Annotated in this window: 94 protein-coding genes, 3 tRNA genes, 4 pseudogenes and 1 other annotated feature (1 of these 102 running past the window's edge); of the genes and pseudogenes, 38 read left to right on the top strand and 63 right to left on the bottom strand. The window is 46.1% G+C overall.

Going from position 1 to position 115,343, the window contains the following annotated elements:
* Together L4D76_RS02870 and L4D76_RS02865 are read left to right on the top strand one after the other, a co-directional pair.
* Positions 1–425: the 3' portion of an MBL fold metallo-hydrolase gene (locus L4D76_RS02870; protein WP_428439424.1), read on the top strand. It extends 322 nt beyond the left edge of the window; only the last 425 of its 747 coding nucleotides appear in the window; its start codon lies off the left edge, out of view; its stop codon occupies positions 423–425.
* A gap of 134 nt (positions 426–559) precedes the next feature.
* Positions 560–1,273 carry a sulfite exporter TauE/SafE family protein gene (locus tag L4D76_RS02865; RefSeq protein ID WP_428439423.1) on the top strand — a complete coding sequence of 238 codons (714 nt, stop codon included), beginning with the start codon at positions 560–562 and terminating at the stop codon, positions 1,271–1,273.
* Between the two features lie 14 nt (positions 1,274–1,287).
* Here the strand turns inward: L4D76_RS02865 and L4D76_RS02860 are convergent, their stop codons facing one another.
* Complete coding sequence (locus tag L4D76_RS02860; protein WP_428439422.1) at positions 1,288–2,490, bottom strand: methyltransferase; 1,203 nt, start codon at positions 2,488–2,490, stop codon at positions 1,288–1,290.
* Between the two features lie 187 nt (positions 2,491–2,677).
* A complete protein-coding gene (gene cysB, locus L4D76_RS02855; protein ID WP_428439421.1) occupies positions 2,678–3,652 on the bottom strand; it encodes an HTH-type transcriptional regulator CysB in 975 nt (324 codons plus the stop codon).
* Positions 3,653–4,206: 554 nt separating this feature from the next.
* Between cysB and L4D76_RS02850 the strand changes: the two genes are divergently transcribed.
* Both L4D76_RS02850 and miaE read left to right on the top strand, forming a co-directional pair.
* Positions 4,207–4,968 carry a DNA repair protein gene (locus tag L4D76_RS02850; RefSeq protein WP_428439420.1) on the top strand — a complete coding sequence of 254 codons (762 nt, stop codon included), beginning with the start codon at positions 4,207–4,209 and terminating at the stop codon, positions 4,966–4,968.
* 90 nt (positions 4,969–5,058) lie between these two features.
* Positions 5,059–5,835 (top strand): tRNA isopentenyl-2-thiomethyl-A-37 hydroxylase MiaE, encoded by a 777-nt coding sequence (gene miaE, locus L4D76_RS02845; protein ID WP_428439419.1) that lies wholly within the window; start codon positions 5,059–5,061, stop codon positions 5,833–5,835.
* 108 nt (positions 5,836–5,943) lie between these two features.
* On the opposite strand, the gene topA is transcribed toward miaE, so the two are convergent.
* Positions 5,944–8,598: a type I DNA topoisomerase gene (gene topA / locus L4D76_RS02840; RefSeq protein WP_428439418.1), complete on the bottom strand. Its 2,655-nt coding sequence runs from the start codon at positions 8,596–8,598 to the stop codon at positions 5,944–5,946.
* A 463-nt stretch (positions 8,599–9,061) separates the two neighbouring features.
* Between topA and L4D76_RS02835 the strand changes: the two genes are divergently transcribed.
* Complete coding sequence (locus L4D76_RS02835) at positions 9,062–9,310, top strand: YciN family protein (protein WP_428439417.1); 249 nt, start codon at positions 9,062–9,064, stop codon at positions 9,308–9,310.
* Positions 9,311–9,403: 93 nt separating this feature from the next.
* Here L4D76_RS02835 and L4D76_RS02830 read toward each other — a convergent pair whose 3' ends face one another.
* Positions 9,404–9,817: a DUF805 domain-containing protein gene (locus L4D76_RS02830; RefSeq protein WP_428439416.1), complete on the bottom strand. Its 414-nt coding sequence runs from the start codon at positions 9,815–9,817 to the stop codon at positions 9,404–9,406.
* 23 nt (positions 9,818–9,840) lie between these two features.
* A complete protein-coding gene (sohB, locus tag L4D76_RS02825; protein WP_428439415.1) occupies positions 9,841–10,902 on the bottom strand; it encodes a protease SohB in 1,062 nt (353 codons plus the stop codon).
* A 159-nt stretch (positions 10,903–11,061) separates the two neighbouring features.
* Here sohB and L4D76_RS02820 point away from each other — a divergent pair, with 159 nt between their 5' ends.
* Positions 11,062–11,805, top strand: a complete 744-nt coding sequence (locus tag L4D76_RS02820; protein ID WP_428439414.1) for a YciK family oxidoreductase — start codon at positions 11,062–11,064, stop codon at positions 11,803–11,805.
* A gap of 159 nt (positions 11,806–11,964) precedes the next feature.
* Here L4D76_RS02820 and rluB read toward each other — a convergent pair whose 3' ends face one another.
* The 3 genes from rluB to rnm form a co-directional block, all read right to left on the bottom strand.
* Positions 11,965–13,128: a 23S rRNA pseudouridine(2605) synthase RluB gene (rluB, locus tag L4D76_RS02815; RefSeq protein ID WP_428439413.1), complete on the bottom strand. Its 1,164-nt coding sequence runs from the start codon at positions 13,126–13,128 to the stop codon at positions 11,965–11,967.
* 173 nt (positions 13,129–13,301) lie between these two features.
* The gene (locus tag L4D76_RS02810) at positions 13,302–13,922 is read right to left on the bottom strand and encodes an L-threonylcarbamoyladenylate synthase (protein WP_428439412.1); all 621 of its coding nucleotides are present in this window, start codon (positions 13,920–13,922) and stop codon (positions 13,302–13,304) included.
* Positions 13,919–14,812: an RNase RNM gene (gene rnm / locus L4D76_RS02805; protein WP_428439411.1), complete on the bottom strand. Its 894-nt coding sequence runs from the start codon at positions 14,810–14,812 to the stop codon at positions 13,919–13,921. The genes L4D76_RS02810 and rnm overlap by 4 nt, the downstream gene beginning before the upstream one ends.
* A gap of 136 nt (positions 14,813–14,948) precedes the next feature.
* Positions 14,949–15,044: a sequence feature (Trp leader region), on the top strand.
* Positions 15,045–15,150: 106 nt separating this feature from the next.
* On the opposite strand from rnm, the gene L4D76_RS02800 reads away from it, so the two are divergent.
* From L4D76_RS02800 to gspS2, 12 genes are all read left to right on the top strand, one after another.
* Positions 15,151–16,164 carry a bifunctional 3-deoxy-7-phosphoheptulonate synthase/chorismate mutase gene (locus L4D76_RS02800; protein WP_428439410.1) on the top strand — a complete coding sequence of 338 codons (1,014 nt, stop codon included), beginning with the start codon at positions 15,151–15,153 and terminating at the stop codon, positions 16,162–16,164.
* Positions 16,161–17,771 carry an anthranilate synthase component 1 gene (locus L4D76_RS02795; RefSeq protein WP_428439409.1) on the top strand — a complete coding sequence of 537 codons (1,611 nt, stop codon included), beginning with the start codon at positions 16,161–16,163 and terminating at the stop codon, positions 17,769–17,771. The genes L4D76_RS02800 and L4D76_RS02795 overlap by 4 nt, the downstream gene beginning before the upstream one ends.
* 10 nt (positions 17,772–17,781) lie before the next feature.
* Complete coding sequence (locus tag L4D76_RS02790; protein WP_428439408.1) at positions 17,782–18,399, top strand: aminodeoxychorismate/anthranilate synthase component II; 618 nt, start codon at positions 17,782–17,784, stop codon at positions 18,397–18,399.
* 18 nt (positions 18,400–18,417) lie between these two features.
* A complete protein-coding gene (gene trpD, locus L4D76_RS02785; protein ID WP_428439407.1) occupies positions 18,418–19,428 on the top strand; it encodes an anthranilate phosphoribosyltransferase in 1,011 nt (336 codons plus the stop codon).
* 2 nt (positions 19,429–19,430) lie between these two features.
* Positions 19,431–20,801, top strand: a complete 1,371-nt coding sequence (trpCF, locus tag L4D76_RS02780; RefSeq protein ID WP_428439406.1) for a bifunctional indole-3-glycerol-phosphate synthase TrpC/phosphoribosylanthranilate isomerase TrpF — start codon at positions 19,431–19,433, stop codon at positions 20,799–20,801.
* A 15-nt stretch (positions 20,802–20,816) separates the two neighbouring features.
* On the top strand, positions 20,817–22,007 hold the full coding sequence (trpB, locus tag L4D76_RS02775) for a tryptophan synthase subunit beta (protein ID WP_428439405.1): 1,191 nt from the start codon (positions 20,817–20,819) through the stop codon (positions 22,005–22,007).
* Positions 22,007–22,816, top strand: a complete 810-nt coding sequence (trpA, locus tag L4D76_RS02770) for a tryptophan synthase subunit alpha (RefSeq protein ID WP_428439404.1) — start codon at positions 22,007–22,009, stop codon at positions 22,814–22,816. The genes trpB and trpA overlap by 1 nt, the downstream gene beginning before the upstream one ends.
* Before the next feature lie 324 nt (positions 22,817–23,140).
* Complete coding sequence (locus L4D76_RS02765) at positions 23,141–24,394, top strand: dicarboxylate/amino acid:cation symporter (RefSeq protein ID WP_428439403.1); 1,254 nt, start codon at positions 23,141–23,143, stop codon at positions 24,392–24,394.
* 187 nt (positions 24,395–24,581) lie between these two features.
* On the top strand, positions 24,582–25,124 hold the full coding sequence (locus L4D76_RS02760) for a septation protein A (RefSeq protein ID WP_428439402.1): 543 nt from the start codon (positions 24,582–24,584) through the stop codon (positions 25,122–25,124).
* Between the two features lie 18 nt (positions 25,125–25,142).
* Positions 25,143–25,541: an acyl-CoA thioester hydrolase YciA gene (yciA, locus tag L4D76_RS02755; RefSeq protein WP_428439401.1), complete on the top strand. Its 399-nt coding sequence runs from the start codon at positions 25,143–25,145 to the stop codon at positions 25,539–25,541.
* A 384-nt stretch (positions 25,542–25,925) separates the two neighbouring features.
* Positions 25,926–26,225 (top strand): YciI family protein, encoded by a 300-nt coding sequence (locus L4D76_RS02750; protein ID WP_428439400.1) that lies wholly within the window; start codon positions 25,926–25,928, stop codon positions 26,223–26,225.
* A gap of 1 nt (position 26,226) precedes the next feature.
* On the top strand, positions 26,227–26,613 hold the full coding sequence (gene gspS2 / locus L4D76_RS02745) for a type II secretion system pilot lipoprotein GspS-beta (protein ID WP_428439399.1): 387 nt from the start codon (positions 26,227–26,229) through the stop codon (positions 26,611–26,613).
* A gap of 87 nt (positions 26,614–26,700) precedes the next feature.
* Here gspS2 and L4D76_RS02740 read toward each other — a convergent pair whose 3' ends face one another.
* The 4 genes from L4D76_RS02740 to L4D76_RS02725 form a co-directional block, all read right to left on the bottom strand.
* A complete protein-coding gene (locus tag L4D76_RS02740; protein WP_428439398.1) occupies positions 26,701–27,639 on the bottom strand; it encodes a class I SAM-dependent methyltransferase in 939 nt (312 codons plus the stop codon).
* Positions 27,640–27,992: 353 nt separating this feature from the next.
* Positions 27,993–28,199, bottom strand: a complete 207-nt coding sequence (locus L4D76_RS02735) for a hypothetical protein (protein ID WP_428439397.1) — start codon at positions 28,197–28,199, stop codon at positions 27,993–27,995.
* A 176-nt stretch (positions 28,200–28,375) separates the two neighbouring features.
* Complete coding sequence (locus L4D76_RS02730) at positions 28,376–29,062, bottom strand: TIGR01621 family pseudouridine synthase (protein ID WP_428439396.1); 687 nt, start codon at positions 29,060–29,062, stop codon at positions 28,376–28,378.
* Between the two features lie 209 nt (positions 29,063–29,271).
* The gene (locus L4D76_RS02725; RefSeq protein WP_428439395.1) at positions 29,272–30,606 is read right to left on the bottom strand and encodes a sodium-dependent transporter; all 1,335 of its coding nucleotides are present in this window, start codon (positions 30,604–30,606) and stop codon (positions 29,272–29,274) included.
* Between the two features lie 455 nt (positions 30,607–31,061).
* Between L4D76_RS02725 and cls the strand changes: the two genes are divergently transcribed.
* Positions 31,062–32,519: a cardiolipin synthase gene (gene cls, locus L4D76_RS02720; protein ID WP_428439394.1), complete on the top strand. Its 1,458-nt coding sequence runs from the start codon at positions 31,062–31,064 to the stop codon at positions 32,517–32,519.
* 305 nt (positions 32,520–32,824) lie between these two features.
* On the opposite strand, the gene yiaY is transcribed toward cls, so the two are convergent.
* The 11 genes from yiaY to L4D76_RS02665 form a co-directional block, all read right to left on the bottom strand.
* The gene (yiaY, locus tag L4D76_RS02715; RefSeq protein WP_428439393.1) at positions 32,825–33,973 is read right to left on the bottom strand and encodes an L-threonine dehydrogenase; all 1,149 of its coding nucleotides are present in this window, start codon (positions 33,971–33,973) and stop codon (positions 32,825–32,827) included.
* 438 nt (positions 33,974–34,411) lie between these two features.
* Complete coding sequence (locus L4D76_RS02710) at positions 34,412–36,193, bottom strand: bifunctional protein-serine/threonine kinase/phosphatase (RefSeq protein ID WP_428439392.1); 1,782 nt, start codon at positions 36,191–36,193, stop codon at positions 34,412–34,414.
* Positions 36,194–36,271: 78 nt separating this feature from the next.
* The gene (locus tag L4D76_RS02705; protein ID WP_428439391.1) at positions 36,272–37,747 is read right to left on the bottom strand and encodes a NarK family nitrate/nitrite MFS transporter; all 1,476 of its coding nucleotides are present in this window, start codon (positions 37,745–37,747) and stop codon (positions 36,272–36,274) included.
* 411 nt (positions 37,748–38,158) lie between these two features.
* Positions 38,159–38,488: a nitrite reductase small subunit NirD gene (nirD, locus tag L4D76_RS02700; RefSeq protein WP_428439390.1), complete on the bottom strand. Its 330-nt coding sequence runs from the start codon at positions 38,486–38,488 to the stop codon at positions 38,159–38,161.
* Between the two features lie 12 nt (positions 38,489–38,500).
* Positions 38,501–41,035 carry a nitrite reductase large subunit NirB gene (gene nirB, locus L4D76_RS02695; RefSeq protein ID WP_428439389.1) on the bottom strand — a complete coding sequence of 845 codons (2,535 nt, stop codon included), beginning with the start codon at positions 41,033–41,035 and terminating at the stop codon, positions 38,501–38,503.
* A gap of 62 nt (positions 41,036–41,097) precedes the next feature.
* A complete protein-coding gene (gene cobA, locus L4D76_RS02690; RefSeq protein ID WP_428439388.1) occupies positions 41,098–41,934 on the bottom strand; it encodes a uroporphyrinogen-III C-methyltransferase in 837 nt (278 codons plus the stop codon).
* A gap of 486 nt (positions 41,935–42,420) precedes the next feature.
* Positions 42,421–43,266, bottom strand: a complete 846-nt coding sequence (locus L4D76_RS02685) for a nitrilase-related carbon-nitrogen hydrolase (protein WP_428439387.1) — start codon at positions 43,264–43,266, stop codon at positions 42,421–42,423.
* A gap of 92 nt (positions 43,267–43,358) precedes the next feature.
* Positions 43,359–44,243 (bottom strand): glycine betaine ABC transporter substrate-binding protein, encoded by an 885-nt coding sequence (locus L4D76_RS02680; protein WP_428439386.1) that lies wholly within the window; start codon positions 44,241–44,243, stop codon positions 43,359–43,361.
* A 110-nt stretch (positions 44,244–44,353) separates the two neighbouring features.
* Entirely contained in the window at positions 44,354–45,094 is a 741-nt protein-coding gene (locus tag L4D76_RS02675; protein WP_428439385.1) for an ABC transporter permease, read from the bottom strand.
* Positions 45,095–45,097: 3 nt separating this feature from the next.
* Entirely contained in the window at positions 45,098–46,219 is a 1,122-nt protein-coding gene (locus L4D76_RS02670) for an ABC transporter ATP-binding protein (RefSeq protein WP_428439384.1), read from the bottom strand.
* 27 nt (positions 46,220–46,246) lie between these two features.
* Complete coding sequence (locus L4D76_RS02665; RefSeq protein ID WP_428439383.1) at positions 46,247–46,903, bottom strand: ABC transporter permease; 657 nt, start codon at positions 46,901–46,903, stop codon at positions 46,247–46,249.
* A 674-nt stretch (positions 46,904–47,577) separates the two neighbouring features.
* Here L4D76_RS02665 and L4D76_RS02660 point away from each other — a divergent pair.
* Positions 47,578–50,259 carry a molybdopterin-dependent oxidoreductase gene (locus tag L4D76_RS02660; protein ID WP_428439382.1) on the top strand — a complete coding sequence of 894 codons (2,682 nt, stop codon included), beginning with the start codon at positions 47,578–47,580 and terminating at the stop codon, positions 50,257–50,259.
* Positions 50,260–50,390: 131 nt separating this feature from the next.
* Here the strand turns inward: L4D76_RS02660 and L4D76_RS02655 are convergent, their stop codons facing one another.
* Both L4D76_RS02655 and L4D76_RS02650 read right to left on the bottom strand, forming a co-directional pair.
* Positions 50,391–51,614, bottom strand: coding sequence for a carbohydrate porin (locus L4D76_RS02655; RefSeq protein ID WP_428439381.1), 1,224 nt, complete (start codon positions 51,612–51,614; stop codon positions 50,391–50,393).
* A 235-nt stretch (positions 51,615–51,849) separates the two neighbouring features.
* Complete coding sequence (locus L4D76_RS02650) at positions 51,850–53,259, bottom strand: metal-dependent hydrolase family protein (RefSeq protein ID WP_428439380.1); 1,410 nt, start codon at positions 53,257–53,259, stop codon at positions 51,850–51,852.
* Between the two features lie 575 nt (positions 53,260–53,834).
* On the opposite strand from L4D76_RS02650, the gene L4D76_RS02645 reads away from it, so the two are divergent.
* The gene (locus tag L4D76_RS02645; protein ID WP_428439379.1) at positions 53,835–56,303 is read left to right on the top strand and encodes an ATP-dependent Clp protease ATP-binding subunit; all 2,469 of its coding nucleotides are present in this window, start codon (positions 53,835–53,837) and stop codon (positions 56,301–56,303) included.
* Between the two features lie 50 nt (positions 56,304–56,353).
* Here L4D76_RS02645 and L4D76_RS02640 read toward each other — a convergent pair whose 3' ends face one another.
* The 6 genes and pseudogenes from L4D76_RS02640 to L4D76_RS02615 all read right to left on the bottom strand — a co-directional run bounded on the left by L4D76_RS02640 (position 56,354) and on the right by L4D76_RS02615 (position 61,890).
* A complete protein-coding gene (locus L4D76_RS02640; protein ID WP_428439378.1) occupies positions 56,354–56,749 on the bottom strand; it encodes a phosphate ABC transporter substrate-binding protein in 396 nt (131 codons plus the stop codon).
* A gap of 10 nt (positions 56,750–56,759) precedes the next feature.
* On the bottom strand, positions 56,760–57,929 hold the full coding sequence (locus L4D76_RS02635) for a hypothetical protein (protein ID WP_428439377.1): 1,170 nt from the start codon (positions 57,927–57,929) through the stop codon (positions 56,760–56,762).
* A 24-nt stretch (positions 57,930–57,953) separates the two neighbouring features.
* Positions 57,954–58,943: pseudogene (locus L4D76_RS02630) on the bottom strand (methyl-accepting chemotaxis protein); the annotation flags it as partial.
* A 1,326-nt stretch (positions 58,944–60,269) separates the two neighbouring features.
* The gene (locus L4D76_RS02625) at positions 60,270–61,166 is read right to left on the bottom strand and encodes a 1,4-dihydroxy-2-naphthoyl-CoA synthase (RefSeq protein WP_428439376.1); all 897 of its coding nucleotides are present in this window, start codon (positions 61,164–61,166) and stop codon (positions 60,270–60,272) included.
* Between the two features lie 521 nt (positions 61,167–61,687).
* Positions 61,688–61,778 (bottom strand) — tRNA-Ser (locus L4D76_RS02620).
* Between the two features lie 24 nt (positions 61,779–61,802).
* Positions 61,803–61,890 (bottom strand) — tRNA-Ser (locus L4D76_RS02615).
* A 242-nt stretch (positions 61,891–62,132) separates the two neighbouring features.
* Between L4D76_RS02615 and mscM the strand changes: the two genes are divergently transcribed.
* On the top strand, positions 62,133–65,447 hold the full coding sequence (mscM, locus tag L4D76_RS02610) for a miniconductance mechanosensitive channel MscM (protein WP_428439375.1): 3,315 nt from the start codon (positions 62,133–62,135) through the stop codon (positions 65,445–65,447).
* A 33-nt stretch (positions 65,448–65,480) separates the two neighbouring features.
* Here the strand turns inward: mscM and L4D76_RS02605 are convergent, their stop codons facing one another.
* The 10 genes and pseudogenes from L4D76_RS02605 to L4D76_RS28920 form a co-directional block, all read right to left on the bottom strand.
* Complete coding sequence (locus tag L4D76_RS02605; RefSeq protein ID WP_428439374.1) at positions 65,481–65,930, bottom strand: L-alanine exporter AlaE; 450 nt, start codon at positions 65,928–65,930, stop codon at positions 65,481–65,483.
* A gap of 863 nt (positions 65,931–66,793) precedes the next feature.
* On the bottom strand, positions 66,794–67,870 hold the full coding sequence (locus tag L4D76_RS02600; RefSeq protein WP_428439373.1) for a protein-glutamate methylesterase/protein-glutamine glutaminase: 1,077 nt from the start codon (positions 67,868–67,870) through the stop codon (positions 66,794–66,796).
* Positions 67,871–67,940: 70 nt separating this feature from the next.
* Positions 67,941–68,792, bottom strand: a complete 852-nt coding sequence (locus tag L4D76_RS02595) for a CheR family methyltransferase (protein WP_428439372.1) — start codon at positions 68,790–68,792, stop codon at positions 67,941–67,943.
* A gap of 128 nt (positions 68,793–68,920) precedes the next feature.
* Positions 68,921–69,808, bottom strand: a complete 888-nt coding sequence (locus L4D76_RS28930; protein ID WP_489686025.1) for a methyl-accepting chemotaxis protein — start codon at positions 69,806–69,808, stop codon at positions 68,921–68,923.
* A pseudogene (locus L4D76_RS28925) lies at positions 69,800–71,692 on the bottom strand (HAMP domain-containing protein); the annotation flags it as partial. The gene L4D76_RS28930 and the pseudogene L4D76_RS28925, both read right to left, overlap by 9 nt.
* A 128-nt stretch (positions 71,693–71,820) precedes the next feature.
* Entirely contained in the window at positions 71,821–72,372 is a 552-nt protein-coding gene (locus L4D76_RS02585; RefSeq protein WP_428439371.1) for a chemotaxis protein CheW, read from the bottom strand.
* Between the two features lie 78 nt (positions 72,373–72,450).
* Positions 72,451–74,661, bottom strand: coding sequence for a chemotaxis protein CheA (locus L4D76_RS02580; protein WP_428439370.1), 2,211 nt, complete (start codon positions 74,659–74,661; stop codon positions 72,451–72,453).
* 64 nt (positions 74,662–74,725) lie between these two features.
* On the bottom strand, positions 74,726–75,037 hold the full coding sequence (locus L4D76_RS02575) for an STAS domain-containing protein (protein WP_428439369.1): 312 nt from the start codon (positions 75,035–75,037) through the stop codon (positions 74,726–74,728).
* Between the two features lie 14 nt (positions 75,038–75,051).
* The gene (locus L4D76_RS02570) at positions 75,052–75,420 is read right to left on the bottom strand and encodes a response regulator (protein WP_428439368.1); all 369 of its coding nucleotides are present in this window, start codon (positions 75,418–75,420) and stop codon (positions 75,052–75,054) included.
* Between the two features lie 369 nt (positions 75,421–75,789).
* A pseudogene (locus tag L4D76_RS28920) lies at positions 75,790–76,062 on the bottom strand (methyl-accepting chemotaxis protein); the annotation flags it as partial.
* A gap of 1,050 nt (positions 76,063–77,112) precedes the next feature.
* On the opposite strand from L4D76_RS28920, the gene L4D76_RS02560 reads away from it, so the two are divergent.
* From L4D76_RS02560 to L4D76_RS02545, 4 genes are all read left to right on the top strand, one after another.
* Complete coding sequence (locus L4D76_RS02560; protein WP_428439366.1) at positions 77,113–78,747, top strand: tetrathionate reductase family octaheme c-type cytochrome; 1,635 nt, start codon at positions 77,113–77,115, stop codon at positions 78,745–78,747.
* Complete coding sequence (locus tag L4D76_RS02555) at positions 78,737–79,348, top strand: cytochrome b/b6 domain-containing protein (protein WP_428439365.1); 612 nt, start codon at positions 78,737–78,739, stop codon at positions 79,346–79,348. The genes L4D76_RS02560 and L4D76_RS02555 overlap by 11 nt, the downstream gene beginning before the upstream one ends.
* 34 nt (positions 79,349–79,382) lie before the next feature.
* A complete protein-coding gene (locus L4D76_RS02550; RefSeq protein WP_428439364.1) occupies positions 79,383–79,709 on the top strand; it encodes a hypothetical protein in 327 nt (108 codons plus the stop codon).
* A gap of 94 nt (positions 79,710–79,803) precedes the next feature.
* The gene (locus L4D76_RS02545; protein WP_428439363.1) at positions 79,804–81,192 is read left to right on the top strand and encodes a DUF3373 family protein; all 1,389 of its coding nucleotides are present in this window, start codon (positions 79,804–79,806) and stop codon (positions 81,190–81,192) included.
* A 99-nt stretch (positions 81,193–81,291) separates the two neighbouring features.
* Here L4D76_RS02545 and L4D76_RS02540 read toward each other — a convergent pair.
* Positions 81,292–81,379: transfer RNA gene (locus L4D76_RS02540), tRNA-Ser, on the bottom strand.
* 278 nt (positions 81,380–81,657) lie between these two features.
* Between L4D76_RS02540 and L4D76_RS02535 the strand changes: the two genes are divergently transcribed.
* Positions 81,658–82,245, top strand: coding sequence for a UPF0149 family protein (locus L4D76_RS02535; RefSeq protein ID WP_428439362.1), 588 nt, complete (start codon positions 81,658–81,660; stop codon positions 82,243–82,245).
* A gap of 107 nt (positions 82,246–82,352) precedes the next feature.
* Here the strand turns inward: L4D76_RS02535 and nadA are convergent, their stop codons facing one another.
* The 18 genes from nadA to aspS all read right to left on the bottom strand — a co-directional run bounded on the left by nadA (position 82,353) and on the right by aspS (position 99,938).
* The gene (nadA, locus tag L4D76_RS02530; protein ID WP_428439361.1) at positions 82,353–83,414 is read right to left on the bottom strand and encodes a quinolinate synthase NadA; all 1,062 of its coding nucleotides are present in this window, start codon (positions 83,412–83,414) and stop codon (positions 82,353–82,355) included.
* 172 nt (positions 83,415–83,586) lie between these two features.
* On the bottom strand, positions 83,587–84,339 hold the full coding sequence (gene ybgF, locus L4D76_RS02525) for a tol-pal system protein YbgF (RefSeq protein WP_428439360.1): 753 nt from the start codon (positions 84,337–84,339) through the stop codon (positions 83,587–83,589).
* A gap of 15 nt (positions 84,340–84,354) precedes the next feature.
* Positions 84,355–84,882, bottom strand: a complete 528-nt coding sequence (gene pal / locus L4D76_RS02520; RefSeq protein WP_428439359.1) for a peptidoglycan-associated lipoprotein Pal — start codon at positions 84,880–84,882, stop codon at positions 84,355–84,357.
* Positions 84,883–84,919: 37 nt separating this feature from the next.
* Positions 84,920–86,269 (bottom strand): Tol-Pal system beta propeller repeat protein TolB, encoded by a 1,350-nt coding sequence (tolB, locus tag L4D76_RS02515; RefSeq protein ID WP_428439568.1) that lies wholly within the window; start codon positions 86,267–86,269, stop codon positions 84,920–84,922.
* Between the two features lie 11 nt (positions 86,270–86,280).
* Positions 86,281–87,294 carry a cell envelope integrity protein TolA gene (gene tolA / locus L4D76_RS02510; RefSeq protein ID WP_428439358.1) on the bottom strand — a complete coding sequence of 338 codons (1,014 nt, stop codon included), beginning with the start codon at positions 87,292–87,294 and terminating at the stop codon, positions 86,281–86,283.
* A 12-nt stretch (positions 87,295–87,306) separates the two neighbouring features.
* On the bottom strand, positions 87,307–87,750 hold the full coding sequence (gene tolR, locus L4D76_RS02505; RefSeq protein ID WP_428439357.1) for a protein TolR: 444 nt from the start codon (positions 87,748–87,750) through the stop codon (positions 87,307–87,309).
* Between the two features lie 6 nt (positions 87,751–87,756).
* Positions 87,757–88,443 (bottom strand): protein TolQ, encoded by a 687-nt coding sequence (tolQ, locus tag L4D76_RS02500; RefSeq protein ID WP_428439356.1) that lies wholly within the window; start codon positions 88,441–88,443, stop codon positions 87,757–87,759.
* Entirely contained in the window at positions 88,440–88,847 is a 408-nt protein-coding gene (gene ybgC / locus L4D76_RS02495; protein ID WP_428439355.1) for a tol-pal system-associated acyl-CoA thioesterase, read from the bottom strand. The genes tolQ and ybgC overlap by 4 nt, the downstream gene beginning before the upstream one ends.
* A gap of 293 nt (positions 88,848–89,140) precedes the next feature.
* Positions 89,141–89,443: a cyd operon protein YbgE gene (gene ybgE, locus L4D76_RS02490; RefSeq protein WP_428439354.1), complete on the bottom strand. Its 303-nt coding sequence runs from the start codon at positions 89,441–89,443 to the stop codon at positions 89,141–89,143.
* Positions 89,436–89,543 carry a cytochrome bd-I oxidase subunit CydX gene (gene cydX, locus L4D76_RS02485; protein ID WP_006233074.1) on the bottom strand — a complete coding sequence of 36 codons (108 nt, stop codon included), beginning with the start codon at positions 89,541–89,543 and terminating at the stop codon, positions 89,436–89,438. The genes ybgE and cydX overlap by 8 nt, the downstream gene beginning before the upstream one ends.
* Before the next feature lie 11 nt (positions 89,544–89,554).
* Positions 89,555–90,691 carry a cytochrome d ubiquinol oxidase subunit II gene (gene cydB / locus L4D76_RS02480; RefSeq protein WP_428439353.1) on the bottom strand — a complete coding sequence of 379 codons (1,137 nt, stop codon included), beginning with the start codon at positions 90,689–90,691 and terminating at the stop codon, positions 89,555–89,557.
* A 16-nt stretch (positions 90,692–90,707) separates the two neighbouring features.
* Positions 90,708–92,294, bottom strand: a complete 1,587-nt coding sequence (gene cydA / locus L4D76_RS02475; RefSeq protein WP_428439352.1) for a cytochrome ubiquinol oxidase subunit I — start codon at positions 92,292–92,294, stop codon at positions 90,708–90,710.
* Between the two features lie 1,045 nt (positions 92,295–93,339).
* Positions 93,340–94,353: a Holliday junction branch migration DNA helicase RuvB gene (gene ruvB / locus L4D76_RS02470; RefSeq protein WP_428439351.1), complete on the bottom strand. Its 1,014-nt coding sequence runs from the start codon at positions 94,351–94,353 to the stop codon at positions 93,340–93,342.
* A 22-nt stretch (positions 94,354–94,375) separates the two neighbouring features.
* Entirely contained in the window at positions 94,376–94,996 is a 621-nt protein-coding gene (gene ruvA, locus L4D76_RS02465) for a Holliday junction branch migration protein RuvA (RefSeq protein ID WP_428439350.1), read from the bottom strand.
* Positions 94,997–95,103: 107 nt separating this feature from the next.
* Positions 95,104–96,567 (bottom strand): methyl-accepting chemotaxis protein, encoded by a 1,464-nt coding sequence (locus L4D76_RS02460; RefSeq protein WP_428439349.1) that lies wholly within the window; start codon positions 96,565–96,567, stop codon positions 95,104–95,106.
* A gap of 178 nt (positions 96,568–96,745) precedes the next feature.
* A complete protein-coding gene (gene ruvC / locus L4D76_RS02455) occupies positions 96,746–97,267 on the bottom strand; it encodes a crossover junction endodeoxyribonuclease RuvC (protein ID WP_428439348.1) in 522 nt (173 codons plus the stop codon).
* Between the two features lie 4 nt (positions 97,268–97,271).
* Entirely contained in the window at positions 97,272–98,015 is a 744-nt protein-coding gene (locus L4D76_RS02450; RefSeq protein WP_428439347.1) for a YebC/PmpR family DNA-binding transcriptional regulator, read from the bottom strand.
* A 114-nt stretch (positions 98,016–98,129) separates the two neighbouring features.
* A complete protein-coding gene (gene aspS, locus L4D76_RS02445; RefSeq protein ID WP_428439346.1) occupies positions 98,130–99,938 on the bottom strand; it encodes an aspartate--tRNA ligase in 1,809 nt (602 codons plus the stop codon).
* Positions 99,939–100,270: 332 nt separating this feature from the next.
* Between aspS and cmoA the strand changes: the two genes are divergently transcribed.
* The 7 genes from cmoA to L4D76_RS02410 all read left to right on the top strand — a co-directional run bounded on the left by cmoA (position 100,271) and on the right by L4D76_RS02410 (position 106,994).
* Positions 100,271–100,999 (top strand): carboxy-S-adenosyl-L-methionine synthase CmoA, encoded by a 729-nt coding sequence (gene cmoA, locus L4D76_RS02440; RefSeq protein ID WP_428439345.1) that lies wholly within the window; start codon positions 100,271–100,273, stop codon positions 100,997–100,999.
* A gap of 16 nt (positions 101,000–101,015) precedes the next feature.
* Positions 101,016–101,990, top strand: a complete 975-nt coding sequence (gene cmoB, locus L4D76_RS02435) for a tRNA 5-methoxyuridine(34)/uridine 5-oxyacetic acid(34) synthase CmoB (protein ID WP_428439344.1) — start codon at positions 101,016–101,018, stop codon at positions 101,988–101,990.
* A gap of 89 nt (positions 101,991–102,079) precedes the next feature.
* A complete protein-coding gene (locus tag L4D76_RS02430) occupies positions 102,080–102,868 on the top strand; it encodes an ATP-dependent zinc protease family protein (protein ID WP_428439343.1) in 789 nt (262 codons plus the stop codon).
* Between the two features lie 14 nt (positions 102,869–102,882).
* Positions 102,883–104,388 (top strand): inactive transglutaminase family protein, encoded by a 1,506-nt coding sequence (locus tag L4D76_RS02425; protein ID WP_428439342.1) that lies wholly within the window; start codon positions 102,883–102,885, stop codon positions 104,386–104,388.
* Positions 104,389–104,391: 3 nt separating this feature from the next.
* Positions 104,392–105,366 (top strand): alpha-L-glutamate ligase-like protein, encoded by a 975-nt coding sequence (locus L4D76_RS02420; RefSeq protein ID WP_428439341.1) that lies wholly within the window; start codon positions 104,392–104,394, stop codon positions 105,364–105,366.
* A gap of 217 nt (positions 105,367–105,583) precedes the next feature.
* Positions 105,584–106,093, top strand: coding sequence for a VC2046/SO_2500 family protein (locus tag L4D76_RS02415; RefSeq protein ID WP_428439340.1), 510 nt, complete (start codon positions 105,584–105,586; stop codon positions 106,091–106,093).
* Positions 106,094–106,304: 211 nt separating this feature from the next.
* The gene (locus tag L4D76_RS02410; protein ID WP_428439339.1) at positions 106,305–106,994 is read left to right on the top strand and encodes an SDR family oxidoreductase; all 690 of its coding nucleotides are present in this window, start codon (positions 106,305–106,307) and stop codon (positions 106,992–106,994) included.
* A gap of 142 nt (positions 106,995–107,136) precedes the next feature.
* Here the strand turns inward: L4D76_RS02410 and adhE are convergent, their stop codons facing one another.
* Positions 107,137–109,839 carry a bifunctional acetaldehyde-CoA/alcohol dehydrogenase gene (adhE, locus tag L4D76_RS02405; RefSeq protein ID WP_428439338.1) on the bottom strand — a complete coding sequence of 901 codons (2,703 nt, stop codon included), beginning with the start codon at positions 109,837–109,839 and terminating at the stop codon, positions 107,137–107,139.
* 624 nt (positions 109,840–110,463) lie between these two features.
* Here adhE and L4D76_RS02400 point away from each other — a divergent pair.
* Together L4D76_RS02400 and L4D76_RS02395 are read left to right on the top strand one after the other, a co-directional pair.
* The gene (locus tag L4D76_RS02400) at positions 110,464–111,102 is read left to right on the top strand and encodes a YchE family NAAT transporter (protein WP_428439337.1); all 639 of its coding nucleotides are present in this window, start codon (positions 110,464–110,466) and stop codon (positions 111,100–111,102) included.
* A gap of 133 nt (positions 111,103–111,235) precedes the next feature.
* Positions 111,236–112,054, top strand: a complete 819-nt coding sequence (locus L4D76_RS02395) for an ion transporter (protein ID WP_428439336.1) — start codon at positions 111,236–111,238, stop codon at positions 112,052–112,054.
* Between the two features lie 111 nt (positions 112,055–112,165).
* On the opposite strand, the gene cysS is transcribed toward L4D76_RS02395, so the two are convergent.
* The gene (gene cysS, locus L4D76_RS02390) at positions 112,166–113,548 is read right to left on the bottom strand and encodes a cysteine--tRNA ligase (protein WP_428439335.1); all 1,383 of its coding nucleotides are present in this window, start codon (positions 113,546–113,548) and stop codon (positions 112,166–112,168) included.
* Between the two features lie 200 nt (positions 113,549–113,748).
* Here cysS and L4D76_RS02385 point away from each other — a divergent pair, with 200 nt between their 5' ends.
* Positions 113,749–114,246 carry a peptidylprolyl isomerase gene (locus tag L4D76_RS02385; protein WP_428439334.1) on the top strand — a complete coding sequence of 166 codons (498 nt, stop codon included), beginning with the start codon at positions 113,749–113,751 and terminating at the stop codon, positions 114,244–114,246.
* A gap of 42 nt (positions 114,247–114,288) precedes the next feature.
* On the top strand, positions 114,289–115,023 hold the full coding sequence (gene lpxH, locus L4D76_RS02380) for a UDP-2,3-diacylglucosamine diphosphatase (protein WP_428439333.1): 735 nt from the start codon (positions 114,289–114,291) through the stop codon (positions 115,021–115,023).
* A gap of 30 nt (positions 115,024–115,053) precedes the next feature.
* Here lpxH and L4D76_RS02375 read toward each other — a convergent pair.
* Positions 115,054–115,343 (bottom strand): annotated as a pseudogene (locus L4D76_RS02375) (IS4 family transposase); the annotation flags it as partial.

The raw sequence follows: 115,343 nt of genomic DNA, 5'->3' as shown, positions 1-115,343 counted from the left end.
CAAAACGCATGAACAAGCCACCGCGCAATGTATGGTATTCAAGTAAGCTTCAGGCCGACTATAAACTTGGCGATGGTGATACTTTACCCGACTTTCCTGAATGGGTTGCCCTTTCGACCCAAGGTCACACCGACCGAGATTTGTCTTTGCACCACTTACCAAGCAATCGCATTTATGTCGCAGATTTAATGGTTAAGGTGAAAGGCCGCTATATCCCTCCATTCCCTGTTTTTTATCCCAACCGTTATCGTACTTCATTAAATAAAGTCATGGCATTAAAGCCCGATTCAATTTTTCTCGCCCATGGTGGTGAAGTTCAGCCATCTGAACAGGAATTCCAATACTTACTAAATCGTGCACCAAAAATTCCAATGACCCATTGGCGCTCAGTAAAGACAAAACTAAAAAAAGCATTAAAACGATAAGTGACTGATTGATTGGCGAATACGGTGCACTTTAACGGGTAGCTCCTGATTAGAGAAGATATACCGAAATAACCGTGAGTTATGTCGCTAAGTACTACATAATGTCGCGTCTGGATACCGCATGAGAAGAGAAAATGGAATTAGGGATTTTACTGGCGATGACGCTGATTTTTATCGGCTCTTTCGTTCAAAGCTCTATCGGATTTGGCTTGGCCATTGTCACCGCTCCGATCCTCTATCAAATCTCACCTGATTATGTTCCTGCTCCAATCACGACTGTTGCTTTATTCCTGTCATTAATAAATGCATATCGTCATAAGGCGACTATTTCACTGGGCGGTTTATGGATGGCGTTTTTAGGTCGTGTTCCCGGCTCCATCGCAGGTGGTTTTCTTCTATATTGGGTCGATGCCAGTCAGCTATCGCTTTGGTTAGGTATCATGGTTCTTTTGGCTGTGGCTATAAGCTTACTTCCTATTCGTATCCAGCCAAATCCAAATCGAATGATGATTGCAGGCTTTTTCTCTGGTTTCTTTGGTACAAGCTCAGGAATTGGAGGCCCACCGATAGCACTGCTTTTGCAACATCAAGAAGCAAACCTGATCCGGGCAAACCTATCCGCATTTTTTGTGGTCAGTAGTCTTCTGTCTTTAGCAGTACAAGTCCCTATTGGTTATATGAGCCTTCACCACTTTTATCTGTCGTTGCCACTATTACCTGCCTCATACCTGGGTTACAGAGCAGCGATGCATTATGTCGACAAAATTCCCAAGAAGACCGTTCGTCTTGCATCGCTGGCCATTTGCTTTGTTTCAGGAATGACTGCGATTATCACCGCATTGCATTAGGGGCTGTTTAGGAGTTATAGCTGATGCGTCTTCCGCTCTGCATGAATGAGTATATTACGAGGCGTCACCGGTTTATCGCAAAATGTACCGAGTGAAACCTGATAGTCTGATTGCTCTAAGTAACAGACCCGATCATACACCAGCCACATTTCCAGCGGTCGCCGAAATAGCTGGCGAACCAACTCCATCCGCTCAGTGATCTGGTATCTTGTTTCACCTTCTTGCTGCCAATAGACGAAATCAATATCGGCCGGCAACGACAGTTCCTTTTTCTCAGCCGCCCAAAAACAGAATGAGACAAATCCCTCATTGAGCAAAGCTTTCTGTACATTGGGTACTGGTAAATAATCATCACAACCGCGTAATTCACGCTGCAGCAAATCAAAGCCTAAACGATAGCTGACTTCGACAAAGCGCTGACGGCGAACACGCTGACCTGCCGTGACGGTTTCTTGCAGAGGCAGACGCAGATCATGCTTGGTCAAAGTGATCTCACTCTGCTTCGCGATATCTGACAGGGGCTGATAGTGTTTTGCGCGGATCAGATGGTAGCAACAAGGTGAAATGCTGACCGCCGCTCCTTGTTTAGCAACCACACGCTGCAACAGTGATACATGTAAATCACCGCAGGCATGCAAAGCAACAGCATGTTGCTGGGGCTGAATATATTGCTCGCTACTCTTATCAAAGGCATCGGCAGTAATAAAGGTGATCGGTAAACCTAATCCCTTAGCCGTCGCCTCACCGTCAACACACAACTGATGTTGCCATTCAAGGCTGGTTACCGACATATGATGGTTCGCAGCAAGCACCCTTCCTAAATGACCTTTACCCGCACACCACTCTAACCATGGTAGTTGCAATCGCGGTAGCACGGCGCTAAATGCAGAGATTTGGGTCCATTTCCGCCCCGGAATACCAACATCAAGTCCTTTGGGCACGGCGGTATTTTCAACGGGCAATGATGAGCATTGCGATAATTGATACAGCTCAGGAGCATCCGGGATCCACGTCGATAAGGCCTCGGCTAACGCTGCATTATCTTCATTAAAATACGCGACCTGATCTTCAGTTAAGCTGATTAACCACTGACACAACGCCGGATGAGTCTGCTCCCAGACAAAGTTCCGTTCGGCAAAGGGCATAAACTGCCAAAACTCACGATTTTTCGTCAATAGATCATTTAGCTGGCGAAACTGGTGGATATGCCCTGTCATGAAGTGGCTCTTCGGTTGTGGTAGTTAGAAAATCGGTCGGCTATGGTATCGTTGTTCTGATCTAAAATTCAAACCAATCGCAGTAATACCATTCATTTTCGGCGCGCAAATAGTAAAGCCGCTGAATCCAGCGGCTTCTTTAACTCTTTAGTTCTTTAGTTCTTTAGTTCTTTAGTTCTTTAATTTATCAGCGGACCGGTAAATCCATATTGGCGAACATCGCATCAATCTCACCATTGGTTTTTAGCGCAACAGCCTGATCAACCACATTTCGCTCCAGGTGAGGAGCAAAACGCTCTATAAAGTCGTACATATAACTCCGCAGGAAGGTGCCTCTTTTAAAGCCAATCTGAGTGGTACTCGCATCAAAAATATGGCTGGCATCGATAGCAACCAGGTCACTATCCAGTTCAGGATCCATTGCCATACTGGCCATAACACCCACACCAATTCCGAGACGAACATAGGTCTTAATGACATCAGCATCTGTGGCAGTAAAGACGATTCGTGGCGTTAAGCCTGAACGATTAAACGCACTATCCAGCTCGGAACAACCAGTAAAACCAAATACATATGTCACCAATGGATAGGCCGCCAAATCATGGATCGTGATTTCCGCTTTGTTTGCCAGCGGATGATCGGATCGTACGACAATAGAGCGATTCCAGTGATAGCAAGGTAACATAATCATATCTTGATACAGGTGCCGTGCTTCTGTCGCAATCGCAAAATCGGTGGTGCCCTTAGCCACCGCGTCGGCTATCTGTGATGGCGTTCCCTGGTGCATATGTAACGACACTTTCGGATAACGGGTCGTGAAATATTGAATCACCGGGGGCAAAGCATAACGAGCTTGAGTATGAGTCGTTGCAATATTCAACGTTCCCTTCTCAGGATGAGTATGCTCCCCCGCCACGGTTTTGATGCTTTCTACCCGCGATAAAATATCACGTGCAATTTGCACAATATCCGTACCCGCTGCCGTCACTTTGGTCAGGTGCTTGCCACTGCGTTCAAAAATCTGAATACCCAGTTCATCTTCAAGCAAACGTACCTGTTTACTGATCCCCGGTTGTGAGGTGTATAAGCTCTCTGCCGTTGAGGATACATTAAGGTTATGATTCACAACCTCAACGATATATTTTAATTGTTGTAATTTCATGGCACCGTCCAACCTATAGTCCGTTACATCTTAGTACCAATTGAATTAGAAAAATGCGCTTTCAGCGGAAATTATTCAATGTAGCCAGTATTATCTGTGCAAGCATTTATACCCAAGTGACCTCAAGATGCTCGTTTCAGCGAGAATTTATTGGCTTCTAGGTAAGGCGCTGATTTGAAGACATAGTTATTCTACGTCAAAAATCAGCAACGCAGCATAGGAGCCAATAAAACTCGCCCTTTGGGAGTGAGTCAGCGTGTCCACTTCTGTGTCAAATGAGCTTGAAAGGGACAACCATTCCTGTACTCATTTTCCTTGAATTGAACTCGCTGAGCTCACTCTGAATCCTGCATCTTGAGGTCACTTGGGTATACACATTTTATAGATGGATTCTTGCATTTTGAAGTGGTTCGGGGATATCACTCTCTGTATGAGCAAAAAACAACCTATTCATCGATACAGGTAGCAATTTAAAGGATCTCGCTATCGCCAAATTGCCAGATAGTGTATCTTATAAACCCTGTACAAAAACGCATGGAAGATAAACATATCTTATGAGTATACCTTTAGTTATAGGCCTTTTTTCCTTGTTACTGATACTAATTGTTGGTTACAACATATTAATTCAGTACCGCCATCGTTTAGAAAGTGCGAAAAACCAAGAACTTGCAAAGCATATTTCGATCATCGATGCCACTGAAGAGCTTATTGGTAATGCTCACCACCTGCCGTACAGTAAAGAATTACTGGTATGTCTGAACCAGCGTATCTTATTCGCTCTACAAAGTATGAAGGAAGCCGATCCTTCGGATAAAAACTTGCCGCAACGTATCAAAAGTGTGGCTGAACAAATCAACCACCTGCAAGCAAACTATTCTAATAGTGATGTGGCCGGCTTTAAAGTACCGAGTACAGACAAACAAGCCATTGGCATGTTACAGCTGGTTAAACGTCTGAAAACCATTATCAAAAATGAACACAGTAAAGGCCGTTTTTCGACTCAGTTATTCGTCACAGAAAACGCTCGTCTTGAAGGTCTGCAGCTTCGCATAAACATAGAAAACGTGGTTAAGCGTGCTAATGATTCCATCATCAAACGTCAGCTTGGTACCGCCAAACAGCTATTAAAGAAAGGCATTGATGTACTTTCGGCTAGAAATGATAACTACGCGAATACAGCGCGTGAGAAGCTGCAACTCATGCTTAGTGAGATCGATAGCAATCAATCGCTCAGCCATGAGCAAGAACGACAGCAGATGATTGCCAAAGAGCAGGACGAATTGGATGTCTTGTTCCAGCCAAAGCAGAAGTGGTGATCTTACTCCACTCCATTGAAAGGTCGCTGATGCGGCCTTTTTTATAACTGCTTTTTATAACTAAAAGATAAGACTCGGCAATAATAGCCCATGAACAACACCCAACACATGATTGATGAACTGCTCACACCCATCAACCAATTTCTCCAGTGTGCAACACCTGAGGCATGGGTTGATGAAGCCCGTAAGCCTGAAAATCTCACCGCTTTGCTGGTTGATCATTGTAATTGTGAACTCAAAGCCAGCCAGACCGCAATGTGGCTGATCCGCAAATATGCCGTTGATACTGAAAGTGGCAAGGCGCTACTGGAATGGGCAAAGCCTTATGAAGATTTTGTTTACGGCAGAACACGGTGCACTACGGCTTTTCACGGTAAGAAAAATGGCTTATCTGGCGAATTAGTTCCCAAAGCGGATACTGCATACGGGCAAGAGCTGATTGAAAAAATGGTTCGCTTGATCAAAGAAGAATTGCATCACTTTGAGCAGGTATTGGAGATTATGGAAAAACGCCAGATCCCCTACTCTAATTTGAGTGCGGGTCGCTATGCCAAGAGCTTGATGAAAACGGTACGTACCCATGAACCTGCAGCCCTGATAGACAAGCTCATTATTGGTGCTTATATCGAAGCCCGTTCCTGTGAGCGCTTTGCCAAATTAGCGCCCTATCTGGATGACGAATTAAAGAAATTCTACATCTCATTGCTGCGTTCAGAAGCCCGCCATTATCAGGACTACCTGACATTAGCCGAGCAGATTGCCGGTGGTGACATCTCAGACCGGGTACAAGCGATTGGCACGAAGGAAGCTGAGCTCATTGCAGCGGCAGATGACACCTTCCGCTTTCATAGCGGCGTGCCAGCGTAACAGAATTGAGAGACATAACAGAATCGAGAGACGAGATTCTAGATACTAGATACTAGATACGAAAATCTCGGATCTTAAAAACAAAAACCGCCTTTCGGCGGTTTTTTATTATTTCTCTTCTTTCTCTTCTTTCTCTTTCTTCGGCTTTTTACGTTTATCGGTAATTTCCCACTTACCATCGATAAACAAGCCCGTCCAGCCAGAAGGCTTCGCGTCGATTTCCGAACGGATATAGTTCTCTTTGCTCTTACGGCTAAAGCGAACAACCGTCTTACGACCATCCGGATCTTCGGTTGGCGCATCAGCGAGGTATTTAAACTTCTCTGATAAACGATCTTTAAAACGAACCAGCTCTTCGACGAACGGCGCACGCGTCTCGCGTGATTTAGGGAACGTACTCGCTGCCATAAACAGACCTGACGCACCATCACGTAAAACGAAATAAGCATCCTGATCTTGTGTGCAAGGGATCTCTGGCAAGTGAACCGGATCTTCTTTCGGCGGTGCAATTTCACCGCTCTTCAGAATCTTACGAGTATTTTTACAATCTTCACCCGTACAACCCATGTACTTACCAAAACGACCCGTTTTCAGTTCCATGTCTGAACCGCACTTGTCACATTCAATCAGTGGTCCTTCATAGCCTTTCAGCTTGAATTCACCTTTCTCAACAATGTAACCATCACAGCTTGGGTTATTACCACAAACATGCAATTTACGATCTTGGTCAATCAGGTATGCATCCATTGCGGTGTCACATTTCGGACAACGCTTTTTAGCACGCAATGCAGCAGTTTCAACGTCTTCTTCAAGAACGTTAACAATGCCGTCTTCATCACCTAAGTTAATCGTCGTTTTACAACGTTCTTTAGGCGGAAGTGCATAACCAGAACACCCTAGGAATACGCCAGTCGATGCTGTACGGATACCCATTGGACGTGAACATGTCGGACATTCAATATCAGTCACAACGATATTGTTTGGCTTCATGCCACCTTCATCTTCATCTAACTCAGCTCTTTCAAGCTCGGTAGTGAAGTCGCTAAAGAAGTTATCAAGAACGGCTTTCCAGTTCTTCTCGCCTTCAGCGATTTTATCAAGGTTACCTTCCATGCGAGCAGTGAAATCAAAGTCCATCAGATCTGGGAAACTTCCATCCAAACGATCTGAAACGATTTCACCCATTTTTTCAGCATAGAAACGGCGCTGATCTACGCGTACATAACCACGATCTTGAATCGTAGAAATGATTGATGCGTATGTAGAAGGACGACCAATGCCACGCTTCTCTAATTCTTTAACCAATGCAGCTTCTGTAAAGCGCGCTGGCGGCTTAGTGAAGTGTTGTTTAGGCTCAACGCCTTCTAGCTTCAGAACATCGCCAACGTGAACGGTAGGCAATGTCGTATCTTCATTCTTACCAGATGGGCGCTGTACTAGAGTCCAACCTGCAAAGCGCAAAATACGTCCTTTCGCTTTAAGCGTAAACTCATCAGCTTGAACTGTAATTGTGCTTGAATCGTATTTCGCTGGCATCATCTGACAAGATACAAATTGACGCCAAATTAAGTCGTACAACTTAACAGCATCTGCATCCATGCCTTCTAGATTTTCAGCTTGTACTTCAACACTTGAAGGGCGAATCGCTTCGTGCGCTTCCTGTGCATTTTTCTTGCTACCGTACTTTATCGCTTCTTTCGGGAGATAATTATCACCGTACTCGCTACCGATAAATTCACGTGCAGCTACAACAGCATCATTCGACAAGTTAGTCGAATCGGTACGCATGTAGGTAATATAACCCGCTTCATATAGACGCTGAGCCAGACCCATAGTACGTTTTACACCGTAACCAAGACGGGTACTTGCCGCTTGCTGAAGTGTCGACGTGATATACGGCGCTGAAGGCTTACTGCTGGTCGGGCGATCTTCACGATCAACCACCTTGTAAGTCGCACTATCAAGTACAGACTTAGCCGCCATGGTTTGTGCTTCATTAACAGGACGGAAAGCTTTACCCGCCTGTTGAGCAACCATCAGGCGCAGTGCATCTTCACCGACCGTTAAGGTATTGGCATGAATGTCCCAGTACTCTTCCGGCGTAAACGCTTTGATTTCGCGTTCACGTTCAACAATCAGTTTTACCGCCACTGACTGCACACGACCGGCAGAAAGGCCTCGTGCAACCTTCTTCCAAAGAAGCGGCGACACCATGAAACCCACTACGCGATCAAGAAAACGTCGAGCCTGCTGAGCATTAACACCATCGATATTCAATTCACCCGGCTGTTCAAACGCCTGCTGAATTGCATTTTTAGTGATTTCATTAAAAACCACTCGCTTATAACGTGCATCATCACCACCGATGATCTCACGAAGGTGCCACGCAATAGCTTCTCCTTCGCGGTCCAAATCGGTAGCTAGGTAAACATAGTCAGCGTCGGCAGCTAGCTTTTGCAATTCGTTTACGACTTTTTCTTTGCCCGGAAGCACTTCGTAATGCGCATCCCAATCGTTATATGGGTCAACACCCATTTTACCGATCAGCGACTTACGGTCTTTTTGTTTTTTGAGACGTGCTTTTTCCTCTACGCTTAACCCTTTGGTTGAAGTCGCAACTGCTTTCTTTCCGGTACTACGCGCACCCGTTGGCAAATCACGTACGTGACCAACGCTTGACTTTACAATGAAGTCCTTCCCCAAGTACTTGTTAATAGTTTTAGCCTTGGCAGGGGACTCCACGATAACGAGAGATTTACCCATAATGACTCTATTACGTCCTCGTGCTCGCAAAAATTTCCAAATAAAACATAATGTTGCACGCTAAAAAACATCATTTTGGCACGGCAACGCTATTACAATATTGAGCTACTCTACAAGAAGGTCAACTGGTTTTTAACGAAATTGAACTGTTTGGTTGTCCCTTCCCCAGTTGTTAATCATAAGTTAAAAATACGATTCCATCTTTTTTCAGCAAAAACTCGCCCTAATTCATCTAATATAGAATAGGTGAATACATTGAGGGCGCTAATCATTACCACCTCACATAGTGTTTGACTATTCAAACTGACGATTATTTGCCTTCGCTCACAGAATCAACCTTTTTCTGGCTTTTGTTTAACCATTCTTAGGTCGTTTTTATCGTACACATAATCTTATTAAGGATTTGTTTTCTACCGGCAAGATCAATACACTGCTCCGTGTTTTTCATTCCAGAGAAGTCACCATGAGCGGAAAAAAATCTATTTCTTCAGCCGATCTCCTACTGATTGCGAATCAACTTATTCAAGAACACGATGCTTATATTGAAGGCATGAGAGCGACAGCTGTTGAAGAAAAAGCAGATGTACTGGTCTTTAAAGGTGAATATTTCCTCGACGATAATGGCCTTCCAACAGGAAACACCACTGCGGTATTTAATATGTTTAAATACCTGGCGCATCAATTATCACCTGAGTTCACTCTAGAAAAATAATACCGGTTTCCGTCTAGAAGAAACCAAGCTACAATCAAAAAAATAACCCGCAAAATCAGCGGGTTACTTTTAATAAGCAGATGCTATTTAATCCTACATTTCAATAGTCATAGTTTCATCTTTGTCATTGTCATTGCGTTCAGACGGCGGCTCAGTCGGCCCTTTAGGATCCTGACCATACTGATTAGATCCTTTGGTACCGCTAAGAATACCTAACTCTACAATGACAAAAACCGGCCCGATCAAAGGCACAAATGTCAATAATACCCACAAAGCACTTTTATTTCGGTCATGCAGTCGCTTTACATTTAAGGCAATGGAAGCCCAAAACACGAACCCCATAATCAGCATCGATAAAATGTTCAGTACCGAATTGTCACTCAGGTTATCAGGATGGGTATACCAAAACACCGGAATAGTAATGAATAATACTGGCAGGCTATACAGCCAGTAATCACGCCGACGTAGCCGACCTTTAAGGGAAAATAACGCCCATTTCTGATCCATAATACAACCTTACACCTGACGCATTACATGAACGGACGCTGGCCACGACTAATCCACTTTAATAGCAGGTTGTCAGCCGCATCACCCGTAACGCCAGCCAGCTTTTCAGATAATTTTTTATGCTTGGCAAAGTGAATACCTAACACTTCACGTTCTTTGCATGCACGAACAATAAAATCGTCACTGGTACCAATTTCATCCACCAGGCCTAATTTTTTTGCTTGCTGACCAAACCAATGCTCACCGGTTGCTACTTTTTCCAGATCAAGTTCCGGGCGGTGTACCGCAATGAAATCTTTAAACAGACCGTGGGTTTCTTCAATCTCAGACTGAAACTTCTCCCGGGCTTTATCGGTATTCTCACCGAACATGGTCAACGTGCGTTTAAACTCACCCGCCGTCACTTGTTCAAACTCAATATCATTCTTTTTCAATACTTTATTGAAGTTTGGTAACTGGGCGATCACCCCGATAGAACCTACAACCGCAAAGGGTGCAGAGATGATTTTGTCGGCCACACAAGCCATCATGTAACCACCACTTGCAGCCACTTTATCAACCGCAACGGTTAGCTTAACACCCGCCGCTTTCAGGCGATCTAACTGAGAGGACGCCAGGCCGTAACCATGAACCATGCCACCGCCGGTTTCAAGGCGCAGCAATACTTCGTCGCCTTCGACCGCGACAGCAAGAATGGCACTGATTTCTTCACGTAACGAGGTCACTTCACGGGCATCAAGACTGCCGTGAAAATCAAGGACAAACAAACGCGACTCGCGTGCATGATCTAGATCGCCCTCTTTCGCCGCTTTTTTGATTTCGTTCTGACGCGCTTTATCTTTTTCTTTATCCGCTTTTTTCTCTGCTTTTTCACGCGCTTTTAAAAGCGGTTTATCAAACAAATGAGACTCCAGCTGGTGAACAGTATGCTTGTACTGCTCGGTCAAATCAGTGACTTCAAGCTCACCTTTTGGTGCACCATGACGTCCGCTCAGCCCTTTCGCTAAAACGAGAATACCGGCAATCGCAATGACAACCGTCGCAATCTTGGCCAGGAACAGCCCATAATCAAACAAAAATTCCAATGTTGAGTCCTCATTTTTGGAAGTTAATCCCTATCGCATTTTATTATTGCCCACGGCACTTATCTAATACGATTGGTATTTCCCATTGTAACCAAGTTGTCACCGATACCGCTATGGCAATACAATAGGAAAAACTAAAAACTGATAAGGAAGTTATACGTGGAATATCAAATTGCTGCAGATTCGCTCAAAGATCGTGTCATTTTGGTCACCGGGGCTGGTGAGGGCATTGGTCGAGAGGCAGCCATTAGCTATGCCGCTCACGGCGCAACCGTTATTTTGCTTGGTCGCACTGTCGCGAAACTGGAAGCCGTTTACGATGAAATAGAGGCGCTGGGATATATTCAGCCTGCCATCATTCCACTCGACCTGCAAGGCGCGACCAAACAACACTATATCGATATGGTTGAAACCATTGAAGAACAATTCGGCCGTTTGGACGGTGTATTGCACAATGCCGGGTTACTCGGGGTATTAAGCCCGTTTGATCAGCTGGGCGAAGATACCTTTGACGATGTCATGCAGGTGAATGTCAAAGCACAGTTCCTACTGAGCCAAGCGGTTATGCCTTTAGTCAAGAAAGCGGAAGATGGCCGTATTGTGTTCACCTCATCAACCGTGGGTCATGAAGGCCGTGCATTCTGGGGAGCGTATTCTATTTCGAAGTTTGCGACTGAAGGGATGATGCAGGTACTGGCTGACGAACTCAGCAACAGTAACGTTCGTGTCAATGCAATCAATCCAGGGGGCACTCGCACGGGTATGCGGGCCAAAGCCTTCCCTGCAGAGGATGCCAGCCAGTTAAAAACGCCTAAAGATATTATGCCGCTATACCTGTATCTGATGGGGCCGGAAAGCAAGGACGTGAATGGCCAGTGCATTGATGCGCAGCCTAAAGATTAGGAATGAGATACGAGTTTCGAGAAACTAGAAACTAGAAACTAGAAACTAGAAACTAGATTACTAAAATCTCATCCCGAAGAAACCAGATGCAGTTTTTACCCCAACAAAAAGCCGACGCAATTGCGTCGGCTTTATTATTCTCACTCGATAAGACGGATCTTATTTACGAGTGCGTGGTTTAGCCGGCTTATTGGCTAACGGGTTGCGGCGGTTAGCAGCATTACCTGAAGGTTTACGCTTACCAGGTGTACCAGATGCCGACTGGCTATCTGAAGGCTTACGTTTGCCTTGAGGGGCCGAACCGGTAGACGGTTTGCCACTGTTAGGTTTACCGCTAGCCATAGGTTTACCGTTCGTCATAGGCTTACCACTCGGTTTGCCATTTGACGGCTTACGTTTACTCTGAGCCTTCTGATCTTCAGCGGCATTACGGCTTGAAGAACGACGTTCTTCATTGTTACGACCGCGACGACCACGAGGAGCTTCGCTAGCACGTTCTTCATGACGGCGTACCGCACGACGGATCTGACGAACACCTTTCTTACGTTTCAGGCCTTCAACCGTCAACAAGGTTGTTTCTTCAGGTGCAAGCTCAACGGCTTCGCGCAGGTAGTTGACGTCTTTAAGCTCAAGCTCCATCCAACCACCACGCGGCATATCTTTCGATAAATAGATATCACCATAACGTACACGTTTCAGACGGCTAACCGTTACCCCTTGTGAATCCCACAAGCGACGTACTTCTCGGTTACGTCCCTCCGTGATCATCACGTAGAAGGTATGGTTCATACCTTCACCACCGGCATACACTACGTCTTCAAAACGTGCCATGCCGTCTTCCAGCTTCACGCCCTTAACCAGGTTTTTAACCATCTGCTCAGTCACGTCACCGAAAACGCGTACCATATATTCACGTTCAACTCGGTGGCTTGGATGCATCAGGCGATTAGCCAATTCACCATCTGTGGTAAATAACAGCAAACCTGACGTGTTAGCATCAAGTCGGCCTACAGAAACCCAACGACCACTCTCTAAACGCGGTAAGCGATCGAAAACAGTACGACGACCTTCAGGATCACTGCGAGTACATAGCTCACCTTCCGGCTTGTTATATACCAGTACACGACATACTTCATCAGAAGTTGCGACCATTTCAATCTTGTGACCATCGATACGAACGGTAACATTAAGGTCATCGAGACGATCACCTAATTTTGCCACCTTACCGTCAATACTCACTCGACCATTCTGGATCATTAATTCGATCTCGCGACGAGACCCCTGGCCAGAACGAGCCAGCACCTTCTGTAATTTTTCACTCATCAGACAAACCTTTGTCACCTTCACAGGCGTCGAAACATCATCGAAAAAACACTTTAAGCCATCTTAAAGCGACCGCGCATTATGCCAAAAACTTCGCATAGATGCTATCGGTAAACATAAAAAGCACAGTAAAGCCGGATTAGCTTTACTGCTCAACAGCTCACGCCCAACATTTACTCAAATGGGCTTGGATCCCCGGCTCCGACTCGCAACACTTTCATTTCGTCATCGCTAAAATCAATCACCGTGGTTGGTTGCTCACCTAAATAACCACCGTTCATAATCAAATCTACCGCATGTTCTAATTTATCGCGGATATCTTCCGGATCAGATTCAGCAATATCACTATTTGGCAAAATTAGACTGGTCGACATCAGTGGCTCACCCAGCGCTTCTAACAAAGCCAGTGCAATCGCATTATCCGGAATACGAATACCGATGGTTTTACGTTTCGGATTCATCAAACGACGCGGTACTTCCTTGGTGCCTTTAAAAATAAAGGTGTAAGCGCCCGGCGTATTACTACGCAATAAACGAAACGCGACATTATCAACACGGGCATATGTGGCTATCTCAGAAAGGTCGCGGCATAACAAGGTAAAATTATGCTTATCATTGAGCCGGCGGATCTGACAAATGCGCTCTAGCGCTTGTTTGTTTTCAAGCTGGCAACCAAGGGCATAACCTGAATCGGTTGGATAAATAACCACTCCGCCATTGCGCACGATAGCCACCGCTTGATTAATCAGACGGGTTTGCGGGGTTTCAGGGTGAACATAAAAAAATTGACTCATTCTTCCTCCGGTGACGATTCCAACTGTATCGGAACCGGCTCATCGACTCGCTTCTTTTCAACACTCCACTCTTGCCAAACTTCCGTTACGCCTTTCGGTAACCATAAGTTACGGCCGAGTTCCGTCCACGGCGACGGATAATGAAAATCAGAGCCTTGCGAAGCCAGTAAATTATAAGTGATCGCATAATCCCCTAAGGTGCGACGTTCTTGTTGTCCTTGTTGCGGCTGTGCCACTTCCATGGCGTCGCCTTTGGCCTCAACAAATGCTGCTAACACACGCTTTAGCCATTTTGCTGTCATTTTATAACGACCCGGATGTGCCAGTACGGCTTGTCCGCCGGCCGCATGAATGACGGCCACCGCTTCAGCAATAGAACACCAGCTCGGCGGGACATAACCAGGATGACCGCGGGTTAAGAATTTCTTGAATACTGCCTGCATGTTTTTGGCATAACCTTGCTCAACTATCCAGCGAGCAAAGTGTGCACGCGTAATTGTTGCGCCAGCAGCAAGTGCCATCGCGCCTTCATAGGCACCCGGCATATTGTTTTTTTCCAGACGGGCGGCAATCTCTAGAGCTCTCACCAAACGACGTTCTGCTTGCTCTTGGATCAACTTCACCATTTCTGGATGATCCGGATCAATGTTTAAACCCACGATATGAATATCAAAATTACGCCAAAGCGTCGATATTTCAATACCTTTGATGAGAGTTAGAGGCAATTTATCTTCATCAATTGCCTGTTGTGCCGGTAGTAGCCCCGCTACCGTATCGTGATCGGTAATCGCAAGCGCATCAACCCGACGTTCAACCGCTCTTTTCACCAACTCTTGGGGTGAGATGCACCCATCAGATGCCGTGGTATGGCTATGTAAATCAAACAACATAATTTTATTTCTGACTTTATCTCTTGACTTTACATCAGCGAACTAGTCTACTAGTACGCAATTACCCGTTGTAAGAATTCACTCACAGGACTTTTACATGTTACAGCAAATTCATCATCAGCTCTGCGCTTTCTTGATCACTTGGTGGTGGCACTTCCCAATGCGGGTGGTGTGATTAGCTGTACCTTACGGACAGAATAGACACAAACCCGCCTGGTGCGGGTTTTTTTATATAAAAAATTCAAGTTAAACAAAAGTTTACCAGCTCGGTGCCCAGAACCTAAATTGGACCAAAGCAGGTCAAACAGCGTCGGCATCGCACTCAACAGGATTACATGATGATTATCGTACTAAAACCAAATGCAACAGAAGAACAAGCAAAAGAAATTCTGAACCGAATTGAAACATCCGGCCTGAAACCCCTTTATATGCCAGGTGTAGAACGCATTGTTCTGGGCGCTTTAGGCGATGAACGGGTACTGCAAAAACTTCATCTTGATGCTTACCCTTGTGTTGAAACCGTTAAACCTATTTTGACTAAATACAAAATGGTCAGCCGCGAAGTACAAGCACACGACACGGTGGTACGCTTCGGCAATGCCGCTGTCGGGGGCAATAAGTTTGCGGTGATTGCGGGTCCGTGCTCAGTCGAATCAGAAGAGCAGTTGATGGCTGTCGCTGAAGTCGTAAAGAAACACGGGGCGGTTGCACTACGTGGTGGCGCTTATAAGCCACGTACCAGCCCCTATGATTTCCAGGGGCTTGGCATCGAAGGTTTGAAATTACTGCAAAAAGCCAATCATCAGTTAGGCATGCCTACGGTATCTGAGGTCATGGAAGTCAGCCAGGTTGATTCAATGTGTGAATATGTCGACTGCTTACAGATTGGCGCCCGTAATATGCAAAACTATGCTTTGTTAAAAGCTGTGGGCGAAAGTAAAAAACCGGTCTTGCTCAAACGCGGACTTTCAGCCACTATCGAAGAGTTGCTATTGGCCGCAGAATACATTTACGACGCAGGTAACCCGAATATTATTCTGTGTGAACGTGGTATTCGCACCTATGAAACAGCAACACGCAATACGCTGGATCTGAACGCCGTCGCTTATCTGAAGCAACGTACTCACCTTCCGGTTGTGGTTGATCCCAGCCATGGAACAGGTGTGCGTGAGCTGGTTATTCCACTATCGCGCGCGGCGGCGGCTGTAGGTGCTGATGGTATTATTGTCGAATCTCATCTTAACCCATGTGAAGCTTTATCTGATGGCCACCAGGCACTGACAGGTCCAATGTTCGAACAGTTAATGCAAGAACTAAAACCGTTTGTAGAAGCGGCAGGGAGAACGCTGTGAATACGACCCCACTAGGTGTCGGCGAGCTAGAAGTGCTCAGCCTTGATGTACCTTATGTAGCGGACCCGACGGAACTTTATTACTCCGTTTGTGGCAGCCGCTCACATAACCTGTTATTGGAATCGGCAGAAGTCGATTCTAAACAAGATTTAAAAAGCCTGATGCTGATTGATGCGGCGGTGCGCATTGTGTGCCGTGGTACTGAAGTACGGTTAGAAGCATTAACCGACAATGGTCTGAGCGTACTGCAAACCATTGAAACCACTATTTCTGACAACATTAGCACAGCGCGTGAAAGCCGCTGTTTAGTCCTGAATTTCCCAACGGCTGAACGTGCCGTCGACGAAGATAGCCGTCTGCGCCAAACATCATCATTTGATGCATTACGTATGATTCAGCATGCATTCGATACCTCAGGGCATCCGCAAGAAGCACTGTTCCTGGGTGGTTTATTTGCTTACGATTTAGTCTCAGGTTTTGAACCGTTGCCAGACGTTGAGCAGGATAATAACTGCCCTGATTACCTGTTCTATATTGCTGAAACACTGCTGGTTATCGACCACCAGCGTCGTAAAGGTAAATTGCAGGCGACCTTGTTTGGTGGTGATGATTATGCTGCCAGCTACTTCGAATTAAGCCGTCGTCTGCAGCACATCAAAGAAGCCTGTCTGGAGCCTAAACCGCTTCCGGCACCTGAGCTACTGGAAAGTTGCGAACCGGAGCTCAGCATCAGTGACAGAGAATTTTGCCAGACGGTCGAACAGTTAAAGCAATATGTCATTGCTGGTGATGTATTCCAGGTCGTGCCTTCACGTCAGTTCCGCCTGCCTTGCCCTTCACCTCTGAACGCTTATAAAGAGCTGAAGATCGGTAACCCGAGTCCATACATGTTCTTCCTGCAAGATGCAGAATTTACCCTGTTTGGCGCATCACCAGAAAGTGCACTTAAATACTGCACCCAGAGCAACCAGGTCGAAATCTATCCTATCGCAGGTACCCGCCATCGAGGCAAAAATCCAGACGGCTCAATCAATCTCGACTTAGATGGCCGTATCGAGCTTGAACTGCGCAGCGATATGAAAGAAAACGCCGAACACATGATGCTGGTCGATCTGGCCCGAAATGATGTGGCACGTATCAGTACACCGGGTAGTCGTTACGTCGCTGATTTATTGAAAGTTGACCGCTACAGTCATGTGATGCACCTGGTATCGCGTGTAGTTGGCCAGCTGCGCGACGATTTAGATGCCCTGCACGCATACCAGGCATGCATGAACATGGGAACACTGACCGGCGCACCTAAGATCCGCGCAATGCAACTGATCCGCAATGTCGAGCGACGTCGACGCGGCAGTTATGGCGGCGCGGTGGGGTATTTGACCGGTCACGGTGATATGGATACCTGTATCGTTATCCGATCTGCTTATGTTGAAGAGGGTATCGCCAGTGTTCAGGCGGGTGCCGGTGTCGTGTACGACTCAATACCACAAGCCGAAGCCGATGAAACCCGTAGCAAGGCGCAAGCGGTGATCACCGCAATTCGCAAGGCGCACAGTGCACCGCTTCAGACTCAGTACAGCCAAACCCAACATAACCCGAATAAATAAGGAGCCGGAAATGACACAAGCACATATCGTCCTGCTGGATAACTTTGACTCCTTTACTTATAACCTGGTCGATCAATTCCGCTCGCTGGGTTATCCGGTCACCATTTACCGTAACAGCCTGAGTGTTATCCAGATGGAGCGGGCGCTGGGTGAAAAAGACAATCCGGTACTGGTACTGTCACCAGGCCCGGGCGCACCTGCCGATGCCGGTTGCATGCCAGCGCTTATCCAGCGCGTTAAAGGTAAAGTGCCAATCATTGGTATCTGCCTCGGTCATCAGGCCATTGTTGAAGCTTACGGCGGTAAAGTCGAAGGAGCCGGTGATATCGTTCACGGCAAAGCGGCGATGATGACCCATAACCATCACCCGGTATTTGACGATTTACCCAATCCGCTCTCCATTGCCCGCTACCATTCATTAGTCGCTACACGCGTACCGGAAAGCTTGGAAAATATTGCTGATGTGAATGGCCTGGTTATGGCGGTTACCAATGATGCCGATCGCGTTTGTGGTTTCCAGTTCCACCCTGAATCGATTCTCACGACTCAAGGTGCACAACTACTCACAAATACACTGAACTGGGTGACGTCGACGTCACTGACAAACGCGAACACCAGCAACGAATAAGATACAGGGAGAGAGATCATGGATGCAGTAATTTATACCATTGCAAATAAATTATACGAACAACAAGCACTGACTCAGGATCAAAGTCAGACGCTGTTTGATGCCATTATTAAAGGTGACGTTGACCCTATATTACTTTCGGCAGTATTGACGGCGCTGAAAATTAAAGGGGAAACACCGGCAGAGATAGCTGGCGCAGCACGTGCATTGCTGGCAAACGCCAATCCATTCCCAAGCCCTGACTATGATTTTGCCGACATTGTCGGTACCGGCGGCGATGGCGCTAACACCATCAATATTTCTACCACAGCGGCTTTCGTTGCTGCGGCCTGCGGCGTAAAAGTGGCAAAACACGGTAACCGTGGAGTATCGAGCAAATCCGGCTCCTCGGATCTGCTGGATAAATTCGGTATCAACCTGGCGATGAGCCCAGAGAATGCCCGCGGCGCGTTAGATGAGCTGGGCGTATGCTTCCTGTTTGCGCCTGAATATCACGGCGGCGTCCGCCATGCGATGCCGGTTCGTCAGACACTGAAAACCCGCACTATCTTTAACGTGCTTGGCCCGTTGATCAACCCGGCACGTCCTAAAATTGAACTAATGGGTGTATATGACGAGGCATTAGTTCGTCCTATCGCCGAAACCATGGCAGCAATGGGCATGAAACGTGCGGCAGTGGTTCACGGTTCGGGTTTGGACGAAGTCGCTATCCACGGTGAGACGCATGTTGCCGAGATCATTAATGGCGAAATCAAAGAATACACCTTAACACCCGCTGATTTTGGCCTTGAAACGTATCCTTTGGAAGCCATTAAAGGTGGCGAGCCGGAAGAAAACCGCGCCATCATCACCAATATCCTGACCGGTAAAGGCACTGACGCCCAGCAAGGTGCCGTCGCAGTGAATGTCGCACTGTTGCTGCGCCTGTTCGGCCAGGAGGATTTAAAAGCCAACGCCCAAAGAGCGATTGATGCCATCCAATCTGGCAAAGCATATGAACTGGTTGAAAAACTGGCAGCACGAGGTTAATCATGGAAACAGTACTTGCGAAAATTGTTGCTGATAAACGTATTTGGGTTAGTGAACGCCAAAAGCAGCAACCATTAGACAGCTTTATCGATCAATTGAAACCAAGTGATCGCAGCTTTTATGATGCACTGTCGACTGATACGGCCGCGTTCATTCTTGAGTGTAAAAAAGCGTCGCCATCAAAAGGCCTGATCCGTGACGACTTCGACCTTGATTACATTGCGCAGATCTACAACGGTCATGCCAATGCAATCTCGGTATTGACTGACGAGAAATACTTCCAGGGCAATTTTGATTTCCTGCCACTGGTTCGGCGTCAGGTAAAACAACCGGTGTTGTGCAAAGACTTTATGATCGACACCTATCAGGTGTATCTGGCGCGCCACTATCAGGCCGATGCCATCCTGTTGATGCTTTCCGTCCTCAGCGATGACGAATACCGTGAACTGGCCGCCGTGGCGAATAAACTCAACCTAGGTATTTTGACTGAAGTCAGTAACGAGCAAGAGCTGGAACGCGCCATAGCGCTACAGGCCAAGGTCGTGGGTATCAACAACCGCAACCTGCGCGATTTAAGTATTGATCTCAACCGCACCAAAGAGCTGGCCCCTCGCCTGCCGGAAGAGACGATTGTTATTTCTGAGTCTGGTATTTATAACAACCAGCAGGTGCGTGAATTATCCGCCTATGCCAACGGCTTCCTGATCGGCAGCTCGCTGATGGCAGAAGAAAATCTTGAGTTAGCGGTTCACCGGGTGTTGTTTGGTGAAAACAAAGTCTGTGGCCTGACCCATGCCGATGACGCCTCGGCAGCATATCAAAGCGGCGCGGTATATGGCGGCCTGATTTTTGTGTCATCTTCGCCACGTCAGGTGGATATCGAGCAGGCGCGTATGATCATGAGTGGTGCACCATTGAAATACGTCGGTGTGTTCCGTAATGCTGATCCGGATGCGGTTAAAAAAGCGGCTGAATACCTGTCGCTGTCTGCTGTTCAGCTTCATGGCGATGAAACCCCGGAATATGTACAAGGCCTGAAAGCCCAGCTACCTGCCGGCTGCGAGATCTGGAAAGCCCATGGGGTTACCGACGAAATCCCGGATTTAAAACGATGGCAAGCCGACAGGCATCTGCTAGACAGTAAAGTCGGTCAGCAAAGTGGCGGTACCGGTAAAACATTTAACTGGTCACTGCTAACTGAAACAGAAAAAGAACATATCCTGCTGGCTGGCGGATTAACCCCTGACAATGTTAGCGAAGCCGTAAAACTAGGCTGCTGGGGACTAGATTTAAACTCTGGTGTTGAAAGTACACCAGGTAAGAAAGATCGAAAAAAATTGAATGCGGCATTTGCGGCAATCAGAAAGTATTAAGGATTACAGGTAATTATGAGCAAATTAGATGCCTATTTCGGCGAATTTGGTGGCCAGTATGTACCGCAGATCCTGGTTCCGGCGTTAGATCAACTTGAAGCTGCTTTTATAGAAGCGCAGCAAGACCCGGCTTTTCAGGAGGAGTTCATAAACTTACTGAAAGATTATGCTGGCCGTCCAACCGCATTAACCCTGTGTCAGAACCTGACAAAAGGCACCAAAACCAAGCTGTATCTGAAACGTGAAGATCTGTTGCACGGCGGCGCACACAAAACCAATCAGGTGCTCGGCCAGGCACTGCTGGCAAAGCGGATGGGTAAAAAAGAAATCATCGCAGAAACCGGGGCCGGTCAACATGGTGTTGCGACGGCACTCGCTTGTGCTTTGCTTAACCTGAAATGCCGTGTTTACATGGGTGCCAAAGACATGGAACGTCAGAGCCCGAACGTATTTCGAATGAAACTGATGGGCGCTGAAGTGATCCCTGTTCATTCGGGTTCAGCGACACTAAAAGATGCCTGTAATGAAGCAATGCGTGACTGGTCTGGCAGCTATGAAAAAGCACACTATCTATTAGGTACTGCGGCGGGTCCCCATCCGTTCCCGACTATTGTCCGTGAATTCCAGCGCATTATTGGCGAAGAAACCAAAGTGCAGATCCTGGAAAAAGAGGGCCGCCTGCCAGATGCCGTCATTGCTTGTGTCGGCGGCGGCTCTAATGCCATCGGCATGTTTGCCGATTTCATTGATGACTCAGAGGTTGGCCTGATTGGTGTTGAGCCTGCAGGTAAAGGTCTGGATACCAATATGCACGGTGCACCGCTTAAGCACGGTAAACTGGGGATCTTCTTTGGTATGAAAGCACCACTGATGCAGGATGAGCACGGTCAAGTAGAAGAGTCTTACTCGGTATCTGCAGGGCTTGATTTCCCGTCGGTCGGTCCTCAGCACGCTCACCTGAACGCGACAGGCCGTGCTGAATATGGTGCTGTGACTGATGATGAAGCGCTTGATGCCTTCCAGTCACTGGCTCGTAATGAAGGTATTATTCCGGCACTGGAATCCGCTCACGCCCTGGCCTATGCGTTAAAAATGATTAAAGAAGCGCCTGATAAAGAACAACTACTGGTTGTTAACCTTTCTGGCCGAGGCGACAAAGACATTTTCACTGTACACGATATTCTGGATGCTAAGGGAGCGCTGTAATGGATCGTTATCAATTATTATTTAACCGCCTGGCGGAAAAAAATGAAGGCGCATTTGTTCCTTTTGTGACCATCGGCGATCCGACGCCAGAACAATCAATGAACATCATTGATACGCTTATCGAATCAGGTGCTGATGCCCTGGAGCTGGGTATTCCATTCTCTGATCCGCTGGCTGATGGCCCAACAATTCAAGGAGCCACTATTCGCGCTCTGGAATCTGGTACAACACCTGCGGTTTGCTTTGATCTGCTTGCTCAGATCCGTGCTAAATATCCTGAACTGCCGATTGGCCTGCTAATGTACGCTAACCTGGTTTTTACCAATGGCATTGATACCTTCTACAAGAAATGTGCTGATGCAGGAGTCGATTCCGTCCTCATTGCTGATGTGCCGGTAAAAGAGTCTGCAGAGTTTCGTGAAGCCGCCGAAAAACACAGCGTCCACCCGATTTTTATCGCACCACCTAATGCTGATGAAGCCACGCTAAAAACGGTGTCAGAATTTGGCGGTGGTTATACCTATCTGCTTTCGCGCGCGGGTGTAACGGGTGCTGAAACGAAGGCCGGAATGCCGATCAATCATCTGCTGGAAAGCTTACAGGCATTTAACGCGCCACCAGCGCTATTAGGTTTCGGTATTTCAGAACCGGCACAAGTTAAAGAAGCGCTGGAAGCAGGTGCGGCAGGTGCAATCTCAGGTTCAGCAGTGGTTAAAATTATCGAGCATAATCTGCAAAATCACCCAGCAATGCTGGATCAGCTCGGCCAGTTTATCAGTAGCATGAAGGCCGCCTGCCGACTTAGCTAATACTTGATAGAAGCCACAAAAACCGCACAATTCGTGCGGTTTTTTGTTTGGAATAACAGTTCAGAAATCCCTCCATTACCAGACAAGGAGAAGGTAAAAATCAAGAATATCGACATTTACATCTAACATGTCAGGAATAACTGAAATAATCTCACCCATCACATACCAGAAAGAAATACTTGCGGAACAATGCATCGGAAATAATTATTGATAATGCCTAAAATTGCGTGTAAAAACACATCTGCAATATATTGAGTTAACATTTATAACAACAGCAGCACTTAACTCGGTGCAGAATTAACAAACACGACAGAGGTATCGAAAGTGTTAAAAGAAAAAGGATTATTAGGCAACATCGGCGTACAAGTCGTTATTGCGATGGTTGTTGGTACTATTGCCGGCGCATTGATGGGGCCTTCGGCCAGCATCTTTGCACCTTTAGGTAATATCTTCATTCACTTGATTAAAATGCTGGTTATCCCGCTTGTTGCGGTTGCTATCATTTCGGGAGCTGCAGGGCTTGGTAACAGCCATTCCGCAGGTAAAATTGGCCTGGCAACCTTAGGCTTCTTTGGTTTCACTTCAGCAGTCGCCGTTGCACTGGCATTGGTTATGGGTGAAGTTTTCCAGCCAGGCATCGGTGTTGATCTGTCTGGTGTTGAAGGCATCTTCTCTAATGCTTATGCTACAAAAGGTGATATACCTTCATTCTGGGCAACCATTCTGGGCATGATCCCAACTAACGTTTTCCAGTCCCTGAATGAAGCTAACATCCTGCAAATTCTGGTGTTCTGTCTGTTCTTCGGTATCGCCGTATCCAAGCTGGAGAAAGAGCGTCGCGATCCGCTGATCAATGGCGTAAATGCGATTGTTGATGCCATGGTGTGGATGATCAACGTTGTCATGAAGATCGCCCCATTAGGTGTATTCGGTCTGATGGCTGATGCAGTGGGTACCTTCGGTTTCAGCGCCCTGATGGTTGTATTCAAGCTATTCGTGGTGTACGTCGCGGCAATTCTGATCTACGGTTTCGTTTTCTACCCGTTAATGATTAAGGTGTTTAGTAAAACTTCACCACTCAAATTCCTTGCTGCAATGAAGAAACCGCAGGCTGTTGCGCTTTCTACCGCATCATCAATGGCTACCCTGCCGGTAACCATGGAAACCTGTGAAGAAGAGCTGGGCGTTAAAAACGCAACGGCTTCGTTTGTACTGCCGTTGGGTGCGACCATCAATATGAGTGGCAACGCAATCTACTACGGATTAGTGGCTATCTTCTTTGCGCAAATGTTCAATATTGATCTGGGCATGAGTGCATACATTGCGATTATCGTTACTTCAACTCTGGGTGCGGTTGGTCAGGCCGGTGTGCCGGGACCATCATTCCTGGTTGTGGCGGTATTACTATCGGCGGGTATTCCAATCGAAGGTTTGCCGTTACTGTTCGCTCTTGACCGTATCTTCGACATGATCCGTACTGCACTAAACATTACGGGTGATGCCGCATGTGCCGTTATCGTTGATAATCTTGTTAAAGATGAAGCCGATGAAATGAGTCCAGAAGCACAACAGGCATAAGAAGGATCCATTAATCCTTATCCCTGGACATAGGAAGGCTGCAGAGTTAAATCTGCAGCCTTTTTTGGTTATACCAATCGTTATACCCAAGCCACCTCAAGATGTGAGATTTCTGCATCTTGAGGTGGCTTGGGTATAGAAGCTCACGGTATACTTATAAGACATTAAACACAGAGGTTGCCATTTAATGAAACAACTGCTCGATTTCATCCCTTTGATCATCTTTTTTATCTTATATAAAACCCACGATATTTTTGTTGCTACAGGTGCACTAATGATTGCGACGGCAATTCAGGTAGCACTGACCTGGTTCTTATACAAAAAAGTTGAAAAAATGCAGCTGATCACTTTTGTGATGGTCACACTGTTTGGCGGGCTAACTCTGTTTCTGCATGATGAGGACTTCATTAAGTGGAAAGTCACCATTATCTATGGCATTTTTGCTATCGGTTTAGCCTTTAGCCAGCTAGTACGCAAACCTCTGATAAAAACCATGCTCGGCAAAGAGATCACCTTAGCCGAGGCGATATGGATGCGCATCAATCTGGCCTGGACAGGTTTTTTTGTCATCTGCGCTATCGTCAACATCTATATCGCGTTCAATTTCCCTCTTGATGTCTGGGTTAATTTTAAAGTCTTTGGCTTATTAGCCTTAACTTTGATTTTTACCCTTGCCACGGGCGGTTATATTTACCACCATATGCCCAAAGAAACCGATTCAAAACAGTAGTAGAGTCCTTAAACGATAATGAACACAGAAAATAGCATCCCACGCGGGCAACTTCTGCTTCGCACCCTGGCAATGCCAGCAGATACCAATGCCAATGGCGACATTTTTGGTGGCTGGATCATGTCCCAGCTTGACCTTGCAGGTGCAATCCTGGCAAAAGAAATTTCAGGCGGTCGTGTCGTTACTGTTTCTGTCGACAGTATTGCGTTTAAAGCCCCTGTAAGTGTGGGCGATGTAGTATGTTGCTACGGTGAATGTAAGCGTATTGGTAACACCTCAATGAGTGTCGCGCTGGAAGTCTGGGTGAAGCCTGTCGCCCATGAAGGTATTGGCGAACGTTACAGAGTATGTGAGGCAACCTTTAACTATGTTGCCATTAACAGCGAAGGCAGACCTCGGCCAATTAAAAAAGCCTAAGTGACTCAGTAAAATGTAGTCTCGGCCTGCAAAAAAGCCTGAACGTCTAGTTCAGGCTTTTTTTATTGGGTACTATAGGGAAGCTATACCAATCGGGACAATTATCTGATCAATTCAGAGCGTTGCCAGCCGTTTGAGAGCAAACCAAATTGATGAAGATATAGTCGCTCTACATCAAAGCAATTTGGAGTAGCTATCGAGCGGCTGGCACGCTCCCGAAAGGCGAGTTGAAAGGGCTCAGCTACTGTGTTGCTTGATTTTGATGGATATGAATACACCTACAATCAAGCGCCTTGTATCTGAACCCTTTCATTCTCGCTGAATGACCAGATTATTATCCCGATTGGTATTAAATCACCTAAATAAGAAGGGAGTAACAAGCGAATGTGGTATGTGATTTTTTCTCAAGATGTTGAAAACAGTTTAGAGCGCCGTTTGAGTGTGCGTGAAAAGCATCTTGCCCGCTTGAAGGATCTGCAAGCCGAAGGGCGCCTTCTTGTTGCTGGCCCAATGCCTGCAATCGATAGTGAAAACCCGGGAGAAGCCGGCTTTACAGGCTCAACAGTCATTGCCGAGTTTAATTCTTTGGAAGATGCACAGTGCTGGGCCAATGCCGACCCATATATCGACGCTGGCGTTTATGAGAACGTCATTGTTAAACCATTCAAGAAAGTATTGCCATAGTATGTTGAAGAAAATTGTAGCACTTGGCGCCCTTCTAATATTAGGTGGCTGCGCCTCAACCCAAGATGATGCCGCCCGTGCGCTTGCAGAAAGCCGAGCCGTCTCAATCAACAATAAAGCCCCTTATAATAAGGTCGACCAATATCAGGTCATGAAGGCTCAGGCGCGTGATAAAACGGTAGAGATCACCATTCTTTATGGTGGCGGCAGCAAAATTGCACCATCACAGGCTGCGAAAACAGCCGCCAGCAATTACTGTAATAGCGAAGAAATTACCCCGCTGTTTAATGAAGGCGTCAGCTATAACATCGTGATTATGGATATGCGCGGTCGCAAGATGGTTGAGCAGATAGTATATACCGACTACTGTAAACAGCTTGCTCAGTAACCGCTTAGTTTATCAAGCATTTTCTTTTAGATAGAACAAGCTTTATCGCCCCTTCAGTATTACGTCAATATCCTGAAGGGGTGCTATTTAGTCCCGTGTGAAAACTAACGCTTTCAAGCCACCTTCAGGATCAATATCGTTAAATTCAGGCGGGTTCTCTAAACGCTGCTTAAAGACCAAATCTGGCGCTTCAGTTGCCATCCCGTCGATAAGAAACTGTGATGAAATGGAAGGATCATTCACACAAGCTAAAACAGTGCCATTTTCAGTCAGCAATTCAGGCAAGCGACGTAAGATTTTTTGATAGTCTTTGGTTAAAGCAAAACTACCTTTCTGGAAGGATGGCGGATCAATCACAATCAGATCATAAGGGCCGAACTTTCTCACTTTGCCCCAAGACTTAAATAACTCATGGCCTAAGAAGCTCACCTTCTTCAAATCATGACGGTTAAGATGGTGATTATCGCGACCACGCCCCAGTGCCGACTTTGACATATCCAGATTAACAACATGCTCTGCCCCACCCTCAATAGCGGCGACAGAAAAACCACAGGTATAAGCAAACAGGTTAAGGACGCGCTTACCTGCAGCATTGTCTTGTACCCACTGACGGCCATAGCGCATATCAAGAAACAAACCATTATTCTGGTTACGCCCAAGATCCAGCTTGAACGTCAGGCCATTTTCAACAACATTCTGGTGATCAGAACTTTCACCCCATAATACTTCAGTAGGTGCACCCGGACGATCACGGTGTTGTAAGAGCAATGATGTTGCATCACTTTGTTGCCACACATTAGTTTCAGTCAGTGACATTAACAGAGAGTGCAATGCATTCAAAAAGGCTTCGGAAGGCTCCTTAAACAAGGAAATCAGGATTTGTCCTTGCAACCAGTCAACGGTGACTTGCTCTAAGCCAGACCAGCAACGGCCACGACCATGAAATAGGCGACGAACTTCTACAGGTGGTGTAGTCAATTCCGCAATCAGATGTTGTTCTAAGGTAGGTAGCGCGCTGGTTTCCATAACTCTACTGGGTTTATTGAAATAAGGGCGCTATTCTATACCCAAACCACCTCAAGATGCGAGATTCAGAGCTTCCTCTGGGAACTCAATTCGAATGAAATGAGTGTAGGAATGGCGAGCCCTTTCAAACACATTTTGTGAAGAAGTGATTTTCCAGAGGAGCTCCCAAAGGGCGAGTTTCATTGGCTTTTATTCTGTGTTAGCCATTCTCTAAATAGAACCACTATTCACTCAAATGGCTTCCTTGACTAAAAGCCAATGAATTCTCGCTGAACTCTGCATTTTGAGGTGGCTTGGGTATAATAAGCTTAAGTTCCGAACACCACTGAATGTCATACTTTTATGGTTAACAATTAGGCAACCAACTTCAACTGCTCTTCTGGGAGGCGATTATTCGCGAGGACGACATATTCAGCGGTAATACGCACTTGTCTTTGACGTTTGATACGGTTTTTAATTTTTTGACTATTGCGGCGGATTGACGCTAGGCACCAAAAATGAGATTGGGTTTTTTTCTTTTTAAGACGCATGCGATGCGATACTGAGCGGGTAAGGCGCATTTTATTCCTCAAACCAGGTAAATCCTAGGCCGGCATTATATGTGATCTATATCAACAATATAATTGCGCTTGCTCAATTCCCCTCAGATTAGCGATAAAAAAAGGACTTTTTATCGCTTACGGCTTCACTTCTTATCTCAGTCCTCATTTCTAACAGTCAAAGACGCTAATTCAGTTCACTTCTTAACCGACAGATTAGGCCAAGTCAGCTCCCATGGGCTCTGCCATTCAGTGAGCGCTTGTTTCACTTCCTCAGTTTGCCATAGCACGCCAGCTTCAGGCGGACAAAGGAATTGCTGTTTTTCACCTTGATAAGGAAACGATAAGGCAAAAGCATGTAAATAGCCGCGATCCGCAGCTTCACAACCATATATCTCATCACCGGTGATGCCAGATCCGACACTTCTTAATGCCACTCGGATCTGATGGGTTTTACCCGTATGGGGTTTGCATAAGAACAAACGGCGACCGTTTCCTGCGGCAGTAGAAAAGAACTGGGTTATCGCTGGATTTTCCTTGCTCGATTCAAGCTTCCAACTGCTTCTGCGAGAGCGAGTCATATCACCGATGACAACACCTTGTTTCTTCTTAGGCTTTTTAGTTCCGATTGCCACATAAAACTTTTCGACATCTCGGTTAGCAAAGTTAGCTGACAGCTCTGCTGCTGCTTTACGGTTGCGACCTAATAGCAGTAAACCTGACGTCATCTTATCTAACCGATGGATCAGATATAGTTTTTCATCGCCGGTCTGTTTAGCCACTTCGGCAAGTAAGGGCTGATCGTTATCATCTTTATGAACACTCACTCCGTGATGTTTATTGATAACCAGAAAGTCAGAATGTTGATAAACCAGAGTGAACATACCTATGCCCCGAAAAGTGAACGATGAGACGCTCTTTAAAAGAGGCGCAGTATCCGCGAAACAACGTTTGCCGTCAATCTTATACCGAAGAGGACAATTATCCCCATTGGTATAAGTTCCATCGTATAAATGCTACAGATATAAGACAATAAATAGACAAAAGCCGCTCATCATGAGCGGCTTTTTATCTTCAGTCTTCACTTTCTTTATCAGGCAAAGAACACCATCAACATCATAATTGGACAAACAACACGTACATACCAAGGCCAGATTTTCCAGAACAGACCTTGTTCCAGCTCCGGGTAACCTTCTTTGATTTCTTTCAGTACTTTGTCACGTTTCCACACCCAACCAACAAGTAAAGCGAACAACATACCCAAAATTGGCTGTGCATATTCAGTGGTTAAAGAAATGACCAAACCAAATAAATCACCGAAGTTAAATACGATAAGCGCAGAGAACAAGGTGATCAGACCGCCAATCCACCAAACCGCTACTTTTCGGTCTTGGTTCAGCTCTTCGGTTGCACATGCTACAGGCACTTCAAGCATTGAAATCGATGAGGTTAAAGCTGCAATCACCATCAGCACGAAGAACATCACGCCGACAAACAGACCACCAGCACCCATGGTATTGAACATGGCAGGAAGTACACTGAAGATCAAAGTATCTGAATCCAGCAATGCACCCGCCTCGTTGTAGATTTCTACACCGTTGTGCTGCGCGACGAACATCGCAGGTAAAATAAGCATACCGGCAATAAAGGCTACAGAAGTATCAAGCAAGGCAACCTGCGCTGCCGTTTTTGGTAAATTCGCATCTTTTTTCAGGTAAGAGCCATATACCATCATTGAACAGACACCCAATGACAGTGAGAAGAAGGCCTGGCCCATTGCACTCACAACCAAATCTGGGCTGAGGTGTGAAAAATCTGGCACCAGATACATTTTCAGACCTTCCATTGCCCCTTCCTGGGTCAGAATGTAAGCCACCATGACAACAAACAAAATCAACAGTACAGGCATTAATCGGGTTGACCAGCGTTCAATACCGTTAGCAACACCATTACGTACGACCATAATAGTCAGCACCATAAAGGCAACCATCAGAATCAGGTTACGACTGGCACTGAATGATTCCAGCCAGACTGCCGCATCCACAAAACCAATGGCTTCGAGTATAGGCCCAACAAGGAAGCCAAATAACCAACCCGCAACAATGGCATAAAAACTGAGGATCATAGATACCGCAATCATACCCGCGATACCCAGAACGGTTGCGGCACCTCGTTGCTGAGGCCAAATCGAACGAATTGATTTAATTGGGTTTGCACTGCCGTAACGACCAATCGTCAGTTCTGCTACCAACAATGGGTAAGCCAACGCAAAAACCATTAATAGATAAACTAAAAGAAAAACAGCACCACCGTTACTTGCCGCCTGGGTTGGAAACCCCCAAATATTGCCAAGACCAACCGCTGAACCGGCTGCTGCCAAGATGAATCCTATCCGTGAGCTAAATTGCGCTCTTGAGCTACTAGCCATACTACTTCTCTAATGATATGTGTTTGATTATGTCGCTGTTTGCATTGTCGCCGACCCGCCCCTGTAAAGTATTGTGTACACTTGATGAATACCAATTCCTTTACCATTACTGGCAAGTAGAACAGTTTAATAATACAATGTGAAGCTTGCGTTTCTATTTTTTGATCTATCACTCTTATTTAACAAAAAACCAACCTCTTTTGGTTAGATTTTAGCCGCTAGTCAAACAATTATTTTGTATTCATCCTATCTAGCTAGAACTTTTAGCTTCTCTCTGTTACGTCCAATCCATCTATACCCACACCACCTCAAGATGCAGAGTTCAGCGAGAATTCATTACCTTTCAGACAAGGCGACACGATTCAGATATTGATCTGAATTGGTATTAAGGCTATGTTTCTTTAATGAAAAGATGCAGAATAGAAACAACATAATCGGTCTGATAAGTCATTCACATGGAACAGTTTTATCAAGTTTTAGCCTGGGTAGCTGTATTTGTTTACTGGCTGATTATTGCCGGTGTAACCATTCGTGTGGTATCCAAACGCCGTGTTGTTGGTGTCTCTCTCGCCTGGCTGATGATCATCTATATCATCCCCATCGGCGGCATCATATTTTATTTCTTATTTGGCGAACTCAAACTAGGTAAAAAACGAGCTGAACGCGCTAAAGAAATGCTTGTTCCGTTTGCTGACTGGTTCCAACACCTCAGCGATTGTCCGGGCTACCAACCCCAGTTAATGAGCAAAAATGCCCGTCCTATCAGTGATTTGTGCGAAAACCGATTGGGTATTCCGGGGCTATCCGGCAACACACTTTCGATACAAGATTCACCACATAAGATATTACGTTCACTGATCGACGACATTGAACAGGCAACAGAATCGGTGCATTTTGAATTTTATATCTGGCATCCGGGTGGATTAGCCGATGAAGTGGCCATCACACTTATTAATGCAGCAAAACGTGGCGTATCGGTCAAATTACTACTCGATTCTGCCGGTAGTATGCGTTTCTTCCGCTCTCACTGGCCGAAGTTGATGCGTCATGCGGGGATTGAGATCACTGAAGCCCTTGCCGTTACCCCTTTGCGTGTGTTCCTGCGACGCCTGGATTTACGCCAGCACCGAAAAATCGTGGTTATCGATAGCCAGATTGCTTATACCGGTTCAATGAACTTGGTCGATCCTGAGCATTTCAAAGTTGATGCCGGCGTCGGCCAATGGGTTGATGTTATGGTTCGCCTGACAGGCCCCGCAGTCTCTATTCTTAATGGCATCCAAGCTTGGGATTGGGAGGTGGAAACAGGTGAACGCTTCTTACCGCCCCTACCTACTGGCGAAGTCAAACCATCAGCAGAAAATACCGATACTGTACAAGTGATCCCCTCCGGCCCGGGCATGCCAGATGAAATTATTCACCAAGTGTTACTACTCAGTATTTACCAGGCGCAAGAAAGCGTGGTAATCACTACGCCTTATTTTGTACCCAGTGAACACTTACAACACGCCCTTAAAGGTGCATCACAACGTGGGATCAGCGTTCACATCATTGTGCCTGATAAAAACGACTCAGTGATGGTGGAATGGGCCAGCCGCTCCTTTTTTAGTGAATTACTCAGCGCTGGTGTGAAGATCCATCGTTTCCATGGTGGGTTATTACATACCAAATCTGTCATTATTGATGACAGCCACTGCTTAATTGGCACCGTCAATTTGGATATGCGCAGTTTATGGCTGAACTTTGAAGTCACCATGGCTATTGATGATTTGGAATTCACCCAACAGCTGAGCTGGCTGCAACAAGAGTATATTAAAGGTTCAACTTGCCTGGATGAAAAAGAGTGGGCCCAACGTCCGGTACTCAATAAACTCATTGAGCAGTTATTTTATATGTTTAGTCCGTTGCTGTAACAGAAATCGTCATCATTATCTGATCCCCCTTAAATAGCCATTTTAAATCCTCATTCAATATGGCTCATTAATGAGCTCATAAAAGTAAAGACGAGGTCATTAGCCTTTACCCTCCCTAAACCATCGTCTAATACCTATATAAAAATACTTTGAAAAGAGATAACCACGATTATACCCAATTCATTAATTTCTGAATGATTAGATAATTAATGGATTGGGTCTTAGAGGCAAAAAAAAACGGGCAACACTTTCGTGTTGCCCGTTTTTATTTTTATCTGGCGTTATGCCATACGATTAATACCGTATTACATCGCTGCAGTATAAATTGCCGAAATTTCTTCGTGCGTTGCTTGTTTCGGGTTAGTAAAACCACAAGCATCTTTCAGTGCGTTATCCGCAAGAATCGAAATATCTTCATCCTTCGCACCAAGCTCTTTCAGACCAGCCGGGATACCAACATCTTTAGACAGTACCTGAATTGCTTCCAGCGCTGCATCAGCACCTTGCTCTGCTGTCATACCTTCTACATTTACGCCCATTGCTTTTGCAACATCACGAAGACGCTCAGGGCACACTTGTGCGTTGTAACGCTGAACATGAGGAAGCAGTACCGCATTACATACACCGTGTGGCAGATCGTAGAAACCACCTAACTGGTGCGCCATTGCGTGTACATAACCCAGTGATGCATTGTTGAATGCCATACCTGCCATGAACTGTGCGTATGCCATTTGCTCACGCGCTTCCAGGTTCTGGCCATCTTTAACAGCGGTACGCAGGTTAGCCTGAATCAATTCCATTGCTTTGATAGCAACGGCATCAGTAATTGGTGTTGCCGCAATTGAAACGTACGCTTCGATAGCGTGAGTCAGTGCGTCCATACCTGTTGCCGCTGTTAGCGAAGCAGGCTTAGCAAGCATTAGCTTAGGATCATTAACAGACATCAGCGGTGTTGTGTTCTTGTCAACGATCGCCATCTTGATGTGACGCGCTTCATCAGTAATGATGCAGAAACGAGTCATTTCAGAAGCTGTACCCGCTGTTGTATTAATTGCAATCAGCGGCAACTGAGGCTTAGCAGACTGGTCAACACCTTCGTAGTCACCAATCTTGCCGCCGTTAGCAGCCACAAGTGCAATACCTTTCGCACAGTCGTGTGGAGAGCCGCCACCAAGAGAGATCACACAGTCACACTCGTTTGCTTTTAGCAGTTTAAGACCCGCTTCAACGTTGCCGATTGTTGGGTTTGGTTGTGTACCGTCAAAAACAACAGATTCGACTTCACGCTCAGAAAGCAGATCCGCTACCTGCTTCACCATGCCGATTTGGCTTAGGATTTTATCAGTAACAATCAACGCTTTTTTAAAGCCTTGTGCTTTTACAGCATCTACAGCTTCAGTTAGGCAGCCAGCACCCATTAGGTTTACTGTTGGGATGAAAAATGCACTAGTCATTATAAAACTCCATAATTATCAAATACTAATTACGATAGCACTCTGTTAAAGCTTAAATATTCCGTTCTATACGCCGGATATTCTAACAGCTGAGCAAATACACTATATGTAATGAGTATCATCGAATTCACGACTTTTCGCTTGAGTTGTTTTATACCACCTAGCGATTGTGTCGAAACATGATCTCGGACAATGTCAGCAACAAGAGTGTAAGCACTTATCTGCAAGTATGATGACGATCACCTTTTTCTTATCGATTCACAATTTCACTGTGCACCACGAGAAACAGTGCATTTCACTTAATCAACAAATGCGTATAAAAAAAGCGCCGATTTGTATCAGCGCTTTTTTGGGACTAGACAAGACAAATAAACAATATCACGACTTAAAAGGATGTTGGTCCCGGTATGTACTCCCCTGATGCCATCCAGATAAGCATTATGCTTTCATAAGCAAATAAGCCTCAGTAACCACAACAACAAACAATATCAGCGAAATTAATTTCCAAAAAAGTACCGGGTGACGTTCCATGAAAGGAGCGGCTTCATGATTTTTTAATATCTGCTGATTCGGTGTCGACAAATCTATCAAAAACTCTGACATCGCCTGATAGCGTAATTGAGGTGATGGATGGCAAACTTTCTTCAGTGCAAGATCGAGCCAAAGCGGAATATCGTCTCGGTGCTGACGAGCAGAATGGTACTCCCAATCCTGATAGCGCGGTAATTGAATTGAATGAGAGGACGTCGTTTTATAGGGTAACTTTCCAGTAAGCATTTCATACACGATCACGCCTAAAGAGAAGATATCTGAGTAATGCTGGGCTCGTTCACCATTACGGTATTCCGGTGCAATATAGTCTACCGATCCCATCGGTACGTCTTCTGTGAGTGGCGTGGCAATTTCATCCAGGCCATCAGCTTGTACCGTCCCAAAATCAATCAATACAAGCCGCCCCTTGCTCGTGAGCAAGATATTTTCCGGCTTCAGATCACGGTGTACCATGCCCATCCGCTGAAAAACTCTTAGCGCTTTGATCATTCCAGCCGTGATATCACGTACCTGTTCAAAGCCGGGATTCGGATTATCAAACATCCACTGCCGCAAGCTCTGGCCTTCAATATACTCACACAGATGATATAAAAATGGGGAACTCGCAGGGCGCTCGTAAATTTTCATGATACTCGAATGGCGGAGTCTGCGACCTATCCATTGTTCACGGACAAATCCTTCCAGATACAAAGCATCCTCAGCAAAATTTTGCGACGGTGCCTTTAAGATATAACGATGCCTGTCGGTTCGATCTTCGACCAGATAAACATGGCTCCGGGTGCCGCTATGGATCACTTTAAGCACTTCAAACTGATCAATTGTGTTACCGACACGCATTACCGGCGGAATAACCAGCTGGGTTAACTGGCGGTGGATCTCATCAACATCGGCCGTGGGAACACTGACAATTTTCACCAGCAGACAACTGAGGTTATCGTCACTGCCATTGGTCTTTGCCTGCCGGGCAATTTGTTTTGCCAGCAATTCTAAGTCACTTTGTTCTCGACCCAGCAATGCCTTAATTTCAAGGGCGCTCAGCCACTCATGCAGACCATCTGTCGACAATAAAAATATATCACCCACTTCCAGGCTTTCTTGCTGGTAGTCCACTTCCAAGTGGTTATCCATACCCAAAGCACGGGTCAGAAAACTATTACGGCCGTTTTGTTTGTGACAATGGTCGCGGGTCAACTGTTTCAGCTTTCCATGACGAAAACGATAGATCCGGCTGTCACCGGCATGAACAAGATGTGCCGTATTTGATTTGAATACTGCGCCGCTAAACGTCGTGACCAGACCGTTATGGCGCAGATCACTTTGCTTACCATGATGATATAACCAGCCGTTTAATGAACTCAGTACCCGGGCCGCTGACTTTCTGACATTCCAACTATCGGGGGTGCAGTAATAGTCTTCAATAAACTGAGTCACACTGGTATGGCTGGCCTGTTGGGCATGTTCACTGCAACTGACCCCGTCAGCCATACAGGCCACGATCCCCTTATACTTCACCACCCCATCCTGGCTTGGCAGCTTTACCGCAAAGGCATCCTGGTTTACCGCCCTGACTCCGGCACTCGAATAACCGCCGACCATGACCTGTAAGGTATCAGCAGATCGCTGCGGTCTCCCCACGGAGATTTCAGGAGATTTCACCATGGCTGTCATAAACATCCTTATTTTCCAAATCGCTCATTCATCTGAAACGGCCAGAAACCTGGCCGTTTGCTTTTTTGAACTTGTCGCTTAATTATGAGCAACATCAATCAAAGTAACACTGCCATCTTCATTGATTTCAGCAATCTGTCCTGATGGCTCTTCCATCAATAACAAGGTCACAAAACCTAAAACTGCCGTTGCTGCAATAACATAGAAAAATGTACCGTAATCAACAAATGAAAGTACGGTCAGGTAACAGACCGCGCCAACATTGCCATACGCACCGGTCATACCGGCAATCTGCCCCGTCATACGGCGTTTGATCAAAGGCACTGTGGCAAATACGGCGCCCTCGCCTGATTGGACAAAGAAAGAACAAGCCATCGCAGCAACCACTGCCAGCCATACCGGCCAGTCACTGTTTACCTGCCCCATGAGGAAATACCCCACAGCCAGACCTGCGGTCAGGATCAATAAAGTAGGTTTGCGACCAAACTTATCCGAGATCCAGCCACCACCAGGGCGTGACATTAAGTTCATGAAAGCGTAAGCAGAAGCCACCATTCCAGCCATCACGGGTGTCAGTTCAAATGTTTCGGAAAAGAACAGCGGTAACATCGATATGACGGCCAGTTCAGAGCCAAAAGTGGCAAAGTAAAGGATATTCAGAACAGCAACCTGCTTGAATTTGTATCTGTGCAACTCGGGGACTGGCTGAGTAAAAATCCCCTTATTTACCTTCCAGGTTTGTACCAGTTCGTAAAGGTACAAAGCAATCAGACCGGCATAAGTCATATTAACAACGGTATCCGATAGCATTGAAATACCAGCAGGCGATAGCTTCCATGCCAGTAAAGCCAGAGCCGCGTACATCGGTAATTTCATAACTAGCAGCAGGAAGAAGTCGCATTTGGATGTGACTTCCATCGCCCCTAGGTTTTTCGGACGGAAATAGGTCGATCCTTTAGGGGTATCAGTCACATTGGCATAAAACACAAAGGAAAAGAGTAAACTCAATATACCGGTGATAGCCATGGCATAACGCCAGCCATCTTCACCACCAAACAGTATGGCCACCGTTGGTAAAGTAAATGCTGCAGCGGCTGAGCCAAAGTTACCCCAACCACCATAGATCCCCTCTGCCGTTCCTAATTCATTGTGTGGAAACCACTCTGACACTAAACGAATACCGACCACAAAACCTGCACCAATAAAGCCTAAGGCAAAACGGGCGATTGCTGCCTGAATAAACGAATCAGACAGTGCAAACGCAAAACAAGGAATGGAACAAATGGCTAGCAACGCGGAATACACTAACCGCGGGCCATATTTGTCCGTCAGCATGCCAATCACAACACGTGCGGGAATAGTAAAGGCCACATTCAGAATGAGCAGCGTTTTAATCTCTGCGGTAGTGAGCCCCAAAGAGCTCTTAACCGCTTGTAATAGGGGGGCAAAGTTAAACCACACCATAAAGGTGATAAAAAAAGCAAACCAACTGAGATGAAGCACCTTCATCTTGCCGGTAAATGAAAAAATATTGAATTTGTCCTTATTGCTCATTCTGCAAGTCCTTTAATTTAATATATCCTTTCCTGTTAATGCAGAAATCGCGCCACAACAAAATATGTAATAAAACATATAGTTACAAACGCATTTAACGAATTACAGCCTGTCGAAGCGCTAATGTTGGGCGAGGTGCTAAGTTAATGCACCAAGACGAAACAAGGCTGAGTGAATGCAATCAATAAGGAGACAATCAAGTGCAGGGGGAAAATGAGCAAAAAAAAGGGCCGCGAGGGCCCGAACGATGAGATACAAAGGAGAATTTATCTCGATAAGTAATTCAAACCATATGAAATAATTATTGGTGTTCTACTTAAATGGATTCCCGCCTTCGCGGGAATGACGGTGCATTGCTAAACTAAATCACTCATATTAAGACTATTTATATCAAGGCTAGTCATATCAAAACTATGCGGCTTGCAGCTGGACGACCCCATCTTGGAGGCGAACCGGATACGTCTTGAGTTGATGCTCCGGCTCTTCCAGGCACTCTCCGGTTTCAAGGTTAAAGTGTTGTTTGTAGAGTGGTGAAGCCACTACGGCATCCCCATTGACTGAACCCATGATGCCCCGGGAAAGTACATTCGCATCGCCGATGGGATCATAATTCGATAAGGCATACAGGGCATTACTACGACCACAGAAAAAAATGGCAACCTGCTCTTCATCAAGCAAAGCACAGAGACCCGTGCCTGAAATTAAATCGCTATGCTTACAGATAGTTTTCCAGTTATTCATGTCCCTACCCTCTTAATCAGTTAACTCAATGACTTGAATACGTTCTTGCTTCGATGCCGGGCGACGCTGGTCCCGCTCAACGACATAAGTCAGTTTATTGTCCGGCTCATTGCTATTGATAAAATGCTGGAAGCGTTTCAGTTTTTCAGGGCTTTCAATCGTGGTTTTCCACTCGCACTGATAATTGCTGATGGTGTTTGCCATGTCCGCTTCTAATTCATCGGCGAGCCCCAGTTTGTCGTTGATGATGACATCTTTCAGGTAATCCAGACCGCCTTCGAGACTTTCCAGCCAAACAGACGTGCGCTGCAGGCGATCGGCGGTGCGGATATAGAACATCAGGAAACGATCAATGTATTTCAGCAGCGTCTGATCATCGAGATCAGAGGCAAACAAGTCAGCATGGCGTGGCCGCATCCCGCCATTACCGCAGACATAAAGATTCCAGCCATTTTCAGTGGCGATCACCCCGACATCTTTCGACTGCGCTTCCGCACATTCACGGGTACAACCGGACACTGCAAATTTCAGCTTGTGGGGCGAACGTAATCCTTTATAGCGGTTCTCCATATTAATGGCGAAACCCAGGCTGTCATTGACACCGTATCGACACCAGGTACTGCCGACACACGATTTCACGGTTCGCACTGATTTCCCGTAGGCGTGGCCGGTTTCAAAACCCGCATCAATCAGCTTTTTCCAGATAACAGGCAGCTCATGAAGCTGGGCACCAAATAAATCGACTCGTTGCCCGCCGGTGATTTTGGTGTAAAGATTAAATTCTTGTGCCACGACCCCTAATGCAATCAACTTCTCAGGAGTAACTTCACCACCCGCCATCCGTGGTACAACGGAATAGGTACCGTCTTTCTGCATATTGCCTAGGAATATGTCATTGGTATCCTGCAATTCGATATGCTCGTCTTCCAGCACATAGTCATTCCAGAACGAAGCCAGAATAGAGCCGACGGTCGGTTTGCATACCTCGCACCCGAGCCCGCTACCGTGACTTTCAAGCAGTTCATCAAAGGTTTTAATTTCCTTGACCCGTACGATGTCAGCTAGCTCTTTGCGGGAATAAGCAAAATGTTCACAAATGTCATTTTTCACTTCAAAACCGAGATTAGCCAGCTCGCTATCGAGCACCTGTTTTGCTAAAGCAGCACAGCCACCGCAACCTGTCGAGGCTTTAGTCAGCCCTTTGATCCCGGCCATGTCGGTACAACCACTGGCGACCGCTTCTACGATCTGGCCTTTGGTGACATCAAAACAGGAACAGATTTGAGCAGTATCCGGTAAGGCATCAATACCTAAGCCGGCAGCAGCTTCACCGTCTACGGCAGGCAGGATCAACGCGGCAGGATTCTCCGGTAACTCCATATCGTTAAGCATCATCTGCAGCAGATTGCCATACGCTTCCACATCACCGATCAGCACAGCGCCCAGCACTTTCTTGCCATCTTCCGATACAATCAGACGCTTGTAGATCTGCTCCACTTCATCATTAAAAGTATAAGATTGGGCACCTGGCGTCTGACCGTGAGCATCACCAATACTGGCAACATCAACACCGAGTAATTTGAGTTTTGTACTCATGTCAGCCCCGGTGAAAGCGTCCTCACCACCACAGATATGGGATGCGGCCACCTTGGCCATACTGTAACCCGGTGCAATCAGACCAAATATTCGCCCGTCCCACAGCGCACACTCGCCAACCGCGTAAACATTCTCAATACTGGTCTGGCAATTATCGTTGATCACAATCCCGCCGCGCTCACCGATCTCCAGGCCATATTCACGCGCCAGCTCATCTTGCGGTCGAATACCTGCAGAGAACACAATCATGTCGGTTTCAAGGTAGCTGCCATCAGCAAAATTCATTCGATAACGACAGGTTTCACCGGCCACAATTTCCGTGGTCGCTTTTTCGGTGTGAACCTGTACGCCAAGCTGCTCAATCTTTCGCTGCAGCAGTTTGGCACCTCCGTCATCAAGCTGGACCGCCATTAACCGTGGTGCAAATTCCACGACATGGGTTTCCACACCCAGATTTTTTAAGGCATTCGCCGCTTCAAGGCCCAACAGCCCGCCACCAATCACCACCCCGACCTGACTGTGTTCACCAGATGCGGTAATAGCTTCAAGATCTTCAATGGTGCGATAAACTAGGCAGTGTGGCTGGTCATTGCCCGGTATCGGCGGAACAAACGGGTATGAGCCGGTAGCAAGCACCAATTTGTCATACGATTCTTTTCGGCCACTAGCAGTAATGACAGTGTTATTCGCCGTATCCAGTTCAACAACCTTATCGCTAAGCACGAAGTTAACCCCGTGTTCGTGATAATACCCTTCGTCGGTTAATGCCAGTTCTTCGGCTGTTGTTCCGGTGAAATACGCGCTCAACTGTACCCGATCATAAGCGAGTCGCGGTTCTTCTGAAAAAGTCACAATGTCGAATTCATCAGCACTGGCATCCTGCACTAATGTGTCAATAAATTTGTGTCCAACCATCCCGTTTCCAACGACGACGATACGTTGTTTATCCATGTTACTTCCTCTCGATATATTTTTTTAAGGCTGAATTCTTATAAGTTCTTATAATCTAATTTTTAAGCTGATAATCTTTTTAGCTCTGAATGATCCATCGACCTAAACCACTGCAACTGATCAGCAAGATCGACGACTTTGCCAATCACAATCAGTGCCGGAGATTTCACCTGCTCCCGGCTGACCAGCTCTGCTAACTGATATAATTTCCCGCGAACCACACGCTGCTGCGGGCAACAACCGTTCTCAATGAGTGCAGCTGGTGTACTGGTATCCAAACCTGCTTCTATTAATCGGTCTGCTATCATCTGTGCTTTGCTCAAGCCCATGTAAAATACCAGGGTGTGATCAAGCTGGGCCAGACTTTGCCAGCGAATATCGAGTTCTTTTTCCGCATGAGCCGTGACAAACGTGCAGCCCTGAGACAGGCCCCGGTGCGTTAACGGGATCCCCGCATAACTGGTGCAACCGGCAGCGGCAGTAATACCGGGGACCAGTTCAACCTCAATACCCGCTTGCATCAGGCAGAGCATTTCTTCACCGCCACGGCCAAATACAAACGAATCCCCCCCTTTCAGGCGGCAGATATTCAACCCTTGCTGTGCTTTAGCAATAAGCAGTTCATTAATTTCATTTTGGGGAACACTGTGACAATCTTTTGCTTTACCAACATAGATCGCAGGTGTTGAAGGCGGGAATAGCTGACAGATCTCTTTACTCACCAGACGATCAAACAAGATCAGATCGGCATTCTGAATCACCCGCAGTGCCTTTAAGGTCAGAAGATCCGGATCGCCGGGGCCGGCTCCGACTAAACTGACTTTGCCCGCTTGCCTCGGTTCCTTTGAGGTAACGGTTGTGAAATTAACAATATCTGTCGCAAACTCTTTATATGGCATAACTCATATCCTTCTACGTATTCCATGTACGTAATTAACTGAGTTACAGCAAAGAGAGTGCCAGCATTGTTATTTCTTGCCGGACTATTTTATTAATCCAAACAATTTCAAGCTATTATATTGATTTATTGTTTGCTAACAAAATCATGATTGAAGTTATAGCACCGCTTTTATCCGCGAATTTAGTGCACCATTGCACGAGATCAGTGCACCACACACCAGAATAATGCACTGACTTTTCCGTCAATAACACTTTAGTAGTGGGCAAAAATATCAGACAGCTGAAATCTATCAGCCTTTTAGCTTGTGACAGAGTGTTTAAATATGTTTTCCCTCTCTTCTCTACTAACTTTTGCCCTAAAAATGAATCTGACGTGTTTATTTCCCTGTTTCTTTATATACCCAAACCACTTAAATATACCGTGTTTAAGTGGCTTTCAGATAAAACTACGCTATTCAGATAATTAATGGATTTGGTATTTCAAGCTAACCTACCCGTTTTTGCAATAGGTTCAATACCAGGCGGGAATCAGCATCTCGAATAGTGGGTAACTGAAAACGCGCGGTACGTGTATCACTTAACGACACAGTAGCGCTAATTAATGCCGCTTCCGCACCCGCTTCAGCCAGACAGTGACCAAATGCATCAAGAATACGCGAACCACCCCAGAACTGGCTATTTCCTTCACGGGCACAACTGTTTGCCATCAATAATGGCACACCGTAAGTCATCGCAATAAAGTCAGTATTGGTCTTCCACCCCTGCGGATTGGAAAAATCATCTGAAACAATATCTGCTGCCGAGTTAACCGGTGCCAGCAACAGAGAAGGTTTGTCCAACATGGCAAGATGTGGCAACGCCGGGTTCCACAAATCAGCACAGATCAGGGTATGGGTCAGCCAGCCTTTATACGGTTCACACGGTTCGAGATCCTGACCTTTACTGTACCATTTAGCTTCTTCCAACCCGCCATAGTTGGGCAGGTTCAGCTTACGGTGCAGATGGATCATCTGGCCATTTTTTACCATTGCCTGGGCATTATAGAACTCGCCAGGAGCCGCTTCCTCAACAAAACCGACACTAATCACCATATCGCCAGCCGCCGCGGAAAGCTCACCAAATAATGGGGCATCAGCAGGCATTGCCACTTCCAGTGCTTTGTCCTGCAAGCTATAACCGGTTAACGATAGTTCAGGAAACAGCAGTAACTCGATCCCCAGCTCTCTTGCCTGCGCAATATAGGTCAGATGTTGCTGCAGGTTGGCGTCAACATTGCCCAACACTGGCGCGATCTGGGCGATTCCCACATGTAATTCGTTTTTCATTTTCATCTCTGATCCAGAAGAAAAAGGGCCAAAAGAGAAGGGCCAGCGACAATCGCTGGCCCTTCTCTTGTCTTTGTTACTTAACGTGAAGCATGACTTTAAAGCAGGCCATTTTCCTGCAAGAATGCTTTCGCTACTGATTCGATGCTCAGGCGTTCCACGTCCACTTTTGCATTCATGGTTGCCATTACTTCGTCATTCAGCAATGCCGATAGTTTATTCAACTGTTCAGCCAGCAGAGGAAACTTCTTCAGCGTATCTTCACGCACAACAGGTGCCAGTGCGTAGTTAGGGAAGAAGCCTTTATCATCTTTCAACACTATAAAATCAAATGCTTTAATGCGGCCATCTGTCGCGAATACAAGAGCAAGCTCAACTTCACCCGCTTTCAGTGCCTGGTAAGTCAGACCCGAGTTCATTTTCTTCACATTTGGACGGTCAAACTTAAAATCGTACACTTTCTGCAATGGACGCAGTCCATCCGGGCGAGCTGCAAACTCAATATTTGAGGCAAAAATAGTATCTTTACCTTCACCTTTTACCCACTTCGCCAGATCGCTGATAGACACGATACCTTTCGCTGCGGCATCAGCACGACGCATCGCCAGCGCATAGGTATTATTGGCCTCAGAAGCGTTCAGCCAAACCAAACCTTTTTTAGCGTCCAGCTCTTTAACTTTCGCATAGGTTTCTTCTGCTGATAAACGGTCTTTAACCTTGTTAAAGGTGATCAGAGAAGTGCCAGTGTACTCCCAGTACAGATCAATCTGGCCATTTTCCTGCGCTTTACGCAGCACAGTAGAGCCCATTCCATCACGTTTATCTACATCATAACCCTGTGCATCCAGGTATTGCTCTGATATCGATGCAATCAGCAGTTGCTCGGTGAAACCTTTACCACCAACGACCAGATCAGCAGCCTGAGCCAAGGTTGAAGTCAGTGCGATCAGTGCAGCTGATGCAATAAAATGTAATTTAGACATATTTTCCTCTTGTTATAATTAACTCGTCAAAACGATGTTGATTATTCCGGTACCTTGTCAAACAGATTTTTCCAAGGCACTCATCCAATGATATTAAACCGATATGAACATTAAGCCGGTTGGTTACGCAACGGGTTAACCCCTTTCCTGACCATCATGAAGGTCAGGGAGCCGAACCCAATATCAAACAGCACTGCCAGCGAGGCTGTCGGGATGGCTCCTGCCAACATCATAGACAAATCATCCAGATCGATACCGGTGAAAATCAGTTCACCCAAACCGGTTCCGCCGATCAGAAAAGCCAGAGGTACGGTACCGATATTAATCGCAAAGGCAGTACGAACACCCGCCAGAATAACAAATAATGCATTCGGCAGTTCAACCTTGATCAACTGCTGCATCGGTGTCAGCCCCATACCGGTTGCCGCTTCTTTCAGGTGGCCAGGTACAGTAATCAACCCCGTAAAGGTATTGCGCACAATAGGTAATACCGTGGCGATAGCCAGAGCGAAGATCGCCGGTGTATTGCCAATACCCAACAAGGTCATCGACAGTGCCAATACAGCCAGCGTCGGCACGGTAGACCCGATATTGAAAACCTGCATCATTGCCTCTGAGTAACGTCGTAAAGACGGACGGCTCAGAACGATACCCACCGGCACAGCCACAACAATTGCAATGCTTCCCGAGATCAACGTCAGCTTCACGTGTTCAATAGAAAGATAGACGATATCTTCCCAGTAATAGAGAAAGTCATCGACAAAACCACTGGATTGTAGCTGAACACCCAACATAAAAGCGGCGATCACGGTGATGACTAGCAAGATCTGTTTTAACGGTTCACGCTTCACGGCTTACCCCTTTGTGCGATAGCTTGCACCCAAATGGTGGGTAATGCCACGCTGTGAAATTTCACCACACAAGCGACCTTGCTCATCAACCACAGCTAGCCAGCTAATATCATGAGCAAACATTTTTGACACAACCGCCCGCAGATCCTGCTGTTGTTTCATCACAACTGGCAGACCATCGAAATGTTCACCACACAGTCCGCGTTTACTGAATGCAACGGACCTGTTAATGATACCAACAGGCTGGTTTTGCTTGTTAACCATCACGATCATGCCATGGCCATACGTTTCCATTTTCTGCATTGCAACAGTCAGATTATCGTCTGGCATTACGGTTGGAACCTGACGCTCCATGACTTCACCAGCCGTTGCCAACTGCAGACGCTTTAATGTACGGTCAGTACCGACAAAGTCGGTTACAAAATCAGACGCGGGATGGGCAAGAAGCTGATCCGGGCTTGAAAACTGCTCAAGCTGGCCATCGCGGAATATGGCAACTTTATTGGCCATTTTCACAGCTTCATCAATATCGTGTGACACGAACATGATGGTTTTCTTCAGTTCTTTATTCATCTTCAGGAATTCATTCTGAATCACTTCCCGGTTAATTGGGTCAATGGCTCCAAAAGGCTCATCCATCAACAAAACCGGCGCATCTGCTGCCAGTGCACGCGCCACCCCGACACGTTGTTGCTGACCACCCGACAGTTCATTAGGATAACGCTTCATAAAGGTATTCGGATCCAGCGCTACCATGTCTAACAGTTCTTTGGCACGGTTAACACAACGCTGTTGATCCCAGCCCACCAGCTTAGGTATCAGCGCAATGTTTTCTTCAATGGTCATATTAGGAAACAGGCCAATCTGCTGGATCACATAGCCAATATTACGACGTAAAGTCACCGTATCGATATCCGTGGTATCTTCACCATTGATATAGACCTTACCTGATGTTGGTGTCACCAGACGGTTGATCATTTTTAATGTTGTTGTTTTTCCGCAACCTGATGGGCCAAGCAACACACAAATCTCGCCCGTAGGAACTTCCATATTAATGTGGTCGGCAGCCGTCACCACGCCCTGTGGTGTTTGAAAAATTTTTGTCAGGTTCTCAAGTTTGATCATGAAAACGCCCTCTTCTAACACAAAACCCTAGCCGTGAACCACGACACCTTTGGGCGTAAATTTCTTCTGAATCATCGCCAACAAAGTGTCGGCAAAGATCGCCAGTAAACTCACCGCAACCGCACCAACAATCAACTGACGCGGATCGGATTGGCTGATACCACGAGCAATGAAGGTACCCAGACCACCAGCACCGATATACGTTGCGATAGCCATAACGCCAATATTCATCACCACAGCGGTACGCACGCCAGCCATAATGACAGGTATGGAAAGCGGTATTTCTACCAGCCGCAAACGCTGAGCATTTGTCAGACCAATACCTCTCGCCGCTTCGCGAAGGGCTGGTTCAACATTATTAATCGCAGTGTACGTGTTACGAATGATTGGTAGCTGTGAGTACAGCAACACCGCAATCACTGCTGGCACATAGCCTATTCCCTGACCGATGATCGACAACACCGGGATCATAATTCCGAATAAGGCTATCGACGGGATAGTAATGATAATGGACGCAACATACAGCACGATATTTGCTGCACGCTGATTCTGAGTAATTGCAATACCGATGGGTACACCTGTCAGGATCGCCAAGCCTACGGCTAAACTCACCAGGGTCAGATGTTCTGCAGTTCGGGATGCAATGATTTCCCAGTTGTCCAGGACGAAATTGAAAATGTCCAATTTGCACCTCTGGTTTGAAAAAATTAATCACTGATTGTAAATCAGAAAGCGCATTAAAGCGCATTGGCACAACATTTTGTTGTATAGGCAGGAATAGATCCTGACAGGCATGGCGATAAAGCCATTGGTATCTCCGGTAATCGAAAGAATCCTTACCGAATGTTCAAAGAGCGCAGATTGTATTGATTTGTGATCTTAAGCTCAAGTTTTTTCCACTCTTCTTTTGAGCTCAGCCATCGCTTTGACGAGAAATGCCACATAAAAGCTATGAAAACATCTTAAATAGCCATGAAATCACAACAAGAATAAAAAAACGGCCAGTAGTTCAATCAATACCGACCGTTTTTCTTATAATTCAAAATTATATTGAATTACATCGCCGCAGCAAAATGCCAGTGCCGCTTTCATCCGGGAATTTAATACACCGTTGCACGAGATTAGTGCACCACACACCAGAATAATGCACTGATTTTCTCACCAATAGCCCTTTAGTGTTAAGTGAAAATATCAAACAGCCAACATCTGTCGGCTTTTTAGCTTGCAACAGGGTGTTTTAATATGTTTTCCCTCTCTTCTCTAAAAGCTTTTTCCCGAAAAATGAATCTGGCGTGTTTATTGCTCTGTATCTTCATTACAACGGAAGTAACATCTTTAACAGACTTGGGAGATAATCTGTGGCAGCAACTAAAGTCACCCCTTGGGTCAAAAGCACCTGCGCCTACTGCGGTGTAGGATGTGGCATTGAAGCCAGGCCGACTGCAAATGGCCAGCTCGAAGTCCGAGGTGATAAAGATCACCCGGCAAACTCAGGTCGCCTGTGTTCAAAAGGATTGGCTCTGGGCGAAACTGTCATTCATGACGGTCGCTTGCGCCATCCCTTCATTCATGGTGTCCGCAGTGACTGGAATACCGCTTTAAGCCATGTCGCCAATCAATTTTCTGACATTATTGCCGAACACGGTCCGGATGCTGTCGCCTTCTATGCGTCAGGCCAACTTCTTACCGAAGACTATTATGTCGCCAATAAGCTGATGAAAGGGTTTATTGGCAGCGCAAATATCGATACCAATTCCCGCTTGTGCATGTCATCGAGTGTGGCGGGTCATAAACGCGCTTTCGGCTCAGATACCGTACCGGGCTGTTATGAGGATCTGGAGCTGGCTGACATGATAGTGATCACAGGCTCTAATCTGGCCTGGTGCCACCCGGTACTCTATCAGCGCATCAAAGCGGCTAAACAACAGCGCCCTGAACTTAATGTGGTGGTGATTGATCCCCGGGTTACCGATACCTGTGAAATTGCCGATCTGCATCTGCCTATTCACCCCGGCTCCGATGTTGCCCTATTCAATGGGCTACTGAACTATCTGGACCAAACCGATAATATTAATCAAAGCTATATTGATACCCACACCGAAGGCTTTATCCCGGCACTCATTCATGCCAGAGAAGGAGCTGCAGCACTGCCCCAAAAAACCGGTATTTCTGAAGATAAGCTCACTGCTTTCTATAAAGCCTTTGCCACTACCGAAAAAGTCGTGACGATATACTCTCAGGGCGTTAACCAGTCCACTCAGGGCACCGATAAGGTCAACAGTATACTCAACTGCCACCTAGCTACCGGACGCATTGGTCAGCCCGGCAGTGGCCCTTTCTCCGTTACAGGGCAACCGAATGCCATGGGCGGACGCGAAGTCGGCGGTTTAGCCAGCACATTGGCAGCCCACATGGAATTTGGTAACAAACAGCACCACCAGCTGATCAGTGATTACTGGCAAACTGACAACCTTGCCACTCAGCCTGGGCTCAGAGCTATCGAGCTGTTCGATGCGATTGATGAAGGTAAAATAAAAGCGGTATGGATCATGGCGACCAACCCGGTAGTCAGCCTGCCCGATGCCGATAAAATCAAACGCGCACTGGAAAAATGTTCGCTGGTCGTTGTATCAGATTGCATAGCCGACACCGATACCACCCGTTGTGCTGATGTGGTACTTCCCGCTCAGGGCTGGAGTGAAAAATCGGGTACCGTCACCAATTCCGAACGTCGTATTTCGCGCCAGCGCCGCCTGCTTCCCACTCCTGGCGAAGGTAAACCAGACTGGTGGATCATCAGTGAAGTCGCAAAAAAAATGGGCTTTACTAAGGCATTTGACTATCTGCACGAGGCTGAAATTTTCGATGAATATGTCAAAATGACCGGTCTCGGTAATGACAGTAATAAAAATAACACTCAGCGAGACCTCAATCTGACGGGACTGGCCGATCTCAGTGTCGGGCAATATGCCCAGCTGACACCTCAGCAATGGCCGGTACTAAAGCGTGAAGAGCAGATCACCCATAAGCGCATGTTCCATAACGGACATTTTTTCACTCCGTCAGGTAAAGCACAATTTATTGCGGTTCAGCACCACTCCCCCGCAATCCAATGCTCTGAAGAACATCCACTGACACTGAACAGCGGCCGGATCCGGGATCAGTGGCATACCATGACTCGAACAGGTTTGTCGGCCCGACTAGGTGCTCACCTGCCAGAGCCGTTTATATCTGTTCATCCCGATGATGCGCAGCGCTATGGTCTTGAAAATGGCAAGATTGCCACCGTTTGCAGTGCTTGGGGCAGTGCTCAGGCTCGGGTCGATGTTTCAACCAAAGTCAGTATTGGTCAGCTATTTATGCCAATTCACTGGAATAACATCACTTCCAGTGCCGGCAAGGTGTGCAGCCTGATCAGCCCAGAGACTGATCGCCTGTCGGGCCAGCCGGAGTATAAATATACGCCCGTTTCTATCACCCCATTTGTATACAAAAGCGAAGCCATGTTGCTGTCGAACACAATCCTCGATATCACTGAGTTTGATTATTGGGTCAGACAGAAGGTCACGGGCGGGTATTTATATCGTATTGCGAGTGACTTGTTACCAGAGCAGCTCATGCTGCAGCTTTCCGGTTATTGCCAGCATGAAAAAGGACGGGAGCTTAGCTTCAACGGTTCTGGCAAAGGACAATATCGCTACGCCAGCATTGAGCAGCAACGCCTACGCAGTTGTTATTTGGTCGCCCACAATCTTCAGCAACAAGACCTGGAATGGCTACAAAATCTGCTTGATGAGCCAATCGATGATACCGTTGAACGGTCGTTGATTTCAGGAACGGCAGAAGGAAAGCTGGCGGCAGGTAAGACGGTTTGTGCCTGTAAACAAGTCGGAAAGAACACTATCTGCCAGGCTATTCGTGAGCAAAACCTAAATAGTGTTGAGCAAATCAGCGCATGTACCGGAGCCGGAACAGGCTGCGGAAGTTGTGAGCCTGAACTACAGCTGATATTGGATGAGCAGTTAATTGAATCCGCTTAAATATTATCAACAAATACAAAAAAGCCAGCAATCGTGCTGGCTTTTTTAAATAAACTGGCTGCAATCAACCATTTATTATTAGTATCTTTTTATAAAGAAAACTGTCAGGTGTGTAGCTTGTATTGTTGTAGTTATATAGAAATACCCGCGCGAATACCAAACACCCAAACATTATCTTCCCCATTTAATGCGGGATTTTTAACATATTGAATATCTGGGGTGATGTTTATATGTTTTGTCATCGCGATATTGTAATAAATTTCTGCTATGTATTGATCATCAAAACCACTGCCAAATGCCTCTTCGTTAACCTCGCCCCAGTTAATCGCAAAACCAAGATTGTTTGTTGGTGTACCCAAACCAAAGTAACCAAACCCGGCACTAATCGAGCTTGATAGTAAAGTGGCATCACCTTCAGAGAAACCACCTCGAATAAACGGCATAATTTGTGGCGTAGCAAAATAACTCACTGAAAAGTTGATGCCTTGGCTATCTTTAATACTATTTTTTGTACCACCATCAAGGTGCCAATAAGTGAGGTGGACATTGTCGGTATAAATGCGGTCTTGTGAGGCAGTCCAACCCAACTCTGCTGTAGTGAAATATTCATTTTCATTAAAGAAAGTATCAAAACCATCAAATGGTTTACTTGAATCTGCATTACCATCAGTGATACCAGCAATACCATAAATGTTATCTGTAAACATATGCCCGGCAGCTATACCGAATGACGCATCATCAGGTAGACCAATTGCAGCTGCGCCGGTACTAAAGACTAAATTACTAAAGCCTGACCACGGACTAGCTAATGCGTACGTATCAACATAATCGGTAGTATCGAAAAAACCGACCATAAACGACGTTTTCCCAACACTTAGTTTTTGTTTCCAATACAAGTTGGTCAAACGGCCACCTTGGTCACTATATGCCGGGGCCGCCATGCCAGCCATACCAATATTACCCAAACCGAAATCTTTCGGTGCTGTATCAGTATAAGCGTGTCGATGTTCAATCTTCCACACTACACCACCAGTATTACCAGACTCTCTACCGATTAAATTCCATGAACCATAAAAACGAGCGACACCAGAAGCAGAACTTTCATCGGTACCGGGCAGGGTATTTGTCGCAGTTAAACCAAGTGCGTGATAATCCAAACCAAAAGTAAAGCCATGATCTTCAGCCCAGCGCGCTCTAAAGGCTTTTTGAGGCCCTTTTTTATTATCGGCAATTGTATTATCAACACTATCTGGTCCACCAAAGGTTGTTCCCTTATCGGAAGCTAATGTTGAATTTATTGATATAGCCAATAATAAACTGAAACTAACCAGTGATTTTTTATGCTTAAAAAACATTGAATTACCTTTTGGTTATTATTTTCTCTTGTTAAATCGACCTGTTCAGTATAGGGATAAATATCCAGATCAACCTTACTTAGCATATGAAATCAGTATATGTATAAAAGTGCGAACATGGACTATTCGAATTAATGGAATTGGTTGCGAGTGATTACGTTAATTCATTTATACGCTTTGTTAAAGAAAAGGCACTTGTATTTCAAGTGCCTTTTCTTGCTTTTATTTCATTGAATTATAAAGTGTTTTTGTATATTTTCCCGTCTTTCATGATAATGCGCATGGTTTTGATCTCACCAACATCGCGTGATTCAGCATCAAACCACTTTTCATTACCACCTATGACAGTGATATCTTCAAGTGGATTACCATCAACTAAAAGCAGATCTGCGTACGCACCTTCTTCAACAACACCTAGTTTAGCTTCAGGGTATGGATTAACAACGTCACCAGATAGCGCTAATATTTCACCATTAACTGAAGTCAATGATTTTAAAGTGAAGAAGTTACCTAAAAGTTTTGCACTTAAGAAAATTTCATGATCGGTTTGCTTTTGACAAGAATCAATGCCACCAACACAATCTGCATTGAAACCAAATTTCGGTTGGTATTTATTAACATTATCAACAAAGTTAACAAATGCAGCTTGTGCTGATTTTGCTTTACGTGAAGAAGCAGGGCTTGAACTTATCGCTTCGATTTGGCCCAAGTAAGGAGAGAATGCATGCATGTTCGTTGTAATATAGGCACCTTTCTCTTTCATTAAGTCTGCGATCTCACCATCAAACATGAAACCATGCTCGATAGTTTTTACGCCGTTATTAAGGCACCGTAGAATTGATTTTTTGCTATAAGCATGAGACATCACATAAGAGCCGTAAGCGTTTGCTACTTCAACAGCAGCTTGAATCTCTTCTTCCGAGTAAGCATCTAACTGCCACGGATCAAATGCAGAAGCAACACCACCACTTGACATGATTTTTATCTGTGTAGCACCTTGCATATAGTTTTGACGTGCGCCTGCTTTAATCATGTCTGCACCGTCTGCTGTGAAGGTCATGCCTAAACGAGAACCTGCTGAATTTGCGCCATATACAGTTTCATTTGGTGTTGTGAAGTTGCGAAAATCTGCATGTGACCCCGTAGGTCCGATAAACGCACCGGCTGGATAAATACGAGGGCCGTTTAGTAAGCCTGCATCAATGGTTTTTTGCAAACCTGCGCCCATACCACCAGCATCACGCCAGCTAGTAAAACCACTCATTAATGACATGTTAGCTTTAGCTGCTGCTCGACTAGCGAGTTCTTCCCAATTTCTATTATTTTCAATGTCAGCTAACGAGGTACCATTCATATTTAAATGACCATGACCTTCGATCATACCTGGCATTAAAGTGCGGCCTTCACCTTCGATAATGGATGCATCTTTATTAACTTTGATTGCTTTATTTGAAATGCTAACAATCTTGTTGCCCTCAACTAAAACATTAGAGCCTTTGTATAGTTTGTTTTCGATACCATTAAAGACACTTACATTTTTGAACAGTACCTGGCTGACGGCTTGCTCCGCAGCAGATATTGAAGTTCCGACAAAAGCGCTAGCAACAACCAGTGTAGTCGCGCATCTTCTAAGCAGAGTTTTCATCTTGAAGCTCCTGGTCATTAGTTGATTTGCTCAACTGTTCTTCTTGTTAAATGGATTGCGTTGTTATTAACCATAATCATTTGAGCAGCAATTAATGATAGATGAAATTTAAATCACACTTGGCATTTCGTTCAAAAATAATAAGAAGGTAGTAAATATCTTTGTTCGCTTTTACAAAAGCAAAGCACATCACTATTTCATAACCAAAAAGACCTAATCCTTTGAATTTTAACGATTAGTTAATTGTGTGGAATGCTGGGGGAAGTTGTGTGCCTGAATTACAGCAACTACTCGATGAATACGAAATACCAATTCCATGAATTTGAGATGGCACTAATCCCCCCCATAGCTCCTCTATGGATTACAGAAGTAACAAGTCAACTTCAGCTAAAGCCGTGTGATCCGGTTTTAATACCAATCGGGACAATGATCCCGATTGGTATGAACTACCAGATAGAAATAACAAAAAATACCTACAGGCGGAAAGTTAGGACTATATTATTAAAACAAGGGCTTGCTGGAGATAGCGGGCCTGTATAAAGCGGCCTTCTTTTGGAGCAGACAAGGAGCTAGGCATGTTTCAGCAATACGTTCATCAAAGCACTCAGAAAGTCCATGAAATACTGCAAATAGCAGTAAACGAGCTGATTAGCCTGCATTCATATACGCTGACGTCCGACTTTATTCTATTGGGCTTGTTACTACAGGATAAATCTGAGGCGCTCGATATTCTGACCTCCTTGCTGCCTGATCATGTCACCAAACGCAAAGCCATGATGGATCTCATCTATCAGCAGCATCCCCCGCAACAAAACGTCAATATTGAAAAAATCACGACAGCCACGGATGCCGATAAGGCCCTTGAAATTGCCAGTCAGGAAGCCAACCGCATCGGTGATACCTATATCGGGACTGACATTTTACTGGTCGCGTTATTTGACGATATGTCCGGCCCTGCAGCCAAGATCCTGAAAACAACAGGCTTAACCCAAAGCCAGGTTCGGGCGGAGTTAATGAAAAAACGTGAAGGGAATATTATCACCACCGCTGATGCTGAAAGCCGGGTAAACGTACTGAAGGAATTTACGGTAGATCTGACCGAGCAAGCGTTGAAGGGAGAACTTGATCCGGTGATCGGGCGCGAAGAAGAAATGGATCGGGTGATCCAGACCCTCTCCCGACGCAAGAAAAATAACCCGGTGCTGATCGGTGAGGCGGGTGTCGGTAAAACCGTGATCGTAGAAGGAATAGCCCAACGCATGGCCGAAGCCGATGTGCCGGAAACGTTAATCAATAAGCGCATATTATCGCTGGATATGGCACAAATTGTTGCGGGTTCGAATATGCGCGGCGAATTTGAACAGCGATTAATCGGTGTGCGTGATGCGATCATAGAGGCCGAAGGACGTATTATCCTTTTTATCGATGAATTACACACCGTGGTGGGGGCCGGAGCGACACCCGGTGGACTGGACGCCCCCTCGCTGCTTAAAACCGCATTGGCAAAAGGCAGCCTGCAAGCCATCGGTGCCGATACCACTGATGAATATCGCAAGTACGTCGAGTCAGATAAAGCACTGGAGCGCCGCTTTCAGCCTGTTTTGGTCAAAGAGCCCACAGTCGAGGAAACCGTACAAATCCTTGAAGGCATTAGCCACAAGTACGAAAAGCACCATCAAATCAGCTACGATAGCGAAGCGCTGCAAGCGGCAGCCCGTTTATCCGAGCGCTATATTGCCGATCGCAACCTGCCGGACAAAGCTGTCGACCTGCTGGATGAAGCAGGCGCCCACAAGCGCCTGCAGTTTATCGCCATGCCGACCAAATTGCGAAAACTGGAAAAGAAGCGTCAACGGTTACTGAGTAAAAAACAGGCGGCTTTTGATCGACAAGATTATGAAACCGCCGCCTCTCATCAAATGGAACTGAGTAAGATACTGGAAGAGCTCGATACTGAGCGGCAGACGTGGCAGAAGACCATCGCCAACACAGCAAAGGTCGTCACCGCCGAAGATATTGCCGAAGTTGTAGCGAAGTGGACAAGCATCCCCATAGCAAGAATGGTTGAATCGGAAGCCGATAAACTTGGCCATATGGAAACCAATTTGCATAAACGCATTGCCGGTCAGGATCATGCCATTAAATCCGTATCTCATGCGATCCGCCGAAACCGCGCCGGTATTTCGCAATCAAAACGTCCAATAGGCTCCTTTCTGTTTCTGGGTCCGACCGGTTCAGGCAAAACGGCCTTGGCAAAAGCCCTTACCGAATTTTTGCTCGATGATGAGTCGCGTATTATCCAGCTAGACATGTCGGAATATATGGAGCGCCATGAAGTTTCAAAAATGATCGGCGCACCTCCGGGTTATATTGGTTATGGCGAGGGCGGACAGCTTACAGAAAAAGTACGGCGCAACCCCTACTCGGTCATTCTGCTGGATGAAATTGAGAAGGCCCACCCGGATGTCTTTAATATGCTGCTGCAGATCCTCGAAGATGGTCACCTGACCGATGCCCAGGGAAGAAAAGTCTCCTTTCGCAATACGGTGATCATCGGCACCTCAAACCTCGGGGTCGAAACCCTGGGGCCCGATCGCAAGCAAATCGGTTTCATGTACTCGGTCACCCCCAGCTATGAAGATGCCAAACGCAGTGTCCTGCAGGAAGTAAAACGCTTCTTCAAGCCGGAATTTTTAAATCGCCTTGACGACATTATCGTCTTTCATTTTCTTGAACGAAACCATGTTCTGCTAATTGCCCATATGATGATTGCCGAGCTGCAATCGCGCCTGCTGGAAAATGAGATCACCCTGAATGTCGATGAAGCTGTGATCGACAAATTGGCAACCGACGGATTTGACATCAATTTTGGTGCCAGACCCTTACGCCGTGAGATAGAAAAACAGCTGGAAAACCCGCTGGCTTCTTATCTGATCAATCAGGGAGGAAAAAAGCGATGCATCGTCGATGTGACCTTGGAAGACAAAGATATCTGTTTCCAGGTTGATGGCGAAACGGTTATTAAAGGTCTGAATGTTCAATAGATAACAAAAAGCCATCACAGCATCTTTGCAGTGATGGCTTTAAAAAGAGATTAAGGACGAAGAATGACTTTTACGCTGCTATCAACTTCGCTTTCATCAATATAACCAATCGCATTGCTTTGATTGGCAACGGCGTTTTTCACCAGCGCAGAAGATGTCAGTGCTTTTGGCGGTTTACCTTTACCGGTAAAGACCTTTTTGGCCCAGTACGCCTGTAACTGAGCTTCAGTTTTACTTGTCACCTTACTGTGAAACTCGGCTTTTAAAGGGTTGCCGTCTTCCAGCTCAAGTGCCTCAATGTTTAGTGATTTGGCTTTACCAAGATAAACTTTCTTAATCGTGCCAGCATCAATATCATTGGCTCCCGGATTTGCTACCACAACGACCGCGGCATTGGCAAATGCCGAAGCACAAAACATCAGGGCTAAAAGTGATTTTTTAAACATGCGGATCCCCTTAGAACATCACATCTAGTTTGACGGTATAAACAATGGTGTCATCGATGGTGCTATCTTTCACAGCCCCACTCAGACCGCCCCGGGTATCACCAAAATCTGTGCTGTAGGTAACATCGGTTTTGATCGCCACGTTGGACTGCACATCCCAGCGCAGACCTGCACTGTAGCTGGTGCGTTCAATATCTAACAGCCCTTTTTGGAAGGCCATACGATCTTCGTTATCCTGAGTTTCTGAACGGGCGACAGAAACATAAGGGGTCAGTGAATTCACGTTATAGCCCAAGGTCAGGTAAGCGGCATCCACGTCGGAATAAAAGCCTTCGACTTCGGTTCTGGTCAGCTCAGTTAAAGCAAAGAAATTCCCCTGATCGTAACGAGCCCCCAGGCCAATAAAGGTTGCCTTATCTGAATCAAACGTTGTCATAGGCAGAACGTTCCAGTCTTTATTCGAAGTGACATCTGCCTGAGTATAGCTGGCGCGTAAAGTGACAGTTTCATCCGTCCAGCTAACCACACCACCGATAATGTCACGGAACTTAGTCTCAACACCAAAGCTACTCTGACTTGTTGGCAGAGTATGGTTACCACCATAGGCCTGTAGCGATACCGTACTTTCGTCCAGTTCGATGTCATACAGGACATCAATACCAGTGAATGAAGAAACAACCACAGTGCCATACACTTCTTCCGGAACACGCGCCCAAGGGTGCGCGTAACCTACCTCAAGGTAATCGGATAACATAAACAGAGGTAAGCGCAATTTACCTGCACGAGCCGTTAAGCCATTATCAAAGCGGTGGCTGATAAATGCCCACTCCACCTCGGGATCCCAGTCGTCTTCACCGCGAGCGACCAGCTGTACCGTGACATCGGTCCCCTCTGCGACACTGAATGAGCCCTGCAAACCCACCAGCGAGCCGTTGTCAAATTCAGCCTGATTCGTTGCGCCGGCAAAGCCTGCATCATTGTCAGACACTTGCATAGCCACAGAGGCAAACCCATTAAAAGTAAAGCGGTCGGACAAGGTTGATGCCTGTTGTTCTGACAACAGCGCAACCTGACTCTCCAGTTGCTCAATGCGTTGTTCAGCTGACTGCTCTGTCTGTGCCTGAGTTGAAAACGCACACAGGGCAGCTAGTGGCAATAGGCGAAATGCCTTGATTGTCATTATTATTCTCCAATTATTGGGGTATTAAACTTTAAATTGCGAGGTGGAGTGACTTAACTGGCCTACAACTTTACTCAGTTGTTCACTCGCACTGTCGAGGCGGCTGGTTGCAGAGTTAACCTGCGCTGCACTCGCTCCAAACTCACTTAATAAACGTTGGATAAGGATGGAAGTTTGGTGTTGCTCTTCTGTGGCTGACACAATTTGCTCATTAACCACTGTAATGTCAGCTACCTGACGGGTAATAGAACGCAGGCTTTCACCTGCCAGTACTGAGCGTGATACACCTTCGTCAGCACTCTTTTGCCCCATCTGCATCGCCGACACCGCCACCTTCGATGCATTTTGGAGTTCTTCCAACACCTGCTGGATTTCTTCGGTTGATTGCTGGGTACGTGCCGCCAGGGTGCGGACTTCATCGGCGACAACCGCAAAACCTCGCCCTTGTTCACCCGCTCTCGCCGCCTCAATTGCCGCATTTAACGCTAATAAGTTGGTCTGATCAGCAATACCTCGAATCGTATCTAAAATAGCACCGACATTGCTCGTGTCGACAGCCAGCTTATTGATAACATCGGCGGTTGCTTTGACTTCATTTGATAACTCATTAATGACTTCTACAGTCTGCTGAACAACAGCAAAGCCGTCATCGGCATTTCGACTGGCATCATTGGCTTGCTCAGAAGCTTGGCTTGCAAACTTAGCAACATGACTGACGGTTTGGAGCATTTCACCGACCGACAAAGTCACCTGCTCAATATTATTCGACTGCTCACCTATCTGACGGCTGGTATCCTGGCTGCTCTCGGTCAACTGACCCGTGATAGATTTAAGTTGGTTGATACTACAAATTGTGTCAGAGATGGTCGTCTGCAGTTTGCCAATAAAGAGGTTGAAGTTTTCAACCAGCTCAGCCATTTCATCCTTACCGTCATAATCAATGCGTACTGTAAGATCGCCTTCACCCTGTGCGATCTCCTTGAGACGGACAGTTACGATTGAAATAGAGTGGCCAATTGAGTGACGGATAGCTTGACCGAAGACCAGTAGCAGTAAAACACTAATGCCACCGGTTAGTATTGAACGAGTGCCTGCTTGTTCAGCATTTTCTCTGGCGTTACCCATCATTAAAACAACTTGGCCACGGACATAGCTTTGCAAGGTGTTTATTTCATCTTCGAGGGCTTGCCTTCTTTTGCTATTAGCATCAGCAAGTGCAGACAGCTCAGCCATTGGCCGATCAAAGTTGATCAACGCAAGGGCTAACTGATTGCCGTTTGAAAAGTAATCGGCAAGCAAATCCCCAATGGTATCTAAGCTCTCTTGTTGCGAAGGCAAAAAAGTACGCGCTTGTGCCAGCTGACTTTTCATGTCTTCTGACAGTAATAAGGCACCCTCTAACGACTCTTCATCTCCCGTTATCACCGCCGTTTCAAATTGCTGCTCCAACTGAGGCAGTAACCCATTAAGCTGTACCACTTTTTCCATGGCCGGATAATAACGCGCTTCCAACATTGTCAGCTGGTGGTTATTCAATTGGTGAACCTGCACATTCATCCAGATAATAATACCAACACCGAAAGAACCCAGTCCCATCAATAGCCATAATTGATGCCGAATTGTGAGCAAGCGAGAAAGATTCATATATTTCCTGATGAAAATATCAATAATAGATAATTGTCGCGGATTATATGGGCGAGGAATATATTGCACAACTTATATTTTCACAAAATGCAGTAAGCTATTCATATTTCAACATATTAGCTTAATTATTGAACATCTGATGGCAGCCGTATTTTTTATAGGGAAAATTAATTGTTATGATTGAAAACCTAATGCTACATGTCACAATTGGTTATTACTCACCCACATAAAAAACACACTTCAAATTAAAAAACACTCAAGATTAGTACGGAAAATAAACAGAAATTCAGACTTATAAAAACCGTCAAGAATATAACGCCACTTGTCAAAAATATATTGCCAGATAAATCACAAAGTAAATAACTAATTAAATCCACCAGGTTCAGGGTTCAGTTTAGCAATGCGGTTTTTCAATTTAGTTTAATAATTTTAAATTATATATTTACAACTTATCTTTGTAAATCATTGGGGGAGTAATTTCTGATTAAAAAGAGCTTGTTCATTCCAGTGTTGTTGAATGCGATGAAAGACAACTTTCATCGCGTAAGCATGTTAGATAGAACTGCATAAAAAAATCCAGTACCTAGGTTAGATACTGGATTTTGACATCCTCAAAGGATCGTTCAACCGATTATTTCTCGCTTAACAGATCGGCATTACTGCTCAACAGGACTTTTTTTAATCAGGGAAGAGAACTTAGTAATGCCAAGGGAAGCGGCTGAAGTCCTGATCACGTTTTTCCAAAAAGGCATCACGGCCTTCTTGTGCTTCATCGGTGCCGTAAGCCAGGCGAGTAGCTTCACCGGCAAACAGCTGCTGTCCAACAAGGCCATCATCCGGTAGGTTGAAGCCATATTTCAGCATACGCATCGCTGTTGGTGACTTGCTGTTGATCTCTTTCGCCCAAACAAGTGCTTCATTTTCAAGCTCAAAGTGATCAACAACCTTATTGACCATACCCATATCATAGGCTTCTTGTGCGCTGTAGTTAAAACCACAGAAGAAGATTTCACGGGCACGCTTCTGGCCAATCATCTTGGCAAGGTAAGCCGAGCCATAGCCTGAATCAAATGATGCGACATCAGGATCTGTCTGCTTGAATACAGCGTGTTCTTTTGATGCAAGAGTCAAGTCACACACAACGTGTAAGCTATGCCCGCCACCTACTGCCCACCCTGGTACGACAGCAATGACGACTTTTGGCATAAAGCGAATCATACGCTGAACTTCAAGGATATGTAGGCGACCCATGCGGGCAACATCCGCTTTGCCAGCTTCTTCACCTTCGTATTTATATCCGTCTTTACCTCGGATACGTTGGTCTCCACCGGAAGAGAACGACCATTGGCCTTTCTTCGACGGACCATTACCGGTTAGCAGTACACAGCCAACATCAGACCATTGGCGAGCATGGTCAAGGGCAGTGAAAAGCTCATCTACGGTTTTCGGGCGAAATGCATTCAAGCAATCAGGGCGGCTGATTGCAATACGAACCGTACCGTGCGCTTTGGCGCGATGATAGGTGATATCTTCAAAATCAAAGCCAGGGACTTCATCCCATAGTTCGGGATTAAAAATTTCTTTGCTGGTCATGATGACGATTGCCTCATTGGTTAGATGGTGTAAGGCTATGGCATTAGCGCAAAATGTCAATGAATTATGAAGAACAGAGATAAGACAAACACTTACCCTGGTTGATACGGCTAATACCAGTCAGTTAAGCTGACCGGCATTAACTGACAGCGTAGCGTTTTCTTTAAATGTGGCGGAGTGCTCTGAGTATGGTGGATTTACTTCGCCCTTCGGGTCGTTGCTATAAAACGCCTTCGGCCAGCAACGTTGTCTCGCTTTGCTCGGCTGAACCCTTGGTTCTCCCAGCGACAGATGTAAAAAAGCCAGCAATTAAGCTGGCTTCTTTAAATGTGGCGGAGCTGATCTTCATAAAAACAGGGGGATTTACTGCTCGCAAGCTCGCGCCCTTCGGGCTAACGGCAGAGCCGTTGTGAACTCGCTACGCTCGGTTGAACCCTGCCTAGGATTCTGCATCCCTGTCTTTTATTTCACGAATTTCAGACGAAAAAAAACCGCTGCTAGTGCAGCGGTTTTCTTGAATGTGGCGGAGAGATAGGGATTTGAACCCTAGATACGCTATAAACGTATGCCGGTTTTCAAGACCGGTGCTTTCAACCACTCAGCCATCTCTCCAAATTTTTTCACCTTAAAAGATGATGGCGGTGAGGGAGGGATTCGAACCCTCGATACGTTGCCGTATACACACTTTCCAGGCGTGCTCCTTCAGCCACTCGGACACCTCACCACATTGTTGTTGAACGCTGTGCGTCTCAACGGCGGCTAATGTAATGGCTTAATGCTTTACGGTCAAGGGCTTTTCTGCAATAGATGCTCAATTGCCGACTATTAGATCAAATCGCTTTATTCTTGGACCAATCACTTGTTTTTATTCACTGCTACACTTTTATGTTGAGGTTACTCAAAAATATTAACCAGGCATTTTCTCGGTTTCAGCTTTTACCTCATTCAGCTTCACATAGGATATCCATGACAAAAGGGATTTATCTACTCACTCTTTTACTGTTGCTCATGGCGGCTTTTGCTGGCTGGGCCGATGAGCAAGAGCAATCTCAGCAAGCATTAACCACTAAGATCGAAGCACTCAATCAGCTTCCGAAAACCCCGGAAACCATCAAGGAATTAGAGACTTATTTACAGGCTCAAAGCCAGCTTGAAAAAATCTCTGAATTCAATAATAAAACCCGTACCTACCAGCAGCTATTGGAAACATTTCCGCAGCAGGCCGAACAACTCAAACAACAAATCGCGGATTTTTCAACGACTGAATTTCCAGAATTTACTGGCTGGGGAAAAGAACAACTCTCTCTCGAAATTACCGAGCAGGATAAAAAGTTAGAGCAATTTGAAATAACACGTAAAAGTTATAAAAACATACGGCAAGAGATTGAACATGGTATTGACGAGTTTTCTTATCAATCCGATCAATTACGGAAACAGATAAAAAACACCGAAAAAGATCTCGCCCAGGCTGAACACACCAACAGTACTTCCACAGATAACAGCAAAAACCACGACGCCATTTTACTACTCAAAATTGCTCAGCAGTATTATATCAGCCAGGTGTACATGCTCGAAGCTGAGCAGCTTAGTGCGGGAAATCGCCGCACCCTGGCCAAGCTTAAGATCCGGCTCATCAATCTGGAGATTGAGGCCAGACAGGCGTATCGGAATAATTTACAAAATATGCTTAACCGGGTTCTTCGCACCTCTGCCGACGAAACTGTCGTACACAGTGATGAATTACAAGAGAATTTAGCGGATCTGCCTCAAGAGATAAAACAACTGATTACTATCAATAAACGGCTTTCCACGTCGTTAAGTAATATCACCGCGAAAAATGAGCAAGTTCAGCAACATAGACAAACGACAAACGAAAATATTAAAAAAGTGTCGAAAACGGCTGATGATCTGGAGGTCATGTCACAATGGCTCAAATTAAGCCCGGCTTTCAGTGAAAGCCTGCGTACGCGTTTAAATCGCTTGCCCGCCAATCCACCCATCGACGCGCTTGATAAAGACATCGCCCAAAATCAGATAAAAAAATACGAATACCAGCAACAACTGGATGCACTGTCAGAACGTTCGAAAAGACCATCAACGGAAGGTTTGACCACAAAACAACAAGATCAGGAAAACGAACTTATCGATACTAACCTGGCGTTACTGAATAAGGTCATCAGCACATCAGATTCATTGATCTATCAACAGGCGACGTTAAAAGTCGCTTATGACAGACTTAATAATATGCTCATTGAGCTCAAAACCCACGCGACAAAACGCCTGTTTTGGGCCCCTGATGCCAATGCCTTTAGTTGGAGTCTGATCACCGATACCTGGGAAAAAATAAAATGGTTTTTCTCTCCGTTCCAGTGGGTAAATTTACTCAAAGCGCCGACAGTCATTGAAGGACTTAAACTATTTGTTGGCTGCCTGTTTATCGCCCTAATTTTTTTCAGCTGGAGCTGGAGCCTAAAGCACTGGAAGAGATATCTGGAAAGCACCAGCAAGAAAATAGGTAAAGTGACTCAGGATCAATTCAGATTTAGCTACATGAATGTATTTTTTTCCTTCTGCTTAGCCTGGCCCATTCCGAGTATTGTCGCGCTGGCTGGTGTTTTACTGAGTGCCGCCTGGCAGTACCCTTTTATTCACCATCTGGGGCAAGCGCTTTCACTTCCGATGGCTTTAGTCGTTTTCTGCTTTATGCGTGAACTGGTGAGAAAAAATGGTCTTTTTATCAGCCATTTCGACTGGGATGCCCCCGTTATCATAAGCACCTTCTCCCATTACCGCCGTCTGTTATGGGTCTACCTGCCCATGATGGTGCTGCAAAACTTTACCTATCTGTACAGTGATGTTGACGTCAGAGCAACGTTAGGCCGTCTGGCTTTCATTATTAGCAACTTCGCTGTCAGCTATTTTCTATGGCGCATGTGGAAAGAAAAACTACCAATGACTTATGGTGAACTACCCGAAGGAAAACTGCACATTAGTCATCATCTGTTTTGGTGGGTACTGCTCTTAATACCTCAAGGGCTAAATTACACAGCCCTCAATGGTTACTTAGGCTCATCGCAAGCCATCATGACTAAGCTCGAAGAATCTGCAGTACTGGGTATTGTTACCTTGCTGATCTACTATTTGATCAAACGCTTAATGGTCATCCAAAAACGGCGTTTAGCCTTTGAACGTGCTAAAGCGAAACGACAGGAGATAATGGCGCAACGCCAGGCAGAACTGCTGGAAGAAAAAGAAGACAGCTTTGCCAATAGCGAACTTCAGATCGACATAGAAGAACCTCAAGTTGATTTAGATAAAATCAGTGCCCAGTCTCTCCGATTGCTGCGTTCGCTACTCTTACTTATCTATTTTTCTCTGCTGGCCTGGATATGGTCTGATCTCTATCAGGCAATCACCTTGTTGGAAGACATCACTTTGTGGGATGTCACCAACGCCGAAAACGGCATTGATGAATTGAGCTCAATAACCTTAAAAAGCATCTTGCTGGCAATATTGGCTTTGGGTTTAACCGTCATTCTTACCCGCGATTTACCCGGCGCTATGGAGCTGCTGATCTTACAGCATCTGGATCTCAGTCCCGGAACGGGTTATGCCATCACCTCGCTGACCCGATACTTTGCTATCTTTTTCGGGATCATTATCGGTTCAGGATTGATCGGTTTTGACTGGTCAAAAATGCAGTGGCTGGTCGCAGCGCTGGGTGTCGGTCTGGGATTTGGTTTACAAGAGATCTTCGCTAATTTTATTTCAGGCTTAATTCTTTTATTTGAAAAGCCAATCCGCATCGGCGATACCATTACCATTCGCGAGCTCACAGGGGTAATAGCGAAAATAAAAACACGCGCCACTACGATTGTCGATTGGGACAGGAAAGAAGTCATCGTCCCAAATAAAGCATTTGTGACAGAACAATTTGTTAACTGGTCACTGTCAGATGCGATTACACGCGTGACCCTGTCAATTAACGTGAAGTATTTAGCAGATAGCGAGCTGGTCACCCAACTATTATATGATGCGGCAGAAGAATGCGAATTGGTATTAGATACCCCTGCACCGGAAGTGTTCTTTTTAGGTCTGACCGCTGACAGTCAGAATTTTGAAGTCAGAGCTTATGCTGCAGAAACCGGACACCGTTTGAGCTTAACCCACGATCTGCATTGCCGGATCAAAAATACATTCATCAAACATGATATTTCCATTGCTCACCCGCAACTGGAAATAACCATTAAAGATAAAAAACCACATCCATTATGTCGATAGTTTAATATTCATTTACCGATTATAAGCCGCTGACTAAGCTTCCTGATAGTAACCTGGCACTTTAAACATTCGACGGCAAATATCAAGAAATTGGCCGTAAACGATACCAAGCGCACCAGATACCAGGGCGTTACTAGTAACGGCTGTCACAATTTGGTCTGCATCCGCACCAACTACCCACAAAATACCTGCGTATACCGGTGACTGGAATAATACGTAGGCGACCATATCTGACAGACCTTTCATCCAACGGCTTGGTGACAGGCGGTAGCCGGTACGTAGTACATAATCACGGAAAACACCGTAAGGCCACGCAATGGCAATATTGACGGGAATAGACAAGGTTCGCGACGCTAAAGATTGTTCGAATGTCATACCAGATACGAAAACTTCAATCATCATGCCGGTAACAAAGCTAAAAAGAACCATGGCAAAAGTATCTGCCGCAGCATTGCGCATGTTGAACTGACCTTTAACAGACATATCGAACCACCAATAGACAGCAAATAAAGCTATCAATAAACAAAATAATAGAGAGTTGAACTGGCTATTTGAGTTCATCCAGTTGATTTACGTATTAAAACAGGTTTTAAGCAAAATATGATCTCGAATATTTTAAATGTTGGTAAATTAACAACTACTTTTTATCCCATTTTCAACATGATTCGCTACCAAGGCGCCACTCCCGTGCCACAACTGCCAATCATTCAGACAATCCCACCGTTTTATTACCTTAACTTCATTAGTTTTTCTATTTCTCTAGCGGTTAAGCCATGAAATTGACCAGCCTGGAGCAACACACACTCATTCAGCAGTTTTATCGATAATTACAGATGGGAAAATATGCAGTTTTCATGACGTCACTTTCACAACCTTAATCCAATGAACTACAAGGTGTTTTATACATGTTTATGCAGCAAACAAAAAACGCACCTATCAAGCAAGGAGAGTTTTACATTAAACCATGCATAACCCGGCTCATGTAATGGAGAATTATCTAATAAATAGTGTGATCTTTTAGAATTTTCATTCAAGACGTAGAAAGCAATCCTTTCCCCATTGCATGACAATCCATAACCAGGCTCCAGCCAGCACCTAACTGACGCTTCCCAAATAATACAGCTCATAAGTTGCCTGTTATTCAAACGGGTTTTAATGCAAAAATGGTTACAATTTTGTAAATTTATTACAAGGTGATTACTTTTATGCAAATAAACCAGTAGTGAAAGAAAAATGAGGAGAAACGAAGATAGGGATTAAAGCGATGATAAGGAATAAAAGAAACAATAAGCGCATTCTGAAATGCCCTTATTCGATGGCTTGGACACGATAACTCTTAGTTATAGTCAATGATTACAATCGAGAATGGCTTGCGGTATCTCTGAGAGTGACAAGCTGCGTTCAACCGCGCCGCACTTAACCGCTTCTTTGGGCATACCGTAGACCACACAACTGGCTTCATCTTGCGCCAGAGTAACAGCTCCTGCCCGTCGCATCTCCAGCATACCTTTGACCCCATCATCCCCCATACCGGTCATGATGATGCCCAGCGCATTCCCACTTGCCGATTGAGCCACCGAGCGAAATAACACATCCACAGAAGGACGGTGACGACTTACTAAAGGACCATCAATAACTTCAACATAATATTGGGCACCACTACGCTTTAACAGCATGTGCTTCCCCCCGGGCGCAATCAATGCCTGGCCAGGGAGCACGCGCATATTATGCTTAGCTTCTTTTACGCTGATTTCGCAAAGGCTGTCGAGCCGCTCGGCAAAGGCGGCGGTAAATTTCTCCGGCATATGCTGTACGATCACGATCCCCGGTGAAACCCGCGGCAGCGCCTTCAACACCAGCTCTAACGCCTGAGTTCCGCCCGTCGACGTACCTATCGCCACCAGCTGCTCTGTGGTTTTAAGCCGTGATGTCTTGCTCTCCGCCAACACGGCGTCGGCACTGAGTTTAGGCCTGACTTTCAGATTTGATGCCATCGAACGCTGAAGTGGCTTCAGGTTTGCGCGGCTGGCCGCTTTTACGGCATTGATTAATACTTTGGCAGAGTCATGCAGGAAACCTTTCAGGCCAACCTTGGGTTTGGTAATAATTTCAACCGCGCCAGCCGAAATTGCCTGCATCGTGGTATCGGCCCCTTTTTCGGTCAATGTGGAACAGATCACCACTGGCGTTGGCCGCTCTGCCATGATCTTTTTAAGAAAGGAAATCCCGTCCATTCGGGGCATTTCTATATCGAGTACGATCACATCAGGCCACTGCATCCGCATTCGTGTCATCGCAAACAGGGGATCGGCGACAGCGCCGCAGACTTCAATCTCACTGTCACTCTTCAATACAGAAGAAACCACCTGACGCACAACGGCTGAGTCATCAACCACCATTACCTTGATTTTTTTTCTTTCCATATGACCCACCAAAAAGAACTCTCCAGCAAACCAACTCAGCTTATTGCACAATCATTTAATATGATTGGTATCATAACTTTTGATAAATGCTGGGCTTGATATGACGCAGTTGATCACTGATCCCATTTATCGTCTCCGAATGGCCAACGAATAAATACCCTCCTGGCTTGAGTAAGGGCACTATTTTCAAAATAACGGCTTGCTTGGTTTCCGCTGAAAAATAGATCAGTACGTTGCGTAACAAGATAAAATCAAATGTTCCCAACGAAGGCAGCGAGCCATTGAGATTAATCTGCTTAAAGTGAACATGCCGGCGAAGTTGGCGATTGATTAACAAAGAGCCTTGCTGAGAACGGACACCTTTTAAGCAATATTGCTGCAAGTAACGAGTCGGGATTTCACTTTGTCGCGAACTCGGATATTGCGCGCTGCATGCATTGGCTAAAACTTGCGAATTAATATCAGAACCTAACACCATCCAATCCGCTTCATCGCCAAAGGTGCTCGCCAATAACATGGCCAGACTGTACGGCTCTTCTCCCGTTGAGCAGACGGCGCTCCAGCAACGCAACGGCTGTTGCGGTGATCTCTTAGCCAGTATCTCTCTTTGTATAAACCCAAAATGTTTCGGCTCTCGGAAAAAGTGAGTTTCATTGGTGGTCAGCAGATCAACCACTATCTGCAACTCCCCTGCCGGCGTATCGTCCATTAACAGCCGATAGTAATCAGCAAAGCTATTTAAAGAAAAGTGTCTGAGTCGACAGGCCAGCCTGCTGACCACCAATACTTTTTTGTTATTCCCCAAGGTGATACCAGCAAGATCATAAATTAACTGCTGAAACCGTGCAAAATCCCTGTTGGAGATGGCGTCCTGATTGAATAATTCATCTGGCTTATTCAGAGCCGCGCTTTCACACTTCATGGCGTTCTCCTTTCTGCCATAACCGGAAAAGACAACTCCTTCCCCCCGGATATAACCAAACCACCTTAAATAAATGCCTTGTGGCCGAGATCAGACCACAAGGCTCCCTTTTGCTTTAGAAACAAGCGCTAAAAGGCTTCAAAATCCTCCTCGATCAACTCTTGATGTTTGCTTTCCAGCTTTCTGGCTGGTTTTTTTATCATCGAGACTGATGAGGAGTTGGCATGATTTCCAACTATCTTCAGTGAATGAGACTCAGGCCCTTCGGCTTGCTGCTCATCTATTTTAAAGAAGCTCATCAACTGCTGTAATTGCTCAGCCTGGGCGCTCATTTCCTCGGCAGTCGATGCCAATTCTTCTGAAGAAGACGCGTTTTGCTGGGTCACTTGATCCATTTGCCCCATAGCAACACTGATCTGAGTAACACCACAGGCCTGCTCATCCGATGTTGCCGCGATCTCCTGCACCAGCTCTGCAGTCTTGGTGATGCTTGGCACTATCTCATCAAGCAAACGACCAGCCTGCTCGGCAACCTGAACACTCCCTCCGGCCTGATTGCTGATCTCCTGCGCTGCAACCTGACTGCGTTCGGCAAGTTTTCGCACTTCTGCCGCAACCACCGCAAAACCTTTGCCATGCTCACCGGCTCTCGCCGCTTCAATGGCTGCATTTAATGCCAGTAAGTTAGTTTGATAGGCGATGTCTTCAATGATGCTGATCTTCTGAGCAATCTCTTTCATTGCGGTAACCGTTTCGCTTACAGCGCTTCCGCCCTCTTTGGCCTGCGACGCTGCTTTAGTCGCACGATCATCGGTTATTTTGGCATTTTCGGCATTCTGCTGGACCGATGCGGCAATTTGCTCCTGCGACGCACTGGTTTCTTCCACACTGGCCGCTTGTTCGCTGGCTGCCTGGCTCAGTGACTGCGCTGTTGCACTAATTTCTTCAGAAGCACTGGCAAGACCGTTTGCATTGTTGTTTACATCACCCACGATCTGACGCAACTGGCTGCTCATATGCCCCATGCGGCGTAATAACTGGCCGGTTTCATCTTTGCTGCTCGTTTCGATCCGGCTGTTCAGATCGCCATTGGCCATCGCGTCTGCAACTTGTAATGCAGATGCCAGCGGACGCGTGATGCTCGAAGCGACCACCATAGCCACCAGAATAATCACCACAATCGTGACCGCAATAACCAGCCCGACCAGCATAAGCAGGCTATAAATAGGCTCATTCACCTCAGCTTCATCAATTTCGGCCAGCAGGGCCCAATAGGTATCACCGATATTTACCCGGGTATAAGCAGATAATACGCTATTACCGTTATAATCTTTTGCCAGCAGAATACCGGTCTCACCGCCTAAGGCCGCATTACTGGCCTGGGTATCGACACCATTGCGCTCAACAGTACCGGCAAAAGATGCCATGACCGAGCGCCCTTCCTGGTCAAGAAAAGAGTCGGAACGCATTCGCTTATCCATACCGACCAGATAAGTTTCACCGGTCTCTCCCATGCCGCTCCGTTGCTGCATGATGGCATTGATCGGTTCCAGCGGAAGCTGAACAGCCACAACCAGCTGAATCTCGCCATTCTCAATCACCGGTTGTGCGACAAACGCAGCCGGCTCGCCATTACTTGGGGCATAAGGGGTAAAATCAGCCAACCCGTATTGTCGGCTTTGCAGCACCTGGCGAACCAGTTGACCTAAGTTAGAATCTGCATACTTGCCATCAATCATATTGGACTGGTAGTCGGCTTCATGGGTTACGCTATAGAACACCTCCCCCTTAGGATGGATCAGGAACAGATCGTAATAACCATATTTCTGACTATAGTTAGCCAGAAAATCAGTCGTCTCACCTTCATGTTTGCTAATAAACGCTTCTTCCAGATCAATGGTTGAGATCAGCGCCCAGCTCAATCCATTAATCTCCAACGGAGAGGCTGATACCAGCTTTAACTTTCCGCTGCGATCTTTATAAATATTACCAACAGACTTGCCCGTCAGCGTCTCATCAGCAAAACGTTCGCTCACAGGCATACCAATCAGACGCTCTGCCCCGTCACTATTGACATAATTGCTCCGCAATGTGACTTTACCGTCTTGCTTGCCCGCCAAATACGTCTCTACCGTCTCTCCGAGGTTGTCATCTCGCTGTACAATGGCATCGATTTCCTCTGTTGGTATCTGCATAATGAGCACACCCTTCAGCTCACCATTATTGATGACTGGCGCACCAATAAATGCCGACTGCTGATTATCAGAAGGGGCATAAGGGGCGAAATCTTCAATCGCGACAGCAGATTGTGCTTGGCTAAAAAGGTGGCCAATTCCACTGTCTCGCAATGTGCCCGTTTTGATGTTCTGCCCCAAATCAGCTTCCTGAGCAACCGAGTAGACAATCTCACCATCAACATTAATCAGGAACAGATCATAGAAGCCATAATGCTCTTTATAGCGACTCAACCACGGCCCATACTGGTTATCCACAGCCAGCCAGGCCTCGCCGCCGACTTGCATGCCTTCATTTTGATACGCCGTATCAAACCCTGACAGCGCCTCTGATATCGCGCTATTTTCAGCAAGAATAATAATATCATCCTGCATTTCCTGAAAATAACCCTCAATCTGAATACGCTTACTCTCTTTGGCTGCGTACAGCGAGTCCAGTGTATTGACACGCAGATTCTCGACGGAATCAACCAAGACACTAAGATCGCTCTGGCGCTCTTCAAAGTAACTTTCTATCTGGGCCTTTTTGACTTCACGCATTGCGATCAACTGATCATTGGACTCAGTCGTCAACGCATTCGCTGCTGATTTAACTGCAATAGATACGACAATAGCTAGTGGAATAAGACTGACCAACAAAAACAGGCCGATCAACTTAGGTCTCATCCTGATGTCACTAAAACGAAGCATAACGCCTCCCTGGATTAATCCGGTTATTGTTTTTTAAAATGAATTACCTGCTCCACGACACTATTCAGCCCATGGATCATTCTGAAAACAGCAGTAAAAGCAAACTATGGTAGTGCGGATGTGGTCTCTTCTTGCAACGTCTCTAGCGACGATAATTCATCAACTGACAGCACATGGCTGACATTCAGTAAAACAATGAATTCATCGTTCACTTTCCCCATCCCCTGGATAAAGTCAGTGCGAAGCTTGGCACCAAAGCTGGGAGCCGGCTCAATATCTGTCAGCGAAATATCGATAACTTCACTCACAGCATCAACTAGCACACCAATTTCAAGGCTCTCGCCTTCACTCTCCACTTCGACAATCACAATACAGCTGCGCTTGGTAACAGGCGTAGTCGGCCAGCCGAAGCGCATCGACAAATCAATAATGGGCACCACATTGCCCCGAACATTAATAACCCCGCGGACAAACTCAGGAACCATCGGTACCTTTGTCAACTGTCCATACTCAATGATCTCTTTGATCGGGCGGATATTGATGGCGAACAGTTCCTTTCGCAGTAAAAATGTCAAAAACTGCTGCTGTTCCAATGCCACATCTTCCTCTCTATCCTCCCGAGTTCTGGACTTTTTCAGGTTTAAGTTTTGCGTCATAACACACCCCTTACCAAAATGCTTCACCTGGTTCTAGTTCCATCGGCAGTGCTTTCCCTTACTGCCGAGTGATATCGCTTACTGCACCGCCATCTCGTCGCCAACATGGCAAGACGACCGACGCGTTTCTGCCTCACGGATCAAGGCCGGCACATCCAGGATCATCGCCACCTCACCACTGCCGAGAATGGTTGATCCACTGATCCCGCTAAGTTGCGAGAATATCTTGCTCAACGGCTTGATCACGGTTTGCAACTCGCCCTGCAGCTGATCAACAACAAATCCCGCTTTTTGCACCCCACTCTGTACGACGACAATGTTCCTTTGCTTTACTTCGATATAGCTTTCTTTAAATTGTCTTTGCAGGTTAATAAAAGGCAGAATTCCCCCCCGTAAGTTGACATAGTCGCCATTTTGGCTGAGCTGTTCGCTGTATTCGATACACTCCACGACAGCATCCAGAGGAATAACATAAGTGGATGTACCCACACCGACCGCAAAACCATCAATGATTGAAAGCGTCAGTGGCAAACGCAAGCGTAGCAAGGAGCCTTCGCCTTTTTGGCTCTCTACTTCAATGCTGCCTTGCAATGCTTCTATATTCCGCTTGACCACATCCATGCCCACGCCTCTGCCCGAGAGATCGCTCACTGCCGTTTTTGTGGTTAAACCCGCTTCCAGGATCAGCCTTAATACCTCTTGATCACTTAGCTTTTGTTCGGCATTAATTAACCCGTTCTCAATGGCTTTGGCCCTGACCTTAACCGGATCAATTCCACCGCCATCATCACAGACTTCAATCACTATGCTGCCTGAGTCATAATAAGCCCGTAATGTGATCGTACCTGTCGCCGATTTACCTTTTGCAAGCCTCAATTCTTTAGCTTCAATGCCGTGGTCAATCGCATTCCTGACCAGGTGCATCAGAGGGTCTGCAATTTTTTCCACCACGCCCTTATCAAGTTCGGTATCACCGCCCTCAATTTTCAACCGGATTTCTTTGCCTAAATCACGACTGATCTCACGCACAACACGATGAAAACGTTTGAAGGTGTCATCTATCGGTATCATTCTTAAATGCAAAGACAACCCTCTGATCTCCTCCACCAACAAGGAGACGACAGCGCTCGATTCCACCAATTCAGGTTCACCATTCTGACGGGCCAGCAAGCTGGTATTCGCACCGGCAATGACCAGTTCGCCAACCAGATTAATCAATTGATCCAACTTGTGGGCATCAACCCGCAGACTTCGGCTTTCCTGACGTTTTGATTCCGTGACTTTGGCTGGTTTGCTGTCCGCCGTGGAAGTGAGGGGCTGCTTTTCCTGCTCATCATCAGATACAACATCGACGGTCGGCTCCGGTTTGGCTACCTCTATTTCCGGCAAAGAGACTTGCTCTAGTTCTTCCGGCCGGTTCATGATCATATTCAGTTCATCTAGCGTCAGCGCACCGCATCGCAGTAGTACCTGTCCTAAGCTGATAGCTTCATCTGCCAGATCACTAATTAACTGCACATATTGCTGAAGCTCACTATGGGGGGGAATGATGTGGATCTGACATTCGTCAGCAACAAATTCAAATACCGACATCAGGGTAGATTTATCAGTGTCGCTGTCGAGCTGAAGCTCCAGCCCGAGATAACAGGATTCGGGGTCCATTTCACTGCCACCGGGCAAGGTGTGAAACAGAGGAACGAGTTCGACAATCTTACCTAAAGAGGAGAGGTAACGAAGGAAAGAGAGTGGATCCATGCCATTACGTAACACATCCTTGCCAAACCGTAGTGAGAGGTGCCAGTACGCATTATTGACATACCTGCAGGCCAGATTCTGGACAATCTCTGGATCCTCAGCATCATGCTGCCGCACAGCATTTGGGGCATTTTCAATCAGGCTCGGCTGATTAGTCGTTAGCTCAGCTAATCGCTCCAGTAATCCTCGCCCGCGTTCATCCAGCTCTCGTGTGTCACTGCCGAGCTGCTCAATCAAGCTTTCAATATGATCCCGGCAACCTAACAAGGAAGCAATCAGTGCATCATCACACAGCCGTTCACCGGCTCTGACCTGCTCCAGCACGTTTTCCACGGTATGAGTAAAAGCAACGATCCCATCAAAGCCGAACAATCCGGCCGATCCCTTGATGGTGTGAGCAGCCCGAAATACCAGATTGATCAGCTCACCATTCTCGGGAGCTGCTTTTAACTGGTTTAATGCCGACTCCATCTCCTGCAGCAAATCCAGGCTCTCATCGACAAACATCTCTTTGGCTTGTTCCATCTCATCCATTTCCCTCTCCTTATACCAATCGGGATAATAGTCTGCCCATTCAGCGAGAATGAAAATCGACTAACTACACGGGTTGTAAATTGAACTGCCGCTCAAGTCGCAACAAAGTAATGGCCTCCAGGGCGGCAGAGCTGATACCAGCAATCGCTAACGCCTTACCCGCCTTCGCCGCCTCCTGGTGACACAGCCACAACAGCTGTATACCTGCCATATCCATTTCACTCACCTCAGTCAGATCAAACAATACCGATTGATTTTCGTGTAAGTAAGCCAGCAAGCGGGGTTTTAGCTCGGTGACACTATAAATAGACATTTCGCCTGTCAGGCTCAGCTTACATTCCGGCCCAGCCTGTTCCTGCTTTATGGTGATATCCATCTGTTGTCCTCACCTCAAGGTAAAATCAGTTTGGCGACCGCATTCAACAGCTGAGGCGGCTGAAACGGTTTAACAACCCATGCTTTGGCTCCCGCGGCCCTGCCCTCTTGCTTTTTATTATCCTGTGATTCGGTGGTCAGAATAATGATGGGAGTAAATTTATAACGGGGCATCTTTTTCACCTCTTTTACAAAGGTGATACCGTCCATTCTTGGCATGTTGACATCGGTAATGATCAAATTGAGCTTCTGGCCATTCAATTTCTCAATACCGTCTATGCCATCTTTCGCTTCAACGACTTCATATCCAGCCCCTCGAAGCGCAATGCCTACGACCTGACGGATCGGAGCCGAATCATCCAAAATCAAAATTGTTTTAGCCATAGCACTCTCCGAGGATTAAAAGAAAGTTATCTCGTCATCACGTGTGGAGGCGGTTGCCACCTCATTTGTTTCATGATTAAGATGTTGCTCCTGAGCCACATAATCTTGCTTCATCTCATTCAACCAGGTTGAAACATCAAGCCGATGCGCCTCATCACCGTTATGCTGCTCTGACTCATAATCGGTGATCTCAGCTTGCAACTTGTCAAGGTTCATCTCTACCTGGGTGATAATTTGACTGGCGCGATCTTGAAACTGCAAAGAAACGATGACGCCAGATATCTCCTGTTGGATATCCCTATTTTTATCTTGTAGCAATGAGGCCGAGCCACTCAGATCAGAGGCAAGCCGATTAAAATTAGCAAGAATTGATTCAATATTGGTTTCTGAAGCGGCTTCAGCCTGCGCATCCTGATGTGCGCTCTGCTCTGCAATGTTTACCGTATCTGCTATTGCCTGGTTAATCATCGACACCTTGTCACGAATATGTTTACCGGTTTCCCCTGACAGCTGTGACAAATTACGTACTTCACCGGCCACCACCGCAAAACCACGCCCTTGATCGCCCGCCCTGGCCGCTTCAATAGCTGCATTCAGTGCCAGTAAGTTGGTCTGATCAGCAATCTTGGCAACATCTACGGCCATCTTGTCTAATTCTTCGGTATAACTGGCCAAGTGACTAACCTGAGCCAACATCTTTTCTTTGGCCTGCATGGTCGATCGCAGCTGGGTAATGACCTGGTTAAGGTGGTTCTCACTGTCACTGAGTACTGCAATAACCCCATGCTGGCCGTTATCCTGCCCTCCCCCGGCAGCATGCTGAGACTCTGTCATTGTCTTATCCAGTTCGGAAATGATCTCGGAAAAGCGCTGCGACAAGGCCGTGATCTCAGTTTCAGTCTGCAGCCTTACCGTACACAGCTGCCTTTGCCATATCGGCAACACCTGCAGGCAAAGTTCGACCAAACGAGTCAGTTGTTCTTGCGAATATTGCTGTTTAACCAGTAATTCTTTCGCCTGTTGTTCCTGCGCCAGTGCAACAGCGGCATCATGCCCGGATTGTAAAAAACGGGCAGAAAGATAGCCTGCAACCAGCAGACCACCACTAACCATATAAGTAACTAAACTTGCATGCCCAAGAAATACCAGTCCAACAGCCGCAACGAGCGTTAGGGCTATAGGTATCCAGAAATAACGCCTTCTTTTCATAAAGCCCCACCTACCAGATTGATTAAACAATCAATAACCACCCCTAAAGTGGTATGAAATTATAGGCATAAGAAATGAAAATATTTTCAGGTCTTCCCAAGAAGAATTGCATATAACTCAGATATTTGACGAACTTCAAATATCCCTTACATTTCAAGTGATTTTGCTCGAATATCATCCATTATGATGTTAGGCGATATTGCATGCCTATCGCGAATGCCATGCAACACACTTTATACCCCACCCCTCCATATACCTTTAACAACTAAATTAACAGGCACTAATAAACCGCCACCTAATGAATCTTTTACTAATTTAGCATTTACTTAATTTATTTGATCTGGATAGCATTTATGCACCAAATCGCATGCTAAGGTTGAATCATATAGGAACTGTCAATGGCAAAATGTGGCGCATTTAATAGCATTTTATTTTGCGGCATTGATAGTTAAGCCGGTTTCACATTGAGGGAGATGTTTCTATATGAAACATAACATTGTGGTTTTATTTTTACTGTTCTTCGCTTGGTGTGGGTATGGAAACGCTTCCTCTTCACCGATGGAGACACAGTTACCGACAGCGACCAATACCAGCTTAAACACTGCAGATCACGCCAAATTCGAATCGCTTGATCAGGAGTTTGACTATGCGCCTGACGTCACCGAGGCGTGCCTGGAATGTCACACCGAAGCGGCTAGCCAACTCCACCAGACCTTTCATTGGCGTTGGGCAGCCAAGGTCGATGGCAAAATGGTCGGTAAGGGGAAAAACGGCTTCAACAACTACTGCATAGCCGCACGAGGAAACGAGAGCTGTACGCAATGTCATACCGGTTACGGCTGGCGCAACGATGATTTTGACCTTGAAGCGGAAGAAAATGTTGATTGTCTAGTTTGCCACGACACCACCGGCACTTATAAGAAGTCGGCGGCGATGTCGGGTCATCCCTACTACGAAGACACTAAGGTCGGAGGCAAAATCATCCCTGCGGTTGATCTACGCAAGGTGGCACAAAATGTCGGCGCACCTCAGCGGCAAAACTGCCTGGCCTGCCATGCTAATGGCGGAGGGGGTAATGGCGTCAAACATGGTGATACCGATATGTCATTGGTTGATCCGGTTCATGAACTCGATGTACATATGAGTTCTGACAAGCTCAACTTCACCTGCCAAACCTGTCACTCAACCAGTGGCCATCAGATCTCAGGGCGTTACAACGACCGGAAAGCCTTTATTGACCACGAGCCGAATATGGGTCGCCAGGCTCGCGAGGGCAAAAATGTCTCCTGCGAATCATGCCATGACACTAAACCTCATGAGGAAAGACAGCTCGATAACCATACATCCAAGGTTGCCTGTACCTCCTGCCATATTCCTGAAATGGCTCGCGGCCCATATCTGACCAAACTCAGCTGGGACTGGTCGACAGCAGGCAAACTCAAAGATGGCAAGCCCTATGCCGAAGACGATATGTTCGATGGCGTCGAGGCGCACAGCTATATGACCAAAAAGGGTACCTTCACCTGGGGGCGTAACGTAGTGCCTGAATATCGCTGGTACAAAGGCGAGCTCAAGCAGATGACGCTTCAGGACGAAATCGATCCCGCTTCGGCACCGATCGACATCAACCCACCAAGCGGCGACTACCAAGATCCGGACGCCCGCATCTGGCCATTCAAGATCCATCGTGGCAAGCAACCCTATGACACTGTGATGAACCGGATCCTGCCGCTTAAGCTCTATGGCCGCAAAGGCTCGGGCGCCTTCTGGACTGAATACGATTGGAACAAAGCACTCGAAGCCGGAGCCAAAAATAACGAAGTGGAATTCAGCGGCGAGTTCGACTTTATCGAAACCAATGGCTACTGGCCGATCAAGCACATGGTTGCGCCGGCTGAACAGGCATTGGAATGTGAAGCATGCCATGCACGTGATGGCCGACTGGACGAACTCACCGGTTTTTACTTGATAGGACGTAATGCCAATCCATGGATTGAAGGGTTTGGTGCGCTAGCCATCTTTGGTGGACTGTTCGGAGTTGCCGGTCACGGCGGCTATCGCTACATCACAGCCCGAAGAAGAAAGCAGCAACAGGGAGGCAGTAACGATGAAAAATAAAGAGATGAATAAGGTCGTTGTGATATTCAAGCGGTTTGAGCGATTTTGGCACTGGGGTCAGGCTGCCCTCATCCTGTTACTGATCCTAACGGGACTGGAAGCGCACGGATTATTTACCCTGTTTGGGTTTGGCTCTGCGATCGAGCTACACAATATTGCCGGATTTATCTGGGCCGGACTCATCGTGCTGATCTTCACCTGGATATTCACGACCGGCGAATGGCGACAATACACGCTTTCCTTGAAGAACGTCGATAGCACACTCCGATTCTACCTGTACGGCGTATTTGTCGGGGAGAAGCACCCCCACCATATGACGCCGGAAGATAAATTCAATCCGCTACAACGTTTGGGGTATATCGGAATTGTATTTGGTTTACTGCCATTGCAGGTAATCACAGGGATATGCTTTTACTTTTTTCCTGAATTACGAGCATACGGTGTAATAGACCAGATCGATCTTATCGCGATCTTACATACGTTCATTGCCTACGCGCTGCTGAGTTTTCTGGTGATACATCTGTATATGATCACCTTTGGCGAAAAACTTTCGTCCCATATTCGGGCAATGATCACCGGTAAAGAAAGTATCAAAGACTAACTGGAATATTAATAATAAAAGCAAGGTGGCAACTATGAAAAAAATAATTTTAACCGCGTTTAGTTTAATGCTCGCATTCAATGCTTCAGCAGATGTCGATAAAGGGCAGAAATATTACCTGAAGTATCTTCGCCCGCATTTTGAATACAATGGCCAGGATTTTGCTGGTCAACATCTCAAAGTGGAATGGAAGCGATTATTCAAAAAAGATGGCGCGAAATTCATTAAAGAATACTCAAAAAAACACCCGGAATCAAAAGAATTTCTTGAAAGCGATAAGTTCCTAAAGATAGCTCCCGATGTTAAAGATTTTGCGATGAAGTATGCAGCTGACAGCGGTGAATTAGCGAGTTGTAATTAATACAGTGAAATAAAAGATGGTGTTATCGAATTATGTGATATTGGGTTACGGATAACCCCATCGTTGTTCATTTTATATAAAACAAGGAAGAATTATGAACAAGTTAACTCCTATTGCAACTGCCCTTATTCTTGCATTATCAGCCCCGGCATTAGCCGACCAAGCTGAAGATATTGAAATGCTAAAAGAACAAGTCCGTGAACTGCAAAAAGAAGCGGGTGGTAATAACCTTAAATTTGATGTCGACTATCGTGTGACCGCAGATAATATCGAATACAAGCTCGCCGATGGTTCAACCGCGAAAAATGACGCATTATTGTCGAATCGACTGCAATTAGGGATGGGCTATCAGTACAACCAAAAACTGATATTTAAAGGCTTGCTCTCTTACAACAAGGCATTCGGTGACACGGCTCAGCATAATCAGCGCAATATATCCAGATTTGCTGATTTTGACTGGGTTGTTAATGAGAACCTTGACGGCAATGAGCTCAAGGTAAAAGAGGTATATATGCTCTACCTCGGTGATGCCTTCCTGGGAAATGAGCAGATCCCCTGGACCTTCAGCCTGGGACGGCGCCCTTCGACCAATGGCTTTCTGGCGAATCACCGTGAAGGATTTGAAGAAGAGAAATCACCGTTGGCACACTCCATCAACGTTGAATTTGATGGTCTGAGTTTAAATACCAAGCTCGATAAGGTCACCGGCATTGACGGAATGGCGCTCAAGCTCTGCGCCGGACGGGGACTGAGCAACGCCAGCTCGCGCTTCATGTCAAATGGCACCGATTATGCCAAAGATGAATCGAAGACCGACAATATTGATATGATCGGGTTTATCTTCACCCCTTACAATGATGGCCAGTACGACATTAAGGCGCAGATCTACCATGCCAATAATATGATTGGCATGGATATAAATGACATCATGATCAACGATGATTACTCGTTTAAGGATTTTGGCAACATTAACAACGCGACCTTGTCGATGGAAGTCAACGGGATCGGCGAATTTATCAATGATTTCCTCGATGATACCTTAGTCTTCGCCTCGGTTTCAGCCTCTCAGACCGATCCGAAAAACGGCAGGGCGATGTTAGGCTCCATGGATAAGGAAACGGGTTATTCCTACTGGGTCGGGGCCAAAATCCCAGGCTTTTTGGACAACGATTCGTTCGGGTTCGAGTATAACCACGGCTCCAAATACTGGCGGTCATTTACTTACGGGGAAGATACGCTAGTCGGCTCTAAGATCGCCGCCCGCGGCGATGCTTACGAGGCGTACTATAACTTGCCGCTGATCGATAAAGCGTTATACCTGCAGCTACGTTATACCTACATCGACTACGACTACACGGGCAGTAACGGGTTCTTTGGCAGCGCCAGCGCGCCGATGACCATCGACGACGCCTTGGCGACGGGCATGATGAATCCAGTACGCAGCGCTCAAGATATCCGGGCCATGATCAGATACGTCTATTAAACATTCAAGTGCGTTCTTAGCTCTTGATCATTTACATTATATTAAGCGACGCATACAAAAAAACCCGTTGATAAATCAACGGGTTTTCTCTGAATTTGATGGCGGTGAGGGAGGGATTCGAACCCTCGATACGTTGCCGTATACACACTTTCCAGGCGTGCTCCTTCAGCCACTCGGACACCTCACCACAAATTGTTGTTGAACGCTATGCGTCTCAACGCAGCGTACTATAGTGATCAGGAACTGTAAGGTCAACTAAATTCATTCTAATCGACATTATTTGTTCTTTTATTCAGCAAATTACACCACGTTCGACAAATAACAGCTGACGACTACTGCTCAGGTTTAACCGGGCTGTTACAATATAAAAAATATTATTTATTCTGTGGCGATTCAAATCAGCGCGGTCTCGGTTACACGCAAAGAGATGAATAGTGACACGAGCAAACGAATTGAGATTCTACTATGTCTTCACAACCATCTTCACAACTGAGTGTGCTACTTCAAGACCCGGAGCTGGCAGATCAGCTGTTATCTGAAGCGCAAACCCGAGGTTTTGTTGCCGCGATGGCTGCGGCCCCTCACCTTCTTGACCCATCTGAATGGCTTGCTTTCCTATGGGGGGGCGATGAAATATCACCGTTTGCCAGCCATGAAGATCTTGAAGCTTATGCTAACGCCATCATTAATATTTGGAATGAAAGCCGTGAAACACTACTTTCCGGTAGCTGGCAGTGGCCTGAAACGTGTTCACTCGATGACAAGGAGCTGGTGTCTGAAGATACCCGTGATTTTGCAGAAGGAATGTTGCAAGGCTGGCAACTGACCCGTGATGACTGGGAAACCATCATGCCTGAAGACAGTGAAGATAATGCACTGCTGGGCGGCGTACTGTTGTCTATCAGCTTACTGTATGATCCGGAAAATGCCATGATGGTGCTGGCTGAAGAAGGTGCCGATGGTCTTGCGCAGTTTGAAGAGATCTTCAACTCAGTACCCACAATGTTATGCGGTCTTACTCTGCGTGCGCAGGCTTTGGTAAAGTTGCACTAATCAATCATACCGATGACTTAAGTGCGATATAAATTACTGTCCGAGTACAGCACATAAAAATGGCGGCTCAAATGGCCGCCACTTCAGAAAAGTTCCAGAGAGTACGCTTAAGCGTTACCTTTCACCTTTAGTTGCAATTCAGCCGCAAAATCGAGCATACGGTTTAACGGGATCAATGACTTCTCACGCAGAGACTCGTCAACAAAGATTTCGTGTTTTTCACCACCTTCTCTCAGTCCCAGCTCAATGGCTTTCAGGCCGTTCATTGCCATCCACGGGCAGTGGGCACAACTACGGCAGGTTGCACCGGCACCAGCCGTTGGCGCTTCCATTAACTCTTTTCCCGGTACCATTTGCTGCATCTTAAAGAAGATACCTTTATCAGTCGCGACGATTAACTGCTGATTGGGTAACTCTTTAGCCGCTTTAATCAACTGGCTGGTAGAGCCGACAGCGTCAGCCAAAGCTACAACGCTTGCGGGTGATTCAGGGTGAACAAGAATGGCGGCATCAGGATACAGTGCTTTCATATCACGCAATGCTTTTGCTGAAAACTCGTCGTGAACCACGCACTCACCTTGCCACAGCAGCATCTCGGCGCCGGTTTGCTTCTGGATGTAAGCCCCTAAATGGCGGTCTGGCCCCCAGATAATTTTCTTACCTTCACTATCAAGGTGCTCGACGATTTCAAGTGCAATACTGGATGTTACAACCCAGTCAGCCCGTGCTTTTACTGCGGCTGACGTATTGGCATACACCACAACAGTATGATCAGGGTGGGCATCACAAAACTCGGAAAATTTATCTGCCGGGCAACCTAAATCAAGCGAGCATTCGGCTTCCAATGTCGGCATCAGTACCTGTTTTTCAGGCGTCAGAATTTTTGCAGATTCACCCATAAAGCGAACACCACAAATAATCAACGTTTTTGCCGGATGTTGATTACCAAAACGGGCCATCTCCAGAGAATCACCAACAAAACCGCCGGTTTCTTCAGCCAGGGCCTGAATTTCAGGATCGGTATAGTAGTGGGCAACCAAAACTGCATCTTTTTCCTTCAGCAGGCTTTTGATTTTCGCTCTATATGTCAGTTTCTCATCGTCTGACAGTGGTACTGGCTTAGGTGGAAACGGGTAAATCATTTCAGAGGGATCGAATGTTAGGCTCATGACTCTCTTGCTCTATCAGCTGGTCCTTACTAATTCGGGTATTATACCCAAATCGCCTCAAGAAGCGAAATTCAGCGCTTTCCCTGGGAACTCAATTCGAACGAAATGTGGTATATACAAAAAGACCAGCGAGAACGCTGGTCTTTATCAATTGATCAATTAATTCCGGTGATCACTTACCAAGCTTCTTCAGGTGACTTTCAGCCTGACGCGAACTGGTTGAATCAGGATACGCAGAGATAACTTCTTGATAGTATTTCTTCGCCTGCTCGGGCTTTTTGCTACGTTCGGCAATCACACCCAGCTTCAGCATCGCATCCGCACGCTTATTGGAATCTTTAACACTGGCAACCGCTATAAAGTTTTCACTCGCTTCCGGCAACTGATTCTGGGTAAAGTACAATTGACCCAGCCAGTAATGTGCATTCGGCTTATAAGCAGACTCAGGGTAAGCGGTTAAAAAATCATTGAACGCTGTCACAGCACCGACATAATCCTTTTCTTTCAGAATAAGATTTACGGCTTTTTCATACGCTTCGTTTTCACTTACGTTGCTGGTATAAGTTTCTGAAGATGCTGATTTAGATCCCACATCTTCAGTCTCTTTTTTCTGAGGCTGTCGACTTAATGTATCAACTTCACGGTATAGTTCGCGCTGACGCTCAAGCATCTGACTTAAATCATAGCTATTGCGTTCAACCAAACCACGGAGTTCATCCATTTCAGATGCAAGCTGATCCAGCTGGCGCTGCATATCAAGCTGTACCTGATTACGAGATTCAAGCATCCGCTCCAAGCGCTCAAGGCTGCTGCCTTGAGCACCATTACTGTTAAGTTCAGTAACCGGAGCAGGTGCGGCGACCACCTGGGTCGCCGCACCAACCAGCAACGCTAATGCAATATTTCGCATAATGTTACTGTTCATAATGTTTACCTGTTATTAGTAAACAAGAACCGCACGACGGTTCTTCGCATAGTCAGTATCAGTGTGGCCTAGAACTAGAGGCTTTTCTTCACCGTAGCTAACAATTGAGATTTGGCTAGCAGATACACCTAGAGCTTGCAGGTATTTTGCTACAGCACTTGCACGGCGTTCACCCAGTGCAATGTTGTACTCTGGCGTACCACGCTCATCAGCGTGACCTTCAACGATAACTTTCATTGCAGTGTTGCCGCTCAGGTATTCAGCGTGAGCTTCTAGCATTGCCTGGAAATCAGCCTGGATTTCTGCATTATCAAACTTAAAGTAAATAGTTTGCTCTTGACGAAGCTCTTGGCTACGTAGCTCTTGCTCTGACAGTGAAGCAGAACCACCGTCTACAGGTGTTGTCACAACAGTCTGCTCTGCGCCCGTTGTAGATGTTTCAGAAGCCGCTGAACTATCAGTGCTTTCAGTTGAGCTACATGCTGCAAGCGTCATCATTGGCAGCGCAATTGCCAGTCCCTTTAAAATTTTATTCAGTTGCATTTTATTTTTCCTTTCTTATCACTATTTACGGTGAACATTATTGGAACGGCCCCCAGGATGGAGCCCGTACACGCCCGTTCGTCGCAGGTAATCGTGCTTTAAAACGTCCGTCAATCGACACTAACGACAACTCATTAGATTTATTATTTACTGAGCTGTAGATAACCATGCCGCCATTAGGAGCAATACTCGGCGACTCATCCAAAAATGTTTTCGTTAATATTTGAAGAGCACCGGTTTTCAAGTCTTGTTTGGCTATGTTGTACCCAGAATCCGACCTGTGTACCATCACCAGATATCGACCATCAGGCGTCAATTGACCCCCAAGGTTTTGACTTCCCTGCCAAGTCAGGCGCTTAGTCAGACCGTCAGCTAAATTTACTCGATATATCTGAGGTTTACCACCTCTGTCTGAAGTAAAGATCAATGACTGGCTATCTGGATCCCAAAATGCTTCGGTATTATTGGCCCGGCCACGTGTAACCTGGGTCAGTTTTTTTGTTGCCAGATCTTTTACGTAAATCTGCAAGCTGCCGCTTTTCGATAAGACTATTGCCAGTTTCTTTCCATCAGGTGAGAAACGTGGGGCACCATTATGACGCGGGAAAGAGGTGATCATTTCACGGGTACCTTTATAGATATCCATGATAAAGATCTGAGCTTGTTTGTTCTCGAAACTTACATAAGCTAATTTGCTGCCATCGGGTGACCAGGCTGGTGACATCAATGGCTGTTGCGATTTAAGCACCAGGCGCTCGTTAAAACCATCATAGTCAGCAACACGCAGCTGATACGGGTACTTCGCCTTATCATCAATAACCACATAAGCAATGCGGGTTAAAAAGGCCCCGCGGTCGCCGATTAATTTTTCATACACCACATCAGAAATACGGTGGGCGTATTGGCGCAGGCGGCTTTCTTTCACGGTGGCACGGTTATTCACTAACAGGTGATCTTTGGTCAGCACCAATTCGCCATTGCTTAAACCACGGCTGTCACCACTGGTTAACTGGCCGCGAACCAGATCAACCAATTGATAATTAATGACATAGTTACCATCCGCATTCAGACTGATCTTGCCCGTGACTAAGGCATCCACACCAAGCGATGTCCAGGCAGTGTAATCAACCTGCTCTTCGCTGTATGGTGTTTGCGGCATTTTACTGGTCGCAACCGGGCTGAATTTACCGCTACGACGTAAATCTGAAACAATGACCGATGAGATATCGGTTGGCAGTTTGCCTTCCCCTTCCCATTGAAACGGCACCACACCTATCGGGCGGGCTGAGTCAATACCTTCGGTAATGACCAGCTCAAGTTCAGCTTGTGCGATTTGGCTAAAACTCAAAAGAGCAATACACAAGCCCATTATCCAACGTTTCATCAACAGCTCCTTCATCATTGTGGGCTTACAGTCAGTCTGATACTGCGAAGTTTCTCGATGACCAGGGGATCATCCGGCATCGGGAACTGGCTCACTTTCACTACCGCTGCTTTCGCCGCTCGGCAAAGAGTTTTGTCGCCACCAGCTTGCGATGCATCCAGTAGTAAACCATTAACAGACAAGCGCATAGTCAAAACACACTCTTTACCCAAAAAGCCTTGGTCTACCAGCAAATTTTGCTGGATCATCTGAGTATAGATCGTGCCATAACGGTCAGCTTCATCAGTTACAAACTGACCTCGCGCCCCGCCGCGTTGCTCGGTTTCCGCTTCTAAGCCTGAAAACATGTCGTTCAGCGCATCTTCTTGCTGACGCTGTAACTCTTTCGCTTCGGCAGCTTTACGTTCCGCTTCTTTTTGTGCAGCTTTAGCTTTACGGGTTTCTTCTTCCGCTTTACGTGCTGCTTCCTCTGCCTTGCGTTGTTCTTCAACCTTTTTCTGACGTGCTAATTCAGCTTTACGGGTTTCTTCTTTCGCTTTACGCGTCGCTTCTTGTTTTGCTTTCCGCTCAGCATCGGCTTTTGCTGCCTGCTGCTTGGCAACACGTGTCGCTTCGTCCGCCTTACGTTTTTCTTCTGCCGCTTTCTTTTTCTCTTTCTCTTTCGCAACAGCAACACGCTTACGCTCGGCTTCGGCTTTACGGGTTTCTTTTTCCGCTTGTAGCTTATCGGCTTTCAGCTCCCGCAGGCGTTGTTCTTCCGCTTTACGCTGCTTCTCTAATGAGTCAGCTTGCTGCTCGAGCCGTTTGAGTCGATCCTGTTCCGCTTTTTTGGCTGCATTCCGTTGTTGTCGGATCTTCTGGGCCTGCTGGTTAACCAGCGCAGGATCGACGACTACCGCCTTAATCGTATTGCCGTGTATTTTCGGTTTGTTCATGGAGAAATCCGTTCCCCATAACAGTGCAGCTAAGAGTAACGCATGTAAACATAACGAAATGATGACGGCCACGCTGTAATTATTCTTTTTCATCCAGCCGCCTGCCTATTGCTCTAATGGTTCGGTCATTAAGCCAACAGAGCCAACCCCGGCCTGATTTAGGGCATCAAGTGTTTCAATGATAAAGGAATACGGCACCCGGCCATCCCCCCCCACCATCACTGACGACTTAGGGTTAATTTGCATCTCGGCCTTAACCCGGGTTAACAGCTCTCTTAGTGCTAAACCGCGGATCATCTCGCCATTATCGACACTCAAGCCCAAATGACCGTCTTGATCAACTTCAACAATAATGGGGGCACCATCACTGTTTTCAGCCAGTTCAGCAGCTGTTTTGGCTGTTTGTGTCGATGGTAGTTCCACATCCACACCCTGAGTGACAAAAGGAGAGGTCACCATAAAGATGATCAACAGTACCAGCATTACATCAATGTAAGGGACGACATTGATTTCAGCCGTCATTTTTCGCTTCTTAGGCTGATAAGTCATGGCTTATTACTCCTGACCGGCGGCAAATGCCTGACGGTGAAGAATGCTTGAAAATTCTTCCATAAAGGTTGCGTAGGTGTGTTCCAGCTTGGAGACCTGATTGGTGAGCTTGTTATAAAACATAACAGCCGGTATCGCGGCAAACAGACCCATCGCGGTAGCAACAAGCGCTTCGGCAATACCCGGTGCGACCATTGCTAGTGTGGCTTGCTTCATCGCACCTATGGCGATAAATGCATGCATGATCCCCCAGACGGTACCAAACAGGCCAATATAGGGGCTGATTGAACCAACAGTTGCAAGGTAAGGCAGGCTGGTTTCCAGTTCGTCGACTTCACGAGACAATGAAACACGCATTGCCCGGCCCGTGCCTTCCATCACCGCTTCTGGTACCTTGCCGTTACTACGGTGCAGACGGGCAAACTCTTTAAAACCTGCATAAAAAATCTGTTCAGTACCCATCAGGTTATCTTTGCGCGCCTGAACTTCCTGATAGAGCTGTGAGAGATCAACGCCCGACCAGAAACGATCCTCAAAACGCTCAGCCTTATTGGCTGCATTAGACAGTATCTGGGACCGTTTGATAATCATCGTCCAGGAAACGACTGACATACTAAGTAGTATCAGCATAACGATCTTTACTAACAGGCTGGCCTGCAAGAAAAGGTCTAGGATCGAAAGTTCTGCATTCACTTAGATATCTCCGACTTAATATTTTCTGGAATAGCGATGGGTTTCATTGTCACTGGATTGATACAGGCTACCTTAACCGTAGCTTTACACAAGATTTGACCGTCATTGTTTACTAAATCCTGACAAAATTCGATGGAAGCTTTACGTACGGCGTTAGCTTTCGTACGTATGACAAGTTTTTCGTCTAATCGTGCGCCTTTGAGAAAATCAATATCCATATGGCGTACAACGAAGCTGGTATTGTCATCAAACATGCTTTGCTGGCTAACCCCAATGCTTCGTAATAATTCAGTTCGGGCACGTTCGAAAAACTTGAGGTAATTGGAGTGGTAAACCAAGCCCCCCACATCTGTATCTTCGTAGTAAATGGTTACGGGCCATTTGAATACGTTTTCTTCTGTCATTTGCATTCCACAATAATGGCATTAAGTGAATAGCTGGATTCACGAACTAAGCGGTATTTACTGAGCTATATTTACAAACTACGCTTTAAGCAACTTACTATACCTAACTTGATGAGGTTTATGAACTTTATCGGAAATAACTTGACCCCTATCAGGTAAAACAGAGCCAAAACCGAGTTCAAATCCTCACAATCTTTCATGTATCCTTCATTTTTATAAGCGATTATGTATAAAAAAACAGCCTACTGCAAAACGCAATAGACTGTTTAATCTGTAACGAGTTGTGACAATGTTTAAAACACGCGCAACTGTAAGATGTAAATGAGTATCGGCATCGCGATATATGGTGTGAAAAAGAGCTGCCAGTACCAACGGCGAGGAATGAAACCCACACCGAAAATCATTGCCGTACAGGTAGCCCAGATCAATGCCGGAGATATAATCGGGCCAAAACCCCCTATCGCCTGAGCAAAGAAAACCGGATCCCATATCACCAACCCTGCCGACACCAAGGCCAGCAGCAAAGATAATGCGCGTAGCAGCGCATTATCCAGAGGTTGATGCAGTCTCTTTACCCAGAGGCTCAGGTTACTCACCCTTGTTATCCATATCTTCGGTTGTTTCAAGCCATAGGGCATTGATGATCCCGAACGAACAGGCTAGCAGAACACCTAAAATCCAAGCGAAATACCACATAGTCTGTCTCCTTAGTACAGTGAAGTCTTGTTGTCTTCGATAAACTTGTTATCAAGACGACCAAACATTTTGTAGTAACACCATGTGGTGTACCCAAGAATAATTGGAACCATCACGAATGCTACACCCGTCATGATATTCAACGTTAGTTCACTCGATGTGGAATCCCACATTGTCAGGCTATGACTTGGAACTAAGCTTGAAGGCATGATGAATGGGAACAGAGCAAAACCAAACGTCAGGATAATACCCGCCATGGTCAGACTTGATGTCAGGAACGCAAAACCTGCACGATTAGCGCGAGAAGCGATAACCGTTAGCAACGGCATTACCACGGCGACCAATGGTGCAGCCCATAACAACGGATACGCATCAAAGTTAGCAAACAATGCACCAGACTCTCGCATAACTTCTTTTGCTAATGGGTTTGACGGGCCATTAGTAATGATCTCAGAAGTGATAACGAAACCTTCAATGCTCTGTGCCCATACGCCTGCAATGACGAAAAATACAGCAGTGATCAGAGCCGTGATTGGCGCAACATTACGCGCTCGAGTATGTAGATCGTCAGTCGTTTTCATCTGAAGATAAGTTGCACCTTGAGTGACAATCATCATCAGGCTGACAATACCGCAAAGCAGTGCAAACGGGTTTAGCAGGCCAAAGAACGTACCTTTATACGTAGGGATCAACAGATCACTTAGCTCAAAAGGAACACCTTGAAGCAAGTTACCGAAAGCAACACCAAAGATCACTGGCGGTACAAAGCTACCGACAAAGATGGCTTTGTCCCATGCATTGCGCCATTTTGGCGATTCAATCTTCGAGCGGTAATCAAAGCCTAGCGGGCGTAACCAAAGGGCTGCCAGCGTCAGTACCATCGCAAAATAGAAACCAGAAAATGCCGTCGCATAAACCAAAGGCCATGCGGCAAACAATGCACCACCAGCGGTGATTAACCAGACCTGATTACCATCCCAGTGCGGTGCAATCGAGTTAATCATAACTCGACGTTCTGTATCTGTTTTACCAATAACGTTAGTTAGAATACCAACGCCCATATCAAAACCATCTGTCACAGCAAAACCGATGCAAAGCACACCAATTAGTACCCACCAGATGAATCGCAATACTTCATATTCAAACATTGCTTACTCTCCCTGACTACGCTTCAACCTGACGCGATACCACATTCTGCGGAGCATCATTTTGTTCAAAGTGATAACGACCTGTTTTCAGACTGCTTGGACCAAGACGAGTGAACTTAATCATCAGGTACATTTCAGCAATCAGGAAGACAGTGTACAGAGCAATCATCGACAGCATTGAGATAATCACCGCTGATGGCTCAAGATTAGATACCGCCATTGATACCGGCAGAACTTCACCGACAGCCCATGGCTGACGACCATACTCGGCAACAAACCAACCGGCTTCAATCGCAATCCAAGGCAGTGGAAGGCCGTAAAGTGCGGCTTTAAGAATCCATTTTTTATCAGTGATTTTATGACGACAGGTCTGGATAAATGCAGCGCCAATGATGCCCAGCATCAGGAAGCCAGCAGCAACCATGATACGGAAGCTAAAGAATAGCGGCCATACAGTCGGGATGGAATCATCAACCGCTTGGGCGATATGTTCAGGTGTCGCATCAACCACGTTATCGGTATACGGCTTAAGCAGGAAGCCATAACCCAGGTCGTGTTTCACGGCGTCAAACGCAGCAACGTTTTCAGGTGAACGGTCGCCATTACGTAGTTTTTCTAACAAACCGTAAGCCACCATACCGCTACGAATACGTACTTCGTGCTCTACTTTCAGGTCACGTAGGCCCGTTACTTCGGTATCGATAGAACGCGTTGCGATAATACCCATCACATACGGGATCTTAATCGCGTAATCAGTTTCCATGGTTTCCTGGTTAGGTAAACCAAACAGGGTAAAGGCAGCAGGCGCTTCTTCGGTGTGCCATTCCGCTTCAATCGCAGCAAGCTTGGTTTTCTGTACGTCACCCAGCTCATAACCAGATTCATCACCCAGAATAATAACCGATACAATCGATGCCATACCAAATGAAGCGGCAATCGCAAACGAGCGACGGGCAAAAGGAATATCACGATCTTTAAGCAGGTAGTAAGAGCTGATACCAAGAACGAACATCGCACCACAGACATAGCCAGAAGCCACGGTGTGAACGAATTTCACCTGAGCAACCGGATTTAGAATAACCTCAGCAAAACTCACCATCTCCATACGCATGGTTTCGAAGTTGAATTCGGCACCCACTGGATTCTGCATCCAGCCGTTGGCAATCAGGATCCACAGTGCAGAGAAATTCGAAGCAATCGCCACCAGCCATGTTACGGCAAGGTGTTGACGCTTAGACAGACGTTCCCAACCAAAGAAGAAAAGACCAACTAGAGTGGATTCCAGGAAGAACGCCATTAAGGCTTCGATTGCCAGCGGGGCACCAAAGATGTCGCCAACATAGTGAGAGTAGTATGCCCAGTTTGTACCAAACTGGAATTCCATGGTCAGGCCTGTACTCACACCTAACGCAAAGTTAATACCAAAAAGTTTACCCCAGAACTTGGTCATGTCCTTGTAGATTTGCTTTCCAGTCATTACATAGACTGATTCCATGATGGCAAGCAGGAACGCCATCCCCAGAGTCAGTGGTACGAACAAAAAGTGATACATCGCAGTTAATGCGAACTGTAACCTCGATAGTTCGACGATATCAGTGAACATTGAGAACTCCTTTTTTCGTCAGGCTGATTGACGACAGTACGACACAGCGTACCGATTATTGGGCTTAGCAAAAAACGTAGCCTACATCACTTTAATTGGAGCAAAACTGCAATTTGGGCCAACTCCCTGGCAGTCATCCTATAAATCAATGACTCCCAGCCGGTGTTGCAGTTATGTGCCAAATTAGTTGATTTATTGTTAAGCTACAGCTAATAAAGTCATTGCTAATATTACTGGTATTACGCGTTCACAGCAAAGTATTTATCGCACAATTTGCTTTGACTAAGATCAATAAAACCTGCTCATTTTTTAGCCGGTATCATTTTAGTTGATATAAATCAAATTTCAAAACGTTGCCGTGAATGCATTTATAAGGCACGAAAAGACAGGTTTTTTCAAATATATCCGCCGGATTAACAGGCCGTCACATTCTATTTTTGATCCTTCACATCTTTCATTATCACCGTTAGAAAAAGAATGGCAAAATCAGAACACCCTCTCTTCATAACTGCAGTAATAGCATACATTCACTTTGAAAATATTGAGTTAGTCAACACACCCACCAAACACAACTCATTAGTTTTACTAATGCTAAATGGCAAAAATAATTGCTTTCACCCATCAGGAAAATACCTATAATCAGCATCAGAAACAGGTTAAGCCGCCCAGACAATAAAATAGTCTTTCAGGCGGGTTGTAAACGGTTTCCCCAACATGACCTAAATTAATTGAGGAAGTAGTTATGGCTCGTATTTTCGAAAAAATCATCGCTCTGTACCAACCAAGCTTTGTTGAGTTATACAAACGTGCCTACTAAACAGTACGTATATTTGTGAGTTTCAGACCAGCTTAGGCGGGTATTATTTGAAAAATAACGTTGACGCGTTACCTGAGTTGTTATTATTTTGTAAGCAACACATATGATTTCGTATGGTAAATGGCAACTTAGCAAAAAATAACCCACACAAATAAAAAAACGAGGCCAACTGGCCTCGTTTTTTTACATTTAAGTTACCTGAACTGTCTTCAAAATAACTGAACGGTATTAGCGCGCTTCTGGTATATCTAACCCAAAGTGTAAATAAGCACGGTGGGTCGCAATACGTCCTCTCGGGGTACGCTGCAGGAAACCTTGTTGGATCAAATACGGCTCAAGTACATCTTCGATGGTATCTCTCTCTTCACCGATTGCCGCAGCTAAGTTATCCAGCCCTACCGGCCCGCCCATGAATTTATCAATGATGGCCAGTAACAACTTACGGTCCATATAATCAAAGCCACTGCTATCAACATCTAACATATCTAACGCTTTAGCAGCGGTATCCGGACAGATATGGCCATTGCCTTTCACTTCGGCATAGTCACGCACTCGGCGCAGTAAACGGTTAGCGATACGGGGTGTGCCACGGGCACGCTTAGCCATTTCCATCGCTCCCTCTTCTTGCATCGAGAGCCCCAGGCAATTTGCACTTCGCTTCACAATGTCTTTTAAATCTTCGACTTTGTAATATTCAAGACGCTGTGTAATACCAAAACGGTCACGTAGCGGTGATGTCAGCGAACCGGCACGAGTGGTTGCCCCAATTAATGTAAAAGGCGGTAAGTCAATCTTAATAGAGCGCGCAGCCGGCCCTTCGCCAATCATGATGTCCAGCTGATAGTCTTCCATCGCCGGGTACAATATTTCTTCTATCTGAGGGCTGAGACGATGGATCTCATCAATAAATAGCACATCATTAGGTTCAAGGTTCGTCAGCAGTGCAGCTAAGTCACCGGCTTTTTCTAATACCGGGCCAGAAGTAGTACGAATACTCACTCCCATTTCGTTGGCAACAATATTCGCCAACGTCGTTTTACCGAGGCCAGGAGGACCAAAAATCAATAAATGATCGAGTGCTTCTTCACGAAGTTGTGCCGCCTTGATGAAAATTTCCATCTGGCCACGTACGTGATCCTGCCCCTGATAATCATCAAGTAGCTTAGGACGAATCGCACGATCAATGACCTCATCGTCACGGCTTTCGAATGTATTTGATATTAATCGATCTGCTTCAATCATTATGAACTATGCCTGTTTCGCCTTACACCATTGAACGCAGTGCTTCGCGAATGATGTTTTCACTACTCATTTCAGGTTTCACTACTTGTGAGACCACTTTTGACGCTTGCTGTGGTTTATAACCCAGTGCAACCAGCGCACTGACGGCTTCATCTTCGGCGCGAACAGAAACAGAGCTCTCAACGGATGCATTCGATGCTGCAGCATCTGAGGCCGGTGTAAAGAGATCGCCTTCTCCCCACCCTTTCAGGCGATCCTTCATTTCAACCACCAGACGCTCGGCGGTTTTCTTTCCGACACCGGGGATTTTAACTAAGGTAGTAATGTCTTCATTCTCGACACTCAACACAAACTGGCTGGCCGTCATCGCAGATAAGATCGCCAGACCCAGCTTAGGCCCGACACCATTGGCTTTAATCACTTCGCGAAACAGCTCTCGTTCGCTCTTTTTATTAAAACCATACAGCAGCTGAGCATCTTCCCGGACAATAAAGTGGGTACAAAGAATGGCTTCTTGGCCCACTTCAGGCAGTTCATAAAAACAACTCATCGGCATTTGAATTTCATAGCCAATACCACCGACCTCGATGATTACTTCAGGCGGTTGTTTTTCTAAAATCGTTCCACGTAGTCGGCCAATCACTGCAAAATCTCTGTATGAGTTGAAATTGGCTCTAGGATAGTAAAGTGCTGGATGGATATCCAGCACTTTATCTCAGTCTGATTTTTTAGGAAGGGGGATTTATACCGTTACTTACCGGCGATCTGAACAGACACCACCGCGTTCAGCCCATCGGCTAATGCTTTAAGAGTATCCACTTGCATTGCTAATTGTGCCCCTTGGGTCGCAACTGACTCCGACACCTGGTTGGTTTCCACCACACTATTGGCCACTTCGGTACTTGCCGAATTCAGCTCTTTCAGCGCGTGGACCTGATGACTCATGATATCAGCCAGCTGATTCACATCCGCCGAAATACTGCCGACTTGCTCGATAATCCCCGTCAGTTCTTGCGTTGTTGCCTGAATGACCGTTTGCCCATGATGAACATCTTTCCGGCTTTTCTCTAACAAAGCCCGGATCTCAATAGCTGAATCGTTACTCTTGGCTGACAATTCACGTACCTGATCGGCAACCACGGCAAAGCCTCTGCCCTGTTCGCCAGCTCTGGCGGCTTCAATGGCGGCGTTTAATGCCAGTAAATTTGTTTGCTCTGCGACCGAGGTAATTAAATCTGCTACCGAGACAATTTCTTCATTACTGCTCAGAATACGTGCGATGGCGTTTGTCGAGGCATCCAACGACTCAGAGCTCTTCTGCGCTTGCTGACCAATCATCTGGCTACGGCTTTTCAGTTCAGTAACAAAGCGATCGGACTCATCAATGCCAGATGTCATCTGAACTAACTGCTGGCTCATCTGTTCTGCAGCACTGGCCTGAGACTCACAATTTCCATTTAAATGATTCACTTGCTGATGCAATTCACCCGATTGCTGTTCTAGCTGGTTAGCAACCTCAGATAGCTGGCAAGCATTATCACCGGCCTGATGTAATACGATGGATAACTGCTGCTCGCCTTGCTGTGCTTTCTCTGCTGTTAGCTGGCTCTCTTGTTGCGCCAGCTCTGAAGCAACAATAGCCGACTGACGCTGCTTCATTGTGTAAGCCTGCGCGACGCCGATAACCACCAGCGGCAAAATCATTCCCGACCACGTTTCTACAACCAAGGCGGAATCTGACAAGACTAATTCAGGGAAAGCCTGACCCGCTAAAGATGCGTTCACCATCCAGGTCGCGACCGCAATCACCAGAGAGCTCCAAATTATCGCCATCAACGATTTTGCGGTAAGAAAAAAAGCAATGATCAGTAATGGAACCCAAAAAGCCTGAGTAGAAGTAACAATACCACCCGTTTGATAAACAATATTCAGAGCATGAGTGACCATACCCAGGAAGCCAATATTGAGTGCTAAATCGGGAGCCCGAAAAATACGTAACACCACCCCGGCAAGCACTTCACAGCCAACCAGGATTAATGACGTCAGCACTAATAATGAATGATCATGCTGGAACCATTTGATCAGACTATATAAACCAACAAAAAATGACAGCAAGGTGAAAAACAATAATGTCTCAACATGGCGGGCTTGCTCTCCCTGCCATGACTCTGAAGAAGGCAAAAATAATTTTCGCCAGAATGCTAATGGGGTCATGAATTCCTATCTCTTAATACCAATTACGTCAGTCAACTTGTATGAGCTCCGACCAATATATGCTAGTTAGTGATAATTATATAAAACAAAAAGCAGCCAGGGGCTGCTTTTATGATCGGGTTAACATAATGTAAAAACAGTTTCATAAACAATCATTATGATGATGATCTATATGGTTTTATCTGTAACGACCTCGACGGACACTGCGGGCATGACCAGCCATAGCGATAAGTGTCTTATGGGTATGAGCATGACAAATTGCGACCGCTAAGGCATCAGCAGCATCGGCTTGTGGTTTACCCGGTAATTTCAATACCGAGCATACCATGTGCTGAACTTGTGCTTTGTCGGCACCACCCGTACCGACCACGGCTTGTTTAATCAAACGGGCGGCATATTCACTAACAGGAAGATCACAATTCACGGCAGCAACAATAGCACTTCCGCGAGCCTGGCCAAGTTTCAGGGCTGAACTGGCATTTTTACCCATGAAAACTTCTTCAATGGCAAACGCATCAGGTTGAAATTGGGTGATCACTTCAGAAACGCCAGCATATATTTGCTTTAACCGGCCGGGAATATCTTCAGCCGAGGTACGAATACACCCGCTGCCAAGGTATTCGAGGTGTCGTCCGACTTGGCGGATCACACCATAACCGGTAATTCGAGAGCCGGGATCAATCCCTAAGATGACTGTCATTCAGTTATAGCTGCTCTGCAACTTCATCTGTGATATCACCGTTGTGATAAACTTCCTGAACATCATCCAGATCTTCAAGGGCATCGATCAGACGCAACAGCTTAGGTGCAGTTGTGATATCCAGATCAGCTTTTGTCGAAGGAACCAGCGTCACTTCTGCATTTGTCGCTTCAAAACCTGCCGCATCCAGCGCATCTTTTACCATACCGAAATCAGACGGTGTTGTGTAAACGTCGATTGAACCATCATCGCTTGTCTCAACATCATCAGCACCGCCTTCCAGCGCCGCTTCCATGATTGCATCTTCATCAATACCCGGAGCATAAGAAATAACACCTTTCTTATCGAACAGGTAGTTAACGCTACCATCGGTACCCAGGTTACCACCAGACTTGCTGAATGCATGACGCACACCTGAAACCGTACGGTTACGGTTATCAGTCATGCATTCAACCATTACAGCAGTACCTGCCGGGCCGTAACCTTCATAGATAACAGTTTCCAGATCATCTTCACCTTCACCACCGGCACCACGCTTAACCGCACGGTTAATGGTGTCACGTGTCATATTGTTTGACAGGGCTTTATCAACAGCCGCACGTAAACGTGGGTTATTTTCAGCTTCCGGGCCACCTTCTTTGGTCGCAACAATAATTTCACGAATTAACTTCGTGAAGATTTTGCCACGTTTAGAATCTTGCGCAGCTTTACGGTGTTTGATGTTGGCAAATTTACTATGACCAGCCATGAATACTCCGAATTAGAATTAGCCTGTAGGCTTAACATTTCACGAGGATGAAAAAATGGCCAGTGAAACCACTGGCCAAAAAAGAACACTGCGTTTAATTAAAGCACTTGGTCTTTATTCAGCACTGTTTTCTGCAGAATCATCTTCTTTTGCGGTATCTTTTTTTGCAATGGCAACAGCAATAGACAGTTCTTCAAGTGATGCCGGGTTAGCAAGACTTGGTGCATTCGTTAACAGGCAAGATGCTGATGTTGTTTTAGGGAACGCGATAACATCACGAATGTTATCAGTACCACATAGCAACATGACCAGACGGTCAAGACCGAAAGCCAAACCCGCGTGTGGCGGCGTACCATACTTCAATGCTTCCAGTAAGAAACCAAACTTAGACTGTTGCTCGCCGGCTTCAATACCCAGAAGATCAAACACTGCCGTTTGCATCTCCGCATTGTGAATACGTACCGAACCACCGCCAACTTCGTAACCGTTGATGACCATGTCGTACGCATTCGAGTTTACAGTCTCAGGGTTAATTGCTAATTCTTTCGCCGTTACGCCCAAAGGAGATGTGAACGGGTGGTGCATTGCGTGCAGGTTACCCTCGTCATCGTCTTCGAACATAGGGAAGTCAACAACCCATAGCGGAGCCCATGCACTCTTATCTGACAGGTCAAGGTCTTCACCCAGCTTCAAGCGCAGTGCGCCCATTGATTCCGTAACAATGCGCTTTTTATCTGCACCGAACAGGATGATATCACCCGTTTCTGCATTAGTACGCTCCAGAATGCCAGCAACAACTTCCTCGTTCAGGAATTTAGCTACCGGAGACTGAATGCCAGCCAGACCTGCTTCACGATCATTGACCTTCGCCCAAGCCAGACCTTTCGCGCCGTAGATGGTCGCGAATCGGGTGTACTCATCAATTTGCTTGCGAGATAGTGATGCACCGCCTGGTACACGGATCACAGCTACTCGACCTTTAGGATCGTTAGCCGGGCCTGCAAACACTTTGAAGTCGACATCTTTTAGCAGATCAGCAACGTCCACCAGCTCTAGCGGGTTACGTAGATCCGGCTTATCAGAACCGAAACGACGCATCGCTTCTTCATACGACATCGTTGGGAAAGTACCCAAATCAACATCCAGCAACTCTTTCCACATTTCGGTGATCATACGCTCAGTCACTTCACGCACTTGTTCTGCGCTCATGAAAGAGGTTTCAATATCGATCTGAGTAAATTCCGGCTGACGGTCAGCACGCAAATCTTCGTCACGGAAACATTTAACGATCTGGTAGTAACGATCAAAACCAGACATCATTAACAGCTGTTTGAATAACTGCGGAGACTGCGGCAACGCATAGAAGCTGCCTTTATGAACACGGCTCGGTACTAAGTAGTCACGGGCACCTTCTGGTGTCGCTTTGGTCAGAACCGGTGTTTCGATGTCTAAGAAAGCATTGTCATCAAGGAAACGACGAACAAAGCTTGATGCTTTTGCACGCAGCTTGATGCGGTCGCTCATCTCTGGGCGACGCAAATCTAAATAGCGGAATTTAAGACGCTGTTCTTCAGTATTATTCTGATTGAAGTCTAGCGGTAACACGTCAGAACGGTTGATGATTTCCAGGCCCGTTGCCAGGATTTCAACTTCACCGGTCGCCATGCCTTTATTTACCTGGCTCTCTGGGCGAACACGTACTTCACCCGTCAGGCGAATACAAAATTCGTTGCGCAGTTGGTTAGCCACTTCGAATACATCTTTCATATCCGGGTCGACGACTACCTGAACAATACCTTCACGATCTCGCATGTCAACGAAGATCAGACCGCCTAAGTCACGGCGACGATTAACCCAGCCGCATAATTCTACTGTTTGCCCTGCTAGGGACTTGTTCAGGTGACCACAATATTGGGTGCGCATATGAAATTCCCGATCTATTTACTAACTTTCCTGTGAGCGATTCCAGCAAGCGAATTACTTACCTTGCACAGGCTGATTCATTCCCGGCCACAAACCGCTCAATATTCATCCAATTTAGGACGTTAAGTGGGGCCGAGACGCAAAAATGACGAAGCATTATAAAGCAAAAAGTCCAATGAAGGAAAAATCACAGCCTTAAATCAAGGAAAAATACCAATAACCATTTCGCTAAAGACAAATGATCGCATTTTCTCTACAATACGCGACCTTTCAGGGATCACCTTACTTAAACTCAGGGAATCCTGTTTTTTTTAGTTAAGAGGTTCGTGAGAATGGCAAGCCACGATAATATTTTTGCTGCACCAATCGAAAAGCTGGGCGATTTTACATTCGATGCAAAAGTCGCTGAAGTTTTTCCGGATATGATTCAACGTTCTGTACCCGGTTACAGCAATATTATTTCTGCTATTGGCATGTTAGCGGAACGCTTCGCCAAACCCCATTCTAAGATCTACGACCTGGGTTGTTCGCTAGGCGCAGCAACCTTGTCAATGCGCCGTCATATCAAGCAAGAAGGCTGTGAGATCATCGCCGTTGATAATTCAGCCGCCATGGTTGAGCGTTGTCGCCTTCACATTGATGCCTACCGTTCAGACACACCCGTACAGGTGGTGGAAGCCGATATCCGTGATATCGAGATCAACGACGCTTCCGTCGTTGTTCTGAACTTTACCCTGCAGTTCCTGGTACAGGAAGACCGACAGCTTCTGCTGGAAAAAATCTACGCAGGGCTGCGTCCGGGGGGGATCCTGATCCTTTCCGAAAAATACATTTTTGACGATGAGCGTGCGCACGAGCTGCTGATCGACTTACATCACGACTTTAAACGCGCCAACGGCTACAGCGAACTTGAAATAAGCCAGAAACGTAGTGCCATTGAAAATGTCATGCGTCCTGACAGCATTGAAACCCATAAAGCGCGCTTTACAAATATTGGCTTCAGCAGCAGTGAAGTCTGGTTCCAGTGTTTCAACTTCGGCTCTATGTTTGCCATTAAATAAGGTATTTTGTTCCAATATGTTTAGTTTTTCTGAATTTTATCAGCTGATTGCCCAGCACGACCAATTACGCCCGTGGCTAAATACCTTACCAAAGCAACTAAGTAACTGGGAAGAGGCCGAACACGGTGATATGGGGCGTTGGATCCGCGCACTCAAAAAATTCCCGACTTATACGCCAGATATTATCGACCTAAAGAACGAAGTGAGTGTTCGTAACGAAGATGGCGTCGCTAATGGCGAGCAAAAACGTCTGGAAAGCCTGCTACGTCTGCTGCATCCATGGCGTAAGGGCCCGTATAACATGCACGGTGTTCACATTGATACCGAATGGCGCTCCGACTGGAAATGGGATCGTCTGTTGCCACACATCTCACCGCTAAAAGGCCGCTCTGTGCTGGATGTTGGCTGCGGTAACGGTTATCACATGTGGCGCATGCTGGGTGAAGGTGCTGAACTCACCGTTGGTATCGACCCTTCCAACCTGTTCTTAATTCAGTTTGAAGCCATTCGTCGCTTAATGGGTAATGACAATCGCGCCTTTTTGTTGCCTTTAGGCATTGAGCAGCTACCAGAACTGAAAGCCTTTGATACCGTTTTCAGCATGGGCGTACTGTATCACCGCCGTTCTCCACTCGACCATATCATCCAACTGAAGAACCAGTTGCGCAAAGATGGTGAAGTGGTGTTGGAAACCCTGGTTATTGATGGCGACGAAAATGACGTTCTGATCCCGACACATCGTTACGCCCAAATGCATAATGTCTATTTCTTCCCCTCCGCCAAAGCACTCAAAGTCTGGATGGAGAAATGCGGCTTTGTTGATGTTCGTATCGTTGATGAATGCGTCACCACAACCGACGAGCAACGTTCGACAGACTGGATGACAAACAATTCATTGCCTGAATACTTAAACCCGGAAGACCCAACAAAAACAATTGAAGGTTACCCGGCACCCAAACGCGCTATTCTGGTTGCCAGGAATCCTGACTAAGCACTGACAAGGGATGCTGTTCGCATCCCTTTTTATACGCTAAACTGGCGCTGTCTATAGAAAAATAAGAAATCGTCCTGGGAGACACCATGCTTCGCCGCAGTATACCTTTACTTACTTTTGCAATACTTTCCGGCTGCACCCTTACGCCGTCGCATGACCAAGAAAAAACGTTGAGTGCCATCACAGCCATGGAAACTAACGTTAACGGTCAACTTACCGCAATGTCAGAACAAATAAATGAGCAAAATGAATACATTGCTAATCTTGAAAAAGAGCTATCATCAATTGCAGAAGATTTAAACCAAAGCAAGACGACCACCAGTATTAAGCCTCAGGAAGTGGTTGAGAAAAAAATCATCCCACTACCTGTGATTAAACCCGAAGTTGATCCCAAGGTGGCTAATGGTAAGGCTATTCTGGGCGAAGAAGAGTGGGTTTGGCTAGACTCAGTACAGTCACACTTTAAGGCCCGAATCGATTCAGGCGCGACTACATCGTCACTGAATGCCGTCGATATGCAGATTTTTGAGCGTGACGGCAAAGAGTGGGTTCGTTTTAATCTGAACCATAGTTCTGAGACGAGTGAGCCAAAAGCAGATGTTGTTGAGGCACCTGTTTTACGTTGGGTGAAAATTCGTCAGTCAACGTCTGAAAATGCGATTCGCCGTCCTGTTATTGATGCATGGGTCAGTCTGGGGCCATTACATGAGAAAGCACAGTTTACACTGGCGGATCGTAGTCAGATGACTTATCCGGTGCTATTAGGCCGGGAGTTTTTTAAAGATATCGCACTTGTTGATGTTGGCAAACGATATGTTCAGGGACTGAATGTTCAAGAACCGAGTATTCAAAAAAACAAAAACACTAATAAATAAATGATGAGGATGTCATGACGTCAAGAATACCGTTTTACTTTCTAATTTCATTACTCGTCATTGCAGGTGTTGCACTAAGCCAATACCGTCATGATGTGTACGGCGTGCCGTGGGCTCCCGGTGAAGAACGCGCGCTTTGGGAGCTGGAAGCACGTATCGAGTTTGATGCCATTGGTGATCCGGTTAAAATCTCGATGGCCGCCCCTGAAACACAACAGGGGTTCACCCTGATCGATGAAAGTACGTCTTCTCCGGGTTATGGGGTAGCACTGATCGATACAGATAAAGGTCGCCGGGCTGAATGGTCAATCCGTGAGGCCACCGGCAAGCAGATCCTCTATTACAAAACCCAGATGCTGGTGGATGATCAGGCAAGCTATAGCGTGGCACCACCAAAAGGTGATCCTACAGCCGTTAGCCTTGACAACCCGCAACAAACTGCAGCCACCGCGCTACTGACTCAGGCGCGTAATCTGTCAGCAGACAACCTGACCTTTACACGCGAACTCATCAAACAGTTTAATGATAAGCAGAACCAGAATGCATCACTGCTGCTTAACAACCTGAGCCGTGAAAATGCCATCATCAGCTTGCTTTCACTTGAAGGCATTCATGCCCGTCTTGTCGGTGGTCTGCAACTTGAAGATGGTCGCCGCCGCCAAAGCATCAATCTTCTGGTTGAACTCTGGGACGGTCAAAAGTGGCAGTTATTCGATCCACAAACAGGTATCGAAGGTAAACCGGAAGATGTTTTAATCTGGAACCAGCAAAGCCATTCATTATTAGATGTCGTCGGTGGCCGCAATTCCAACATCAGCTTCTCGATCATTGCCCAGGATATTACGCCTCAACAAGCCACCCGTGAAAAAGTACTGGCAGACGATCTGCTGAATTTCTCGATTCACAGCCTGCCGGTTGAAGAACAAGCCATGTTTAAAACCATTATGCTGGTACCAATCGGTGCATTGGTTGTGGTTTTCCTGCGTATTATCGTCGGTCTGAAAACATCCGGTACCTTCATGCCGGTATTGATTGCCGTTGCATTTGTTCAGACTCAGCTACTCACCGGTATTCTTGGTTTCTTACTGATCGTCGGCACCGGCTTAATCATTCGCAGTTATCTGTCTAATTTGAATTTGCTGCTGGTGGCCAGAATATCTGCCGTGATCATTACGGTGATTATGATCATTTCCGTTTTCACCGTTGTGGCCTTTAAGATCGGTCTGGTAGAAGGCTTAAGTATTACCTTCTTCCCTATGATTATCTTGTCATGGACCATCGAGCGAATGTCGATCCTGTGGGAAGAAGAAGGCGCGAAAGAAGTCTTGGTTCAAGGCGGAGGTTCACTGCTCACCGCGGTACTGGTTTACCTTGCAATGACCAATGAGATTGTCCGTCACCTGACCTTTAACTTTGTCGGTATGCAGCTGGTTATCCTCGCTCTGATCTTAATGCTGGGTAACTACACCGGTTACCGCTTAAGTGAATTACGTCGCTTCAAACCACTTGCGGAGGACTAAACGATGTCACTGTTTTCACAGTTTACTTCTCCGTTCAGGCTGCGTGACCGCGGCATTATGGGAATGAATAAGCGTAACCATAGTTACATCGGCCGCTACAATGACCGTAGTCTCTATCCGCTCGTTGATGACAAACTCAAAACAAAGCGTATTGCTCAACGAGCCGGTGCGACAGTTCCCGAACTGATTGGGGTCATTGACAGCCAGGTCGACGTGAAAAAAGTTCACAACATGGTAAAAGACTGGCCTGGTTTTGTTATCAAGCCAGCCCAAGGCTCTGGTGGTAAAGGCATTTTGGTTATCATCAAGCATAGAGATGGAGTCTATACCAAACCATCTGGTGTCGAGATCAATAAACAAGATGTCGAGCGTCATATCACCAATACCATGGCCGGGCTCTTTTCACTCGGGGGAAAGAATGACGTTGCGATGATTGAAAACCTGATCCAGTTTGATGACGTATTTGATGGCTTCAGCTATGAAGGTGTGCCAGACGTCAGGGTTATCGTTTTTAAAGGCTACCCGGTGATGGCCATGATGCGCTGCTCAACGGCAGCCTCAGACGGTAAAGCCAACCTCCACCAGGGCGCGGTTGGCGTCGGGATCGATATCGCCACAGGTAAGGCTATTCGTGCAGTACAGTTTGACCACCCTGTTGAACGCCATCCAGACACTGGCAGACTACTCAGTGAGCTAGCCGTGCCCAACTGGCGCAAATTGCTGACGCTAGCTGCGAGTTCCTGGGAAATGGCAGGACTCGGCTATATGGGTACCGATATGGTACTTGATAAAGTTCAAGGGCCGATGGTACTTGAGCTTAATGCTCGCCCTGGTTTGGCTATACAGACCGCTAACGGATGTGGACTGTTGCCTCGCTTGCACCATATTGAAAGCTTAGGCACACCAAACACACCGCCGACACCTGCAGAGCGAGTGGCCTATGCTGCCGATCAGTTTGGCGTGAAACCTACATTCTAAGTTCACCTCCAATTGACTATAAAAGCCCTGACATCATTGTCAGGGCTTTTTTATATCAGGCACAATGCAACGAATGAATGCGCATTCCAATTGAAGCGCTGTAGCGTCAAATAAATAACAATCTGTATCAATCACACTTCAAAAGTTTATTCCGGGCTAAAGTTTTGATATCTGAGACCGATAAAGAGGCATCGTAACCAGGAACCTCGATTATCAGATGCAGATCCACACGTTAGATAAAGCTATGCTGATCAACGAAGTGCAGCTCGGTAACCAACTCAACCATGCGGTTGAAGGTGGACGCCGGGCCGATTTCGCGTTGATGCTGGCTATGCTATCGCCGGATCACCTGGAAAAAAACCCGACCGATGTTCCCCCCGAGCAGGGAAAAACGGAGGCGGAATTACGCGCATATTTTGAATTACCCGACCCGCAACCATTATCCACCACCGAAAACTGCTACGAAAACGCAGCGGCTCAGGCCGATGCTTTCCATCGGGGAGGGTTAGCAAGCTCTCAATTTCTTCATGATCTGCAACCAACAGCACTAACGTTCCCGCCGTTAGGCACCAAAGGAATGCCAGAGGAGATATATCATAACCTCTCTGGTCATGAACGCCGCCGCCTGCCTCCGGCTGAAGATGCAACCATTCAAGCGTCACCACAAGATCTGTATTTATCACTTATACAATCAAAACGTTATGCCGAGATGTATCAGACCGGATAAATTACATAACAATTATTCCTATCTCACACAAATAAATATTTCGTGACCACCGTCATATCTTTGACACAACCAGCAAGAAGCCACGTCACACTTTACTAACATTTAATAACAAAACAACACAATATGCGTGCTTTTTCACATTATAACTAATCTGAAAACGTCACTATGACAAGAGTTGTTTCGACGAATCTTATTGGTACGGATGGTGATTATGAATATCGCGCACTCTGTTATATTAATTACCGCGGCAGGCAGCCCGATGGGGAAAGCTCTTTCGCTTCATTTTGCTTCGCTCGGAGCAAAACTGGCGTTAGTGGATATTGATGCTGAACGATTAGAGTTGACTCACCAGGCCTGCCTGGCTACTGGTGGAACGAGTTACCCTTTACTGCTTACTTCACGGGATGAGCAAGCCATCGCCAGTTTAATGAATGACGTTGATCAGCATTATGGTTCGATTAATGTCTTGATTAATTACTGGCTGGGTGCCGATCTGCCAACACTTTTCAGTCCCTCTTCCGTGGACATGTTTTGCCGCTCGATGACCGAAGTGGCAACGACCTTTTTTACCTTCGGCAAACAGGCAGCGAACTATATGCGAGAGCATCATTGTCAGGGGGTTATTATCAACCTGGCTGCCAACCAGCCCGATAGCCAGCTTCCAATAACGGGATGCTCGAAAGCTGTCATTTCAGGCCTAACACAGAGCTGGGCCAGAGAGTTAGCCGAATTTAATATTCGGGTGGGCGGCGTCGTACCACTGGTGTTTAACGATGAAGCATCGCACTCACAGAGCACTGTTTTCAGTCAGCCCCTGCAATACGAAATAGTCCGAAGCGCCGAGTACATTGTGGAAAATGATTACTTCAATGGCCGGATGATAGAGGCGGAGGTGGGATAAAACAGGGTCTAGGGTCTAGGGGCTAGCAGCGAAGCATACTCGAAACTCGTTACTTGCTACTCGCTACTGGTATAAAAAAGCCCGCCAAATTGGCGGGCTTAATAATTTACTTCAAAAGAAATGCGCTAGCTATAACCGATGATTATGCTTTAGCTGCTTCTTTCTTTGCTTTAGCTGGCTTTTCAGCAACTACCGCGTCTGTTTCAGACTTCTTGATAACAGTTGTACCTTCGAAAGTCTCACCTTCAACATACGGAGTACCGTAGTAAGCAGATGTTAGTACTTCTTTCAGCTCGCTGATAAGAGGGTAACGTGGGTTAGCACCAGTACACTGGTCATCAAACGCTTCAACTGAAAGTGTATCGATTTTCGCGAAGAAATCAGCTTCAAGAACACCAGCACCTTGGATAGATGTTGGGATGTCTAGGGCAATCTTAAGTTCTTCTAACCAAGTTAGCAGGCGTTCAATTTTCTGAGCTGTACGGTCACCAGCTTGAGATAGACCCAAGTGGTCAGCAACTTCAGCGTAACGACGACGAGCTTGTGGGCTAGCGTACTGAGAGAATGCAGTTTGCTTCGTTGGGTTATCATTCGCGTTGTAACGTACAACGTTAGAAATCAATAGTGCATTCGCAAGACCGTGTGGAATGTGGAATTCAGCACCAATCTTGTGAGCCATTGAGTGACACACACCCAGGAAGGCGTTAGCAAACGCGATACCAGCGATAGTTGCAGCATTGTGTACTTTCTCACGAGCAATTGGGTCAGCAGCACCATTCGCGTAGCTTGAAGGTAGGTATTCTTTAAGCATCTTAAGCGCTTGAAGAGCCTGACCATCAGAGTATTCGTTAGCAAGAACAGAAACGTAAGCTTCCAGTGCGTGAGTTACTGCATCGTAACCACCGAATGCTGTTAGCGACTTAGGCATGTTCATAACCAGGTTCGCATCAACGATTGCCATGTGAGGCGTTAGTTCGTAATCAGCTAGTGGGTACTTAGCACCAGTCTTATCGTCGGTAACAACTGCGAAAGGTGTTACTTCAGAACCTGTACCAGATGTAGTTGTGATACATACAAGCTCAGCTTTCTTACCCATTTTAGGGAACTTGTAGATACGCTTACGGATGTCCATAAAGCGCATTGCCAGTTCTTCGAAGTGAGTTTCTGGGTGCTCGTACATTACCCACATAATCTTCGCGGCATCCATTGGAGAACCACCACCAAGAGCAATAATCACGTCAGGCTGGAAGCTCTTCATTGCTTCAGCGCCTTTCTCAACAATAGATAGCGTTGGATCCGCTTCTACGTCGAAGAAAGTTTGAACTTCGATACCTTGTGCTTTAAGAAGTGATACCACTTCATCAGCATAACCGTTGTTGAATAGGAAACGGTCCGTTACCAGGAATGCACGCTTCTTACCTTCTAGGTCGCTCATTGCGATTGGAAGGCTACCACGACGGAAGTAAATTGATTTTGGTAGTTTGTGCCACAACATATTCTCAGCTCGCTTCGCTACTGTCTTTTTGTTGATAAGGTGCTTAGGACCTACGTTCTCAGAGATAGAGTTACCACCCCATGAACCACAACCAAGAGTCAGAGAAGGAGCAACGTTGAAGTTGTAAAGGTCACCGATACCACCGTGAGTCGTCGGGATGTTTACAAGAATACGTGCAGTCTTCATCTTGTCGCCGAAGTACTTGATACGGTCCTGGTTAATATCTTGGTTAGTATATAGGCCAGATGTGTGACCGATACCGCCAATCTCTACCATTGTTACTGCTTGGTCTACTGCGTTCTCGAAAGAAGACGCACGGAACATACCTAGAGTTGGAGACAGTTTTTCGTGAGCGAATTCATCTTCGTACTTAACTTCAACACCTTCACCGATAAGGATCTTTGTGTCAGCAGGTACTTTAACGCCTGCTAGCTCAGCGATTTTAGTTGCTGGCTGACCAACGATAGCTGCGTTCAGGTTACCGTCGATTAGAAGAACTTTACGAACTTTGTCCGCTTCAGCTTTAGTCAGTACGTAACCGTTGTGAGAAGCAAAACGCGCTTTCACTTCGTCATATACTTCGTCCATAACGATTACAGCCTGCTCAGAAGCACAAACTACACCGTTATCGAACGTTTTAGACATAAGAACAGATGCGACTGCACGCTTGATGTCAGCAGTTTCATCAATAACAACAGGAACGTTACCCGCACCAACACCGATAGCTGGTTTACCTGAAGAGTAAGCCGCTTTAACCATACCCGGACCACCAGTCGCAAGGATAAGGTTAATGTCGTCGTGCTTCATTAGAGCATTTGAAAGCTCAACTGAAGGCGCATCAATCCAACCGATGATGTCTTTTGGCGCACCAGCCGCAACAGCAGCATCAAGAACTAGCTTAGCAGCATCGTTCGTTGAGTTTTTAGCACGTGGGTGTGGCGAGAAGATGATCGCGTTACGTGTTTTAAGAGAAATAAGAGATTTGAAGATTGCAGTCGATGTTGGGTTCGTAGTTGGTACGATACCGCAAATGATACCTACTGGTTCTGCGATAGTGAATGTGCCTAGGCTCTCGTCTTCGTCAAGAATGCCACACGTTTTTTCATCTTTGTATTTGTTGTAGATAAATTCTGATGCGAAGTGGTTTTTGATAACCTTATCTTCAACAATACCCATACCAGACTCAGCTACAGCTTGTTGAGCTAGAGGAATACGAGCGTTATTCGCAGCTAGAGAAGCAGCACGGAAGATTTTGTCAACTTGCTCTTGAGAGAAAGTCGAAAACTCTTTTTGAGCAGCTTTGACGCGGGCAACCATTGCATCTAGTTCAGCCATATTTGTTACAGGCATAGTTAACTCCTAACTTAATATTAAAAACTTTTTAGTAAGGATACGTCTTAAATCCTTTCAAGCGGCAGGAAGGCAGTGAACTCATCCAACATTCCCGCAACACACATACTTAGTAAATTGCTTTCAAAACTGATTATAAAATTTCACACCGTGAAAAAATATGATTTAGATCACTAGTAATCTAAAAGGATCAAAAATTGTCAAAACCTGATCTTAAAAAGTTAAAATCAACGAGTTACATAACAAAATTGCGAGCTAGTTCGTTAAATTATCGACACGGTGTAAATTTCATCGCCTCAACAAACTGAAATATTACGTAATAAAAGTACATTTATTAGATAATAAAGCAACATTTGTGAGGCTAATCACGTTTATTAAGCAAATTAAATACTCTTTGTTTCATATTTGACTGGCACGTAGTTCCCCCTAAGCCTAATACAGTCAACTCAATATTTACAGCGCATTAACACTATATAATCCATAAGATTGTTTAGGGTTTGATATAACTATTTTTAATTGGTGGATTTACGTTCTTTAGCTTAAAGTGTCGCCGATGACAGAGGCACTCTGCTCAGTTCAAGAAGCTATCTTCTTTTTTATCAACGTTTGTCTGATGGTCAAACAATGCAGTCACTAGAATTCGCCATTTTCCTACAATTTTTTGTCGGTCTTATCGCAGCAGTAAACCCAATAGGTATCATGCCTATCTTCGTTTCGTTAACCGCACATATGGGTCAAGAGGAAAGAAATAAAACCGCTTTTACGGCCAATATCGCAGTTACGGTTATTCTGACCGTCTCACTACTCGCAGGACAATTCTTGCTGGATATGTTCAGTATTTCGCTTGATTCATTCCGGGTTGCAGGTGGTCTGCTACTGCTTACCATCGCCTTCTCGATGATGAGTGGTAAGCTGGGTGAAGATAAACAGAACAAACAAGAAAAATCTGAATCGGCAAGCCGAGAACAAATTGGTGTCGTACCTTTAGCTATGCCTTTAATGGCGGGACCGGGTGCGATCAGCTCAACCATTGTCTATGGCGCCCGTTTCCCAGGCTTACCGAATACAATCGGCATTGCACTCACCATCTGCATTTTTGCGTTTTGTTGCTGGCTGTTATTCCGCGGCGCACCGATCATCGTGCGTTTTCTTGGTCAAACCGGTATTAACGTTATTACACGTATTATGGGCTTGATCCTTGCCGCATTAGGGATCGAGTTTATTGCCACCGGCTTACGTACCCTATTTCCTGGATTGACGTAACGTTGAACAAAGAAAAAGGATTACGATTTTATCGTAATCCTTTTCAACAACCTTTCTCGCTATTGCTATTCTGGCTTAAGCCGCTTTTCTTCTTTATGCTAGGGCTAACCCTATAACTAAGCAAAGAAATAGCATGTCAATACTCACCCCTCGGCAAAAGATCTATGAAATCATTTTCGGTACCGACACCCGTGCGGGGCAGGACTTTGACATTGCGTTAATCATCGCAATACTGAGTTCGGAGTTGATCCTCATTCTTTCATCGGTCGCCCACATTGAGGAGCAGTACTCAAACATCCTCTTTTACGGCGAATGGGTCTTTACGCTCCTTTTCACGATTGAATACCTGCTCAGGCTATATAGCTCGCCCAAACCGCTCGCCTATGCACGAAGTTTTTATGGTGTCATCGATCTGATTGCCATTTTACCGGTATATCTCGCTCTCATTATTCCCGGTGCCCACTACTTACTCATCATCCGTTTGATCAGGGTATTACGTATTTTCAGGGTGTTGAAGCTGGCCCGATACCTCAAAGATTCCAATATTTTGCTGCGAGCTTTACTGCAATCCCAACGCAAAATCCTGGTATTTTTCAGCTCCGTTTTTATTCTTGTGACCGTATTCGGCGCATTGATGTTTGTTATTGAGGGGCCCGATAATGGCTTTACCAGTATTCCGCAAAGCATCTACTGGGCGATTGTCACCATCACCACAGTCGGTTACGGCGATCTTGTACCGCACACCTTTCTCGGTAAAGCGGTTGCATCTCTGACCATGTTGCTCGGTTATTCCATATTGGCCGTTCCAACCGGCATCATCACCGCAGAGCTGAGCCAGGAGATGAAAGCTCAACGGGAATTGATCCGCTGCCTGAACTGCACCCGTGGCGGCCATGAGTCTGATGCGAAATACTGTAAAAACTGTGGCAGTGAGCTACCTGAACAGCTCTAGCTGTAGATTTATTCCATTTAACAGTGATACCAATCTGATTAACACCACTGATCATCAGACAAAAAAACCGGAGCCAGTGATGGCTCCGGTTTTTTCATTAATAACTAAGGCTTATTTACGACGCCATGTCGTACCTTGCGGGCCGTCTTCCAGAATAATATCCATCGACAGCAGCTTATCACGGGCGGCATCGGCGGCGGCCCAGTCTTTCGCAGCTCGGGCATCCAGACGCTGCTGGATCAGGGCTTCGATTTCAGCCACATCATCACTTTCTCCGGCACCGCCTTGCAAGAAGGCTTCTGGCTCTTGGGATAGCAGGCCAAGAATATCAGCCAGTTCGCGCATACGCGCACCCAGTGCAGACGCCGCTGCCAGATCATCAGGTTTCAATCGGTTGATTTCACGTGCCATATCAAACAGCGCCGAGTAGGCTTCCGGGGTATTGAAGTCATCGTCCATCGCTTCTTTAAAGCGGGAAACGAGCTCTTCACCACCATCAGCTTTAGCCGTCAAGTCAAGGCCACGCAAAGAGGTATATAGACGCTCAAGTGCAGAACGCGCCTGCTTGAGGTTATCTTCGCTGTAGTTCAGCTGGCTGCGATAGTGACCAGACATCAGGAAGTAGCGAACAGTTTCGGCATCGTAATAGGCTAATACATCACGGATGGTAAAGAAGTTACCCAATGATTTAGACATCTTCTCGCGGTCAACCATCACCATGCCGCTGTGCATCCAGGTATTCACATATTGTGAACCTGTTGCGCAGCACGATTGGGCAATTTCATTTTCGTGGTGCGGGAACTGTAGATCAGAACCACCACCGTGAATATCAAAGTGATCACCAAGAATGGCAGAGTTCATTGCCGAACATTCGATGTGCCAGCCCGGACGGCCTGCACCCCATGGTGATTCCCATGTAGGCTCACCTGGCTTAGACATTTTCCACAATACGAAATCAAGCGGACAACGTTTCGCCGTGTCGATATCAACACGTGCACCGGCTTGTAGTTGATCTAAGTCTTGTTTAGACAAACGGCCATATTCTTCGAACTTGCTCACTTCGAACATAACATCGCCATTGCTCGCAACATAAGCAAACCCACGTTCAATCAAACGCTCGCACATTACGATAATTTCAGCAATGAATTCTGTTGCACGCGGCTCGATATCAGGACGTTTCATGCCCAGCGCATCAAAATCAGAGTGCATTTCACCGATCAGACGCCCAGTCAATGATTCACAGCTCTCGCCGTTATCTGCAGCACGCTTGATGATCTTGTCGTCGATATCAGTGATATTTCGAACAAATGTTAAGTCGTAACCAGAGTAGCGCAGGTAACGAGATACAACATCGAAAGATACAAAAGTACGACCATGGCCAATGTGACACAAATCGTAAATGGTAACCCCACAGACATACATGCCTACTTTACCAGGCTGAATGGGCTTGAATTCCTCTTTCTGTTTTGTCAGTGAGTTATAGATCTTTAACATGACTCGTAATTACTCATTTTATGGGGTTACTATTAAGAGCAGTAATTACACCTTTTATGGCAAATGAAGGCAAGGAAAAATACCGCAGGTGATACCGAACAGATCAAAATTTGTATGAACAGGTACTAATAAGATAAAATCCAATGTTAAAGAAAGTTATATACTTTAAAAGCTATATACATCCATTAAAGGACAGACTCATGGTAACGCTTCACACTACTTTTGGTGACATCAAGATCCAGCTAAATACAGAAAAAGCGCCTGAAACGTGTGCAAACTTCCTGCAATATTGCCGTGACGGTTTCTACAACGATACTATTTTCCACCGTGTTATCGATGGCTTCATGGTTCAGGGCGGCGGTATGGCCTCGGGCATGGTTGAGAAAGAAACCCGTGCAACAATCAAAAATGAAGCGAGCAATGGCCTGAGCAACAAGGTAGGCACGCTTGCGATGGCTCGCACAAATGCACCACATTCTGCAAGCTCTCAGTTCTTCATTAACGTTAACGACAATAAATTCCTGGATTTCAAATCAGAAACGCCTGATGGCTGGGGTTACTGTGTGTTTGCTGAAGTTGTTGAAGGCATGGACATAGTTAACAAAATCAAAGCTGTCTCTACGGGTAACTGGGGTTATGTACACCAGGACGTACCGGTTGAAGAAGTGGCTATCAATAGCGTAACGATCGAAGAATAATTCTTCGGTCAGGGTGGCCTCGTTGCCACCCTATCCTTCCTTATGACTACTCTTTTTATTGCAGATCTGCACCTAAGTGCCGAACGTACTGAAATTACTGATTGTTTTCTCTCATTCATGCAACAAGAAGCAAGAGGGGCCGATGCCCTCTATGTGCTTGGTGATTTGTTTGAAATGTGGATTGGCGATGATGACAACTCCCCCTTCCACCAGCAAATCAAAGATGCATTTAAACAACTCACCGATTCAGGCGTACCTTGCTTTTTCATTCATGGTAACCGTGATTTTCTGGTTGGTTCGCGTTTCAGCCGGGAAACAGGCGTACAGATGTTGCCACAACACAGTGTCATTGACCTGTATGGCACACCGACCTTGATCCTTCATGGTGATACGCTATGCACCTTAGATGAGGCTTATCAGCGTTATCGTAAAAAAGTGCATAACCGATTTATTCAGTGGCTGTTTTTCCGTCTGCCCCTGAGCTATCGCCAGAGAATCGGTGATAACATACGGAACAGCAGCAGTCAGAATAATCAAACCAAGAATATGACTATCATGGATGTCACACCTGATGAAGTGACCAAAGTGATGGCTGAGCATAACGTGCTCAATATGATCCATGGCCATACCCATCGTCCTGACGTACACACGTTAACCGTCGATGGAAAAGCCGCCACTCGGATCGTATTAGGTGATTGGTATGATCATGGTTCGGTGCTGGTATGCAGACCTGAAGGTAATCGATTGGAAAAAAGGGATTTTACCCTCGGATACTGACAAAAAAGGTACGCCCATGCGTAATGCCGTTCACTTAACGTGAGCGGCATTGTTTTTTCTAACGGGATATCGGTTTTTTGAGCACTTCAATACTCTAGGGTAACTTCGTTCTCTTCTAGCAGGTAAAATAAACTGCTTCGCGATCTCTTCTAGTACCATTACTTGTTTCGGTATGTTCCCTGGTGTCACAAATGGCAACTGCGTTAACTCATGAACAATATGCAATGCCGCCCCATGAAAACTGAGTTGATTGGGAAAGACTCCTTTTAAACTACTAGCCATCAATACCATCTTATATCTCAAGAGGTTATAAGCTAGAA

The sequence above is a fragment of the Photobacterium sagamiensis genome (genome assembly GCF_050337085.1).
GTDB classification, from domain to species: domain Bacteria; phylum Pseudomonadota; class Gammaproteobacteria; order Enterobacterales; family Vibrionaceae; genus Photobacterium; species Photobacterium sagamiensis.
Note: the sequence above shows the minus strand (reverse complement) of the source record. Positions and strands in the feature narration are given on the sequence as shown.

Bases quoted from the DNA above. Each gene is read 5' to 3' on its own strand.
- L4D76_RS02680 (WP_428439386.1), bottom strand. From the start codon at position 44,243: ATGTCTAAATTACATTTTATTGCATCAGCTGCACTGATCGCACTGACT.
- cysB (WP_428439421.1), bottom strand. From the start codon at position 3,652: ATGAAATTACAACAATTAAAATATATCGTTGAGGTTGTGAATCATAAC.
- L4D76_RS02735 (WP_428439397.1), bottom strand. From the start codon at position 28,199: ATGCGCCTTACCCGCTCAGTATCGCATCGCATGCGTCTTAAAAAGAAA.
- trpCF (WP_428439406.1), top strand. From the start codon at position 19,431: ATGGAAACAGTACTTGCGAAAATTGTTGCTGATAAACGTATTTGGGTT.
- trpB (WP_428439405.1), top strand. From the start codon at position 20,817: ATGAGCAAATTAGATGCCTATTTCGGCGAATTTGGTGGCCAGTATGTA.
- ruvC (WP_428439348.1), bottom strand. From the start codon at position 97,267: ATGACAGTCATCTTAGGGATTGATCCCGGCTCTCGAATTACCGGTTAT.
- L4D76_RS02830 (WP_428439416.1), bottom strand. From the start codon at position 9,817: ATGGATCAGAAATGGGCGTTATTTTCCCTTAAAGGTCGGCTACGTCGG.
- L4D76_RS02550 (WP_428439364.1), top strand. From the start codon at position 79,383: ATGAAAAAAATAATTTTAACCGCGTTTAGTTTAATGCTCGCATTCAAT.
- L4D76_RS02425 (WP_428439342.1), top strand. From the start codon at position 102,883: ATGACGTCAAGAATACCGTTTTACTTTCTAATTTCATTACTCGTCATT.
- L4D76_RS02400 (WP_428439337.1), top strand. From the start codon at position 110,464: ATGCAGTCACTAGAATTCGCCATTTTCCTACAATTTTTTGTCGGTCTT.
- ruvB (WP_428439351.1), bottom strand. From the start codon at position 94,353: ATGATTGAAGCAGATCGATTAATATCAAATACATTCGAAAGCCGTGAC.
- L4D76_RS02555 (WP_428439365.1), top strand. From the start codon at position 78,737: ATGAAAAATAAAGAGATGAATAAGGTCGTTGTGATATTCAAGCGGTTT.
- L4D76_RS02670 (WP_428439384.1), bottom strand. From the start codon at position 46,219: ATGATCAAACTTGAGAACCTGACAAAAATTTTTCAAACACCACAGGGC.
- cmoA (WP_428439345.1), top strand. From the start codon at position 100,271: ATGGCAAGCCACGATAATATTTTTGCTGCACCAATCGAAAAGCTGGGC.
- adhE (WP_428439338.1), bottom strand. From the start codon at position 109,839: ATGCCTGTAACAAATATGGCTGAACTAGATGCAATGGTTGCCCGCGTC.
- L4D76_RS02420 (WP_428439341.1), top strand. From the start codon at position 104,392: ATGTCACTGTTTTCACAGTTTACTTCTCCGTTCAGGCTGCGTGACCGC.
- L4D76_RS02645 (WP_428439379.1), top strand. From the start codon at position 53,835: ATGTTTCAGCAATACGTTCATCAAAGCACTCAGAAAGTCCATGAAATA.
- L4D76_RS02580 (WP_428439370.1), bottom strand. From the start codon at position 74,661: ATGGATGAGATGGAACAAGCCAAAGAGATGTTTGTCGATGAGAGCCTG.
- cydX (WP_006233074.1), bottom strand. From the start codon at position 89,543: ATGTGGTATTTCGCTTGGATTTTAGGTGTTCTGCTAGCCTGTTCGTTC.
- L4D76_RS02705 (WP_428439391.1), bottom strand. From the start codon at position 37,747: ATGAGCAATAAGGACAAATTCAATATTTTTTCATTTACCGGCAAGATG.
- cmoB (WP_428439344.1), top strand. From the start codon at position 101,016: ATGTTTAGTTTTTCTGAATTTTATCAGCTGATTGCCCAGCACGACCAA.
- L4D76_RS02800 (WP_428439410.1), top strand. From the start codon at position 15,151: ATGATTATCGTACTAAAACCAAATGCAACAGAAGAACAAGCAAAAGAA.
- L4D76_RS02640 (WP_428439378.1), bottom strand. From the start codon at position 56,749: ATGTTTAAAAAATCACTTTTAGCCCTGATGTTTTGTGCTTCGGCATTT.
- L4D76_RS02655 (WP_428439381.1), bottom strand. From the start codon at position 51,614: ATGTTTTTTAAGCATAAAAAATCACTGGTTAGTTTCAGTTTATTATTG.
- aspS (WP_428439346.1), bottom strand. From the start codon at position 99,938: ATGCGCACCCAATATTGTGGTCACCTGAACAAGTCCCTAGCAGGGCAA.
- L4D76_RS02560 (WP_428439366.1), top strand. From the start codon at position 77,113: ATGAAACATAACATTGTGGTTTTATTTTTACTGTTCTTCGCTTGGTGT.
- miaE (WP_428439419.1), top strand. From the start codon at position 5,059: ATGAACAACACCCAACACATGATTGATGAACTGCTCACACCCATCAAC.
- L4D76_RS02790 (WP_428439408.1), top strand. From the start codon at position 17,782: ATGACACAAGCACATATCGTCCTGCTGGATAACTTTGACTCCTTTACT.
- lpxH (WP_428439333.1), top strand. From the start codon at position 114,289: ATGACTACTCTTTTTATTGCAGATCTGCACCTAAGTGCCGAACGTACT.
- cobA (WP_428439388.1), bottom strand. From the start codon at position 41,934: ATGCCATATAAAGAGTTTGCGACAGATATTGTTAATTTCACAACCGTT.
- gspS2 (WP_428439399.1), top strand. From the start codon at position 26,227: ATGTTGAAGAAAATTGTAGCACTTGGCGCCCTTCTAATATTAGGTGGC.
- L4D76_RS02750 (WP_428439400.1), top strand. From the start codon at position 25,926: ATGTGGTATGTGATTTTTTCTCAAGATGTTGAAAACAGTTTAGAGCGC.
- L4D76_RS02850 (WP_428439420.1), top strand. From the start codon at position 4,207: ATGAGTATACCTTTAGTTATAGGCCTTTTTTCCTTGTTACTGATACTA.
- ybgF (WP_428439360.1), bottom strand. From the start codon at position 84,339: ATGAACAGTAACATTATGCGAAATATTGCATTAGCGTTGCTGGTTGGT.
- L4D76_RS02625 (WP_428439376.1), bottom strand. From the start codon at position 61,166: ATGACCAGCAAAGAAATTTTTAATCCCGAACTATGGGATGAAGTCCCT.
- L4D76_RS02460 (WP_428439349.1), bottom strand. From the start codon at position 96,567: ATGACCCCATTAGCATTCTGGCGAAAATTATTTTTGCCTTCTTCAGAG.
- tolA (WP_428439358.1), bottom strand. From the start codon at position 87,294: ATGAAAAAGAATAATTACAGCGTGGCCGTCATCATTTCGTTATGTTTA.
- L4D76_RS28930 (WP_489686025.1), bottom strand. From the start codon at position 69,808: ATGAGCAGCCAGTTGCGTCAGATCGTGGGTGATGTAAACAACAATGCA.
- yiaY (WP_428439393.1), bottom strand. From the start codon at position 33,973: ATGACTAGTGCATTTTTCATCCCAACAGTAAACCTAATGGGTGCTGGC.
- nirD (WP_428439390.1), bottom strand. From the start codon at position 38,488: ATGAATAACTGGAAAACTATCTGTAAGCATAGCGATTTAATTTCAGGC.
- nirB (WP_428439389.1), bottom strand. From the start codon at position 41,035: ATGGATAAACAACGTATCGTCGTCGTTGGAAACGGGATGGTTGGACAC.
- yciA (WP_428439401.1), top strand. From the start codon at position 25,143: ATGAACACAGAAAATAGCATCCCACGCGGGCAACTTCTGCTTCGCACC.
- rnm (WP_428439411.1), bottom strand. From the start codon at position 14,812: ATGTTGTTTGATTTACATAGCCATACCACGGCATCTGATGGGTGCATC.
- rluB (WP_428439413.1), bottom strand. From the start codon at position 13,128: ATGAGTGAAAAATTACAGAAGGTGCTGGCTCGTTCTGGCCAGGGGTCT.
- L4D76_RS02725 (WP_428439395.1), bottom strand. From the start codon at position 30,606: ATGGCTAGTAGCTCAAGAGCGCAATTTAGCTCACGGATAGGATTCATC.
- cysS (WP_428439335.1), bottom strand. From the start codon at position 113,548: ATGTTAAAGATCTATAACTCACTGACAAAACAGAAAGAGGAATTCAAG.
- cls (WP_428439394.1), top strand. From the start codon at position 31,062: ATGGAACAGTTTTATCAAGTTTTAGCCTGGGTAGCTGTATTTGTTTAC.
- mscM (WP_428439375.1), top strand. From the start codon at position 62,133: ATGACAAAAGGGATTTATCTACTCACTCTTTTACTGTTGCTCATGGCG.
- L4D76_RS02835 (WP_428439417.1), top strand. From the start codon at position 9,062: ATGAGCGGAAAAAAATCTATTTCTTCAGCCGATCTCCTACTGATTGCG.
- L4D76_RS02585 (WP_428439371.1), bottom strand. From the start codon at position 72,372: ATGACGCAAAACTTAAACCTGAAAAAGTCCAGAACTCGGGAGGATAGA.
- L4D76_RS02810 (WP_428439412.1), bottom strand. From the start codon at position 13,922: ATGAGTCAATTTTTTTATGTTCACCCTGAAACCCCGCAAACCCGTCTG.
- nadA (WP_428439361.1), bottom strand. From the start codon at position 83,414: ATGAGCCTAACATTCGATCCCTCTGAAATGATTTACCCGTTTCCACCT.
- L4D76_RS02865 (WP_428439423.1), top strand. From the start codon at position 560: ATGGAATTAGGGATTTTACTGGCGATGACGCTGATTTTTATCGGCTCT.
- L4D76_RS02605 (WP_428439374.1), bottom strand. From the start codon at position 65,930: ATGTCTGTTAAAGGTCAGTTCAACATGCGCAATGCTGCGGCAGATACT.
- L4D76_RS02415 (WP_428439340.1), top strand. From the start codon at position 105,584: ATGCAGATCCACACGTTAGATAAAGCTATGCTGATCAACGAAGTGCAG.
- L4D76_RS02650 (WP_428439380.1), bottom strand. From the start codon at position 53,259: ATGAAAACTCTGCTTAGAAGATGCGCGACTACACTGGTTGTTGCTAGC.
- L4D76_RS02685 (WP_428439387.1), bottom strand. From the start codon at position 43,266: ATGAAAATGAAAAACGAATTACATGTGGGAATCGCCCAGATCGCGCCA.
- L4D76_RS02430 (WP_428439343.1), top strand. From the start codon at position 102,080: ATGCTTCGCCGCAGTATACCTTTACTTACTTTTGCAATACTTTCCGGC.
- cydA (WP_428439352.1), bottom strand. From the start codon at position 92,294: ATGTTCACTGATATCGTCGAACTATCGAGGTTACAGTTCGCATTAACT.
- trpD (WP_428439407.1), top strand. From the start codon at position 18,418: ATGGATGCAGTAATTTATACCATTGCAAATAAATTATACGAACAACAA.
- L4D76_RS02410 (WP_428439339.1), top strand. From the start codon at position 106,305: ATGAATATCGCGCACTCTGTTATATTAATTACCGCGGCAGGCAGCCCG.
- cydB (WP_428439353.1), bottom strand. From the start codon at position 90,691: ATGTTTGAATATGAAGTATTGCGATTCATCTGGTGGGTACTAATTGGT.
- L4D76_RS02635 (WP_428439377.1), bottom strand. From the start codon at position 57,929: ATGACAATCAAGGCATTTCGCCTATTGCCACTAGCTGCCCTGTGTGCG.
- L4D76_RS02740 (WP_428439398.1), bottom strand. From the start codon at position 27,639: ATGGAAACCAGCGCGCTACCTACCTTAGAACAACATCTGATTGCGGAA.
- L4D76_RS02395 (WP_428439336.1), top strand. From the start codon at position 111,236: ATGTCAATACTCACCCCTCGGCAAAAGATCTATGAAATCATTTTCGGT.
- topA (WP_428439418.1), bottom strand. From the start codon at position 8,598: ATGGGTAAATCTCTCGTTATCGTGGAGTCCCCTGCCAAGGCTAAAACT.
- trpA (WP_428439404.1), top strand. From the start codon at position 22,007: ATGGATCGTTATCAATTATTATTTAACCGCCTGGCGGAAAAAAATGAA.
- L4D76_RS02450 (WP_428439347.1), bottom strand. From the start codon at position 98,015: ATGGCTGGTCATAGTAAATTTGCCAACATCAAACACCGTAAAGCTGCG.
- L4D76_RS02595 (WP_428439372.1), bottom strand. From the start codon at position 68,792: ATGAAGTGTGAAAGCGCGGCTCTGAATAAGCCAGATGAATTATTCAAT.
- tolR (WP_428439357.1), bottom strand. From the start codon at position 87,750: ATGACTTATCAGCCTAAGAAGCGAAAAATGACGGCTGAAATCAATGTC.
- pal (WP_428439359.1), bottom strand. From the start codon at position 84,882: ATGCAACTGAATAAAATTTTAAAGGGACTGGCAATTGCGCTGCCAATG.
- L4D76_RS02860 (WP_428439422.1), bottom strand. From the start codon at position 2,490: ATGACAGGGCATATCCACCAGTTTCGCCAGCTAAATGATCTATTGACG.
- L4D76_RS02710 (WP_428439392.1), bottom strand. From the start codon at position 36,193: ATGACAGCCATGGTGAAATCTCCTGAAATCTCCGTGGGGAGACCGCAG.
- L4D76_RS02730 (WP_428439396.1), bottom strand. From the start codon at position 29,062: ATGTTCACTCTGGTTTATCAACATTCTGACTTTCTGGTTATCAATAAA.
- L4D76_RS02535 (WP_428439362.1), top strand. From the start codon at position 81,658: ATGTCTTCACAACCATCTTCACAACTGAGTGTGCTACTTCAAGACCCG.
- L4D76_RS02600 (WP_428439373.1), bottom strand. From the start codon at position 67,870: ATGGAAAGAAAAAAAATCAAGGTAATGGTGGTTGATGACTCAGCCGTT.
- L4D76_RS02575 (WP_428439369.1), bottom strand. From the start codon at position 75,037: ATGGATATCACCATAAAGCAGGAACAGGCTGGGCCGGAATGTAAGCTG.
- L4D76_RS02760 (WP_428439402.1), top strand. From the start codon at position 24,582: ATGAAACAACTGCTCGATTTCATCCCTTTGATCATCTTTTTTATCTTA.
- L4D76_RS02570 (WP_428439368.1), bottom strand. From the start codon at position 75,420: ATGGCTAAAACAATTTTGATTTTGGATGATTCGGCTCCGATCCGTCAG.
- ybgC (WP_428439355.1), bottom strand. From the start codon at position 88,847: ATGACAGAAGAAAACGTATTCAAATGGCCCGTAACCATTTACTACGAA.
- L4D76_RS02545 (WP_428439363.1), top strand. From the start codon at position 79,804: ATGAACAAGTTAACTCCTATTGCAACTGCCCTTATTCTTGCATTATCA.
- L4D76_RS02385 (WP_428439334.1), top strand. From the start codon at position 113,749: ATGGTAACGCTTCACACTACTTTTGGTGACATCAAGATCCAGCTAAAT.